This window comes from Winogradskyella sp. A2 (assembly GCF_046762865.1).
Lineage (GTDB): Bacteria > Bacteroidota > Bacteroidia > Flavobacteriales > Flavobacteriaceae > Winogradskyella.
Genome location: NZ_JBKQXM010000001.1, coordinates 403,701 through 519,043 on the forward strand (window position 1 = coordinate 403,701; position 115,343 = coordinate 519,043).

Sequence of the window (115,343 nt, forward strand, 5' to 3'; positions counted from 1 at the left end):
ATATTTAAAATCTATTTTTGAGTTTGTAAACGATAAAGCTTTAAGAAAAGCACAAGCAGTTTTTGTTTCTGGATCTAGAAATAAAATTAACAAAAAGAATATTCAGCTGGAGAAAAAAAATATCAACACCAAAATCATTCAAATACCGCAAGTTGTAGATTCCAAAGTTTTTTATAAAAAGAATATTGTAAATTTTAAATCACTATTGCCAATCCGTAAGAAGTATGTTTTTAGTTTTTTGGGACGTTTATCAAATGTAAAAGGTATAGATTTCATAATTGATGCTTTTGAGAAATTTAATTTGAAAGTTCCTGATTCTCTATTGTTAATTATTGGTGAAGGTGAAGAAAGCGAAAGAATTAATAAGCTAATCCTAAAAAAAAAATTAAATAAAAGCATATTATTACTAGGTAAAATAAAACCTCCCGCTTTAATTAATTATATAAACCTTTCTACAGCAGGACTTTTTGCATCTTATGCGGAGGGTTTTTCAAACGCGATGCTAGAATATTTGGCTTGTGGAACTCCAATAATTTCGACAAATGTTGGCGGTGTAGATGAATTGATAATAGAGGGAGAAACAGGTTACATTATCACTGAAAGATGTTTAGATCAATTTATTAGTGCAATGCACAAATCACTGCACGTTAATATGAGTGAAAATTGTTTAAAGCATGTCAGAAATAATTTTGAATTAATGAAACAATGGGAAATTATTGAATATCATTGGGAACCGTTAAAACTGAAAAGGTGTTAAGATCAATAGATAGAAGTAAAGGGTGTTTAAAAGTTTTAATTTCTACATATGCTTGTGGACCAAATTGGGGTTCTGAAATCGGCATGGGTTGGAATTGGATTATTCATTTAAGTAAATACTGTAAATTGTATGTTATTACTGAATTTGGATTTAAGGAAGATATAGAACAAAAAATCCCTGAACTAAACTTAAAGTATACACCAGTGTTTTATTACATTGATATAGGTAATAAGGGTAGGGAATTATTTTGGAAACAAGGCTCTTTTATTTTTTATCATCATTATAAATTATGGCAAAAAAAAGCTTTGAAAACAGCTTTGAAAATTGTTGAAAAGCAAGAAATAAATTTAGTCCATCAGCTTAATATGATTGGTTTTAGAGAACCAGGTTATTTGTTTAATATAGATAATATCCCCTTTGTTTGGGGTCCTGTAGGAGGTTATAACCAAGTGCCATGGAGATATATTAAGGATATGAAACTTAGTAATATTTTCTATTACAGTATAAAAAATATTATTAATCAAATTCAAATTAGAGGATTATTTAGACCGAAAAAAGCCGCGAAAAGAGCAGATTTATTATTCGCGGCGACACAAGAAAGTCTAGTAAATTTGAGTAAATATAGTTCGGTTAGACCTATACTTTTGAATGAAACAGGTTGTTCTTTAGAGTGTCAAGGTGGTAATTCTAAATTAGGTAAAACACTAAATATAGTATGGGTTGGCAAAATTCAGGGATTAAAGGCATTACCTATTGCGCTTAAGTCTTTATCTAAAATAAAAGAAGAAGTCGATTTTGTAATGACAATAATTGGAGAAGGGCCTGACTTAAAAGCTTGTCAAGAATTAGCACTTGATTTAAACATTGCTGGAAATTGTATTTGGATGGGTAAAGTGGAAAATACTAAAGTTATAGAAATTATGAGAAAAAGTAGCTTTTTGTTTTTTACTAGTTTAAAAGAAGGCACTCCTCACGTAGTTACAGAGGCTCTGCAAAATGGTTTACCAGTATTGTGTCATGATGCATGTGGGCATGGAGTTGTAGTAGATGGTACATGTGGTGTAAAGATACCTATGCAGAATCAAAAATATAGTATTGACTGCTTCGCAACAGAAATTATTAATATTTTCAAAAATCAATCAATCCTTAGAGAATTATCTCAAGGATGCCTTCAAAAAGCCAAAAGTATTACATGGGATTCAAAAGCAAATTATCTTTTTAATAAATACTTTGATTTGACGAAATGATACAAATATTAAAAAACATAAGATTATTTTACCTAAAACATTATAAATGGAACCAATATTCAATTGGTAAAAATTTCTGCGCCGGTCGTGGTGTTTTTATGTGGGCTAAAAATAGTATAATAATAGGTAATAACTTTTATATTGGGCGATATTCTCAAATTGAATGCGATACTATTATTGGTGACAATGTCATCTTCGGTAATAATGTGGCTTTGGTTGGCAAATACGATCATAACTATAAACAAATTGGTACTCCTGTAAGGTTGGCTTCTCAAATACGAGATTCAGATTATAATTGGTTAGGATTAAATTCAAAAGTAATTATAGAAGATGATGTATGGGTAGGTTATGGTTCAATAATTTTATCTGGTGTACAAATTGGAAAGGGTAGTATTATTGCATCAGGTTCAGTCGTAACTAAGGATGTAAGTCCTTATTCTATAGTAGGAGGGAATCCAGCTAAATTTCTAAAAAATAGATTTGAACCTAAAGAAATAAAAAAACACGAGTTGAATCTTTACAAAAATTAATTGATTTAAATATTTTTAATGAGTATGCTATTAGGACATAATATTTTTAAAGAGAATTTAGATGATTTAAATTTTTTATATGTACGCTTAATTAACACCATTAATCCGCATAGCTATTGCATTTCAAAAAAAGATAAGCAATTTGAAAACGCCTTAAAAGCATCAGACATATTATTACCAGATGGTATTGGGATAGTTTGGGCAGAACGTATGCTTAACGGCAATCGTATAAACAAAATAGCAGGTTACGATGTGTTTATGTTTTTAATGAAAAAGGCTGATACCGATAGCGCTAAAGTGTTTTTTTTAGGGGCTTCTCAAGACACGCTCAATAAGATTGCTACAAGAGCAAAACAGGATTTTCCTAACGTGACCGTTTTTAATTTTGCACCACCTTACAAAACAATATTTACAAAAGAAGACTCTGAGTTCATGTGTGCAAAAGTAAATGCAATACAACCTGATATTTTATTTGTTGGGATGACAGCACCCAAACAAGAAAAATGGGTATTTGAAAATAAGGATTCGATAATAGCAAACACAATATGTTCTATTGGTGCCGTTTTTGACTTTTATGCAGGTACTGTAAAACGGCCAAGTAATTTTTGGATTTCTCTTGGTTTAGAATGGTTGCCAAGGCTTTTGCAAGAGCCAAAACGTCTGGCGAAACGCAATTTTGTATCTACGCCAAAATTTATTCTTGAAGTGCTCTGGTTTAAACTATTTGGTAAAGGAATATTATAGGTTTTTTCTAAACCTTCGATTAAATAAGTATAAATCTACTTTGATGAATTATAAAATAACTATTATTGCTGGTGCTAGACCCAACTTTATGAAAATCGCACCGATTATTCATGAATTGGAAAATGAAAAATCAAAAGGAACGGATATTGATTATCGTTTAGTTCACACAGGTCAGCACTATGATAAAAACATGTCAAGTAGTTTTTTTGAACAACTGAAAATTCCGCAACCACATGTAAATTTAAATTGTAATGGAGGTAGCCATGCTGAGCAAGCCGCCTCAATTATGGTTGAATTTGAAAAAGAATTGATTTCTAATCCAACTAATTTAGTCTTAGTTGTTGGAGATGTAACTTCTACTATGGCTTGTGCAATAGTTGCACAAAAATTACACACTAAAGTTGCTCATGTTGAGGCTGGTATTAGATCTTATGATTGGTCAATGCCAGAGGAAATTAATCGGTTAATTACAGATAGTATTACAAATTATTTTTTTACAACATCCGAAACTGCAAATAGAACCTTATTTAATAATGGTGTTTCGGAAGATCGAATATTTTTTGTAGGTAACACAATGATTGATTCATTGTTAAAGTTCAAACCTTATTTTTTTGCTCCACCCATTTGGAAAAAACTGAATTTAGTACCTAATAATTATTTAGTAATGACATTACATCGACCAGCAAATGTTGACCAAGAAAATAAACTGAAATTGATTATTGATTGTATAATGTCTTATAGCAACAACATTTCTATAATATTTCCAGTCCATCCAAGAACTAAACGAGTCCTAGAACGTTTGGAAATTTCATATCGAAAACTTCATTGTATAGAGCCTTTGAGTTATTTAGAATTTAATTATTTAGTTGAGAATGCCAAAGCAGTCATAACAGATTCTGGTGGTATAACCGAAGAAGCATCAATTCAAGGTATCCCATGTATGACTTTAAGAGATAATACAGAACGTCCAGAAACAATATCCTTAGGTACAAATGTTTTAGTTGGTACTGACCCTAAAAAAATTATTCTACATTTAGGTAATCTGTTCAAAGGTACATGGAAAAAAGGAAGTATTATACCAAAATGGGATGGTTATGCGGCTAACAGAGTTGTCAAAGTTCTTTTAGAATTAAAAAAAAACATATAATCAGTATTTGTGCCTCCCTTTAATAAATTTGTATATTTCAAACTGAAAGTGTAATAAGTACAATTAAATGTTTAAAACATTATTTGAAGACTTTAATCCAGAGAATAGCCCAATTATCTGGCTTTTTGTGGCTTTTGTTTTAGCTTTTTATATTGCTTACCAGTCTTTCCCAACAATACTCTATGTTGCTAAACAACGGCATTTAATGGATGAACCTGATGGCAGAAGCGTACACGCTAGCAAAACACCAACTCTTGGTGGTATTGGTATTTTTTTAAGTTTAATTGTCGTGATGACTTTGGTAGGCGCATTCTTGAATACGAAAGTACTATTATTGGTTATGGGTGGATTAACCATTTTGTTTTTTTTAGGTCTTAAAGACGATTTAACAGTGTTATCAGCTACAAAAAAATTTGCAGGTCAAATCTTAGCTTCGGGTTTACTCATAATTTTTACGGATACACGAATTATTGGGTTTTCTACAATTTTAGATATTGATGTTTTACCCTATTGGATCTCAATTGGTTTCACATTATTTGTATATGTATTAATTATTAATGCCTATAATTTAATTGATGGTGTAGATGGTTTGGCGGGTACTTTTGCGCTAGTTGTAAGTGGTATTTTTGTTTATTTTTTTGTAAATGCTAGTGACTTAAGTTTAGCCACTATCGCAATTGCCTTATGCGGAGCACTGATTGCATTTTTAAGACTAAATTTTTCAAATACCAATAAGATATTTATGGGAGATACAGGATCGCTTATTGTTGGATTCTTACTAGCATTTTTTACCATTAGTTTTATTAATATGGCCCAGTCGGATGAGCAATCTATTTATTATCGTGATGCACCCGCTTTAGCATTTGCTTTGTTATTTTACCCACTTGCTGATACTTTAAGAATATTTTTTATTAGGATTTTTGTTCACAAATCGAGTCCATTCAAGGCCGATCAAAATCATTTACATCATAGATTTATCGGGATAGGTTTTAGTCATATAAAAACAACACTAACAATTGTAACTATCAACCTTATCATAATTTTAATTGCTTTTAGTTTAACTCATCTTATATTAAATCTTCAAATTTTTCTATTGCTAATTTATGGTTCATTATTATATCTTTTACCTTTTATATTAAGGAAACTGACCAAAAATTAAGAGTTAAAATAAACTTCACTTTGTTTGTGCTGTAAATGCAGTTATATTTGTCTTATACTGAATAAAGAATAGATGAAACTAAGAATAATAAGTCTTTTCATATTGTGTGTTCTTGGTTCTTGTGCTTCTAAAAAACAAGTACTTTATTTACAAGATGCAACTGTTGAGGGCATTGGGAACATAAATTATCAGTCTGCTAAAATTCAGCCAAATGATATTTTAAAAATCACTGTGGAGAGTTTGGTGCCAGAAGCTGCCATTCCATATAATAAAAATATAACACAAGGTCCTGTTGCTCAAAACATTCAGTTATTACAGTTAGAAGGGTATTTGGTGACTGCAAAAAACACCATCAATTTTCCAGTTTTGGGTGAAATATCTACCTCTAATCAAACTACAGAAGAGTTTCAAGATACTATTAAACTAAAATTGGAATCAGGAGGACATTTGTCTAGCCCAACAGTAAGTGTCAGATTATTGAATGCGAAGGTTACTATTCTGGGTGAAGTAAATAAACCTGGTACCTATAACTTTACAGAACAAAACATCACGATTTTACAAGCATTGGGTTATGCAGGAGATTTGACTATTAATGGAAAACGTGATGATATTTTATTAACTCGCGAAGTGGATGGTTTAAGAAAAATTACCCATATTGATTTGACATCTGCGTCATTTATGAATGGTGAATTTTACTTTATTAAACCCAATGACGTTATTGTTGTAAATCCAAATAATCCTAGAGTTAAAAATGCTGGATTTATAGGTGATATAAATAATGTTTTAACTATAGCTTCCTTGTTACTAAGTGTGGCTATTTTGGTTTCGCGTTAAATTATGGATAATTCACTAAAAAGTATGATGGCTTTCCAAGAGGAGGAGAGCATTGATCTAAAAAAAGAAGTAAAACGTTATCTCAATTTCTGGCCTTGGTTTGTTTTGGCCATAATTGTTGCGCTTTTTGGTGCCTATGTTTATCTGAGATATGCGCCAAAAATTTATCAAACAACCGCTAAAGTGAAGATTTTAGATGAATCGGATGGTTTAGAATTACCAACTTCTGCATTTATTTTCAAACGATCAAATATTAATCTCGAAAATGAGATTGAAATAATAACGTCTTACATCATAATTGAACGCGTTGTACGCGAACGGAATTTAAATACAAGTTTTTTTGAAGAAGGAACTATCCAAACATCTCAAGTGGCAACACTTCCTTATGAGTATGAGCAATTAATCCATCCTGATAGTATTACTCAAAATTCTACCTTTAAAGTAATTGTTGAGGATTCAAAATTTACAGTTATTAATATGGCTACTGAGAAGTCATATGATTTCGAAAATCATAATACTAAAACTGCTACACATAATTTACCTTTTAATATTCGTCACAATCCCAATAATGACTTCGAAGAAATTAGAGGTACAACATTTCTTATCAATTTTAACTCTATTAAAAGATCGGCACTTGGGTTAAAATCACAAATTGAAGTTGAAGCTATTGGTGAACAAAGTGATCTATTACAATTAAGTATAAAAGGAGAGAGTTTTGAACTTTCAGAAAGTATAATTAATTCACTCTTGGATGTCTTTAATAAAGATGGGATTAGTGATAGGCAGTTAGTTTCTCAACGTACTATAGACTTTATTGATAATCGATTTGAGTTTTTGGCCAGTGAATTAGATGATATTGAGGTTGATCGTCAAAACTTTAAACAAAATAATAATCTTGTTGATTTAGTTGCTGACGCAGAATTAGGTTTGGAACAACGGACCAAATCGGATGAAGAGGTTTTTAGAATAGAAAATCAGTTGGCATTAGCTGAACTGTTGAATGATGCTTTATCTACTAAGGATATTTTAGGTTTGTTGCCAGCCAATATTGGATTGGATAATCAGGGCATTAATGATTTAATTAATGAATATAATACTGCGATTTTAGATCGTGATAAATTGGCAAGCAGTGGAGGTCTTAATAATCCAACAGTGAAGTTGGCCATAAATACAATCAATGACCTGAAATCAAATATTACACGTTCTTTAAAATCTTATATAGCTCAATTAAAAGTGTCACAGGGACAAATAAAATCACGCAATAAGCGCTTTATTGGTCAGGTATCCAAAATACCAGAAAAAGAGAAATTACTGAGAGCTATTGAGCGTCAACAAAAAATTAAAGAAAGCTTATATTTATTATTACTTCAAAAACGAGAAGAAGCAGCTATAAATTTAGCAATAACAGAACCATCTATAAAAGTGGTAGAAAATGCTTTGTCTAGTGTAAACCCTATATCGCCGAAGACTGGTATCATATATGCTGGAGCGTTTTTAGCCGGTTTACTTATACCTTTTGGTTTTCTATACATAATGTTTATGTTAGATACCAAGTTGCATGGAAAGGGCGATATTACTGCAATTACCACTAGTATTCCTGTCATTGCAGAAATACCAGATTTAAAAAAGAAAGAGAATTTGGTTTTTGTAGATCCTAATGACCGTAGTGTACTTGCTGAATCCTTTAGAATTTTGAGTTCAAACGTTGATTATATCCTTCCAGTTAGAGATAATGAAAAAAGTAAGATAATTTATTGTACATCAACAATTAAAGGAGAGGGGAAAACGCTGGTTAGTCTTAACCTATCTCTAGCCCTCTCTAGTATTAATAAGAGGGTCTTATTAATTGGTGCAGATTTAAGAAACCCTCAAATTCATTCTTACATTAGTGAAGAAAAACATAAGCCAGGATTATCTAATTATCTTCATGATATAGAATTCAATTGGAGAGATGCCATAATAAGTGGATTTGAGAAACATCCTAACCATCATATCATATTATCTGGGAGTATTCCTCCAAATCCTGCTCATTTATTAACTAATGGACGTTTTAAAGATTTAATTGAAGAAGCAAAAGAGGATTACGACTATATCATTGTAGATACAGCACCAACTATATTGGTTACAGATACCTTGCTTATATCTCAACTTGCTGATGCTACTATCTATATTGCTAGAGCAAATTATACAGAAAAGAACTTACTCAATTACTCTAAGGAATTACATGAGTCTGGTAGACTAAAAAACATGGCCTATGTTTTAAATAGTGTTGGGGCTAGTAAATCTTATGGTTACGGTTATAATTATGGCTATAATTATGGTTATGGTAGCAAATCATAATTTTATACTGTAATGTAAGTGGCTTAACACATGATATTTATCATAATTTTTTTTCGTTTTATAAGGTACTTTTAATAGTGAATTATAAAACCGATAGTCATGAGATATGTTCCGTTAATTTCCGAAATAATGACCAAAAATATCATCGCTCTTAATAGAGATGATGATCTGGAAACAGCTGAGATGCTTTTTAAGCGTAATAAAATAAGACATATACCTGTAGTTGCAGAAGAAGTAATAATAGGTATGCTCAGTTATACTGACCTTTTAAGAATTAGCTTTGCTGATGCAGTTTATGAAACTGAAGAAGAAGTTGATACCCTAGTTTATAATATGTTTACCATAGATCAAGTGATGGCTAAGAATGTAGTAACGGTACCATCTACTGCAACTATAAAAGAAGTAGCCAAAATATTGGCAGAAAATGAATTTCATGCTTTGCCTGTCGTTGATGATGGCCGATTGGTTGGAATTGTAACCACCACAGATTTAATTAACTATCTCTTGAAACAATTATAAATTTAAAAAGCGCCATTGGCGCTTTTTTTATGAATTAGATAATGCCTTTAACCGTTTAATTGTCTCAGTTGGATTATCACTTTTAAAGACATGGCTTCCAGCAACAAAAGTATCCGCACCGGCTTCTACAAGTTTTTGAATATTTTTATCCGTCACACCACCATCTATTTCTATTCGCGTATCTAAGCCTTGGTCATTTATCATTTGTCTTAGTTTTTTGCTACGATTATAGGTAACGTCTTCGAACTTCTGACCTCCAAAACCCGGATTGATAGACATTAGTAATATCATGAAACACTCTGGTAATATATCCTCTAATACAGAAATAGGTGTTGTAATATTTAGTACTATACCAGCTTTACAACCCGTATCTTTAATTTGTCTTAAAGTTCTATGTAGGTGTACTGTAGATTCATAGTGTACAGTAATAATGTCAGCACCCACTTTTGCAAACTCTTCAATATAGCGTTCTGGTTTCTCAATCATTAAATGCACGTCTAAAGGTTTGGTCGCGTGCTTTTTAATTGCTTGTATAACTGGCATACCATAAGAGATATTTGGTACAAAATGACCATCCATAACGTCAATATGAAACCAGTCGGCCTCACTATTATTTACCATTTCTGTATCTCTTTGTAGATTCCCAAAATCTGCAGCTAACATTGAAGGAGCAATAAGTTTTGAAGCCATTTTTTATGCTTAAAATTAAGATTGACGCAAAGGTAATTAAAAAAAGAATCTCGTGCATTAAGAGACACTTAAGATCCTATAAAAAGTGAACCCACGGTAATCAGCCGTGGGTTCTTTCATCAATCAAAAAACGAACAGTTATGTTTTGTAACTGTTGTTACCTTTATTAGGTTGGTCGCTAAATATACAAAAAACTAACCTAAATATGTCTTTAATATTTTACTTCTAGAGGTGTGTTTTAACCTTCTAATTGCTTTTTCTTTAATTTGTCTCACACGCTCACGTGTTAAATCAAACGTTTCACCAATTTCTTCTAAAGTCATTGGATGCTGATTGCCTAATCCAAAATAAAGACGAATTACATCTGCTTCACGAGGTGTTAATGTTTCTAAGGCACGTTCAATTTCAGTTCTTAAAGATTCGTGTAATAATTCTCTATCTGGATTTGGTGATTCACCACTTCGCAATACATCATATAAATTAGAATCTTCACCTTCAACTAATGGTGCATCCATTGAAACATGGCGTCCAGAATTCTTCATTGACTCTTTAACATCGTTAATAGTCATATCCAATTCTTTTGCAATTTCCTCAGCAGATGGTGGGCGCTCATGACTTTGCTCTAAAAAGGCAAAAGTCTTGTTGATCTTGTTAATCGATCCAATTTTGTTTAGTGGCAACCGTACAATACGAGATTGTTCAGCTAATGCTTGTAGGATAGACTGTCTAATCCACCAAACAGCATATGAAATAAATTTAAAACCACGTGTTTCATCAAAACGCTGGGCAGCCTTAATCAATCCTAAGTTACCTTCATTAATTAAATCTGGTAATGTTAACCCTTGGTTTTGGTATTGCTTTGCTACCGATACAACGAAACGAAGATTCGCTTTAGTTAATTTTTCTAAAGCAATTTGGTCACCTGCTTTGATGCGTTGTGCCAATTCAACTTCTTCATCAGCAGTAATTAGGTCTACTTTACCGATTTCTTGTAAATATTTATCTAAAGAGGCAGTTTCCCTATTGGTTACCTGCTTAGTAATTTTAAGTTGTCTCATTTAAATTTTTAGATTTGTGCAATTTGTATTAGCAATGGGTTGCTTTTTATTATACGTAACAAGTTCTTAAAATGTTACAGCATAATCAAAAAATATTCAATTTATCTCATTATAAAAATCCCAAAACTGATAACCATCAGTGCATAACAATATGCTCTGAGCTAGATTTATATATGCTATAAATAACACTAAAAATATTTTAATTATGAAAACTTTAATCAGATTTGCTATGGTATTTTTGCTTGTGTCTAGTTTTGTGTCTTGTGATGAACTTGACGAGCTCACAGAAGTTGATTTTGATACAACACTTAATGAAAATGTTGCTGTTACTGTGCCTGCTGGTGAGGATTTGGTTTTAAATGAAACCATGCTCATAAATATGAGTAACAGTGATACTGAAAATTATATGGATGTTCTTCAAAGTGTAAGAATTACTGAGTTTACCTATCAATTAGTTAACTTTACAGGAGATCCTAACGGTACTATTGTCGGAAACTTTGTCGCTGATGGTGTTGAATTAGTAAGTCACGATATGGTGGTGAAACAAGAAGTTGATGCAGGAACTGTATTTGCAGTTACAGATGTTGCATTATTGAATTCTATTGCTTCAAAACTTAAAAATGGTAACAACGTTGCTATCGGTCTCGCCGGAACATCTACATGTGAAGATGCAATGAACTTTACTATTGCTGTAACGATTGAATTAGACATCACAGCTGATGTACTGTAAAAAATTAAATATGCTGTAATAAAAAACCACTTCATTTGAAGTGGTTTTTTATTTGGTTTAGAAAGATTTAATCTTCATTCTTAGCAATAATAAATATTTATAAAAATTCATTCAAAATCAAAGACCTCATTATCTAATTCTATTCGTGTTCTTAATTTATGAATTTTCTGATGCATTCTATTGAAAAACAACGACCTGTCTTTTTCGCCAGCATTTACCAAAAGTTTAGAAATACTCATTTGCTTTTGAAAAAATTCAAACATCAGTTCGCAAGTGGGTTGATGCTCAATTTTAAAATAGCTTATCACAGTAAAGGGTGTAAAGAATACTTTTTGGTAAGGTGTTTTTACCATGATAGTATTACTCATAGTATGAATATCATTGATGTAAAGCTGGTAACTCGATTTATTTTTAGAACCTATTAGTGATTGTTTGATGGCCTGTTCTTCGATGTGTCTAATGACGTCTTCAATATCTTCACAAATAAGTAAGGCTAGTTTTTTAGAAAGCATACCAGCTTCAAAATAGTATAGTACTTGTTGTAGTGTTCCGTTTATGGTGGTATTATTCCAAATTTCTGTAATATTTATGTCTTTGTAGACTTGGCCCAATTTAAATGCACTGCTTAAAAGTGAATGAGGGATTGTTTTAATAAAATCATCGAAAGAAACCTTATTCTTTGTCATATTTGTATCAACATCTTTGAGCCAAACATAAATCTTATAACGAGATAAGTAAGAGTCCTTTAAAGTGTGAAACAATGGAATGTCTTTTGCCGAATAAATTATTGAGGAATTCTTAAGTTTGGTTAATGGAAATACACTGCCATAAGATTGTTTTAGCCATAACTCTAATCCTTCTTTATTATGTATTGGAGGTGATAAATCCGCAAGAATGGTATTAGTATTACCAACTTCATATAATTTGTTGAGCGATATTTTATAATGTTTTGCAAGCTTTACACTTTCTTCTAGCGACATATTAGTTTTTGAGTTAATTCTTCTATAAGCCGCATCATAACCAATGTCTAGAACACTAGCTATTTCTTCAACAAATGAAGTTTTATCATCGGTTTTAGCTTTTATGTAATCTATAAATTGTTTTTGCATATTTTAAAAATATATTTAATCGATACTCTAATATTTTGTAAATATTACAAAAAATAATAATCATTATGAGCATTTTGGTCAATTAAATTTCAATAATTGCAAAGTAGATTTGTTGTGATAAGGAAAAAGAATAATGTCATGAAACATTTACAATTCATTTTGCTATTATACAGTTTTACAGCGCTAGGGCAAAACGGTTCAGATTCAAAATTTAGGTATAATGCATTTTCAGTTTCACCATTAGAGATATACACTGATGAAATCTCTTTTGGCACATCCATAAGTTTAGATATTAACTTCAAATGGAGTAAGAATATTTTCACTTTTTCAACTTCGTTTTTACAGGAATTTGCAATATGGGGACCTGGAGATTATTATTTTCAATTAAATACGATGTTTGGAAGAGAGCATGAGATTGCAAATTGGCTATTTATTGATACACATACTGGCATTGGATTATTTTATCGAAATGATAACAATGCGAGTCAAGTTGATATTGGTATTCCTTTACAACTAAAATTAAGATTTAAAATAGGTGAAAGATTTTCAATAGGATTACGAGTACAAGCAAATTGGAACTCAATTAGGTCTTTATACACTTATGGATTGCTACTACAATGGAATAAAATCAAATAATTATGAAAACAAATATTAAAACTAAAAAAGGAATTGCCCTGATGTTATTAATGCTAATTTTTGCTCATAGTTGCAGCGTATATAAAAACAAACCGGTTAGTTTACGAGAGGCCTCTCAGCAAAAAATCAAGGTAAAGGTCAAAACAAAGTACGATAAGAATCTTATATTCAAACGTATCGAAAAAGTTGGTGACACTTATTATGGAGTTACAAAAAAAAGAGGAGAATTTATAAAGACTAAACTTGAGGAGAATTCAATTAATAAGATTGAGATTAAGGACAAAACAATGTCCACTATTTTTACTATTGCTTTACCTATTGGTATTATTACCGGATTAGCGTTTATACTTCAAGATTCTTTTAAATGGAAGAATAATTCAGTTTCAATTCCTCTGGCACAGAATTAAAAACAAAAATGCCTTCTTAATTAAGAAGGCATTTTATATTTATCTACAAGAATTCTTATTCTTTCTTGTCTTCTCTAGGCTTTCTGTCATCTCTGCGATTATCACGTCCTCTATTATCACGTCCACGATTATCTCTACCTCTGTTGTCTCTGCCACGATTGTTATCTCTTGGTGGTCTAGCAACATATCCTTCTGGTTTAGGTAAAATTGCTTTACGAGATACTTTCTCCTTACGTGTTCTAGAATCTATTCCAAAGTATTTCACATCAAACACATCACCCATGTTTACAACATCAGATACATTTTCTGTACGTTCCCATGCTAATTCACTTACGTGTAATAGAACTTCGTTACCTGGTGCTTCTGTATATTCAACAACAGCTCCAAAGTCTAACATCTTAATCACTTTTACTTCATAAACGCTACCAACTTCTGGTTTAAATAATAAAGAATCGATTTTTGCCATAACTGCATCGATACCTTTACTACCAACTCCAAGAACTTCAACAACACCTTCTTCTGTTACAGGATCTTCGTTGATGACAATAGTTGTCTCAGTTTCTTTTTGTAATTCTTGAATTACTTTACCACCAGGACCGATTAATGCTCCAATAAATTCGTTAGGTATACGTCTAGTTACCATTGTTGGTGCATGATCTTTAACTTCGGTGTTTGGTTCAGCGATAGTGTCGGTTAATTTTTCTAATATATGTAAACGACCTTGACGTGCCTGTTTTAATGCATTAACCAAAATCTCGTACGATAAACCTTTTACCTTTATATCCATCTGACAAGCTGTAATACCATCAGCAGTACCTGTTACTTTAAAGTCCATATCACCTAAATGATCTTCATCACCTAAAATATCAGAAAGTACAGCATACTTATCACCTTCAGAGATTAATCCCATAGCAATACCAGAAACAGGTTTCTTTAATTGAACACCAGCATCCATTAAAGCCATAGTACCTGAACAAACAGTTGCCATAGAAGATGAACCATTAGATTCTAGTACTTCAGACACAACTCTTACAGTGTAAGGACAATCTTCTGGTACCATTCCCTTTAATGCACGTTGTGCTAAGTTACCATGACCAACTTCTCTACGAGATGTTCCACGGATAGGTCTTGCCTCACCAGTTGAAAATGGTGGGAAGTTATAATGTAAATAAAAACGCTCTTCCCCTTCAAATGATGGCATATCTATTTGATTTGCTTCTCTACTTGTACCTAGAGTTACTGTAGCTAATGCTTGAGTTTCTCCACGTGTAAAGATTGCAGAGCCATGTGTAGATGGTAAATAATCTATTTCGCACCAAATTGGTCTAATCTCATCAGTCTTACGACCATCTAAACGCAACCCTTCGTTTAAAGTTAGGTCTCTAATGGCAGCTTTTTGTGCTTTCGCCACATATTTATGAATTAATTTTCCTAAATCACCTTGCTCTTCTTCAGAGAATGAATTAAAAACTTCTTCTTTAATTTCACTAAACGCAGCACCTCTTTCGTGTTTTGAAGATCCGGCTTTCGCAATGGCATATGTTTTATCATATACCATATCATGTATCTTAGTTGCTAAATCTTCATCAGATCGCTCTGGGTCATATTCACGCACATCTTTCTTACCTACAGCTTCAGCTAATTTCATCTGAGCAGCACACTGTAGCTTAATAGCTTCGTGAGCAAACTTAATTGCTTCAGCCATTTCTTCTTCAGAAATCTCATCCATTTCACCTTCAACCATCATTACTGAGTCAGCTGATGCTCCGATCATCATATCAATGTCAGATTCTAGTAGCTGGGCTCTTGTTGGGTTGATAACAAACTCGCCATTGATACGACCAACTCTTGCTTCAGAGATAGCGCATTCAAATGGAAAATCTGATAGCTGAATAGCTGCAGAAGCGGCTAAACCAGCCATTGCATCTGGCATTACTTGGTCATCATGAGACATTAATTGTATCATCACTTGAGTTTCGGAGTGATAATCTTTTGGGAATAGTGGACGTAATACGCGGTCTACTAAACGCATAGTTAATACTTCACCATCACTTGGTCTTGCTTCTCTCTTAAAGAATCCGCCAGGATAACGACCTGCGGCAGCAAACTTTTCTCTATAATCTACTGTTAAAGGTAAAAAGTCTACATCAGCTTGATGATAATTGGAAACTACTGTACATAATAACATACATTTTCCTGATTGAACAACAACAGATCCATGTGCCTGTTTTGCTAATTTTCCGGTTTCGATTGAGATTTCTCTACCGTCACCAAGGTCAATGACCTCTCTGTAAGTCTTTGGAATCATAAAATTTTAATTCTTAAAAATTGGATATAATTATTGATTTAAATCAATAATTTCCATGTTAAACAATGGTCGTTGTGTTGTTGTGTAGTTGTTGTTTAGACCAATGAAAAACTATAAGTAGCTTCTTCAATTCTAATTTTAGACTCTTAAGAATGAGTGATGTAAAAATAAAAAAACCACGCCAAAGCGTGGTCTTATATATTGATTATTTTCTTAATCCTAGTTCTTTAACTATTGCACGATATCTTAAGATATCTTTCTTAGTTAAGTAGTCTAATAAAGCTCTACGCTTACCAACTAACTTTACTAACGAACGCTCTGTATTGAAATCTTTACGATTGTTTTTTAAGTGCTCTGTTAAATGATTAATTCTGTGCGTAAATAACGCAATTTGTCCTTCAGCTGAACCGGTATCATTTTTTCCTTTACCGTATTTAGTGAAGAGTTTTTCCTTTTTTTCTTTAGATAAATACATTCTAATATTATTGTAAATGATTGTTATGTACTTTGAAAGTCTCTCTTTCAGGGCGCAAATATAGTGTTTTTTTGGGATTAGTTATTTTTTTTGTAACTTTTCTATTGGTAATTAAGAAGTTAGTTATCAATCCCCTTATTAATTGAACGACGCTTTCAATATTAATCCTTTAAAAACAAATGGATGAAAGCATCTCAGCTTCAAAATAATCTTGAAGCCAGCAACGACTTTTTAGAGCGTATTTTTAACAATACATACAACGGTATTGCCTTGGTTAGTCTTTCTGGTAATTGGCTTAAAGTAAATGATGGTGTTTGTCAATTATTGGGTTACAATAGATCTGAATTATTCAATATGGACATAGATAATATTGTCTTTATTGAAGATTTAGGGGTACATGAAGAAAAATATGAAAAACTTGTCTTAGGTGAAATAGATAAATATAGAGTTAAGCAACGATATTTCCATAAAGATGGTTCTGTTATTTCGGTGTTAATCTATGTGTCACTTGTTTACTTCAAGGAAGGTAGACCACACATGATTTGGCAGTTTAACAACATTACCAAGCAGGAAAAGAACAAAGCAAAGCTCAGAGCAATGCTTGAAGTGGCAAAAGAACAAAATGAAAGGTTAACATCATTTGCAAGAATTGTTACTCATAATCTTAGATCGCATTCAGGAAATTTATCTACAATTACTGAGTTTTTAGAGGAAGATTTTAAGGATATAGTGAATAATGATAATTATAAATTATTAAAAAATGCAGTAGAAAGTCTTCAGGAGACTGTTTCTCATCTTACAGAAGTAGCCAAAATAAAGAAGACTGATGAAAGTGAAATGCAAGCTTTGAATCTCTATGATTATGTACAAAAGGCCATGTATAGCATTATTGCAATGGCACAAAATGCAAATGCAGTAATTTATAATGAAATTGATGAAGATGAGATGGTCTTATCTGTACCAGCATATTTAGAGAGTATTATTCTTAATTTCTTAACCAATGCCATAAAATATAGATCTGAAAAAAGAGTACCAGTTATTGAATTAAACTCAAGAATAGAAGAGCAATTCATCGTTCTAAGAATAAAGGATAATGGTCTTGGAATTGATATGAAAAAGTATGGAGACAAAATTTTTCGGATGTATAATACATTTCATCAAAACAAAGATTCCATTGGTATAGGTCTTTTCATTACAAAGAATCATATTGAATCCATGGGTGGCAAGGTTGAAGTAATCAGTGAAGTAGACAAGGGAACTGAATTTTACGTGTATCTGCCAAAAGCATAATATTTTTATCGAATTAAACCTTTTTTAATTTTTGTGGTCTTAACACTATATTAACAATAAAAAAGTAATCATGGAAAATTTTAATGCATTTAAGAAAGGGGTTTTAAGCCTTATGGTATTAGGTTTAGTATTTACCTCTTGTAGTAAAAACGATGAAGCCACGGAAACCAGTAACGAAGTAGAAGATACTCTTGAAGTACAACGTTCAGCAGAAATTGATCAAGTTGACAATATTTTGGGTGATTTAATTATTGATGCTTATGAAGGACAAGAAGTAAGCGAAGATGGACGTGGAACGTACACCGGTGATATACCTGAGTGTGTAACTATTACAGTTGTTGCCCAACAAGGATATAGACAGGTTACATTAGACTTTGGTTCAGAAGGTTGTCTTGTAAACGGACATATTTTAAAAGGACAAATCATTTTTGATTACACCAGAGATCCAGAAGCCCAGCAAATTTCTATTAATTATAATTTGGTAGATTTTTATTTTGATGATAAAAATGTAATTGGTAGCCGTTCTATTTTAAAAGAATTGTCTAATGATAATGGTAATCCGCAATTTACTCATGACTTAGAAATCACAGTGATTTGGCCAAGTGGAGTTCAAGCCTCAAGAGAAGGTACTAGAATAAGAGAGTGGGTAGAAGGATTTGGTAGCGGTATATTCAGCGATAATGTATTCGAAATCACAGGAAATTGGGCAGCTACATTCGTTAATGGGAACACACATACTTATGAAGTACTAATACCATTACGTAGAGAAGTTATATGTGCGTATTTTGTTAGTGGATCATTTGATGTACAGCGCACAAACTTTGGAGGAATATTTGATTATGGTGAAGGAGATTGTGATAACCAAGCAACATTTACCTTTAATAATGGACAAGAAATTAGTATAACCTTGAATTAGTGGTTTATTTAGGTTGATTATAAAAAAGAGCTACAATACTGTGGCTCTTTTTTTATTTTAATTTTTGAAAAACTTTTTGGAAAAGTTTCCATTATCCGTTTTGAGTCGAATGATATATAATCCAGAAACTAATTCTGATACGTCTATTGTATTGTTGGATGATGCCTTAAGATTAATCTGTCTTCCTTTTAAATCAAAAACAGAAATGTTTTTAACTTCAACATCATTACCTAAATTAAAATTAAGGATATCTGAAGTTGGGTTTGGAAATAAATTTAGCTTATTAGGATTTAGTCCAATGTCTTCAATACTAAGTAAGCTTTGATCTAATGCTTCATATAAAATAATGGTTTCGTTGACAATATTGCCTAAGAAATCAATATCAATAACATTGGTTGAAGTTCTAAAAACCAAACTGCCATCTGAATCATCATAATAGTAATAATTGATTTGGTCTACAGTACCAATGTTAAATATACCAGCAACAACTAACGAAATATTTAATTCTGTTTTAAGTCTTGTGACATCTCCACTATAAGCTCCTAAACCAAAATCGTTTAAATTTAAAGTGCCGTAAGCATCCACGTTTGTATTCATTGTGCCTGAAAATGTGCCTACTACATTGGTGCCATTGGCGTTACCAGTAAATTCACCACTAGTAGGATCTGAATTTGAAAAATTGAAGCTTAATGGGAAAGTACCTAAAGTAGCATTATCATTGAATACCAAGGTTAAGTCACTGCCTTGTTCTGCACCTGTTAACGAAATTTCTCCAGAATTATCTCTTATAAATATTTTACTAACTATTGGAGGCATACCTTCAGTAGTGATATTTAGTACCTCTGTTGTATTTGGGTAAAAAGAGAGATCGACTGGTGTTGGTGCGACATTTGTGTCTGTATTAGTACCAATTTGAGATAGTGTTGTAAAATCCCAAGTTAACTCTGATCCTGTTGTACTTTCATCAATTGGATTTGTTGAATCGATAATAGCATATTCTGTTTCTAAACTATTAGCAAATTGATTAATTGGTGCTTGAGCAATCGAAAAAGATGTAATTATAATAAATAAAATCAGTAGATTTTGTTTCATGTTTAAAGAATTGGTTATTGATGAATTACTAAGTTAAAGTAAATAATTCAAGTATAAAAAAAGACCTCGTTAGAGGTCTTTTTTTAATTTCTTAATGGTTGATTTTTAATTAAATCTATATAGAGATTTATTTTTCGTTTTAAATCTTTTCTATGTGATATAAAATCTAGGAAACCATGTTCTAATAAAAATTCTGAAGTCTGAAATCCTTCAGGCAATTCTTGTCCTGTAGTGTCCCTTACAACCCTTGGTCCTGCAAAACCAATTAATGCTCCTGGTTCGGCAATATTAATATCACCTAACATAGCAAATGATGCAGTTGTACCGCCAGTTGTTGGATCTGTACATAATGAGATATAAGGAATTTTTGCTTCTGCCAATTGCGCTAGTTTGGCTGAGGTTTTAGCCAGCTGCATAAGTGAGTAGGCTGCTTCCATCATACGAGCTCCACCAGATTTACTTATAATCATAAATGGGATTTTCTTCTTTAAAGCATAATCTGCGGCACGTGCTATTTTTTCACCTACAACACTACCCATTGAACCTCCAATAAATGAAAAATCCATACAAGCTATAACTAAATCTTTACCCATAGATTTTCCCACTGCCGTTCTTACCGCATCTTTAAGCTTTGTTTTAGCTTGTGCGGCTTTTAAGCGTTCAGGATATTTTTTGGTATCTTCAAATTTTAGTGGATCTCTTGAACCCAAATTTGCATCTAATTCATTGTACTTATTATCATCAAAAAGAATTTCAAAATATTCATTACTTCCAATTCTTACATGGTATCCATCTTCTGGGCTAACATAAAAGTTTTGCTCTAATTCTTTAGTGTCAATTATTTTACCAGTTGGAGATTTATACCAAAGACCTTTTGGAGTATCTTTCTTTTCCTCAGTTGTAGTTTGTATTCCTTTGTCTTTTCTTTTAAACCAAGCCATATTGATTTATTCTTTTAGGGTTTCGATTTTAGATTTAAAATATTCTTTAATCGAAGGTATTAGTTAGTTAGTTATTTTGGTATTACAATACATGCAAAATTACCATATTATTATTAATCACAAAAAAATGAATGTTAACATCCTTCTTGCTATGAAAAATAAAAAACCCATTGAAACTAATTTTTTTAATTTCAATGGGTTTGAAAGTTTAATTTGCAACTATTATAATGTATCTACATTATTTAAGTCTTCAAATGCTTTTTTAAGTCTAGTTACAAATGCATCTTCACCTTTACGTAACCAAACGCGTGGATCATAGTACTTTTTATTAGGTACATCATCGCCATCAGGATTCCCTATTTGTTTTTGTAAATAGTCTTTATTTTCCTGCACATAGTCTCTAACACCACTCAAGAAAGCCCATTGCATATCTGTATCAATATTCATTTTAATTACACCATATCCAATTGCTTCTCTAATTTCTTCAACTGTTGAACCAGATCCACCATGGAAAACAAAATCAATATGGTTATGTTCAACACCATATTTTTTAGTTACATATTCTTGAGAGTTCCTTAAGATTTTTGGAGTAAGTTTTACATTCCCAGGTTTATAAACACCGTGTACATTGCCAAATGCAGCAGCGACTGTGAATTGATCGCTTATTTTACTTAATTCTTCATAAGCATATGCTACTTCTTCTGGTTGTGTGTATAATTTAGAATCATCAACATCTGTATTATCAACACCATCTTCTTCTCCACCAGTAATACCAAGCTCTATCTCTAAGGTCATACCCATTTTACTCATACGCTCAAGGTATTGCTTGCAGATTTCGATATTTTCTTCGATTGGTTCTTCAGATAAATCAATCATATGAGAACTGAATAATGACTTGCCGGTTTCTTTAAAATGGGCTTCACTAGCATCTAGCAAACCATCTATCCAAGGTAATAATTTTTTTGCGCAATGATCTGTGTGTAATATAACAGGTACACCATAAGCTTCAGCCATTTGATGAACGTGTTTAGCACCAGCAATTGAACCTGCTATAGCAGCTTTTTGGTTCTCATTACTTAACCCTTTACCTGCATTGAACTGAGCACCTCCATTTGAAAACTGGATGATAACAGGTGCATTTAAAGCTTTAGCAGTTTCTAAAACACCGTTAATGGTGTTAGAACCAATTACATTTACTGCTGGCAGTGCAAAACCTTTCTCTTTCGCTAAATTGAAAATATCTTGTACTTCTCTTCCTGTTGCAACACCAGGTTTGATATTATGACTCATATTGTTATAATTGAAAAATTTAGATATCAAAAATACACAATTTTGAAATTTAATTCATCAGATTTTGAAGATAAATCAGGTATAAAAAGCGAAAACGATGTCGTTATAAAATACTTGTTTAGAAAGGATAGTTGATTCCAATATTATAAACGGCATTTCTGAAATTATAATCTCTAAACCACCTGTTATCTAGTTCTTGAGCTGGGTCATAGGTTTTAAAACCAACATCGAATCTTAAAACAAAGAAGTCAAAATCATATCTTAAGCCAAAACCAGAGCCAATTGCAATATTCTTAAGGGATTTAAAACCAGTAAATGTTGCATTTTCATCCTCCACATTATCAAGTACGTTCCAAATATTGCCCACATCTACAAATAACGCACCTCTAAGTTTTCCAAATAATCCAAAACGCTGTTCAGCACTTAAGTGTATTTTAAAATTAGCTTCGTTAAATTCATCCGTCGTATTAGTGCTACCTGGACCCAAATTATAAGCAGTCCATGCTCTATTATCATTTGGTCCACCACCAAAAAAACTCTCAGCAAATGGAATACTGTTAGAGTTGCCATAGGGAATTGCGATACCAGCATAACTTCTAAAAGCAAATATATTATTACGACCAAAATCAAAATACTTCACGTAATCAATTTCAGTTTTAAAGTATTGTGAAAATGCTACACCAAATACCTCGTAATTACCATTGTCGTTTTTTGAAGCACCAAATACCTCAGAAAGATTAGACAATAAATTTCCTGCCAATTCAATGCGCCATTTAAAAACTGAAAAGTCGTTATCAAATATATTTTGACGTTTATCTTTTTTATAATCAAAACTAGATGAAAATATTAGGTTGTTTTCTGTTAGCCTGTCTTTACGCTCATCTATATTACTTACGGATACATATTCGTCATCTTGAGGTGTTAGTGATGTATTACCCGTTAATACATCATCTATAAACACATCTGCAGGATCAAAATTATTTGTAGGATCTTCCAAGCTTTCACTAGGATTAATATAACCTATATCACGGGCGATGTTATCAAGTCTATCAAACGAATTGGTGTATACTCCAAAATAGTTATCCGTATTTAAGTTTTTAACGAATTGTACATTAAATAATTCTACCGTATTCGAAACCGTATTTGATGGAAACCAATTGTAACCAACAATACCAGCAGATGTTTGTTTGTCTAATCCGATATTTTGCTGACTAGTTGCTGATAAGTTAATTATTGTATTGGGAGACATGTATTTAGGTATTATCTTATCAGTATTAAAAGGTGTAAATAGTCTCGGGAGAGTAAGTCTTATATTCCCACCATATTCATTAATATCAAAGAAAGCAGAAGCATCATCTGAGCGATCTTTAGAAGCTCCAATTGCTGCAATTCCCGTTACTTCCAAAGTTTCTGCACCTCTAAAAATGTTCCTAATTTTTAAGCCTGTACTAAATGAAAAACCAATAGTCTGGATATTGCTTTGATTTATTTCTGGGTCAAAACTCAAGGTGTATTTTTTTCTTGGTTCTAAATATATGTTTGCTGTCAGGGTAGTATCCTTCTCATTTTCAACATAATCTATGCTCGGATATCTAAACATTTGTAAATCGTTTAAATATCTAGTCGTTCTACTTCTTGCCAAATCACTATATATATCACCTTTATTAATGAAAACAGCATCAGTTAAAGCATTTGGTCTAAACTTTAGTTTGTTTTTACTGTAAAGTGTATAATCTTTATAGGTTGTGGTATCAGATATGGCTTTAAATCTATTATCAAAATTGTCATCTGTAAAGATGTTAATTTCCTTAATCTTGTAAATTTTAAACGGTCTGGTTATCGTAGAATCACCGCCTCGTATAGACCTATCCGCAATAATTAATTCAGTATTTACCTTGTGATTTGTCCCAATGGTATCTATTACCATCCTTATGTAATCTTGACCGAAATAGTAAAAGCCAGAATTTCTGAGGTAAGTATTTATGCGCTCTCGTTCACGTTCATAATTATCTTCATCGAATTGATCTCCTTGTTTTAAGTAGGATGCTTTACTGAAATCACTGTACAATGTATCAATGGCAGGACTACTAATAAAAGGTTTTATTGAATCTAGCGTATAAGGCTCGTTCTTAACTACTTTGTAGGTCACGTTTGCTCTTTTATTACTGTCTTTGTTCACCTCAAAGTCAACAGTATTATTAAACCAACCTCGCTTTGCATAATATTTATTTAGGTTGCTTGCCGTCTTTTCTGTTTTGTTTTGATTGTATATAACAGGCGCTTCTCCAGTACGTTTCAACCAACTATTAAAGTCTCTCTTTGATTGTATGTATTTATCAAATTGTTTTTTTGATAACAGATTTGTTTTACGTCTTACCTTGTTTGGATTACTTAAGATTTTAGCATCTATTATAGAATCGATATTAGGTCTAGCTAGATTATAGACATGCAATTTTAATGGAAAATTGAAAATACCTTGCATCCCAGAATTAGCCTTCTGAATAACAATGTTGTTAATGCGTTCTTCTTTGGTTTTCTTGTCGTCTTCTAAAATTACATTTTCGGTAACAAGATGCTCACCAGCTTTTACTCTTTTAACAATGTTACAAGAACTTAATAGAGACATAAAAATCACAAAAACTAAAGCAATAGAGATAGTTCTGTATTTTATTTCTACTAAAGCAAGGCAATCTGCTAGTCTCAAAAGTCCTATAGTTAATTTAGATATGAATCTGTTTGAACAAAAATTAGTCCAAAAATGGTTTTCTTTGTACTTTCTCTAACAAAAGTAAAGACATTTTAATGTTATCAAAGAATCAAATTAAGTTAATTAAAAGTTTAGGTCAAAAAAAACACAGGCAGCAAGAGGAATTATTTATTGTTGAAGGTATTAAAGGCATAAACGAATTTTTAAACTCTGAATTTGAGCTAGACCAACTTTATACTACTCAACCAATATTTGAAATAGCCGATAATAAAGTTGTTTTTATTAATGAAAACCAACTCAAAAGAATATCGTCTTTAAAAAATCCAAATACGGCATTAGCAATTTTCAAAATACCAGAATCGAAGCCTCCAGTTGAATCGGATTTAACTGTTGTGTTAGATGATGTTAGAGATCCAGGGAACTTAGGCACAATTATTAGGTTATGCGATTGGTATGGAATTAGGCAGATTATCTGTAGCACTAATACGGTAGACTGTTTTAATCAGAAAGTTGTTCAAGCGACAATGGGATCTCTAACACGAGTTAATATTTATTATACCGATTTGAGAGATTTTCTTAAATCAACTGATTTAGAGGTTTTAGGCACATTTATGAATGGAGAAAATATTTACACAGCTAAATTACCAGAAAAAGGACTTATTATTTTAGGAAATGAGGCCAATGGAATATCAATAGGTATTGAGGAATTAATTGATAGAAAAATTACTATACCTCAATTTGGGGATTTAAAAAATACAGAAAGCCTAAATGTAGCTAACGCAACTGCTATTGTATTAAGCGAATTTAAAAGGCGATTTATTGAAAAGTAAAATTGATAAATATGCCTCTTGTTTGCATTTTTGCAACATTTCCTGTCCAAGGACTATTAGGGTCTGCATCTCTTACAATTTCATCATTTAGGGCAAATACACCACGAATTGAAGGTGTGAATTTAAAATAGAGCAAATAAAGATCTATCCCAAAACCAATTTCGTAAAAGAACGTTCCTTTCTTCATTCTAAACTGACCAGCGCTATTATCATCAGGGTTATCCTGATTGCTAGATAAATTTAGTGCGGCAGAGAAACCTCCAACTATGAACGGTTTGAAATTATTAATACGTTTAGTAGAAAATTTTACAAGTAAAGGTACATGTACGTAGGTAGATTTAACTTCTCTTAGCAAATCTGAATCGGTAAATGTAGCTCCATTAAAGTAACTCTCATCGTATCTAATATTTCTTGTAGTAAAAAATACTCCGGGTTCTAACCTAAGGTTCATGTAATCATTAATACGCATGTCACCAATGAGTCCAAGATGAAAACCAAAGGATTTATCCACCAAAATATCCTCAAGGTTTTGATTATACTCAAACTTAAAATCGTACTGGTTAAATCCCAAAAAATATCCCCAGGTTAAAAATTTCTGGTCAATATTATTTATGTTATTAGGAACTTTTTCTTTTGTAAAAAGTTGCGCTGAGACATCTTGAAATACCAATAAAAATCCTAAAATGATTATAATTCGTTTCATATTATGCTTTCGATGCAGTATAAATAGTCGCTACACCCATTGTCTGTGGTTTGTCTACGACATTAATAAACCCAATTTTCCTCAAAATATTGTTCAACTCTTCACCATATGGAAATACCGATGCAGATTCACTTAAATATTTGTAGGCAACTCTATCTTTAGAGAATAGTTTACCAATGGCTGGCAAAATATATTTTGAATATGTGTTATATCCAAATTTATAGATAGGATTTGTTGGTACAGATGTTTCTAGAATAATAAAAATCCCATTTGGTTTTAAAACTCTTAAGATTTCTGCAAGTCCTTTTTCTAGATTTTCAAAATTACGAACACCAAAGGCAACTGTTATAGCATCAAAGCAATTATCTTCAAAAGGTAGGTCTTCCGAATCACCTATTATCATTGAAATTATACCATCAAGATTTTTAGAATTTATCTTTTTTCGGCCTACTTCGAGCATTCCATCGCTTATATCCAATCCAATTATTTCTTTAGCATTAGTTTTCGTTAAACTAATTGCTAAATCCCCAGTACCAGTAGCAATATCTAAAATATTTTCAGGATTATTTTCGGACACTAATTTTACAACCTTATTTCGCCATTTAACATCAATACCGAATGAAATTACTCTATTAAGTCCATCATATTCATTAGAGATCGTATCAAACATCTCTGTGACTTGGGCTTTTTTAGAAGCATCACTATCCTTATAAGGTTTTACTTTTTCGGCCATTCAAAATTTTTTGCAAATATACGCTAATAAGAGTGTTCTCTATAATTTGAAATTGTAATTATATCAATTTTAAAATTGATGCCAGCATTAAATTATATGTATATTTGTACGCCTATTTGAAACAAATTCGATGAAAATAATTATCGCAGGTGCTGGAGAGGTAGGATTTCATTTAGCTAAATTATTATCCTACGAGTCGCAAGAGATAACCCTTATTGATACTAGAAAGGACAGCCTCGCCTACGCAGGTGAACACTTGGATATTAGAACTATTAAAGGTGATGCTACGTCTATCTCCATTTTAAGGGAAGCACGAATTGGCACTGCTGCACTTTTTATTGCTGTTACATCTTCTGAAACGACCAATATCACAGCAAGTGTACTCGCTAAGCAATTAGGAGCACAAAGAACAATTGCCAGGATATCCAATACAGAATTTATTGATGACAAGGAGACTATTGGCTTTTCTAAATTTGGTATCGACGAACTTATTTCACCAGAGGCACTTGCAGCTGCAGAAATAGAACTATTATTAAATCAATATGGATTTAATGATACCTATGAGTTTGAAGAAGGAGCTCTGACTATGTTGAGTTTAAGATTATCAAGAACTGCAACGTTTGTGGGTAAAACTGTTAAAGAAGCTGCGGAATTATATTCGGAACTACATTTTATACCAATTGCTATACAACGATATGGCACACAATACACTATAATACCTAGAGGAGATACTCAATTTAAAGAGGGTGATACTGTTGTGTTTATGACCTCTAAAGGAGGTGATGATGAGCTATTTGGATTATCTGGTAAGGTTAAAGTGGGAATTAAAAACGTAATGATTCTTGGCGGAAGTAAAATTGGTTTTAAAACCGCTAGAGATTTATGTGCAAGTAAGTTTAATGTAAAACTTGTTGAAAATAAAAAAGTTGTTGCAGAGGATTTAGCAGACCGTTTACCAAATGCATTGGTAATTTACGGTGATGGTAGAAATGTTGAAATTTTGCAGGAAGAAAGCATTTCTGAAATGGATGCCTTTATATCAGTTACTGGGAATTCTGAAACAAATATTATGTCCTGCCTATTAGCTAAGTCTAAAGGGGTGAAAAAGACAATTGCTTTAGTTGAAAATATGGATTATTACCAACTGTCTCAATCTATTGGTATTGATACTCTTATTAATAAAAAACTCTTGGCAGCTAATAACATATTTAGGTATATTAGAAAAGGTGAAGTCGTTGCTATGACTAAATTAACTAATATGAATGCAGAACTTTTAGAGTTTGTAGTTAAGCCAGAATCGAAAATTACCAATAAGCAAATTAAAGATTTAGAGTTTCCTAAATCAGCAATTTTTGGTGGTGTAATAAGAAATGGTGAGGGCTTAATTCCTCTTGGAAGTTTCACCATTGAAGCAGGTGATAGGGTAGTTGTATGTTGTTTGCCACGCTCAATATCTGAAGTAGAAGCATTTTTCACTTAATTATGTCGCGACTACATTTAAATTATAAAATCATTTTCCATTTTTTTGGCCTACTACTACTTTTTAATGGTGGCTTCATGATGATTGCTACTCTAATCAGTTTAATTTATGATGATGGTGTAACTGTGCAATTATTGTTAGCGGGTTTAGCAACTTTATTGATTGGTTCTTTCGCTATGGTTGGTACGAGAAATCATCGCAAAGAAATGAATAAGCGCGAAGGTTATATAGTAGTGGCTTTTGGTTGGATTGTCATGTCCTTAACAGGTACTTTACCTTATTTAGTCACCGAAGCAATACCTTCATTCACGGATGCCTTTTTTGAGACTATGTCAGGTTATACTACTACAGGAGCTAGTATATTAAATGACATTGAGATAATACCAAAAGGTGTATTATTTTGGCGTAGTACAACACACTGGATAGGTGGAATGGGAATTATTGTGTTGGCTATTGCTATTTTGCCCTTACTTGGTGTAGGAGGTATGCAGTTATTTGCTGCAGAAGCACCAGGACCTGGAGGCGATAAATTACATCCAAGAATTACAGACACAGCAAAACGATTATGGCTTATTTATGTAGGTTATACAATTGCTGAAACTATTTTACTTCAGATTGCTGGGATGTCTTTCTTTGATGCAATTAATCATGCACTAAGTACATTATCAACTGGTGGTTTCTCAACTAAAAATGCGAGTATTGCGCACTGGAACGACAATCCGGCCATACAGTATATAATCATGTTCTTTATGTTTTTAGCTGGGACAAACTTCGTCTTAAGTTATTATTTATTTAAAGGAAAAGTTTCTAAGATTACAAAAGATGACGAGTTCAAACTTTATTTTAGATTCATTTTGTGCTTTACAATAGTTGCAGCTTTTTTAATCTATTTTAGAGCGGATATTTCTCAATCTTCAGTAAATCATCCTATGGTAATGGGAGAAGGTGAAAGCGCCATTAGACATGGCTTGTTTCAAGTTTTAGCAATTATTACAACAACAGGATTTGTCACGGCAGATTACACGATGTGGACACCTTTTTTAACGGTATTTTTCTTTGGATTGATGTTCTTGGGAGGTTCTGCAGGAAGTACAGCGGGTGGTGTAAAAGTGGTACGTCATTTAATACTTATAAAGAATGGCTTTTTGGAGTTTAAACGAGCACTTCATCCTAATGCCATTTTACCAGTGCGTTATAACAAGAAATCCATTTCTGGTGAAATTGTTTTCAATATTCTTGGTTTCTTTATATTATATATGTTATCATTTATTATTGGAGCAGCAATTTTTTCAATGTTTCAAATGGATTTTGAATCGGCAATTGGACTTTCAGCTTCTAGTTTAGGAAATGTAGGTCCTGCTCTAGGTGATTTTGGTCCTGTGAATAATTACGCTGCATTACCACCATTGGGTAAATGGTGGGCTTCATTTTTAATGCTTTTAGGACGATTGGAACTCTTTACTATTCTCATTTTATTGACACCATTTTTCTGGAGAAATCGATAATATCTGAAATTATTTTTAAAATATTTAAAAATTAGCTAGCCTATATTTTTACTGATATATTTTTGGTTTTGTCCTTCAATCTATTGCTATAGTTGAGATACAGTATGTAACATTTTTTATTGTTATCCGTCTTATCTATGTAACCAATTAAATTTATCAATCATGGAATTAGTATTAAATCAAGAATTAGAAATTGTACCAGAACCCATCAAGGTATCTCATTTTACAACTCAAGGATTATTAAATTCAAATTATAAATCTTTAGTAAAAGAAAACTTTAGTAAGAATACAACTAAATCAATATTTGGAATTAGACAACGACTTAAGTCTTCACAGTTATATATGGTTAACCATACGGCGACTATACTTAAGATATCTGTTTTTGCAGTAATCCTTTTGGCAATATTCTAAAGAGAAGTGTTTATTAAAACTTATAATTGACACTTTTAAGTGTCATTTTTTATTGCAATAAAAAAAGCTATAACAATATTAAACCGTTATAGCTTTTTTAAAAAAGGCGATTGATGTGTAATATTAACTTAACGCATCTTTAATACGTTTAATTGCCTCTTTTATATTTTCTTCTGAAGCTGCGTAAGAAATTCTTATACAGTCAGGATTTCCAAATGCCTCACCAGTAACTGTCGCAACCAATGCCTCTTGTAATAAAAATAGGGACATATCAGTAGCATTATTTATAGTTTTACCCTTAATGGTTTTACCAAAATAAGCTGATACATCAGGGAATACATAAAATGCACCTTCTGGTTCATTTGATTTAAATCCTTCAATTTCATTCAATAAACCTAGAATAAGTTTACGTCTCTCTTTAAACTTATCTACCATATATGAAATGCTTGACGGGTCTGTTTCTAATGCAGTTATTACAGCTCTCTGAGCAATACAGTTTGCTCCACTTGTTACCTGTCCTTGCATTTTGTTACATGCTCTTGCAATCCAATCGGGTGCTCCTATATAACCAATTCTCCAACCAGTCATAGCAAATGCTTTGGAGACTCCGTTGACAGTAATAGTTCTATCATACATGTCTTTAAAGTTTGCCATACTGTGATGATCACCTTTAAAATTTATATGCTCGTAAATTTCATCTGAAACTACAAAAATGTTAGGATGATTTTGAAGGACATCTGCTAAGGATCTCAATTCTGCTTCACTGTAAACAGATCCACTTGGATTACATGGAGAACTATACCAAATCATCTTTGTTTTTGGTGTTATAGCACTTTCAAGTTGTTCAGGAGTCATTTTAAAGTCAGTATCAATCGAAGTTTTCACTTCAATTGGGACACCACCATGTAATTTCACAATGTCTCTGTAGCTTACCCAATAAGGACATGGTAATATTACTTCATCCCCTTCGTTAATTAAAACGGCAGCAACATTAGATAAAGATTGTTTTGCACCAGTAGAAACGACGATTTGAGCTGGTGTATAGTTGAGGTTGTTGTCTCGTTTAAATTTGGTAATTATTGCATTTTTAAGATCAACATACCCATCAACAGGTGTATAACTGTTATAGTTTTGGTTGATGGCCTCAATGGCTGCTTCTTTAATAAAATCTGGAGTGTTAAAATCTGGTTCTCCTAAACTTAATCCTATAATGTCTTTACCCTCTGCTCTAAGTTCTCTGGCTTTCGCTGCCATGGCTAGGGTTGCTGAAGTCGATAGATTATTAATTCTATCTGAAAGTTGGTTCATGATTTTATAATAAATGTATTACGCTTGCATTGCTGGTCGCATACCCATTTCCTTAAGAAATTTAAAATGCGCTGCAATAGCTTTTCTTGTAGTTTTGTATTCTTTATATGGTAAATTAAACTCTTTTGCAGTATCCCTTACGATTTTTGCAATTTTACCATAATGTACATGGCTGATATGAGGGAATATATGATGTTCAACTTGGTGATTCAAACCACCAGTATACCAGTTTACTAACCAATTTTTTGCACCAAAATTTACTGTTGTTTTCAGTTGATGAATAGCCCAACTGTTTTTCATAGTACCATCTTTTTCAGGCATTGGCATTTCAGCTTCGTCCATAACGTGTGCCAATTGAAATACAACACTTAAAATTAGACCAGCAACATAATGCATAATAAAGAAACCTATCAATATTTTATACCATGCAATGTCTGTTAACACGATAGGTAAAACAATCCACATTGAAACATATATTAATTTGGTAATTACTAATTTACTCCAATTAACAACTGGGTTTGGTAATTTTCCATAAGATAATTTACGTTTCATATATCTACTCATTTGCTGAAAATCAGTAGTAATTGCCCAATTTATAGTAAGTAATCCATACAATAGTATTGAGTAGTAATGTTGAAATTTGTGATGTTTACGCCATTCGGTGTGTTTAGAGAAACGCAATATCCTACCTGCTTCTAAATCTTCATCATGTCCATGAATATTGGTATATGTATGGTGAAGTACATTATGCTGCACTTTCCAATTATAAACGTTGCCAGCAAGAATATAAATGCTGCTTCCCATTAATCTGTTAATCCATTCTTTATTTGAGAATGAACCATGATTTCCATCGTGCATAACATTCATACCAACACCAGCCATTCCAACACCCATAACTATAGTTAAAAGGATTTGAGCCCAAGTAGGAATATCTAAGGTTAATAATAGGAAGTAAGGTGCTAGAAATAAAGCAAACATTACGATTGTTTTAACCCATAGTTTCCAGTTGCCTGTTCGTTTTATGTTGTTTTCCTTGAAATAATTGTTTACGCGTTTATTTAAGGTTCTAAAAAATTTCGCTGAGTCAGTTCTTGAAAATGATAAGGTTTGAATTGCCATATAATCTTTAGTTTTTATTTTTAACGTAATGGGATTAACTACGTTAAAACTCGTCAAAGATAATTAATAATTAAAACCAAGCATTACCCTTAAACGTTAATTTTATCCAAAGTAAATTAATGTATTTTTGCTAAAAACCAAACTAGGTGCAACTAATACTAAAATATTTCCCTCATTTATCAGACCAACAAATTGCGCAATTCAGAAATCTGGAGCCTTTGTACAAAGGCTGGAATGCAAAGATAAATGTTGTGTCTAGAAAGGATATTGACGAGTTGTATTTGAGGCATGTACTTCATTCTTTAGGTATAGCAAAGGTCATTCAATTTAAAGATGGGACATCAATACTAGATGTAGGTACTGGTGGTGGTTTTCCAGGTATCCCATTAGCTATTTTATTTCCAAATTGTAAGTTTCATTTGGTAGATAGCATTAATAAAAAACTAAAGGTTATTAATGCCATTGCCGAGGAAATAGAATTACAAAATATTAGAACGACCCATAGTAGGGTGGAGGCCATAGATGAGACTTATGATTTTATTGTCAGTAGAGCAGTCACAGCAATGCCCGAATTTACTAAGTGGGTTAAAGGTAAAGTCGCCAAAAAACAAAAGAATGACCTAAAAAATGGAATACTCTATCTTAAAGGGGGTGATTTAACAGAAGAACTTAAAAACTATAAAACAGTTAAAGCCTTTTTACTTTCAGATTATTTTGAAGAAGATTTCTTCGATAGCAAGAAAGTGATTCATCTTCCAATGAAATATAGGTAGCATAAAAAAAACCCTTAGAGAATGCCTCTAAGGATTTTAATTTATTTTAGAACTATCCTATTCTCCCAAGAATGGATATCTATAATCAACTGGAGTAACAAATGTTTCTTTAATCAGTCTTGGAGAAACCCAACGTAATAAATTTTGTGCGCTACCTGCCTTATCATTTGTACCAGATGCTCTAGCACCTCCAAATGGTTGCTGTCCTACAACTGCACCTGTTGGTTTGTCGTTAATATAGAAGTTACCTGCTGAATTCTGTAGTGCTTTGGTCGCTTGCTCAATAGCATATCTATCTGTAGATAAAATAGCTCCTGTTAATGCATATTCACTTGTCTCGTCAACTAATTTCAAGGTATCCACATAAGCTTCATCCTCATAAACAAAAATAGTTATTACAGGACCAAATAATTCCGTACACATCGTTGTGTATTTTGGGTTCGATGCAACAATTACAGTTGGTTCAATAAAATAACCTTTAGATTTATCATAACCTCCACCTGCAACTATTTCAGCATCAGAATCTGCTTTGGCTTGGTCTATATACTTAGCTAATTTATCAAAAGAGCCTTCGTGAATAACAGCAGTAATAAAGTTACTCATATCTTCTGGAGAACCCATTTTAAAAGAAGCAATATCTTCTAATAAATATTTCTTTACATCAGTCCAAATTCCCTTTGGTATATAGGCTCTAGATGCCGCGCTACATTTTTGACCTTGAAATTCAAAAGCTCCGCGAGCTATAGCTGTCGCTACCTGCTTCGCATTTGCTGATTTATGTGCAACAATAAAATCTTTACCTCCTGTTTCTCCAACGATTCTTGGGTAGGTTTTATAATTATGGATGTTTTCACCAATTTGTTTCCACAATTCCTTGAAGATGAAAGTTGAACCTGTAAAGTGTAAGCCAGAAAAATCAGGGCTAGATAATATTGTATTCGTAATCATTACAGGGTCACCAAAAACAACATTGATAACGCCATCTGGTACACCTGCTTCTTTGAATACATCCATTATAACTTTTGCTGAATATACTTGACTATCACTTGGCTTCCATACCACGACATTACCCATTAATGCCATACAAGCAGGTAAATTACCGGCAATAGCAGTGAAATTAAATGGCGTAACAGCATATGTAAAACCTTCAAGTGGTCGGTATTCAACACGGTTCCAAGCATCACTGGTACTTTCGGGTTGTTCCATATAAATATCCGTCATAAACTGAACATTGAATCTAAGGAAATCTATAAACTCACAAGCTGCATCTATTTCTGCTTGATGCACAGTTTTTGATTGTGCAATCATAGTAGCTGCGTTTATTTTGGCTCTGTATGGACCAGCTATTAACTCAGCAGCCTTAAGGAAAATTCCAGCACGTTGTTCCCAAGGCATTTGAGACCATGTTTTGCGTGCTTCTAAAGCTGTAGAAATTGCATCTTCAATATGACTTTGTTCTGCTAAATGATACTCTCCAACAATATGCTGATGGTCGTGTGGAGGAGACATTTTTCTGGTGTTGCCAGTTTTTATATCGTCACCATTAATATATAAAGGAACTTCAACTTTGCCGTTGAACATTGTTTTGTATGCTTCTAATACAGCATTACGCTCAGGAGATCCTGGTGCATAAGATTTAACGGGTTCGTTAACTGCAATAGGAACATTAAAGAAACCTTTTCCCATGATTTAAATTGATTTTTGAGTTTTGAAATTTTAGAAAGTGCAAAGTTACGATTTTTATCATTGATTTCTGGTTTTCAAACGTTATAGAATTCATAATGAATCATTATTATTTTTTGTAAGTTGCCTCTCGAAAATTTTAATTGAGTTGAAAGATAAAAACAATGCCATTATACTAACATTAGCCTATCCTGAGACTATTGTATCTCATGCGGATGAGTGGTATTCTAAGTTATTACGATTTGCATTTATTGGTAATAAAAATCATGTAAGAGCAGGGCATGCCGCCCTTGTGTTAATTGATAAGACAACAGGTATCCTTGAATATCATGATTTTGGGCGCTACATAACATCTGAACCCAATGGAAGAGTGCGTGGAAGACAGACTGATTTTGAGCTTCATTTTCCAATAAAAGCACAAATAGAAAATGATAAAGTCGTAAACTTGGAGGCAATCCTTAAGTTTTTAGCGACTAACCCAAAACTAACTCATGGAGAAGGTCATTTATATGCTTCAGTTTGTAATTCTGTTAATTATGAATTGGCTAGAAAGCATATTGATATGATGCAGTCTATAGGTCTTATAAGATATGCTGCCTTTATTAAAGATGCTTGTAATTGTGCGCGTTTTGTTACTGATGCTTTAATTGCTTCAGTTACAGATTCTAAAATTAATAAGCGCTTAAAACGATCTAAGTGGTTTACACCAAGTACAATTGGTAATGTTGTTATTGCTGATACTGAAAATCAAGTTTATCTTCTAAATGAAATTGGAGACGTTACTATGTTTCAATCTACAGTCAGTAAAGAAAATAGACGTTTGTTTTTAGATACATTAAATGGTTATAAACCCAGTTTAGTTGGTACTATGCTACCAAAATCTAATGCTATAGTTTTAGATCATGCTCAATGGTTAAGCGGAATCGCTGCAGGGGCCTGGTTTGAGATTTATGATCTTGATAATAAAAAAGAATTTCGTTTTAGAAGAATTTCACCCTATGGCAATATTGATTGCGATGCTATATATGAAATAGATGAATCCTCCTTTGATATAAATTCAGCATATCAATTTGTTCATTATTCTAACTGTTCATTCTTTCACATAGAACAACATGATAGCATTTATAAATTTGAATATTTAAAAGATTTTAAGTCCTAATTGAGTGCAAAAGGAGCACTTAATTTAAATGATGGTATGTAAACTTTAAATTTATTTGCTTTGGTAAAGTTTACCATATTGTAGTGACCTTGCATGGCACCAAAAGGAGAAGTTAAAAGACAACCAGAATTATATGTATGAGATTCTCCTGGCTTAAGTACAGGTTTTTTACCAATAACGCCTTCTCCTTCAATTATCTCTTCATTATTTAGAGCATCCAGAATTTTCCAATACCTAGAATTTAATTGAACAGAGTCCTTACTTTGGTTTTCAATAGTCACCTTATATCCAAATGCAAAGTGCACTTTATAGTTTTTATAAAATGTGCCTTCGAAATTAGTTTCGACTGAAATCTTTATACCACTTGTAACTTGTTGTACCATTGTTCTAGGGAAAAAGGATATGCTAAAATAAGATATTTTTTGATTGAAGCCCTTAATTTATAGTTAACTCACGGTTTTTTTTAACAATTTTTCAGAAACATGTTGTTCTAATGTTTTAAAAAAGTGGTCAATATCTGCTTTTTCTAAGGTAGTATTAATAGTGACCATTCTAACAAATTCTATGTTATTATGTTTGCCAAAGCCTACCATAAGATCTGCTTTTTCATATAGTGATGTGCATAATTCTTTAGCAGAGATTTCCTTATAATTGAAACATACTGATATTGAATCGTCAAAACTATGTAGTTGGTAATCATTATGGTTTCTTATATAGTCTCTCGCTCGCTGAGCGAGTTTAAATTGTTTATCTACAATTTTTTCTAAACCTAAGGTACCAACTGATTTCCATAGGGTCCATAATTTAAGTGCATCGTTTCTTCTCCCACATTGTAAAGACGTTTTGCCTAAATTAAAGTCATCACTATCCGTCTGATATAAGTAGTCAGCTTCATTAGAAAATGAATGATGTAATTGCGCTTTGTTTTGAGTAACAATAATTGAACAGCTAAGCGGTGTTCCTAGCATTTTGTGCGCATTTATACTAAAGGAATCTGAGAGTCCTAAGCCACTTATTAAATGTTTATATTTTTTGCTGAATATTACGCCGCCACAATAGGCGCCATCTACGTGTAACCATAAATTGTATTTTTTACAAACAGTGCTAATTGATTTAATATCATCAAATGCACCTAATACTGTTGTACCGGCAGTAGCATTTACAAAAAAAGGAACATAATTGTTTTCTAAATCTATTTTAACTAATTCCTCAAGATGGCCGCTAAGCATTTCACCTTTTTTATTTGTGTTTACAAATCTTACCTGGTTTTTGCCAATTCCTATTAGTGCAGCATTTTTTGAAATAGAATAATGAGAGGCTTCAGAAGTATATAGAGTCATTGATTGTCGCATGCCTTCTGTCCTAATAGATTCATTTTTTGAGTCTCGAGCCATTATTAACGCCATCATATTGCTCATTGAACCTCCTGGAGCCAAAGTGCCATTACTTTCCTCCTTATAACCTGCAAGGTCGCATATACTTTTAAGAATCTGTTTCTCAATACCTACTTGAGGTCCTGCGACCTTGTAGGTGTACATACTATTATTAAACATAACTGCTAACAAATCACCTAATGTGGCTTTTCCTATTCTTCCCCCAAAAAGCTGATTAAAAAAACTCTTAGAAGCTGTTTTTGGGGTCTTGGTAATGAGATCCATTAAAATGCTTTTTAAATGGTCATCTATTATCCCTTTTTCATTTAAAGAAAGGTCTAAGTCATCATAGAGTCTAGATGTAGAAACATGCTCAGCAACAGGTTGGTTTAATTCTGCTTTAAAAAGTTCATCGCATAATTCTGAAAATAGGGCAATATCATTTTGCATCTCAAAAATTATTTATCAGAGTGAAAGTTAATTGAAAATTAATCAAATTAAAACTTAGAATTATCACATTTTAATTGGAAATATCTACAGAAGTTGCTTCTCCATAGCCAATAAGTTTGTCGTACCTAGCACCTAAATCCCGGTAGTATACTAAAACCTTGTAATTATTTTCTGTTTGCCAGAAATTACCACTTATAAAACCTTCATCTAAATCACCAGATTGTTTATCAACCGCAACAAATTTGTAGTTATAAAAACCTTGCTTCAGTCTCAACATGCCCTCATATTTGCCACTTTCTCGATTAAAGTAGAGTTGAGTTAAAGGTTCAATTGCAAAGGCGTTAAAATTACCGTAAACATAAATATCTTTATCCATCAATTCTTCATGCAATAATGAAAAGTGAACCATGGTGTAATCAGCCTCAACGTCAATATCAGTTCTATCTATGGCAGTAATTTGAAAGTTTCCATTAATATCAGGATTGTAGGTGTAGGGTCTGTCTCGTCTTGAAATATTGGTAAATAAATAACTTTGGTAAATATCCTTTAGATCAATAAACTGTACACCAACATTTGCTGCTCTTACATCTTTAGTCTCAAAAAAGAGATATTCATTTCCTCCCCAAAATGCCGATTCCTCAACATATTTATAAATAAGCCTATTGCCTAATGTATATTGTGGTTTTAAACCAGAAATTGAAGTACTTAAATTATTATTTTGAATAATTACGGTATTTATGGTTTCAAGAGGATTATTAAAATTGATGCTATTTGTGGAAATAACCATATCAACAGATTGCTTTTCTGCAACAAACTTTACATCTCTTGATCGCTTTACATTGACACCAACATTAACTAGGTCTTCATAAACCATGAATTTTCTGCTGAACATCAATTCATCATAGTCATCATAAATGGAAATCATATAATTCCCGGTTTTTAAGATTGCACGTGTCTGGATGTTAGGGATTTGTAATTTGTAATGAGAAAAAACTTGATAGGTGTTAAATGAATTGTAGTACTCTAAAATTCTCTGATTGTCTAAACCACGCAGGTATTCAGCTTTTGCCAAAACAGAAGGCGTCCAATCATAATTAAAGTGTTCAATTATATAATAAAAATCCTCTTCGTTTGCATTAAGTGCATCAAATTCTAAAACTAAAGGTTCACCAAGTTGTAAAATAGGTAATTGGCCTTGTGTCGTATTACTTTTAAATTTTATGGTTTTAATAAAATCTGGAGGACTAACTTCTACTGCTTGCCCTAATAGGATTATTGGAAATAACAGAAGAAATAAAAGTGAAAATGCCTTAATTTTCATGTATAAGATTATTCAATGCCTAAAGATAATCAAAATCTATGCCCATTATATATTTAAGTTATTTATAATCACTATAAATAAAAAAGATGTTTTAGAATGAAATATTTTTCATCATTAATTCGTAAATTTGCACGGATTTTTAGATAACTAATCGTTAATAAATATGTCAAAAGACATCAGAATTAAGAAAGGTTTAGACATAAAGCTTGTAGGCGAAGCCGAAAAAGCCACGGAAAACGCTATAATTAGCAATTTCTATTCAGTTAGACCTGAAGATTTCCACAGTATCATTCCAAAACTTGTTGCAAAAGAAGGATCACGCGTAAAAGCGGGTGAAACGTTGTTTTATAGTAAGGATAACGAAGATATGAAATTTGTCTCTCCAGTTTCTGGAGAGGTAACCGAAGTTCAACGTGGACCTAGAAGGCGTATTGATGCAATAAAAATAACTGCTGATAAGGAGCAAAGTTATTTAGAACATGGAAAGTTTAATTTTTCTGCAGATGCAGATAAAACTAAAACACATCTATTGGCATCAGGTTGCTGGGCTTTTATAAAACAAAGACCTTATGATGTTGTTGCAAACCCAGAAAATACGCCAAAAGCAATTTTTATTTCAGGGTATGCAAGTGCTCCATTAGCTGCTGATTTAGATTTCACTTTAAATGGAAAAGAAGCAGAATTACAAGCCGCAGTTGATGCTCTTGGAAAACTGACTTCTGGAGGAGTTCATATTTCAGTTGGTAAAAATTCAGACTCTCCATTAGCTGGTTTAAATAATGTTTCGGTTTATAAAGTTAGTGGACCTCACCCTTCAGGTAATGTAGGTACACTTATTAATAAAGTAAATCCTATTAATAAAGGTGAAGTTGTTTGGACAGTTAATGCTCAAGACTTAGTGATTATTGGTGAATTACTTTTAACTGGAAAGTTTAATGCAGAACGTATTATTGCATTTGCAGGATCTTCGGTTAAAAAACCAAGATATTTTAAAACAAAGATTGGAGCTGAGGTTGCCACTATGATATATGACAATGGCGTAGAAAAGGATGGTAATGATCGTATAATTTCAGGTAATGTTTTATCTGGTAAACATGTTGCACCAGATGGAAACCTTGATTACTACAGTAATGTGATCACAGTAATTCCAGAAGGAGATGATTATGAATTCTTTGGTTGGAATAAACCGGTATTTAACAAAATTTCTACTTCAAGGGCCTTGACTTTTTCTTGGTTAAGCCCAAAGAAGAAGTACGATTTAAACACCAATACGAATGGAGAGCATCGTGCATTTGTAACTACAGGAACATACGAAGAAGTTTTTCCTCTAGATATCTATCCAATGCAGATTCTTAAAGCTTGTATGTATAACGATTTGGATGAAATGGAAGCATTAGGTATGTACGAAGTTGCACCTGAAGATTTTGCTTTAACAGAATTTGTATGTGTATCTAAACAACCACATCAAAAAATAATAAGAGAAGGATTAGACTTAATGCTTAAAGAGATAGGATAATGGGTTTAAAACAGAATTTACATAATTTTAAAGAGAAGAATAAAGACAAGAAGTGGCTACCTGGTTTTAATGCGCTTTTTACGTTTTTATATATGCCGAATGAAACTACTCATGGTGGAACTCATATCAAGGCAGCTGATGATTTAAAGCGTACAATGAATACTGTAATCATGGCTTTAGTTCCATGTTTAATATTCGGTATGTATAATGCAGGTTATCAACATTATTTAGCATTAGGAGAAATAGATGTTGCAAACGGATTTTTAGGAGCATCATTTTGGACTTGGGATAATCTAGTCATAGGATTATTGAAAGTTTTACCACTAGTGGCTGTGTCTTATGGTGTTGGGTTAGCGGTTGAATTCGTATTCGCAATAATTAAAGGTCATGAAGTAGAAGAAGGTTATCTAGTAACAGGTATGCTTGTTCCACTAATAGTACCAATAGATATACCACTTTGGATGCTATCTGTGGCTGTGATTTTTGGTGTCGTTATCGGTAAAGAAGTATTTGGAGGTACTGGAATGAATATCTTAAATCCTGCGTTAACAATACGTGCATTTTTATTCTTTGCATATCCAACATGGATGTCAGGAGATAAAGTCTGGGTGCATGGCGCAGTTGAGCGTGCCGGAACACCAGATGCAATATCCGGAGAAACACTATTGGGAGCTTATGCTCAAAATACTTCACTTGCAGGAATTGACTATTGGGATATGTTTTGGGGATTAATACCAGGATCAGTTGGTGAGACCTCAAAATTTTTAATCATTATAGGAGCATTATTCTTAATCTTTACAAAAATTGGAAGTTGGAGAATAATGTTGAGTACTATTATTGGTGCATTAGTTATGGGATTAATTTTTAATGGAGTAATTGATGCAGGTTGGATAGGAGAATCAAGTAAATTCTATGGGTTAATGAGTGTTCCATTTTGGCAACATTTAATTATAGGAAGTATATTATTTGGTGCGGTTTATATGGCAACAGACCCAGTGACTGCTTCACAGACTAATAAAGGTAAATGGATTTACGGATTTCTAATTGGTTTTATTTCTATTATGATTCGTGTATTTAATCCGGCTTACCCAGAAGGAGTATTCCTTGCAATATTATTAATGAATGTCTTTGCGCCAACAATTGATCATTATGTTGTTCAAGGTAATGTTAAGCGCAGAATGAAACGTCTAAAAGCTAAAGTAGCATAGTTATGAGTAATAAGACAGATTCTAATATTTATACAGTTTTATTCGCTATTGGAATGGTGATAGTAGTAGGTGCGCTATTAGCATTTACAGCATCTTCTCTTAAAGAGAGAATTACGGAGAATAAGCGTCTAGAAAAGCAACAAAACATTTTGTATGCAATGGGTGTTAATGAAAACACTGAAAGTAGTGCTTCATTTGTTTCTACTGACAAGGCTCCAGAATTGTTCAATCAATACATTAAGCAGCAGTTAGTTATTACTAATGGTAATGATGTTAAAGAAGATGATAATGCCTATCTAATTGATGTAAAGAAGGAGCAAGATAAAGCGAAGAAAGGCGGAGAAAGACAGTTGCCGCTATTTGTTGGAGTAAAGGATGGGGAAACATACTTTATAGCTCCAATAAGAGGTAAAGGTTTATGGGACGCAATTTGGGCCTATGTCGCTATGGATGAAAATATGGTAATTCAAGGAGCATATTTTGACCATAAAGGAGAAACTCCAGGGTTAGGCGCTAATATTAAAGAACGTTTCTTTATGGACGACTTTATTGGTGAACACTTAATGTCTGATGGTCAGTTTAAAGGTGTTACTGTTTCTAAAAGTAATGCAGATCCAACAAATAACGATAAAAGAGATCACGAGGTTGATGCTATTGCAGGTGCAACTATCACAGGAGATGGTGTTGCGGCTATGATAAAGAAAGACTTAGCATTGTATGTACCTTATTTTAAATCATTAAATTAATTATGGGTTTACTTTCAAAAAAAGACGCAGCTTTAATTACAGATCCATTAGCGGATAACAATCCTATTACAATTCAGGTGTTAGGTATTTGTTCTGCACTTGCGATTACTGCACAGTTAAAAGCCTCTATTGTAATGGCAATTTCAGTATTGTTTGTAATGGGAGTTGGTAATGTTGTAATATCAGCAATTAGAAATATTATTCCATCGAAAATTAGAATCATCGTTCAGCTTACTGTTGTTGCTGCTTTAGTAATTATAGTTGATCAAGTCTTAAAAGCTTTTGCTTATGAGTTAAGTAAAGAGCTTTCAGTATTTGTTGGACTTATTATTACAAACTGTATCATTATGGGACGTTTTGAGGCATTTGCTCTAGGTAATGGTTTATGGCGTTCATTTTTAGATGGTATTGGTAATGCTTTAGGTTATGGTATAATCTTAATTATAGTAGGATTCTTTAGAGAGTTATTAGGTTCAGGTACGTTATTAGGAATACCTGTTTTAGGCGATCCTATTACTAAGACTGGACTTTACAGTATTGGATACGAGAATAATGGATTTATGTTGTTATCACCAATGGCGTTAATAGTTGTTGGGATAATTATATGGGTACAAAGAACTAAAAATAAAGCACTAATAGAAGACTAAAAAATGTCATCCTGATTTTAATAAAGGATAACAAACAAAAGATATATGGAACACATAGAATTATTTTTTAAGTCAATTTTTATAGATAACATGGTTTTTGCCACGTTCTTAGGAATGTGTTCTTACCTTGCTGTTTCTAAAAAGGTAAGTACTGCTGTTGGTTTAGGTGCAGCTGTAATATTTGTATTAGCCATTACAGTGCCATTAAACTGGTTATTAGATCAGTATATTTTACAACCCGGAGCATTAACTTGGTTAGGACCAGAATTTGCAGATTACGATCTTAGCTTTCTTTCATTTATCATGTTTATTGCTACCATTGCAACAATGGTTCAATTAGTTGAAATAGTTGTGGAGAAATTTTCTCCAGCCTTATATAACTCATTGGGTATTTTCTTGCCATTAATTGCTGTAAACTGTGCGATACTTGGTGGCTCTCTTTTTATGCAATCGCGAGAAATAGCGAGCTTAGGACTAGCAATTAATTATGGTGTTGCTTCTGGTATTGGTTGGTTCTTGGCTATTTTAGCCATTGCAGCAATTAGAGAGAAAATTAGATATTCTAATGTGCCTGCACCATTAAGAGGTTTGGGAATAACATTTATTATCACAGGACTTATGGCAATTGGCTTTATGAGTTTTGGTGGTATGTTAACCGGAGGAGATGAAGAGGCAAAAAAAGATGAAACTACAGTTAAAGTAGAAGAAAAAATAGAACTTTCTGATGAAGATAAAGTTCTAGCTGATAACTTAAACAAAGTAAGTGAATAGTATGGTATTAGCAGTTGATTTTGGGATTATTGCAACAACAGTTGTAGCATTTTTAGTAGTAACACTTTTATTAGTGGCATTATTATTATTTGTTAAACAAAAATTATCACCATCAGGACCCGTTAGAATTACTATTAATGGTGAAAAAGAGATAGAAGTTGCTTCTGGCGGAACGTTATTAAATACATTAGGTAGTAATAAAGTGTTCTTGCCATCAGCTTGTGGTGGAGGTGGTACTTGTATACAATGTGAGTGCCACGTATTATCGGGTGGAGGTGAAGCCCTACCAACGGAAACACCACACTTTTCGAGAAAAGAATTAAAGCATGGTGCACGTTTAGCCTGTCAGGTTAAAGTTAAGCAAGACATGGAGATTACAATTCCAGAAGAGGTATTTGGAATTAAGAAATGGGAGGCAACTGTTGTACGTAATTATAATGTAGCATCTTTCATTAAGGAATTTGTTGTCGAGATTCCGGAGGATATGAACTATAAAGCAGGTGGTTATATTCAGATTGAAATTCCACCATGTGAAATAAAATATTCAGATATTGATATTACAGCACACCCTGAAGAGCATGAAACTGCAGATAAGTTTCAGGCTGAATGGGATAAATTTGGTCTATGGCCATTAGTAATGAAGAATACTGAAACTGTTGAGCGTGCCTATTCTATGGCCTCTTACCCAGCAGAAGGACGCGAGATTATGCTTAATGTACGTATTGCAACACCACCATGGGATAGAGCTAAAAACCAATGGATGGAGGTGAACCCAGGTATTGCATCATCTTATATTTTTGCTCAAAAACCAGGAGATAAGGTTACAATTTCAGGGCCTTATGGTGAGTTCTTCATAAATGAATCAGAAAGTGAAATGTTGTATGTAGGTGGTGGTGCAGGTATGGCACCAATGCGTTCTCATTTATATCACTTATTTAGAACAATTAAGACTGGTCGTAAAGTAACGTATTGGTATGGAGGACGTTCTAAACGAGAATTGTTCTATATTGAACATTTCAGAAAACTAGAAAGAGACTTCCCTAACTTTAAATTTTATATGGCACTTTCAGAGCCATTAGAAGAGGATAATTGGAAGGTAAAGAAAGATTTACATGATGAGGCAGGTGATGGATTTGTTGGGTTTATACATAATTCTGTAATTGAAAATTATCTAAACCATCATGATGCTCCAGAAGATATAGAATTATATTTCTGTGGACCACCATTAATGAATCAAGCTGTTCAGAAAATGGGAGAAGATTTTGGTATCCCAGACGAGCATATTAGATTTGATGACTTTGGTGGATAGAGTTATAAATAGAATAAAAAAAACCAGCTCAAAAGGCTGGTTTTTTTATGACTTATATTTTGTACTAGTCTTGTAATTGAAGATGTGAAGTTTCAAAATTGAATAAAACGGAAGAGTCCATTACATCATTAATATTATCTAATTTAAAAAGGTAGGATACAACTTCATTCAACCCTTTAAACAACATGCCCTTATCGGTTATATCTTCTGGTCTATAAAGTCTTCTACCTTTCATAAAACCAGAATAACCACAACCTTTTAAAAACGATTTTTCAATATTAAGAAGTTCTAATGGACTATAACCATTAAATCGTCTTCCTAAATTTTGATGTAATAGCCCTAGGTAATTTAGTTGTGTAGAACCATGTTTGTCTGTTAAATGCTTCCAACTGTCATTATTGTCCATAATATTGCCAACAGCACATTGTTTGCAATCATCTGGGTTTAAAGTATCATTATGAAAGGCGCGATACAACTTTTGGATAGCTCGATCAAATCTAATTGTAGTCTTCATAGTTTTCTTTTTCATATTGAAGATACAAAAAATTGAAATTAGATTAGAAGCGATTCATTTTATTTGTATTCCATGATTAGGAATTCAGCAGTCGATTCACCTATATTCAAGACCTCGTGCCATGTAACTTCATTATTAGAAAAAGTATATCCAGTAGGAACATCTATTTCTCGTGTTCCAGTTGTATCAGTAATTCTAAATTTACCACCAGATAGCGTATAACCTATATGAGCATTGTGATAGTGTTTTTCGTGCCCTACATTTGGTGGAAATGTACATTTTAGTACACGTAGTTCGTCATTATTTTCAATTACCTCACAAACTTTTTTTCCTTTCCATCCTGCCTCTAATGGATCTGGTAGTTTAGATGATTCATTACAACTACCAAATAGTAAAATACTAATAAAACTGATAATGATAAAATGGTTTCGTTTCATAATTAAAAGAATAAAGGAACAAAGTATTTGAACATCATGATAAGAAGTATTACAGCAATGACATTGAGAAAAAAGCCAACTCTAGCCATATCTTTTACTTTGATATATCCACTTGCATATACTATTGCATTTGGAGGTGTTGCCATAGGTAGCATAAAGGCACAGCTACTTGCAATTGTAACAGGTATTAGTAAATGTAACATAGGAATATCTAATCCTATGGCAATTCCTGCTACGACAGGCGCTAAAACAGCGGTTAGAGCAACGTTACTCATAAGTTCTGTCATAAATAACATTAATACAATAAGAAAGCTTGCTGTTAGGAGAATACTGATTTCACTTTTGGAAATAGAATTCGCTACAAGATCAACTATTCCAGTTGTGGACATGCCTTGTGCTAAAGCCAAACCACCACCAAATAATATTAAAATGCCCCAGGCAAGTCTACTTGTGTCTTTCCATTCTAATATGAACTCACCACGCTTCAAATTAAAAGGAATAGTAAATAGAGCTAAAGCGCCAAAAATGCTAATCATAGTATCATTTAGTTTTAGTGAAGGAAATAATGAATTTATAAGGGTTCTGAATATCCAAAGTGATACAATTACAGCAAATATGATAAGCACTTGTCGTTCTCTCGGCGTTACTTTTCCCAATGATTGGAGTTCATCTTTTATAACACCATGAGTTGCCTTGAATAATAATCCTTTATTAGGGAATAAATTAATAAGTACAATATATATTATCGTAATTAACAATATTGAAAAAGGAAGACCTAGCATCATCCAATTTACAAATGATATTTCAGTATTGTACTCGTTTTCTAAAAGACCAATGAGAACAGAATTTGGTGGTGTACCGATAACAGTTGCAATACCACCAGCGTTTGCTGAGAAAGCTATACCTAACATAACACTTAACGCGAAATTCCGATCCTTTTTTGTAAATCCATCTTCATCGTCTATTAGCATTTTTATTACAGACATAGCAATTGGCAACATTACCACAGTACTCGCTGTATTACTAATCCACATACTCATAAAACCAGTTGCGATCATAAATCCTAAAATCACACGATTGGGAGATGTTCCTGTTTTACTAATAATAGTTAGAGCAATACGTTTATGAAGATTTACCTTTTCTAATGCTAATGCTAATACGAAACCACCAAAAAATAAAAACACAATTGGACTTCCATAATTTGCACCAACATCACCCATTGGCATTATTTTTAGTATTGGAAATAGGAGTAATGGTAAGAGTGATGTTACTGAAATAGATACCGCCTCACTAATCCACCAAATAACCATCCAAAGTGCTATTGCCAAAACACAATCTGCTTGAGAATTTATAATCTCTATTTCAGAAAATGTTAGAATTAAAAAAAGAATTGGACCAATTAATAGTCCTACACGTTTGGTCAGTGTGTAAGAATTCATAGCTATTAAAATTATGCCAAGTATTAATTCATGGCATCAAGTTCTTTTTCAATATTAATTAGAAGAACTTTAGTGTAACTTTTTATTGCTAATAAATTATTAGAAAGTGATTCGTTGATCCAGTAATGTCCAGCAGCATTTCGCTCAATTAAATCAGATTTTTCTAAAATCCCTTTTATAGCATTTGTTCGGTTTCTATGCGTAAATAATTTACTTGTATTCGGGTCTAACTCAAAAGCTGGTGTTTCTTGGGCTACTTCGATATCTATTGATGTAATCCAATCTTTATTTATTGCATTAGACCTTTCTATTATATCAATATAGCCATAATACTCAATTATCAGATCGACTAATTCTGTATTATCAATAATCTTCATATTTCCTGTCTGGGATAGGTCTGTATAGGTGTTCAAAATAGGTGAAAATTCAGAAATTATCCAGCCATCTCTGAAATATGCAGTTACTATGCTATCTAAAATTGCAGATTTTGATTCAGATCCAATAGTCTTAATAAAATTGGAAATAATACTCTGATTTTCGTTTATAACAGCAACAATTTTATTAATGTTGACGGTGTCCTGTTTAATATCACTTGAAAGGCGTTCTAAATAATTTACTTTAAGTAGCTTTTGCTTCCTTAGTCCATTCCAATTGTTTATTTGAAGTGCAATTAAAATACCAATAACTACTAGGACAATTTCACCAATGGCATACTTTAGATATTTAGTTGATTTTTTTTCCAAGAGCAGTTTTTGGCGAATATTTCTATAAAAATGAATCATACATAAACCATATAGTTATGTATCATAATAAGGTGATTTTAATATAAAATGTTATCTAATATTCTATCCAGACTTTGCTCTTTTCTGTGAAACTTGTTATCAGTTAAGAATAGTTTGTAAATCTCTTGTCTAAATTCAGCCAACTCCATTTCTGTAAATTCATGTATATGGATGCATTCTTCAATTTTATCAATACTTTCTTGTTCAGAATGTACAGAAAATGCCTTTAGCATTTTATTAAAAATATCTGGTGTGGTTTTAGACTTTACAAGATTCATTTCATCTTCAGTTGCATCGGAGTCTACGCTTGCACAAAAAATTAGAATGTAAACTTTTAATTCTTCTTTAGTCAATTGGGATGTTTTTGTAGTCATCATTTAATGATTTAGCTAATTATTATTAAATGCTATTAATTTTTCCTTTTAGGTTACATAAAACTAAGAGTTTAAGCTTATAATTACAAGCTTTGGAAAGGGTATTAAGTTTACTTAATTGTCAGGGTTTTGTTAACAGCAACAAACAAATCAATGTTTTGTTATAAGCAGTTACGCTCTTAAAGTTACACATTTTTTATTTGTAAGGTTGAAATATACATCATTAAAGACACAATAAATAGACAAAAACAAGATTGTTTTGTGCAGTTAATTAAGATTATTTTAAGCAAGCATCTTTGTATCTTTGCAATATGAAAGCGCTTACAAAACAAGAATTACATAACCTTGCAATGAATCATGTGGGTAAGGATTTGGAGTCTCGTGGATTTGAGTTTGTAGCTATTAATAGTAAATTGAAAAAACACCCTCAGTTTGTTTGCATTGATAAGAACAAAGAGTGGTTTTTTGTAATTGTTAGAGCCGTGATCTTACCAGAAAACCCAAACAATTACGATGTAGTGTGGATGGAGACGTTTAAAAAACATGCTTTTGATAAAAATGCAAAGGTGCTATATGCTGGTGTAGGATTAGGTAATCCTGATGGTGAAGATTTACCAATTTACTTAAATGAAGAATACCTTATAGAATATAATGGGATTCAAGTAATTGAAACAAATTTGAATTAATAATCTAAAAATAGAGATGTCTCCTAAAAATATCTTCATGAAAACACACACACTAATACTTCTCTTAATTACATTATTAGGGTGTTCAAATAAGCCAGTTGAAAATGTAAAACTATCAGGTCCTGTTTTTGGAACCGCATTTAATATTCAGTATTCAACCAAGAATAATAAAAATTATATTAATGAAATAGATAGTTTATTTAGTATGGTTAATCAATCGCTTTCTACTTATATGGCTGATTCTGATATTTCAAAAGTTAATAGAAATGAACTAGATAAAGTAGATGAACATTTTGTAAGAGTTTTTAAGGCTTCCAAAGAAATCTACCACAAAACTAATGGGGTTTTTGATCCCACAATTGGTAATGTAGTTAATGCTTGGAATTTTGGTGCTGAACAAAATAAGTTTCTCACAGATAGCACTACAATAGATAGTTTAATGACATTTGTTGGATTTGATAAATTATCTTTGAAAGATTATAAAATAACAAAACCTAAAGAGACATATCTAGAATTCAATGCCATCGCAAAAGGATATGGCATAGATGTAATTGCAGAGTTTTTAGAATCGAAAGGAATTGAAAACTACCTTGTTGATATTGGTGGTGATATGCGCGTTTCTGGAATGAATTTAGAACGTCATAAACAGTGGCAAGTAGGTATTGATGATCCTAACTTTGATGGTACACAATCATACTCTAAAGTTATAGCGTTAATAGATGAGTCCATGGCTACCTCTGGTACCTATCGTAAATTTAAAATTGATAAAAATGGCAATAGGTACGCACATATAATCAATACAAAAACTGGCTATCCTACTAGAACCAATATTTTAAGTAGTTCTGTTATTGCCAAAGATTGTATGACTGCAGATGGTTATGCAACCGCGTTTCAGGCAATGGGAGTAGAAGAAGTAAAACTGTTTTTAAAATCACATCCTGAACTCAAAGTCTATATTATTTATCTAAATATTAAAAATGAGTTACAGACCATAGCACTAAATGGTTTTCCTGAATAATTATTTTCTAACCAACGGAATAAGTTCACCTTTGGCTAATCTGAATTTTTTAATTTTTGCTTCAGATAATTTTGATGTATAATCTAATGCTTCTACATCAAATCCAATAGACCGCAGCTTATCAAAGTAATCCCGACCATAGACCCTTACATGATCATATTGACCAAATATTTTTGCACGTTCTTTTTTATCGGTTATTGAATCGTCCTCAAAGGTAATTTCTCTATTGACGTCCTGAGGTATTTGAAAAATTCCCCATCCACCTGGTTTCATAACGCGATATAATTCTTGCATAGCTTTATTGTCATCAGGTATATGTTCCAGGACATGATTACATAAAATTACGTCATAACAATTGTCCTCAAATGGAAGGTTACAGATATCAGCTTTTACATCAGCAATTGGTGATAACAAATCTGTGGTTGTATAATCTAGATTTCGTAATGATTTAAATCGGTTTAGAAAGCACTGTTCTGGAGCAAAATGTAAAACCTTTAGATTCTCAGTAAAAAAGATAGATTGGTCTTTAAGGTAAAGCCATAAAAGTCTATGACGTTCTAAGGACAATGTTGAAGGAGATAAGACGTTAGGTCGTTGTTCGCCATAACCATAGGGTAAAAAACGTTTAAATGATCTACCGTCAATAGGATCTGTATAAGTATTTCCTTTTAAATACCACGCTATTAATGGGCGCAAAACATAACTCATGCGAATGAGCAATGGCCTTGGTATAACGTTTAAAAAAAATTTGAAAATCGATTTCAAAATCAATTATTTATAATCTTCTCTTACAGGATTGAAGATATCTAATATTTTACAAGGTGTTATTGCCTTACCGGAGTGCTCCACGTTCGATGGAATTACAAGAATTGAACCTGGTTTATGTGTTTTGGTTTTACCTCCAATAGTCATTTCAAATTCACCCTCTAGTATTTGTGAAACTTGTTCATGAATGTGATGATGTAACGGTATTTCTGCACCTGCTTCTATGTCCCAATAAGCAATAGTCATTGTCTCGGTATGTACAAATCTCGCATTGAACCCTTTGATTATTTCTTTTGGTTCAATCTCAGAAATAAGTTGATCTACTATCATATTACCAATGCTTTTTGTCTAAATTCATCTTCCTCATTTGAGGTAATACCTAAAACTTCGTGTACATAGGCAAATGTTGATAAGATCTCTGGTTTACCATCTATAATAGCAACATCATGTTCAAAATGCACACTTGGTTTTCCGTCTTGAGTAACTATTGTCCATCCGTCTTTTAATTGCTTAACTTTATGGGTTCCCATATTAATCATAGGTTCAATGGCGACGACCATTCCTTCAATAAACTTTTTTCCTCTTCCACGTCTTCCATAATTAGGCATTTCAGGGTCCTCATGCATTTTACGGCCTAAACCATGACCTACCAGTTCCCTCACAACACCATAACCCTCGGCTTCACAATATTGCTGAATGGCATATCCAACATCGCCAACACGATTTCCAATTTTCAGTTGTCTGATACCTTGATAAAGTGATTCTTTGGTTACTTTGATTAGCTTTTTTGTTTCTTCAGCTACATTTCCAATCTCAAAAGTATAAGCATGATCACCGTAAAATTCATTCATAAGTGCACCACAGTCAATAGATACTATATCACCATCTTCTAATGGTTTATCTGTTGGTAAACCATGCACTACTGCTTCATTAACACTGCAAAGTAGGGTAGAAGGACAATCGTACAATCCTTTAAAACCTGGTAATGCACCATGATCTCTTATAAATTCTTCAGCAATTTTATCTAGATAATTTGTTGTAACACCTTCTTTAACCTCCTTTGCCAGCATGCCTAAAGTCTTTGATACAACTAAAGCACTTTGGCGCATCAATTCAATTTCTTCTGTGGTTTTTACAATTATCATAATTCATTAATTAAGGGGCAAAGATAGGTAATTATGACAATTTTTAAATTTTATAAAAACATGATAAATGACAGTCTTTTTATATCTTTTGTGAGGTAAGTTTGTAATCTAAAATTGAGTCCATGTATAGAACAGTCAGCGCAGAAGAAGCATTAAAAGTTGTAAAATCTAATGATAAGGTATATTTACAAGCTGCTGCGGCAGTACCTTCTGTCTTAGTAAAGGCCCTAGCAGATAGACATGAGGAATTACGGAATGTTGAAATTTGTCAACTACATACGGAAGGAGAAGCTCCATATGCAGATCCGAAATTGGCAGAAAGCTTCCATGTCAATTCTTTTTTTATAGGTAGAAATGTTCGTCATACGCTACATACAGGAAACGGTTCGTATACGCCTGTTTTTTTAAGTGAGTTACCATTACTTTTTAAGAGAAATATAATTGATCTTGATGTAGCGTTAATTCATGTTTCTGTTCCTGATAAGCATGGATATTGCTCATTAGGTGTTTCAGTAGAAGCCACATTAGCGGCTATTGATAATGCAGATTATGTAATTGCTCAGGTTAATAAACAAATGCCAAGAACTTTTGGTGATGGTATAATTCATGTTACAGAAATTGATGCTTTTGTTGAAGTTGATGCACCGTTACCTGTATTCCCTGTTACCGAGCCGAGTATATTAGAAACTAAAATCGGAGATTATATAGCAGAACTTATTGAGGATAGAAGTACGTTACAAATGGGTATTGGTAATATACCTAATGCAGTTTTAACACGATTACACAATCATAAAGATTTAGGATTACACACAGAAATGTTTTCTGATGGCGTAATTGATTTAATATTAGAAGATGTTATTAACGGTAATCATAAGCGTGTAAATCCTGGAAGAGCCTTAGCAACATTTTTAATGGGTTCGCAACGCTTATACGATTATGTTAATGATAACCCTTTTGTTGAAATGCGTTCCTCTGACTATGTAAATGATGTTTCCGTTATAAAACAAAATCCTAGAATGGTTGCAATAAATTCGGCTGTTGAAGTAGATGTTACTGGTCAGGTTTGTGCAGATTCTATTGGATCGAAAATGTATTCTGGTGTAGGTGGGCAAATGGACTTCATTAGAGGTGCATCCCTTAGTGAAGGTGGTAAGGCAATAATTGCATTACCGTCGGTAACAAAACACGGTATAAGTAGAATTGTGCCTACATTAAAACCTGGAGCGGGTGTGGTAACAACAAGAGCACATATACACTATGTAGTTACTGAATACGGTGTTGCAAATTTATACGGTAAAACAATTAAGGAGCGTGTGAAAGCACTAGTTGAAATTGCACATCCTGATCATAGAGAAGAAATTGATAGGGCTTATTTTGAGTTGGTTTAATTATTTAAACCATCCTAATAATCCACCCTTTCGTTTGGTAGCTTTAATATCTGGTACTTCGTTGGTTATCATTTGATAAATTTCACCCCAACCAAGTATGCCACCAATATTTCTGTCGTCAATGAATAGATCTGCATGTATTTTTCTACTTCGACTATAATCGAATTTCTCTTCAGGAAAGCTCGCATTGACAGCATAGAACTCTATTCCGTTTTCTTTACAGAAATCTACCGCTTCTTGGAGTTTTGTTCCATTGCGATAGGTCCATAATATTAATCTGTGCCCATCTTCTTGTAGTTTCTTAAGTGTCTCAAATGCAAAAATTCTTGTTTTACCAATTTTAGGATAAGCATCTTCTACTATTGTCCCATCAAAATCTATTGCTATTATCAGTCTTTCGTTAAAATTCATTATTCAATCAATTACAAAATAGAGATTTCATATTACCTCACTTATACAAGACTATGTCTAGTCATCGCTTTGGGTTGAGGTATACCCATTAATTTAAGAATAGTAGGTGCAATATCACCAAGTATTCCGTCTTTTATTTCCTGTAAATCTTTATCAATTAATATAACAGGAACAGGATTAGTGGTATGTGCAGTATGAGGTGACCCGTCTGGATTCACCATAGTTTCACAATTACCATGATCGGCAATTAAGATTGTAGTATAGTCATTTTCTAATGCCACGGTTATTACATCCTTAACACAGTCATCAACAGCTTCACATGCCTTAATTGCAGCTTCCATAACACCTGTATGACCAACCATATCTCCATTGGCAAAATTCAAACAAACAAAGTTCACTTCACCTTTTTCTAATTCTGGTACTAGAGCATCTTTTAGTTCATAAGCGCTCATTTCTGGTTTTAAATCATAAGTAGCAACTTTTGGCGAATTTCTTAGTATTCGGGTTTCATTTTTAAATGGTTCTTCACGTCCACCTGAAAAGAAAAATGTAACATGAGGGTATTTTTCAGTTTCCGCTATTCTAATTTGATTTTTATTATGATTCTCAAGAATCTCACCTAAAGTTTCACTTAAATTATCCTTTTCAAAAACAACATTAATTCCCTTAAACTTATCGTCATAATTGGTTAATGTCACATAATGAAGATTGAGCTTATGCATGTTATATTCGTGAAAATCTTCTTGTGACAAAACCTGAGTTAATTGTCTGCCTCTATCTGTTCTGAAGTTGAAGAAAATAACAACATCATCTTCACTCATTATTGCAATTGGGTCGCCATGCTCATCCGTATTTATTATTGGCTTTATAAATTCATCAGTTATATTTTCCTCATAACTCTGTTGTATTGCACCAAGAACATTAGTGGTGAGAATTCCATTGCCATGCACAATTGCATCATAAGCCTCCTTTACACGTTCCCAGCGTTTATCTCTATCCATTGCATAGTAACGGCCAGTTACAGTTGCTAATTTTCCTGTTGTTTTATCTAGATGATCTTCTAAATCTGAAATAAAACCATAACCTGATTTCGGATCTACATCTCTACCATCTGTAAAGGCATGAACGAATATGTCTTTTAAGCCATTTTTATGGGCTGCATCTATTAAACCAAATAAATGGTTGATATGAGAATGAACACCACCATCGCTTACAAGGCCAAGTAAATGAACTTTTTTTCTGTTATGTTTTGCATAGGTGAAAGCGTCTTTTAATACCTTTTCTTCTTGAAGCGTTTTATTTTGTACAGCAAGATTAACTTTAACCAGATCTTGATATACTATTCGGCCAGCACCAAGGTTCATATGCCCAACTTCACTATTACCCATCTGGCCTTCTGGCAGCCCTACATGTAATCCATCGGTTCTTAAACTTGCGTTTGGGTATTTGGTATAAAGCGAATCTATAAATGGTGTTTGGGCATTATCTATTGCAGAAACTTTGGGGTCGGGAGATTTGCCCCAGCCGTCTAAAATCATTAAAATAACCTTCTTATTCATGTCTTTAATCTTAAGGATTTCAAAGATACTATATCATAATTGATAACAAATTGCAAAGGCTAAAAAATTTAATAGGTTATTAATTATTTAATTCATTTTAACTTACATGACTTTATAAGTACTTCTTTGTGATTATGTTAACAGATTTGTTATCAATACGTTAATAATGTGTTATATGTTATTTTTATTGTAACAGTTTAAAAGATAAGTCGTCTCTTTAGTATATCAAAAAACAAATCAATTAAAAATTAAATCTTTCATCATGAGAAAATCAACAGTAGTTTTAGCAATTGCATTAGGCTTTTCAATCACAAGTTTAAATGCAACAAACGAAATTAATCTATCAAGCTTAGAGTTAAATGAAAAAACAGTAGAAGTCAGTCCAATTTGTAAGGCCGCAGCGGTTGGTGATATCCAACAGTTAAAAATGCTTATCAATAATGGAGTTGATATTAATAAAAAGTCTAATGGTATGTTACCAATTCATTATGCTGCAAAGTATAATAGAGTAGATGTAATCAAAATTTTAATCACTGCCGGATCAGAAATTCATGCCAAATGTGATTTAGGGTATACTGCTTTAGCACATGCCAAAAAATCAAATGCGAATGATGCTGCACTATTTTTGAAAAGATTTAAAAACAAAAATGTCTAGTATAGACAATTATTTGAGTTAGTTAGTTAAAAATGCGTCTTATTTTAAGACGCATTTTTGTATTTTCTAATAGCATCTCTTATGTGCTCAATTCTATTTTCAGGATCAGGGTGTGTACTTTGAAATTCAGGTACTCTATTAGGTCCTGCAGCATCTTTCAAAATTTTCATAACACCAATCATTTCTTCAGGATTATAACCAGCGTCAAGCATAAAATGTACCCCTAATTCATCACTTTCCAATTCATCATCTCTACCATTTTTTAATAGTGTTCCCTGACCTATCTGTTGTGCAACTGCACCCATATCAATCGCTCCTGCACCCATAATCAAAGTTTGCCAATATTTTGAATCTGTAATCCGTTCGTTTGAATGTTTACCGAGTACATGTCCTATCTCATGCCCTAATACACCAGCCAATTGATCCTCGTTTTCTAATTGAGAAAACAGAGCATAGGTTATAAAAATTTGTCCGCCAGGCAACGCGAATGCATTAATGGTGCGTTCATCAGCCAATAGATGAAATTCATATCTATATGGCGTACTTTTAGCAATACTATTATTAACAAGTTTACCTCCAACATTGTCTACTAAAGCTTGATACCTGTTTTCTGGATGTAATCCACCATGCTGTTGTGCCATGCCAGGAGCACTTTGTAAACCTATCGCAATTTCCTGTTCAGGTGAAAGAGAAATAGCCTGTGTACGACCAGTATAAGGATTAGTTTCTTGCTGACTGCATCGACGTATAAATGCGAAGGCTACAATAGCAAGACCGATGATTAGTCTAATTTTAAAATTTCCTCTTCTCATATTGATTGTATTATTGAGTTCAAGTTACAAAAGTTTGACACAAAAATTATCGAAAAGTCATTAGCTAGGACGTTAATTTTTACTTTCTAATTATTAAAAATGCTAATTTTAGAATTCAAATAATAATTAAATGATGCCTTGTAGCTTTAAAATTATACCTAACAATGAATTAGAATTAGTAATACCATTAGTTTATGAACTAAATGAAGGTAAAATAGATAAAGTGGTTTTAAGATCTCGATTTAATGAAATGAAGACCCAAAATTACGAGTGCGCAGGTATATTTCGGGATAATGAATTAATAGGTGTTACTGGGCTTTGGTTTTGCACAAGACATTATGTTGGTAAATCTCTAGAGTTAGACCATGTTTATATCAAACCCGATTATAGAGGTGAAGGATTAGGTAAAAAGTTCATGAAATGGATAAATGATTATGCTATGGATAATGGTTACAATGCATTAGAATTAAATACTTATGTGCAAAATTATCCTTCACATAAATTTTATTATAATGATGGATTTGAAATATTGGGGTATCACTTTTTGAAGAATTTGTAAAATTATTTTAAAAAGTCTAAATCATTATTTGTCGCAACCTCATAGGGCTCTTTATTTTGTTCAAATATTCTAGCGTCTAGATTACCTCTAAGTCTAATATTATTGTCTTTTATTTCTATCCAACTTCCTTCTCGTAACCCTATAACAGGTTGTGTATTAAAAGCATGGAATTCCTTAATGCGCGTTTCACGGGTTTCACCCATATGGGTGCTTTTTGGATCTGGATCTAAGTAATGAGGGTTAATATTGAAGGGTACAAACCCAAGGGTCTTAAAACTAGGTGGATAAACTATAGGCATATCATTTGTTGTGTTTAATGTTAAACCACAAATGTTGCTGCCAGCACTAGTACCTAAATATGGGGTGCCGTCTTCAATAGCACTTTGTAAACTTATTATAACATCATTTTTGTATAGTTGGTTAACAAGAACAAAGGTGTTGCCTCCACCTGTAAATATACCTTTAGCATTATTTATAGCATAATTTGCATCGGCAAACTCATGAATTCCTTTAACAGATTTCTCAATTTTATTAAATGCTTTATTAGCTATAGATGTGTATTCGTCATAAGTGATACCACCTGGTCTAGCATAAGGAATAAAAAGAATTTCCTCAGTATCCTTAAATAATAATTTTAGTTCATCTAATAAATATTCTAAAAACCCACTACCATGAACCGTCGAGGTGCTCGCAATAATTAAATTCTTCACTAATTTTAAAAATTAATTAATGTATAGTGGAAATTAACCTATATAAACTGATTTAACAAAGATTTAGATGCGATTTTTTATGAGAATTGAAGATTAAACACGAACTTTAATATCCTAAATAGAAATGATGAAAAAAACTTTAATTTTTATATGCTGCTTATTTTCAATAGTATCATTTTCTCAAAAAATAGACAGAACCATGGTAAACGGTAGAATTGTTGTATCTGCCCAAGATAAAGAAGGGGTTACTGTTTATAATACGTCTTCAAATAAAGGCACTTTTACTGATGAAAATGGAGAGTTTAAAATTGAAGTTGCTCTTAATGATGTAGTGGAATTTAGTGCACTCCAATTTAAGGATTTTACTGTTGTGATATCGGAGCGAATCCTTGAAACAAAACAAATGACTGTAATTTTGGTAGAAGAGATTAATAAGCTTGATGAAGTTGTTTTGTTACCATTTGGCTTAACTGGAAATTTAAATGCAGACCTTGAAAATGTGAGAACATATAATGTTAGTCTTGATGCTGTTTATTTTGGTTTAGATCATATCGAAGATTTTGAGTTCTCCGCAGATTATAATACAAAAGCAGAAAATATTGCATTTAACGAATATAATCCTAGAGTTGACAATATGCTAAATTTGGTAAACCTTGCTGGGTTTTTAGTAAGCCAAGTAGCAGATATTGATGGCAATGAAATGAGCAATCAAGAGAAAGCACTCAATAAAACACCTTTTAAAAAGGCATTAGAACAATACAGTGTAAATTTTATTCATGTTAATTTTAATATTCCTCTTAATGAAATTGATGCCTTTGTTGAATATGTAGAAAACGAAGGTGTTGATGAGACTTTATTAGCCAAAGACAAGGAGGTTCAGTTCTTGGAACGAATTAATCAGCTAAGTCAGTCTTATCTAAAAACTACGAGTGATAAAGATTAAATCATACTTTACTTTATGTCTTATTATTTTAAGTTTTGTTGCTAATGGACAACGAAAGGACTTAAGTGGACAACTTACGGCCAATGGTGATGTTGAAGGGATACATATATTAAATAAAACAGCTCCTAAATATACCATTTCAGATGAAGATGGTAGTTTTATTATACCAGCAAAACTATCTGATACTTTATTCATATCAGGTTTGAAATATGAATCAAAAGAAGTAATCATAACTAGTATAATGATAAATTCTGGTGTGTTAAGAATTTCGCTGGTTGAAAAAATCAATGAACTTGATGAGGTTATAGTAGGTAAGATTTTAACTGGTAGTTTAGAGTCTGATCTACAAAATTCAGATGCAAAAACTGAAGTGAATTTCTATGATTTAGGAATTCCAGGTTATATAGGTAAACCCATAACTATTAATGAAAGAAAACTTCATGATGCAGATGCAGGTCCTTGGGGACAAATTGGCTTAGGATTCGGTGTTAATTTTCATAAGCTATTAAATCGAATTAGCGGTAGAACCAAAAAATTAAGAAAAATAGTCGATTTAGATGCTAGAGATAAATGTATTGAACGTCTACGACGTGAGTACGAATCAATTATTTTTGAGAACGAAACACTTGCTGAAAATTTAAAAACTGAATATTTTCTCTATTGTCAAGAGGATGAAGAGTTTTTACAATTGTGCAATAGAAATAATGATATTGAGGCCATCGATTTCCTAAAATTGAAGTTAAAAGCCTATAAAGACAATAGGAAGTCTACCTCTAATGATTAATTTTGGAATAGTTGTTGGTTTAAAAAAGCAAAGTTAAACGAAATGAACAGAATTAAATACCTATTAATATTACTTACTATTCCATTATTTCTTTCTAGTGCTTACCTTCATGAGTATTATGTGAGTGTCACTAATATTGAATACGTTAAGGAAGAAAAATCTGTTCAAATTATTACCCAAATATTTATTGACGATTTTGAAACCTTAATTAGAGATAGATTTGATGATAGAATAACTTTGGATACAGAAAATGAATCATTATTAGTAGAGGATTATATGCAACGTTACCTGTCTGACAAATTGATTATAAAATTAAACGGTAAGCCAGTAGAATTCAATTTTATTGGGAAAGAATATAAGGATGATATTACTTATTGCTATTTAGAAATAGAGAACATCATAGAGGTTAATAGCATTGAGGTAAAGAATAGAGTTCTATTTGATGTTTTTATGGACCAACAGAATATAATTAGACTAAAAATTAACAATAAAAACAAGAGTTTTCTATTGATTCCAGATAATGACAATTGCTTGTTAAACTTTAATTAAAACACTACAATAGCTTAGTATATTTAACTATTTTCGTCATCATTTTTATAAACCATACTGATTCTCATGAAAATTTTTAAGTATTTCTTATGTGCTACAATGTTTATTTCGGTGAGTGTATTTGCTCAAAATGAAATTAAACCAGAGCGTAAACCAGGTCACACCAACGAAAACAAGTTCAAACAATTATATGACGAGTTTTCAACTCCTAATATGTTTAGAACAGGGAGTGGAGCTCCTGGCCCTGCATATTATCAGCAACAAGCTGACTATAAAATGGATATTGAGATTGATGATGACAATGCAAGATTGTATGGTGACGAAACAATAACTTATACAAATAACTCTCCTGATGAGTTAACCTACCTTTGGGTTCAGTTAGATCAGAACATGCGTGCGAGAGATTCAAAGACTCCTTTAATTAATAGTACTGGTATTGGTCCTGCAACTTCTTCGTCTAGAGCAATAAATTCTTACTTAAAAGAACGATTTGATGGAGGTTTTAATATAGAGCATGTAAAGGATGTAAATGGAAATGATTTACCTCATATGATTAATCGCACAATGATGCGAGTAGAGTTACCTGAATCGATGAAGACAGGAGATAAGTTTTCATTTCAGATAAAGTGGTGGTATAATATTAATGACCATGTGAAGGATGGAGGGCGTTCAGGTTACGAGTATTTTGAGGAAAACGACAATAGAATATATGTAATGGCTCAGTTCTATCCGCGTATGGCTGTTTACAATGATGTTGAAGGTTGGCAAAATTCTCAATTTTGGGGACGTGATGAGTTTGCATTACCATTTGGGGATTTTGATGTTAATATAACAGTACCTGCAGATCATATTTTAGATGGTACAGGATACTTAACTAATAGAGATGAAGTCTTTTCTAAAGAAATGATGAAGCGCTTTAAGAAAGCAACGAAATCATTTGATGAGCCTGTAATGATTGTAACCGAAGAAGAAGCACGTGTTACAGAAAAAACAAAAAGTAAAGACAAGAAAACATGGAAGCTTTCAGCTCAAATGGTACGAGATTTTGGATTTGCCACTTCACGTAAATTTATCTGGGATATGATGGCAGTGAAGCTTGACACTAAAGAAGTGATGGCAGTTTCAATGTACTCTAAAGAAGGAAATCCTTTATGGGAGCAATGGTCTACAAGAACTGTTGCAAGTACATTAAAGTCTTACTCTCGTATGACTTTTGATTATCCATATCACAAGGCCATTTCAGTACATGCACCAATGGGAATGGAATACCCAATGATATGTTACAACTTTGGTCGTCCTAATGAAGATGGAACTTACTCCGATAGAACCAAATTTGGAATGATTGGCGTAATTATACATGAAGTTGGTCATAACTGGTTTCCAATGATTATTAATAGTGATGAACGTCAATGGACTTGGATGGATGAGGGATTAAACACATTTGTACAATATGTTGCAGAACAAGATTTCGGCGAATGGAATCCGACTGCCTTGTCAGCAGGACAAACAAAATATCCTTCGAGACGTGGTCCAGCTAAAAATATTGTGAGGTATATGGGAGGAAACCAAGATTATATTGCTCCTATTATGACTAAGGGCTTAAATACCTATCAATTTGGTAGTAATGCATATTCCAAACCAGCTACAGGATTAAATATTTTACGAGAAACCGTTATGGGTCGTGACCTATTTGACTATGCATTTAAAGAATATGCAAACCGTTGGAAGTTTAAGCACCCAACACCAGAAGATTTTTTCCGCACGATGGAAGATGCTTCAGCAATAGATTTAGATTGGTTTTGGAGGGGATGGTTTTACACCACAAACTATACAGATATTGGAATTAAAGAGGTTAAGAAGTTTGCTGTGACAAATACGCCTAATGAGGAAGGTAAGAGATTAGCTGAACGATATAGAATGGACCCTAATAGTCTTGTTTATTTTATTGGAGAAGGTGAAGAGGGTTATGATGTAGCTCAAAATAGTGGTAGTTTAATTAATTTACCTACAGTTAAGGAATATCTTATGGACAACTTCACTCCTGAACAACGAAATGCTATGAAGACACCTCCTAAGTATTTCTATGAGGTTACATTTGATAAACCAGGGGGACTTGTAATGCCTTTAATTGTTGAGTACACATATGCAGATGATACTAAAGAAAGGGTGACTTATCCTGCACAGGTATGGAGATTGAATGACAAAGAAGCTCGTAGAGCTATTGCAAGTGATAAAGAGATTATTGCGATTACAGTAGATCCTGATTTAGAAACGGCAGATGTGGATACATCTAACAACTCTTGGCCAAGAGAAGTGCAACAAAGTGATTTTGATAAATTTAAAAATGAGATAAAAAACTAAGCAAGTATTATAATATTTAGCCGACTTTAACGAGTCGGCTTTTTTTATTACATAAAGTCACTCTATATTTGTAATGTGATACACCAGACCATATTTTTATTCATTGGAGGTACAGAAATAGTTTTTATACTATTTATTGTAGTATTAGTTTTTGGCGCAGATAAATTACCAGAAATAGCTCGTGGTATGGGTAAGGGTATGCGTACTTTGCGTGATGCTACTAACGATATAAAGCACGAAGTCACTAAAAGTGCAAAGGAAAATAATATTGTAGATACTGATGTCACTAAAAATATTAATGAAGAACTGAATAAAGTAAAAGACGATCTTGAGGATTTTACAGGTTCTTTAAAAAGAGATAATTAGTTATATTTTTCTGCTAATTGTTAAACCATCGCGAATGGGTAACATTACAGATTCTATTCTTGAATCTTCCTTTAGTAGTTTATTGTAATCCAATACTGCTTTAGTTGAAATATCTTTAGGATTTAAAGATTCTACGACTTTACCGTGCCATAAAACATTATCAGAAAGGATAATACCACCTTTGTTTAATTTGCCAATTACTAAATGGAAGTAGTTTGAGTAATTTGGTTTGTCCGCATCAATAAATACCAAATCAAAAGATGTTTCAATTGTTGGTATAATATCAATGGCATTACCTACATGTTGTATTATTTGAGCTCCAAAACCCGATTTATTAAAGTATTTTCGTTGAAAATCTTCTAATTCTTCATTAATATCAATTGTGTGCAATTCGCCATCGGATGGCAGTCCTTCAGCGAGGCATATCGTAGAATAACCAGTAAATGTTCCCAACTCTAATATTGACTTCGGCTTTATAAGTTTAGATAATATACTAAGTACACGACCTTGATAAGGGCCACTCAACATAATAGGTTGTAAAATTTTTTGGTAGGTTTCTCTTGTAAGTTGTCGAAGTAATTCTGGCTCTTCTACAGAATGAGCTACTACATATTTATCTATAGCTTCTGGCAAAAAGTACATTAACTTAATATTCTATTTACGAGTGATATTTTTGCTTCTTCATCATCACCGAATAGCCATTGAAGAACATTGTCTTCCCAAATGGCATCACGTTCTGTTTCATTTATAATATCTCTATCAATAGCCAAATCTAATATTTTGCCGGGATAGGAAGATTGTTTCTCACTTTCCATTTCCCCAAGTGGATACGGATCATCTAAGCCCATAATTACTTGTTTGGATGTTTGATTTCTCATAAGCAACTCTAAAGACCCTGTATCGTGAACTAAAGTATCAAAGAATATATTTTTATGTCCAACTGCCTTTCTAGGATGACTTTTACCTTCAAATAAATCTGGTCTTCCATCAAAACCTTGTATTCTTCTCCCAAGATTTATTTGCGCCAACTGCCCACCATGAGCAAAACAAACACGCATATTTTTATACTTTTCGTAATAACCATTTAAGGTCAAGAAATGATAAGCATCGGCACACTGTGCGAGCATCCAAATAAGATGAAAACGCCAAGATGTGTTTTCTAGTTTAATAAATTTTTCCCCATCATAAGGGTGAACTTCTACGGCTAGATTATACTTATCCGCAAGTTCAAAAATTGGTTCGTTTTCCTCATCAAAAATACAGCGCCAAGTTCCTATGGTATCCATGTAGTGTGTTGGTAAGCAAAGAAGGCGCATACCTAAAACTTCAACACAACGTTCAATTTCCCAACATGCACCTCTAACAAATCCTGGGTGAACTACAAAGCCACATGTGAATTTACTCGGATTGTCACGTTGTATTTTAGCATTGAAATCATTTTGAAATCGTAATGCCTGCTTCATTTCTTCAAGACGAAGCCCATTGCCATAGAGTTGGGAAAGATTAAGAACTACTGCATGATCTATTTTAAAATGTTCCATCCATGCGAGTTTTTCATCCAAGAAAAAACTCGAATCAGTGATTGGTCGGTTCCAATCTTTTTGAAGCATAAACTTTCTGTCTTTATCCACCCAAAAAATCCCTTTGTCTCTCATAAAATCAGGAATTTCTTCAGGATAAGGAAGAAGATGTGAATGACCGTTTATTCTTAATTTTCGTTTAGTCATTAATCTCAACTTTCTTAGGTGGTTGCATTACTTCACCGCAATTCGGACAAGAGCGTTTATCTTTATCACCATAATATTTATCAAAGATTCCAGGCATGTCAGTCTCTATATTGTCTAATGTGAAATCTTCCTCATACAATTTTGTTGTGCAATTTTCGCAAAACCAAAGTAGTGCATCCTTAACACCTTTTTCTCTAGGATATTCAATTACTAAACCAACTGTGTTTGCGCCTCGTTGAGGTGAATGAGGTACTTTTGGAGGAAGCAAGAATATTTCACCTTCCTTTATATGGATATCTTTTGGTGTTCCTTTGTCAATTACCTTAAGGATAATGTCACCCTCAACTTGATAAAAGAACTCTGGTGTTTCATTGTAGTGGTAATCCTTTCTGCTATTTGGACCTCCAACAACCATAACTATAAAATCACCATCTTTCCAAACTACTTTGTTCCCAACAGGTGGTTTTAAAAGATGTCTATTTTCTTCAATCCAAGCTTTAAAATTAATTGGTGGATATAGTTTGCTCATGTCTAAATAATTTAATTCTGTATTTTTTAAAGTTACAAACTTTTTGTTCGTCCACCATCAACAGGAAGGTTTATTCCGTTAATGTAACTAGCCCTTTCACTAGCTAAAAAAGTTATGGCATCTGCGAGTTCTTCCGGCTTAGCGAATCGCTTTGCTGGAACTGTATTTTTCATGGCATTAGCAGATTCTTCTATTGATTTGCCTGTTTTTACTGATTTGTTTTTAATAATTTCAGAAAGACGTTCTGTACTGGTTGCACCTGGTAAAACATTATTAACTGTTATACCAAAAACACCTAGTTCATTTGCCATTGTCTTACTCCAATTGGCTACTGCACCACGAATGGTGTTACTAACACCCAATCCTTCTAGTGGTTGCTTAACAGAAGTTGAAATAACATTAATAATCCTTCCGTAACTTTCATCTTTCATAAATGGGACTAACGTTTGAACCAAAACATGATTGCACTTTAAATGCTGTGTAAAGGCCTTTTCAAATTCTTCAATATCAGCATTAAAAATTGGCCCACCTGCAGGTCCTCCAGTATTATTAATTAAAATATGGAATCCATGATTTTCTTTAATATATAATTCAACTTTTTGTTTTAGCTCAAAAGGATTTGTAAAATCTGCAACGATATAATTGTGATTATGTTGTTGCGGTAATTGTGCTAAGGTGGCTTTAAGTTTGTCTTCATTTCTTGCAATAAGGGTGACAATTGCCCCTTCATTTGCTAGGGCGATTGCTGTGGCTTTGCCAATACCAGCAGTACTACCGCAGACAAGAGCATATTTGTTATTAAGTTCTAAATTCATTTATTTAGCAAGTTTAAAACTGTTGAATATTAGGTCCGCAACTTTAACATATTGGTCATATTCAGCTTTTGAAGACGAATAGGTTAAAACATAAGCAGTATCATTAAAAAGCAAGAAAGATTGCTTAAATTTTAATATCATCCCATTTCCAAAATCAGCAGACCAAATAACTTCCCAAGCATCTTGTCCATCTAGTGTTGAGGCTTTATTAGATTCAAATTTAGAACCAGGTATTTGAGCAATTATTTGATCTGTAGATAACTTTGCGTAACCATCAATTGTGAAGCTCTGGCCACTTAAACTTTCTGTTGTTAGATTAATATTTTCTCTAAACTTATCATCATTTTGAGTCGTTATATCAGAAAGTAATAAAAACTGCATGCTAGGTTGAGACATTTGGTTACTAGATTCCCAATCTGTAGGATATGAAATTGCAAATGCGTCTTTCTTTAAGATTTGCCAGTTTTCTTGGGCAGATAATACTAGAGACGCTAACAAAAGTAGGCACGTAAAAAATTGTGTTTTCATGGTATTTAGATTTGATTTAACAACAAAAGATACTGAATCTTGAGAAGCATGTCAAAGTAAAATCAATATTTAATACATACATTTTTTGGTTCTGTAAAAAACCTAAGGGCTTCAAATCCACCTTCACGACCAACTCCTGAGGCTTTAACTCCGCCAAATGGTGTGCGCAGATCTCGCATCATCCAAGTGTTAACCCAAACAATACCCGCTTGTAATTGATTACTCATTCTCAAGGTTCGTTTTAAATCATTGGTCCATAATGTGGCTGATAAACCATATTTTACTTTATTGGCCATTGCTAAAACGTCTTCTTCAGTGTCAAACGGCATAATAGTCACCACTGGTCCAAAAATTTCTTCCTGGTTGACTCTGCATTCGTCATTTGGAACTTCTATTACTGTTGGCTCTAGGTAATAACCGTTTTCAAAACCTTTAACTATAACTTCTTTGCCACCACAAAGAACAGTTCCGTTTTCATCTTTGGCTATTTCAATATAAGATTTTACCTTTTCAAGATGAGGTTTAGAAACTAGTGCTCCGATATTTGTATTAGCATCAGATGGATGTCCAACTTTTAAAGCCTTTATTCTTGTTATAAAATCTGATTTGAACCTTTCGTAAATGGAGGATTCAATAAAAATACGACTGCCACATAAACAAATTTGTCCTTGATTAGCAAATGAAGAACGAACCGTTGTTTCTAACATGTCGTCATAATCGCAATCAGCGAAAATGATATTTGGGTTTTTCCCGCCAAGTTCTAAAGATAATTTTTTAAACATTGGTGCTGCTATCTTGGCAATGTGAGCTCCTGTTGCAGTGCCACCTGTAAATGATATAGCTTTAATATCTGTATGTTCTACAATTGCTTGCCCCGTTGTTGTACCGAGTCCATGGACAATATTTAGAACACCTTTAGGTAGTCCAGCTTCATTACAAATTTCACCCAATAAATATGCGGTCATTGGAGTTACTTCACTAGGTTTAGCAACAACACAATTGCCTGCTGCAATTGCCGGTGCAATTTTCCAAGTAAATAGGTATAGAGGAAGATTCCATGGCGAAATACATCCTACAACACCAATAGGTTGTCGCAGAGTGTAGTTAATAGCATTTTGCCCAACGCTCTCGTGGCTTTCACTTGCAAACTGTGTGATGGCATTTCCAAAAAAACGAAAGTTACTTGCTGCACGCGGAATGTCAACTGCTTTAGCCAATGATATTGGTTTGCCATTGTCTTTGCTTTCTGCTTCAGCGAACCTTTGTAGATTTGCTTCCAATAATTCAGATATCTTAATAAGGATGCGACTGCGCTCCTCTAAAGTTTTTTTTGACCAACTCGGAAAAGCAGATTTAGCAGCATTGTATGCGTCTTCAATATCTTCTGAAGTTGAATTGGGAATCTGTCCATAAACCTCACCATTTGATGGATTGAAATTTTCTATCCAATAGTCTTGAACTGGATTTTTAAATTTTCCGTTTATGTAGTTTTTAATGTTCAAATTAGGATTTATTATAAGCCATTACCTTAATCTCAACAACTAAATCGGGATGAGGTAATTGATGGACTGCAACAGTTGTACGCGCAGGACCAGTTTCTTTATCAAAAAACTCTGCGTAAGCTTTATTGTAGTCTGCAAAGTCATTCATATTTACTAAAAAGGATGTGACATCTACAACATCTTTTAATGTGGCACCTTCTTTTGCTAGATTACGTTCAATATTTTTTAAAACTTCTTGTGTTTGCGTATAGGCATTTAGTTTTTTGGTGCCCATTTCGTCAATGATGTCAACACCTGCAATTGAATTGTCTGGCCTGCGAGAACTTGTACCAGATACAAATATAAAATTACCAACGCGTTTGGTGTGTGGATAGGCTCCTCTTGGTGTTACTGCTTTTTCACTCATAATATCAATCTAATCTGGCATTTTTATTATCTTCTAAAACTGCCTTGGTTTCATTCTGTATTTTTTCTAGTATTTGGTGTAATTCATCTATGTTAGATTCGTCATAGGGTGTGTTAATATCTCTATCAAATAACATATTCAATATAGCTTTGTCCTGTGCTCTACCTTGTAACATTGCTTCTCTATATCCAATATCTTCATTGAAGGTAACTAAACTATATTTTGAAAAATAAGTGTTTGGGAAATGGTTTTCTAACGCCATTTCAATTTTACGCTTTTTTTGAAAAAGAGGATTAGCTACATGATCTTTCATTTCGTGAAAATTGTCTATGGCTAAATCTGCAATGGCGTCAGTATCCTTTTTCCTGGTTTTACTAAACTCTGTAAATATCCTTTCCCAGTCGCCTTCATGTTTTTCCAAGACAGCATCAAATTCCACAACATCCTCAAATGAGGCATTCATGCCTTGACCATAAAAGGGTACTATCGCATGTGCTGAGTCGCCCATTAATAAGGTGTTGCCTTTATAATGCCATGGTGAACATTTTACTGTGCCTAATGGCGCTGTTGGGTTTTCAAAAAAGTCATCAACTAAATTTGGCATTAGTTCTAAGGCATCCGGAAATTCTTTTTTGAAAAACTCTGTGACTCTTTCTGGAGTTGTAAGGTTGTTGAAATTATATTCCCCTTCGTCATAACTTAAAAATAAAGTTACCGTGAAGCTACCATCTAGATTTGGTAAAGCGATAACCATAAACTCTCCTCTGGGCCATATATGTAAAGCACTTTTATAGGTCTTATAACCACCATTTTCATCTGGTAGTATAGTCAATTCCTTATAGCCATGAGTTAAAAAATTTTGAGAGAAACTAAATAGAAACTTTTTCCCCAGATAATAACTCTTTCTTAATGCCGAACCTGCACCATCTGTTGCAATAATACAATCAGCATCTTCGACGAATTCGTCTTTAGACTCATAATCCTTAAAAAGTGCAGTGGTATTTTCAAAATCTACGGACTTACATTTTTTATTAAAATGAATTTTGACGTTCGGGTGTTTCTCAGCTTCATCTAATAGCAATGCATTAAGTCCACCACGTGAAATAGAGTTAATGAATTCATGCTCTCGACCACTATAGTTTGATAGATAAGTTTTACCATCTTTATCATGCAACATACGGCCATTCATAGGTATGCAAAGTTCCTTGACCTTTTTTTCAAGTCCTACTAATTTCATGCCTTTATTACCTCTATCAGAGAAGGCTAAATTAATAGATCTACCCGCAGAGATGTCCGTTTTACGTAAATCTGCGCGCATCTCATAAACATTGACATTGTAGCCACGTTGACCCATTCGTAATGCAAGTAAGCTTCCGCAAAGACCTGCGCCAATGATTAATATATTTTGTTGGTTATTTTTCATCTAAAATTAATTTTAGTCTCTCAACCATATTATAAATATCTTCAAACGAATTGTAAAGCGGTACAGGTGCACATCTAATTACATCTGGTTCTCGCCAATCACTTATTACACCTGCTTCAGTTAGTTTGTGATGTAAACTTTTATTGGCATTTTTAACCTGAATTGATAACTGACATCCACGCTCGTTTTCATTTGAAGGTGTTATTATTTTTATGTTATCATTATGTAATTCGTTTAATAAAAATTCAAAATAAGCAGTTAACTGCTTTGATTTTGAGACCAGATTATCCATTCCTGCATCTGCAAATACGTCTAATGAAGCCTTAATTGCAGCCATGGAAAGGATAGGAGGGTTGCTCAGCTGCCAACCTTCTGCTCCTGGGAGCATATCAAATTCGTCACGCATTTTAAATCGTGTCTCTTTATTATGGCTCCACCAACCCGTAAATCTGTTTAAATTTTTATTATAAGCATGCTTTTCGTGCACAAAAACACCACTTAAACTACCAGGACCAGAATTGAGATATTTGTAACTACACCAAATGGCAAAGTCTGCACCAGATTGGTGTAAATCTAAATTAACGTTTCCAGCACCATGGGCACAATCAAAACCAACGATACATCCATATTTATGGCCTAATTCGGTAATACGTTTTAAATCCAAAAACTGACCAGTATAGTAATTGACACCACCAATCATGATCATTGCGATTTCATCGCCTTTTTTCTTTAAAATAGATTCTAAATCTTCATAGCGTAATAATTCTTCACCTTCTCGCGAATTCCATAAAATCAATCCCTCTTTGTCATCATAGCCATGATGGCGTAATTGAGACTCTACAGCATATTTATCAGACGGAAAAGCATCACCTTCAATAAGTATTTTATATCGTTTTGTTGTGGGTTTATAAAATGAAACCATCATAAGATGTAAATTGGTAGTTAAAGTATTCATCACTACCACTTCTATAGGTTTTGCACCAACAATAGTTGCCATATTATCTGCAAGTAATTCATGATAAGATAGCCACGGATTTTTACCATGTACATGACCTTCAACACCCAATTCTGCCCAATCCTTCAGTTCCTGATTAATATATGCTGGAGTTATTTTAGGTTGCAGTCCAAGGGAGTTACCACATAAGTAAATGCATTCTGTACCGTCCTTATGTTTTGGAATATGAAATTGATTTCTAAAATGAGAAAGCTTATCGCTTCTATCTAGCTTGAGAGCAAAATTTAAACCTGTTTTGAATTCGGACAATACGAAATGATTTATCGGTTGTAAACAAAAATAAGAATTAAAGACGAGGCAGTAAAGCTATTTTTTGACTCTGAAAAAATCCTTATCTTTAAGGAAAACGTAATGAAATGGGAAAGACAAAAGAATATAGTAATGGTGAGGTTACAGTAGTTTGGGAAGCCAAAAAGTGTATTCACTCTGCAATGTGCGTAAAGGGGTCGCCAAATGTATTTCAACCAAATGCGAGACCTTGGATTAAAATTGATGCTGCTTCAACTGAGGAGTTGGTAACTACAGTAAAAAAATGCCCATCTGGAGCATTAAGTTTTTATATGAACGATAAAAAAGATAAAACAGCCCAAAAGTTAGAAACTCAAGTGGAGGTTCTTGAAAATGGACCTTTATTAGTTTATGGAACTCTAAATGTTACTCATAAAGATGGGACTAAAGAATCCAAAAACCGTACAACAGCTTTTTGCAGGTGTGGTGCGTCAAAAAACAAGCCCTATTGTGATGGTGCTCATGTTAACCATGAATTTATAGGATAAAAAAAGCGCCTTGATAACAAAGCGCTGGTGAAAATATATAGACGCACTATGGCGGAAAATGTAAGTTATACGTTTATAGTCTTGTTGACAGACGTGAAACTTACATTATAAGTTACAAAAGTAATGCCAAAATCTGATTTTTGTGTTAATCTAATGTTATGCTAACATCGGCAAAATTTAAATTCCAGTTACCGTTATCTCTTTTATGGTCTATAGCTATTTTAATACCATTAAAATCTTTATAGTTTTCAAAAGTATTGCTCAATGTTGGTTCTATAGAATTTCCTTTTCTGAATGTCCATTCTTTAATTAAGTATTCATTATCATAATAAATATCATAGGCATCGCCTGGTGTGTAACCACCTTCATTGGGATAGGTAATGGTAATCATATCTAATTGTGATTTAGCAATTGGAGATTCAGCTTTTTTAGGCTCAGAAATAGTTGTTGATGTATCCCAAACTAGTTGAAAAGGTATTAGTAGCCAAAACTTATCATTAATAAATGCTCTATCCGCTGCCATATGAGTACTATCTATTTTGTGTCTGGTATAACTAATAACAGCATCACCAATAATCATAGAAACTTCGTTACTCTTTGGATTCCATACCCAAGATCTACCATTACCTTTAATTGTGTCTCTATCTACTCTAAAAGTAAATCTCACTTCAGAAACTTTTTTCCAGTTTTCGATACCATGAGTATTTGCAATTTTTTCTGCCACAGAAAGCTCTTTTGTCTCTTCTTTTTGATTAGTTTCTTTATTTTCAGGTTTGCAGGCACCGAAAGTAATTATGAAAATTAGTAGTATGGAGATGTTTCTCATTTTAAAACTTATTATAATTTAGAAGCAAAATTACATAAGGATGAATGAGCATACTAATTATTTTAAAGTAAATAAGGCCACTTGGAATAAAAAGGTCGCTATACATGCTCAAAGTGAAATGTATGATTTGGATGCATTTATGGATGGTAAAACCTCTTTAATGGCATATGAATTGGAGGCTCTTGGAAATGTTGAAGGCAAGAACTTTTTGCACTTGCAATGCCACTTTGGTCAAGATACATTAAGCTGGAGTAGGTTAGGAGCGAAATGTGTTGGTGTGGATCTTAGTGATGAAGGTATAAAACTAGCCAAAAGATTAAATAATGAGCTAGGTCTTGATGCTGAGTTTGTGTGTTGCAATGTTTTAGATACATCTAATCATATTGCCAATACTTTCGATATTGTGTATACAAGTTATGGTGTTATTGGTTGGTTACCTGATTTAAAAGCATGGGCAAAAATGATTTCTGAAAGATTAAAGCCAGGAGGAATCTTCTATATTATTGAATTTCACCCAATACTTTGGATGTTTGATTATGTCGAAGGAGAAGCACAAATGAGACATCACTATAGCCAAGATGAGGTAATTTATGAGGAATATGAAGGTACCTATGCTGATAAATCCTCTAAAATCGTGAGCAAGGAGTATGGTTGGAATCATGGTTTAAGCGAAGTAGTCAACGCTCTTATCGACGCAGGTTTGCAAATAGAATACCTAAACGAATATGATGAGAGCCCTTATGATGTATTTCCTAATTTGATAAAACAAGAAAGTGGTATGTACAAATTGAAGGATCAATTATTTCCTATGTTGTTTGAAATTAAAGCGACCAAAAAATAAAAAAAAGCCTGCACTCAAAGCAGGCTTTTTATTAATGTTTTGCTTCTTCTTTTAATAATTCCGGAAATTTTTCCTTAAATCTATTTAGTCGAGGTATAGAAACCGCTCTCACATAGCGTTGATTTGGGTTTCTTTTTTCAAAATCTTGATGATAACCTTCAGCTATCCAGAATTTTTGAAATGGATAAACTTCTGCTGCGATTTTTGATTCTAATTTTTTGGCCAATACCTCCTTTTTTGTTTCTATAGTTTTCTTTTGTGCTTCATTTTGGTAGAAAACTATAGATCTATATTGAGAACCTCTATCAGGCCCTTGACCCATTACTTGGGTAGGATTTTGTGAACCAAAATATACATCGACTAAAGTAGAAAAGCTCACAATATTTGGGTTATAAATAACTTCAACTGCTTCTGCATGTCCAGTTCTTCCAGTATTGCTCAATTCATAAGTGGGATTATCAGTGTATCCACCAGAATAACCACTAATTACCTCTTCTACACCTTTTACACTTTCGTAAATAGCTTCAACACACCAAAAACAACCACTAGCAAAATAAGCTTTCGCCATACCATTTTCCAAAGGTACTTCGATAGGGTCTGCATTAATAACAGCTTGTTGTTTAGGATTAGACTGTGCTTCATTATGGCAACTAAAACAAAGTAAAATGCTTAGTGCAAAAAATAACTTTTTCATTTTATCGATTTTTCTTTTTCTAATAGACGAACAAATTTACTATTCCTTAAAATGAATTGTTTTAAAATTATATTAAATAAAAAAGCCTATGCAATTGCATAGGCTTTTTGTAACGCTTTATTGATTGGTTATTTACTCAACTTCGCAAATAACTTTTTCATTTTTGTTTTTTCCTCTTCAGCTAATTGTGCATCTACTAGTATACGTCCACTGTGCTCATCTGTAATCACTTTTTTACGCGAAGCGATTTCTACTTGTACCTGTGGAGGAATAGTAAAGAAGGAACCACCAGAAGCACCACGTTCAATTGGTACAACAGCTAATCCGTTTTTTACATTGTTTCTGATTCTTAAGTAAGCATTTACTAAGCGCTCATCAATCTTCTTTTGAAAATCTGCAGATTTAGCCAATAACGCTTCTTCTTCTTTTTCCGTTTCTTTTAAAATTTCATTTAACTCTCCTTTTTTGTGCTTAAGATGAGAATTACGATCTTTTAACCGGTCTTTAGTTTCAGAAATAACTTCTTTTTTCTGATCTATTTGAACCCTAAATTCCTTGATATGTTTTTCAGCCAATTGAATCTCCAATTCTTGGTATTCAATTTCCTTTGTCAGTGAGTTGTATTCTCTGTTATTTCTAACATTTTTTTGCTGCTCACTATACTTTTTAATTAAAGCTTTAGCTTCTTCAATAAGATTCTTTTTTCCTTTGATCTCATCGTCAATAACAGCAAGGCTGTCGTTTAACTTTTCTAATCGCTTTGTAAGCCCTTCAACCTCATCTTCTAAATCTCTAACTTCTAAGGGAAGTTCACCTCTGACATTTCTTATTTCGTCTACTCTAGAGTCAATTAATTGTAAATCGTATAATGCTCTTAATCGTTCTTCGACAGAAACTTCAGCTTTTTTTGCCATAATTATAAATACTTAACCGGATTTGTATTTGTCTTTGATAAAATGATTGCAAAACTAGTAATTTTTTTCGAGAGATAGTCTACTAAAAATGATTTTGTGAACTGCTCGCTTTCATAATGTCCAATGTCAGCTAAAACAATATCATCTTCAGCGGTAAAGAAATCGTGATATTTTAAATCTGCAGTAATAAATAAATCGGCACCTGATGCTTTGGCTGCATTAATTGCAAAACTACCCGAACCGCCTAAAACAGCAACTTTCTTTATTGGTCTTGAGCGTAGTTTTGAATGTCTAATACATTCTGAATTAAATGTCTTTTGCACCAGTTCTAGGCATTTTTTTTCCTCCATTGGTTTTCTGAGTTCACCTGTCATACCCATACCAGTATTTACATCAGTATTATTTAGTGAAACTATTTCATAGGCAACCTCTTCATAAGGGTGATTTGTGAAGAGTGCTTTTAATACTTGCGTTTCCAAATGTTTTTTGAAAATAACTGAAATTGCAGTTTCGCTTTCCGTATGAAGTTGTCCTTTTTCGCCAATTGCAGGATTTGAGTCGTCATTACCCAAATAAGTGCCTTTACCTTCAACATTAAAACTACAAGATTCGTAGTTGCCTAAGCTACCTGCACCTGCTTTAAACAATGCATTTCTTAATTCGGCGGCATTTTCTTTTGGTACATAGGTCTGTAATTTTTTAATGTTTCCTGGTTGGGGTATTAGAATCTTTTTGTTTTCTAGGTCTAATTGATCACATATAATTGAGTTTACACCCTCATAGGCATTGTCCAATGCTGTATGAATTGAAAAAATCGCAATACCATGTTTTATAGCCTTTATGACAACACGTTCTACATATGATTTTCCAGTTATTTTTTTTAAACCTTTAAATATTATTGGATGAAAACTAACAATAAGATTACATTTGTTTTCAATAGCCTCATCCACAACAACTTCAAGTGTATCTAAGGTGACTAATATTCCATTTACTTTTTGGTTTTTATCACCAACTAGTAGACCTACATTATCAAAATCTTCAGCATAATTTAATGGAGCCAAATCATGTAGGTGGTCAATAACGTCTTGTACTATCATAATTAGTAATTTGTATCAAAAATAGCATATTTTAGTAGCAATGAAATTCATCCGAATTATATTATTTCCAATAGTGCCAATTTATTATATCATTACATGGTTAAGAAACTGGTGCTATGATAATAATTTATTAAAGTCTAAATCTTACGATGTGCCTATTATTTGTGTAGGGAATTTGAGTACAGGAGGTACAGGTAAGACACCTATGATTGAATATTTGATTGCTTTATTACAAAAGAAGAATTCGATTGCAACTCTGAGCAGAGGCTATAAGCGCAGTACAGAAGGATTTGTAATGGCAGATGAAAATGCTACAGCAACTATTATAGGTGATGAACCATTTCAATTCTTTAATAAATTTGAAAGCATTACAGTTGCGGTAGACAGTGATAGGAAGCATGGTATTTCTCAATTGTTGAAAACGGTTGTTCCTCCCAATGTTATTTTATTGGATGATGCCTTTCAACACCGAAAAGTAAAAGCTGGAATGAATATTTTATTGACATCTTACAGCAATCCTTATTTTAATGATTTTGTGCTGCCTACAGGAAATTTAAGAGAACCAATGTCTGGTAGAAAACGTGCTAATATTGTAGTTGTCACAAAATGCAAAATAGGTATTGCTGAAAATGAAAAGGAACGGATTAGAAAAAGACTGAAACTTAAGCCTCACCAAAGCGTATTTTTTAGTTTTATAGAATATGCCACTATAGTAATTGGCTTAAAATCTAACTTAGAGTTAGAGGAATTACCAAAATTCACCTTAGTGACTGGTATTGCCAATGCTAAGCCTTTAGTTGAATTTTTGGTAAATAAAGGATTAACTTTTGATCATATTGAATACCCAGATCACCACAATTTTAGAGCTTCAGAAATTGAAATGTTAAGTCAAAGAGAATTGATAATAACTACAGAAAAAGATTTTATGAGGTTATCCTGTAATGAAAGTCTTCAGGATAATTTGTATTATTTACCGATAAAATTAAGCATTGATAAAGGCGATAAGTTTAATAATTTAGTAAGATCTTTTGTAGGTTAAAAGAAACTTGAAACCACTTCTTTTCCAGTAAGCACATCATAAAGTTTATTCTCAAAGTCTTCTTGCTTAAATGGTTTTGAAATGATATCGTTGAACCCAGCTTCACCAAATTCATGCATTTTATCTTCTAGAGTTACTGCAGTAAGGGCAAATATGGTTAGGTCTTTATCAAAGGTTCTTATGATTTTCGTCGCTTCTAAACCACTGATTCCAGGCATATGTATATCCATTAATACAACGTTGTAATCAACTGCTTTAACTTGTTCTACCGCGTCTTCACCATTATCAACAACATCACAATGTAATCCCATTTTATTGAGAATTTTCTTTGTAATCATTTGATTGATTTTGTTGTCTTCTACAACAAGAATCTTAACTCCGCTTAAATCTAAACCTTCCATTTTACTTGGTTTTTTATCGTCTTCAACTTTTTTGATTTTAGACTTTTCAGCAACTTCTAAAGGAATTTCAAAAAAGAATGTTGTGCCTTTACCAAGCTCACTCTTAAGATAGATTTTACCTTTAAGTATCTGAATAAGTCCTTTTACAATTGATAAACCAAGACCTGTACCTCCATACTTTCTGTTAATTTGTACGGATCCTTGTGAGAAACTCTCAAACATTTGATCTTGTTTTTCTTTTGTAATACCAATACCATTATCTTCAATTTCGAAACGTAAATGGTAGACCTTGTCTTTTTGTTCCACCTTATTCGTTCTCACCCAGATGTCTCCATCTTTTGTGAATTTAATAGCATTTCCAAGTAGGTTAATTAAAATTTGGGAAATCTTAAGTTGGTCACCAACGTAGGTTTCTGGTAGACCATCTTCATATTTGAAATGTAATTTTGTGCCATTATCCTTTGCAGAATTGCTAAGAGCTGACATTACATTTTCAATTTTTGTTTTAAGGTTGAATTTCTCTGGGTCTAGTTCAACTTTATTTGCTTCAATCTTGTTGATTTGAAGTATGTCATTTATAAACGTCAATAAATAATCACCTGAAAATTTCAGCGATTTTAAATGAGGTATTTGATGTTCTTTTGGGTTTTCGTCTAACAACATGCTAGTAAGGCCTGTAACGGCATAAAGCGGTGTACGTAACTCGTGCGTTACAGTAGATAAAAAGTTTGCCTTGGTCTTAGATGCCAATTCGGCCTTTTCTTTTGCAACAATAAGCTCATCATTTTTCTTATGAAGCATGTTGTTGGTTTTAAGTCTTATATTATTGTTTTTATATAAAGACAGCGTTAGTAAGGATAAAATGGTAATTAAAGCAATACTTAGTATTGTTGTAATTCTAGTAAAATTACTTTCAGCACTTACTTCTTCGATTTGTGCCTTTAGTTGAGCATTCTCAGCATTTTTATACGCATCAAGATATTGGCCTGAAATACCAATAGTTAAATTCTCTCTTTGAATGTTCAATAATGAATCCGATAGCTTTATATGTCTTTTTAGGTAGGCAAGTGAGTTTTTATAGTCTCCATCGTCATTATAAATTTCACTCAAAGTAATATACGCTGTATTTACATTATCAACTAAATTATTTGCTTGAGCGATTTTAAGACCTTCATTTACTTGAGTAAATGCAAGATCATGGCTACCTAATGCACATAATACTTTTCCGGATTGAATAAAAGCACTACTTAAAATGCGTTGTTGGTCATATTTATTAGCAATGATAACAGTACGATCAAGTAGGGTCTTGGCATTTTCGTATTGTTCTAATGCGATATGTGCTTTTGCTTCGTTTAATGTTACTTCTGAAATATATTCTTCTAAATCTTCTTGCTCAAATAAATTCTTGGCAGATTTAAAATAATCTAATGCGTTTTCGTAATCTCCTTTTGTACTTAAAAACACACCTTTAATATTGTAGCTTACGGCGCGATTACCGTAATCATCAATTTCGCGTTGAATATTAAGTGCGTTGGCAATAGATATATTAGCCTGTTCGTGCTCATTTACAAGAAATTGTACCTTGGCTATTTTAGTATAAATAATTCCTTGACTGGATTTATCTTCTATTTTTTTAGCAACATCTAGCGCCTTATTAAGATTGTCTTTGGCGTTATAATAGTCACCTCTGTCACTTTCTAATTTGGCTTGGTCAATAAAGTTCTGTAGTCTCATTGCAAGCATATCCACATCTTCGACATCATCTTGTTGTGCGAAAACTAGGCTACAAAAACATGCTAAAAAAACAAATATGTAATATTTGATTCGGGACATTTCAGCTCTCTTAGTTTGAACAAATATAATTATTTATTCGACAAAAGTCATGTTTTATCCGATAAATTGCAAATTAATTCTAGAATTCTCGAACTGTAACCGGTTTCGTTGTCATACCAACCTACTATTTTAACCATATTTCCAATAACAGACGTCATTTGAGCATCAAAAATGCAAGAATGAGGATTTCCTACTATATCAATAGATACAATTGGGTCTTCAGTGTATTGTAAAATGCCCTTAAACTTACCATTTGAAGCTCTTTTGAAAAGATGGTTTACTTCCTCTATTGTGGTTTGTTTCTCTACATTTATGGTAATATCAGTAAGAGATCCATTAGCTACTGGTACCCTTATACCACAACCACCAATAACATCTGATAATTCTGGAAATATTTTAGTAAGTGCTTTTGCTGCTCCTGTGGTAGTTGGCACTATTGACTGACTTGCCGCTCTTGCACGTCTTAAATCGCGGTGTGGTTGGTCGTGAAGACTTTGATCTGTAGTATAGGAATGTACAGTTGTTATATATGCTTGCTTTATACCAAAATGTTCTTTTATAAGTGAAATCATTGGAGCAGCATTATTTGTAGTACATGAAGCGTTTGAAATAATATTGTCTGTTAAGTCTAAACTATCATTATTTACCCCAAGTATTATGGTTTTGATATCGTCTTCCAATGGTGGTACTGAAAGAATTACTTTTCTGGCACCATTTTTTATGTGATTCTGAAGTTCAGCTTTTGTTTTAAATTTACCTGTAGACTCAACAACAAAATCAGGTTTTACCTTTGACCAATCAATATTTTTAGGATGAGAAACATTAAAAAGTGGTATTTGTTCTTCGTTTATAATAATATTATGGTCATTGTAGGATATCGATTCATTTAAAATACCATGAATACTATCATACTTTAATAAATGGCTCAATGTCTTGGCGTCTGCCAAATCATTAATTGCAACGATTTTTATTTTGGGATTTTCAAGTGCTAGTCTAAAAACACGTCTACCAATTCTACCAAAACCATTTATGGCAATAGTAATCATTAATTAATGTGTTTCTGTGCTTTGTACGAAGATCTTACTAGTGCACTACTTTCTACATGTCTAAACCCAAGGTTAAGACCTATTTCTTCATATTCCTTGAACTCATCTGGATTTATAAAACGCTTTACAGGTAGATGTTTTTTGCTTGGTTGAAGATATTGACCAATAGTTACAACATCTACATCATTTTCCCTAAGATCATGTAATGTCTCAATAACTTCTTCACGAGCTTCACCAAGACCTAACATAATACCAGATTTTGTTCTTCGCTGACCTTGTTGTTTTAAATATTTTAAAACACCCATGCTTCGATCATACTTTGCTTGGATTCTCACTTCGCGCGTTAGACGCCTCACCGTTTCAATATTATGAGAAACTACCTCTGGTGTAACATTAATGATTCTGTCTATGTGACGCTCAATACCTTGAAAGTCTGGAATTAGTGTTTCTAGTGTGGTTTCAGGATTCATTCTTCTAACTGCTTTAACAGTTTCTGCCCACATAATGCTTCCCATGTCTTTTAAATCGTCCCTATCAACACTTGTTAAAACAGCATGTTTAATTTGCATAATCTTAATGGAACGCGCAACTTTTTCAGGTTCATCCCAATCTACGGTCTCTGGTCTACCAGTTTTCACGCCACAAAATCCGCAAGAACGTGTACATATATTACCTAAGATCATAAATGTTGCTGTTCCTTCTCCCCAACATTCTCCCATATTAGGACAACTTCCTGATGTACAAATTGTATTTAATTTGTATTTGTCAACAAGCCCTCTTAATTCAGTGTATTTTTTACCAGTAGGTAGCTTAACGCGTAACCATTTTGGTTTACGTTCTGGTAATATATTTGAAGCAACTTTCGTTTCCATGCATTTTCAATTTCAAGAAGCAAAGATACAAAGTAATAAATTAAAATACTCTTAAAGTGTTGTTAGGTACCAGACACTAAATCCGATTAAAAAGATCACTCCAAGCCATGATAATATTTGAAGTTTAATGTTTGGGTGCCATTCCTTAGGAGTATGTTTACTGGTAATGAGTATTAAATTCATAATCGCATAAAATGGTGCTGTAATAAAGGAAAGTATTGTAGCTATTTTTATTAATAAACCCATTTCCGATGCAAATACAAAGAAGATTAACAATGTTCCGAATACAAGGAGTAATATCCAAAATAAGTAGCCCTTAGGATAAGATTTGTTGAATAACAATTCAATGCTCTTACTCATCGCCCTTGGTGAAGCATCTAAAGTTGTAATAGATGTGCTAAACATTGTTGTCAATGCTGCAATACCTATTATTATAAATGCCCACTTACCAAGCGCACTTGTATATAATTCAATCAATTGATTTGAAAATTCTGACGCTTTATTACTAAAAGTTTCTCCTGTGTTATACATAACCAAATAACCAAGAGATAAAAACGCAATACCCAGAATTATAGTACCTGCGTAACCTATATTAAAATCTAATAGTGCTGTTTTTGGTGTGAATTGTTTTTCGCTTTTCTTTTTTTCAACAGCCCATATTGAGTGCCATACTGAAATATCTAATGGTGCTGGCATCCATCCCATAAATGCTATTAAAAATGCAATTTCTACAGAATTTTTTGGTAAAACTTGAAGAAAAGAAATCTCATCGGAATGGGTATTAAATGCAAAAGCAACAGCAGTTAGAGTACTTATAGTCAAAACTATTATAATGAATTTTATGAGTTTGTCTAAGGCACTGTATTTACCTAGAAAGAGGAATAACAAACAAATACATAAAATAATAAGTGTATAGATTTGAATACTAGTCACACCCAACGATTCACTATTAAAAAGACTTATGTCACCAAAAAGTGAGTTTGCTAAACCTGCTGTAACAATTGTTACAGCAGTTTGAATTGTAAACATTGTTGCCAAGTTTAGAACAAAGTAGATTAATAAAATTCCTTTGCTTAATTTGTAATAACCCTGTAAGAGGTTCTCACCAGTGGCTGCGGCATATCTTGGCCCGAATTGAAAAAATGGGTATTTAAATAAATTTACCAATAGCAATGCCCATAACAGTCCCAAGCCAAAATCGGCTCCAGCTCTTGTTGATTGAACTAAATGTGATACACCTATTGCTGCTCCAGCAAATAATAATCCTGGACCTAATTTTTTTAATGCTTTAAACATTAGCTTTTGGTAATAATTGCAGCCAATAATTTTTTAGCTCTCAGAAGTTTTACCTTTACATTGTTCATTGGTTCATTCAATTCTTCTGAAATTTCTTTATAACTCAATTCTTGAAAATATCTCAAGTTTATAACTTGCTGATAGTGCGGTTTTAGTTTTTTAATATCTCTAAGGAGATTTGCTAAATTCTGTTCAGTAATGATTTTATCTTCAGGAGAAGGTGAGTCGTCAATAATGTCAAAGTAATGGTCTTCATTATCTTTAGAAGTATTTCGAATTGACTTTTTTTGAGATCTAACTAGGTCAATATGAATATTTTTAGAAATAGTGATTAGCCAAGTTTTAAATTTGTACTTATCGTTGTATGTATCTATTTTATCAAAAGCTTTTGAAAAAGTTTGAATGGTGATGTCCTCAGCGTCATTCTCATTTTTGGTTCGCTTTAATTGAAACGCATATACGTCATTCCAAAAAGTATCTAGCAAGTAATTAAATGCAATCTGATCATTTTGTTTTGCTCTGTTAATTGCTTCTGTTAATTCCAATGCTTTGGTTTAGATATGAGATTAGCACTAAAGATAAATAATTGGGAGATAACTAAAAATAAATCTAAAATTGGAGTTAGAAATATCAAATCTTTTTCAATTAGTTTATAAGACGTTAAACCCACGCAAATTAATTGTATTAATAGCCTAAATATAAATAAGATTAACACTAATTGCCAATCTTGAATTAAAATAAAACACAACAGGGCAAGTATCCAAAATGCCAATTGACTGAAGTAAAATAATCCTAACAAATATTTATGTTTTGCCTTATATAGTATAGCTGTGCTTACATGTCTACGCTTTTGAAAAAACCAATCTTTAAAAGTTGATTTAGCTTGAGATAATGTAAAACTATCTTGGGTAAAACAAATAGCTGTATTTACTTTTGTGGCAACTTCATTAATAAATAGGTCATCGTCACCAGATTTAAGGTGCATGTGATTGTTAAATCCAGAATTATTAAAAAATAATTCTTTTCTATAGGCCATATTTCTTCCAACACCCATATATGGTATACCTAATTTGGTATAAGAAAAATATTGTAAAGCCGTCATTAAAGTTTCAAAACGAACAAGCTTATTTAATAAAGAGAATGGCTTTTTAATATATGCACCATAACCTAAAACAATTGATTTTGTATTTGAAAAGTGACCACCTATGTTAGCTAACCAATTTTCAGAACTAGGTGTGCAGTCAGCATCTGTAAAAATTAAGAAATCGTTTTTTGCCGCCTTAATACCAAGTGTAAGGGCATATTTTTTATTGCCCCAAAATGCTTCATTAACTTTAACATTTACAAGTGAAATATTACTGTGTTTAGAATCAAAGGCCTTCATTACCTCTAAGGTATTATCAGAAGAGCTATCATTAACTAATACAATTTCAAAATTTGAATACTTCTGATTAATTATTGCCGGAAGATTTACTTTTAGATTCTCTTCTTCATTTTTGGCACAAATAATAACAGATAAAGGTAGGTTTTGCTTTAGTTTCTTTTCAGGACGTTTAATTGCGAATGCAAATAGAAAAGATAAATAATAGATAGATTGAATACTAACTATTGCAATAAAAGCTACAAATAGTATAGTAATTAAGCTCATTAAAGATTAAGAATGTTGAGGTTCTTTGCAGTCTTTATATTGTTCTGGTGTTTTACCACAGAATCCACAGGCTTCACCATTTTGATTTAGCATTGGGTTTTGACTTGCGCAAGTCCCAGCAAATTCACCATCTTTTTTAGCCCATATCTTAATTGCAATTCCTGCGATTGCCAACGCTAATAAACCAAGAGTAAGTAATAGAAGTTTCATATCAATACTTATATAGAGTGCAAAGATAAGCTTTTACTTTATTTTTTCTTTTGTTTTCATTTGTGACTTGAAGAATATTTGTTGTGTCACATAATTATTAATAACTAATTAATTATATCAATTATGAAAAAATTATTTGCAGAGTTCTTTGGAACTTTTTGGCTGGTTTTTGGAGGTTGTGGTAGTGCTGTTTTTGCAGCAGGATTTCCAGAATTAGGAATTGGATTTGTGGGTGTAGCATTGGCTTTTGGTTTAACCGTATTAACAATGGCATATGCTGTTGGACATATTTCAGGCGGACATTTTAATCCGGCTGTCTCTATTGGTCTTTGGGCTGGTGGAAAGTTTGAAGCCAAGAATTTAATAGGTTATATTATTGCTCAAGTTGTTGGAGCAATTGTAGCGGCTACAGTATTGTATTTTATCGTTTCTGGAAAGTCGGAATTTGAAACTGTGGGAGGTTTTGCATCTAATGGTTATGATGCTTTGTCGCCAGATGGTTACAGCATGGTATCTGTAATAGTAGCTGAAGTTGTTTTGACCTCATTTTTCTTGATAGTTATATTAGGAAGTACTAATGTGAGAGCTCCAAAAGGTTTTGCACCAATAGCTATTGGTTTAGCATTGACCTTAATACATTTAATAAGTATTCCAATTTCAAATACATCTGTAAACCCGGCAAGATCTTTAAGTCAGGCTTTGTTTTCTGATGGTGGTCATTTAGCACAAGTTTGGGTGTTTTGGGTAGCACCAATTGCTGGTGCCATAATTGGTGGATTTATCCATAAATCACTTTTTGAAAAAGAATGAAAAAGAGTAGGAAAGGAACAAAAAAAAGGCGCTTAAAAAGCGCCTTTTAAATTAAATTTATTTCGTTCTTAATTCTCCTTAAGAGAAATTTCTGCTACTTCAGTATTGTCCTCATTGGTTTCTTCACCTTTTTTACCAATTTTTATGCTTAAGGCTAGTGCATCTTCCATGTATGGAATTTGTTTCAACTTACGATCTGATTCATTTAAGATACCTAAATTCACCATTCTATCTTGAAGCTCTGCCCAAATTTGATAGTGTTGTTCTTCAGGCAATTGTGGTAAGGTAATGACGTCAATCATAGAAGTTTTGTCAACCGGATTAATATATGCTACAGTCTTTAAGTTTTTAGCACGTTCATTACCTGTAATTACATATTTCTTGGCATCTGGATTATTTAATTTCATCAATAGATCAGATAATTCACCAAGTTTTGTATTGTTGTTTTCTATATCACTTCTTAAGTCAAAAATCTCATCTACTACCACATTGTTTTCATCTAGTAAATTTTGATTCTTTTGATATAAAAAGAAAGATGAAACTGCAAATAAAACTGCTGCTACACTTGCTGCAATACTATACCAAGATGTTTTTTTATGTTGCACCAATTGTATAACCTTTGTTTGGTTTTCTTCATCAAGTGTTGTTAAAATATCTTTTAATACATGTTTAGGCACATCAACAGCACCCGCTTTTGCTATAATTTCTAAATTCTTCTGAAGTTTATCATATGCTAATGATGCCTCAGGATATTTGGAAATGAAGTACTCTACTTCTTGAGTTTCTTTTATAGAAGTTTCTCCTACCAAATATTTATTAAGAAGGTCAGACTTTAAAAATTTATGTAATTCTGTTTCCATTTTTAAATATTTTAAGGATCGTAAACTTTTTTCAATTCACGTAATCCAATTTTCAATCTAGATTTAATAGTACCTAAAGGGATGTTTAATTCGTCACTTGCTTCTTGTTGGGTCATTCCTTCAAAAAACAGAGCTTTGAGTACAATCTGATACTTTTCCTCTAGTCTACCTACATGCTCCCTAATATCCAAAACATCTTGATTTAAATTGCTTGAAGGTAAGATATATACGTTCGAAGTGTCAATTTGGACTTCCTTATGAAATCTATTATTAAAACTTCTCAGTTTATCAATTGCAGTATTGCGTGCAATTCTGAATAACCAAGTAAAAAGTTTAGCCTTACTAGAATCATATTTTCTTGCATTTTTCCAAACTTTTACAAATGTTTCTTGTAGCGCATCTTCTGCAATTTCCTCATTAATAGTAATTTTTAAAATAACACCATAAAGACTGTTTGAGTAGTGCTCATACAAAAGGCTTATGGCACGTTTGTCCTCTTTTTCTAACAGTTCTATTATTTTTTGCTCTATTGGTGTTATACTCAAAATGTTAAATAATTAAAATAAAGATCCAAATTAGGATAATTAGCGTAAATATAATTAAATACCCTTTTAACGTTAGTTAAGTTAAAATATTTAGAATAATTTTTTCTTCATAAAAATTTGATTAATAGCATATTAAGAAATTATTCTAGATTCAAAAGTCACACAATTTGCTGTGGCTTTTGTGTTACATAATATTAACCTCAGTCTCAATATCAATATTAAAAATACGCTTTACAGTTGCTTTGATGAGTAATGCTAATTTATGAATGTCACTTCCTTTTGCGCCACCATAATTTACTAATACTAATGCTTGTTTATGGTGCACACCATAATCATTAAATCGTTTTCCTTTAAAACCAGCTTTTTCAATTAACCAGCCTGCAGGAACTTTTATTTCTGTCTCCGAAACTTGATATGAAGGTGCGTCCGGAAAATTGACTTTTAATTCATTAAAATCAATAACTGAAATAACCGGGTTTTTAAAAAAACTACCACTGTTGCCGATTTTGTTTGGGTCAGGTAGTTTACTTTGTCTAATACTAATTACCGCATCGGAAACATCCTTGATGGTTGGATTTGTTTTTTCAGCCAACTCTAATTGGCTTTTTATAGCACCATAATCTAAATGCAGTTTATGATTTTTCGTAGTGAGCTTTAAGTTGACACTTGTAATTATGCACTTGCCTTTCAGCTGTTGTTTAAATATTGATTCTCTATAATTAAAATTGCAGTCTTTTTTTGAATAGATTTTTGACTTTTGACTTTCAACATCTATTGTGTCACAGCTTACAAATACATCTTTAAGTTCTACACCATATGCACCAATATTTTGAATAGGTGCAGTTCCAATATTTCCAGGAATTAATGATAAATTTTCAACGCCACCAAAATTATGTTTTAAAGTCCATAGAACGAATTCATGCCAGTTTTCACCTGCCATTGCCTTAACAATGACCGAATTCTCATTTTCTTCAACAATACTTATCCCTTTTAAGTTGATATGTATCACTAAGGATTCAATATCCTCGGTTAGTAACATATTACTACCTCCGCCTAAAATAAAGAGTTCGTCCTCATGATTTTGCATTAAACACTCAGATAGTTGTTCAACCGATGTAATATTGCAGTAGGCTTTGGCATTAACATCTATACCAAAAGTATTGAATGGTTTTAATGAAATATTTTGTTGAATTTTCATTAATCTTTGTATACTTTTAATGCTTCTGCTAACACTTTTACAGCAGTTCTAAGGCTGTCTTCGTTTAAAACATATGCAATCCTAATTTGATTTTTCCCAACACCAGGCGTAGAATAAAAACCTGCAGCTGGTGCCACCATCACAGTATTATTGTTGTGGTCAAATGATTCTAATAACCAACGTGCGAAGTCATCAGAATTCTTAACAGGTAATTCTGCAATACAATAAAATGCACCGTTTGGTTTTGCTACCGTCACCCCTTCAATTTTTTCTAATTCACTTATAAGCAAGTTGCGACGATTAACATATTCATTAATGACATCATCAAAATAACTTTGAGGTGTGTCTAAAGCAGCTTCGCTAGCAATTTGAGCCAAAGTCGGAGGGCTTAATCTTGCTTGTGCAAATTTAAGTGCGGTTTTAATTACCTCTTTATTCTTTGAAACCAAATAGCCAATTCTTGCACCACACATACTATAGCGCTTAGAAACAGAATCTATAACAATGGCATGTTCTTCAAATCCCGGTTCTTGTAAAATGGAGTAATGCTCAATTCCATCGTAAACAAATTCACGATAAACCTCATCTGCAATTAAGAATAAATCATGTTCTTTAACTATAGAAGCAAGTTTTTTAATTTCTTCTTTAGAATATAGATAACCTGTTGGATTGCCTGGATTACAAATAAGTATTGCTTTAGTTTTTGGAGTTATTAATTTTTCAAATTCTTCAATTGGAGGTAATGCGAAATTGTTTTCAATTTTTGAAATTACAGGGACTACATTAATTCCTGATGCTGTTGAAAAGCCGTTGTAATTTGCGTAAAATGGCTCTGGTATAATTATTTCATCATTCTCGTCCATAATACTGCCAAAAGCAAATAATAAGGCCTCACTACCACCAGTTGTTACAATTATGTCATTGTGTGTTAAGTCAATGTCATTTTTCTTGTAATATTGAGCAATTTTCATTCTGTATTCCTCAGACCCTTCTGATCTTGAATAAGCCAATATATCTAAGGTAGAAGCTTTTATAGCATCTAAGGCTATAGTTGGTGTTTTTATATCTGGCTGACCAATATTTAGATAATATACGTTCTTACCTTTTTTATTGGCTTCTTCAGCATATGGCACCAATTTTCTAATTGGCGATTGAGGCATGTTAAAACCTTTTTTCGAAATTTTTGGCATCTACAGATTATTTAGTGTACAAAGTTCTGAAAATTCTTAAAGTTTATTTAAAAAATTACTCTTAAAAAATGTTATAAGTTAAAGATTCGTAACTTAAAATAAATTCACAACAGTATTGAAGCATTGTTACCTCTACATATCGTTATTTCTATTGACTTTTAATATACATAATTTAAATGCTCAGGAGAATTTTATCTTAAATGATATTCGTAGTGAACGAATTAACTTTGAGTTTATTAGTAATCTTATAATAATTCCGATTGAAGTCAATGGTGTAGAGTTGTCTTTTGTACTAGATACGGGTGTTAGTAAACCGATACTTTTTAATTTATCAGAGAGAGATTCAATAGATTTAAAAAACGCAAAAACGTTCTATTTGCATGGTCTAGGTGCTGAGGGTAAACTTAAAGCCTTACGATCTACTCAAAATACTTTTAAAATAGGGAACGTTAATAGCAACAATGAGGATTTATTTGTTGTCTATGATGACGCCATAAATTTTACACCACGATTAGGTGTCTTGGTTCATGGTATTATTGGTTATGATGTGTTTAAAGATTTTGTGGTAGAGATAAATTATACTTCTAAATATTTGAGACTTCATAAGGTTAGTTCCTTTGTGCCTAAAATTTCAAAAAAATGGAAATCTATTCCTATGACTATTCATGGAAAGAAACCATTCATAGATACTAAGGTTACTATAGATAAGAATGAACAAAGTGTTAAGTTACTTATTGATACTGGTAGCAGTGATGCTTTATGGCTTTTTGAAGATGAAGCCTTAGATTTAAAACCAAAAGAGAATATGATTTTCTATGACTATTTAGGTCAAGGTTTAAGTGGTTCGATATATGGGAAACGTTCTAAAGTTGAAACGTTTACAATTAGTGATTTTTCATTGCCAAAAGCCAATGTTGCATTTCCGGATTCATTGTCTATTGATAAAACAAAAATTTTTAAAGAACGCAACGGTAGTTTAGGTGGCGATATTTTGAAACGTTTTAATCTGTTTTTTGACTATACAAACGAAAGACTATACCTTAAGAAAAATAGTTATTACAAAGATTCATTCACTTATAATAATAGTGGAATTGTATTAGAGCACAACGGCTCTATGTTTGTAAAAGAACAGATTAGGATACCTTCTTATGATAAATATAGTGATAACAATAATAATAATTCAGTACAGATTAATTTTACAATTAACTATATCATGAAACTGAAACCTGCTTATAAAATTGTAGAGTTACGGAAATCTTCAAATGCGTATCTGTCTGGATTAAGAGAAGGAGATATACTAATAAGTATCAATAGCAAACAAGCGTACGACTTTAAATTGCCTGAAATTAATAGACTATTACATGGAAAGACTGGTAAACCTATTCGTTTAAGAATAGAGCGAGATGGCCAGAATATGCTGTTTAAATTTAAATTGGATGATGCTTTTAAAAAAAATGAGCCCTCAAATTGAGAGCTCATAATATTTATTCTTTACTGATTGATTTATTGCTCAATCATACTTTTACTTTTCTTTTCTAAAACACTTGTTTTACTAGGATCTACAACTAGTCCTTTAATTTTAAGTGCAACAGTAGGTCTTTCAGCATTAGAAATTACCGTGATCGTTTTTCTGATAGGATTTACTCTTTTAGTATCGTATTTAACTTCAATTTCTCCTGTTTCGCCTGGCATAATTGGACCTTTTGGCTTTTTTGGTACTGTACATCCACAAGTAGACTTTACGTTAGATATGATTAATGGTGCATTCCCAGTATTTGTAAATTCAAATATTCTAACACCATCAGCACCCTTTTCAATAGTGCCATAATCAATAATCTCTGTTTTAAACTCAATCTTTGCGACTTTCTTGTCTTGAGCATAAAGTCCAAGGCTCATCATTCCTACAAATAAAATTGCTATTAATTTTTTCATCATTTAAATTTTAAATTGATAATATAAAACTACTTACTTTTTTAATCTCATCAAAATTAATTAGATGTAATGCATTCTATTTAACAGTATTTCACTGTATTGACGCATATTAGTCCACTAATTGTTTTTCAAAAAAAGAAATATAAGTACTTTTGTCAGTTACTTAGCAAAAACAATACCAAAATATGGAAATCCCATCAAAATATAATGCATTGTCAGTAGAGAAGAAGTGGTATGACTATTGGATGGAGCATGATTTTTTTCATTCTGTTCCTGATGACAGAGAACCTTATACTATCGTAATTCCTCCTCCGAATGTGACAGGAATTTTACATATGGGACATATGCTTAATAATACGATACAAGACGTTTTAATAAGACGTGCAAGATTATTGGGTAAAAATGCGTGTTGGGTACCAGGAACAGACCACGCGTCTATAGCAACTGAGGCTAAAGTTGTTGCAAAACTAAAAGAACAAGGTATTGATAAAAATGATCTTACCAGAGATGAGTTTTTAAAACACGCTTGGGATTGGACTGAGGAATATGGTGGTGTAATACTGGAGCAATTGAAGAAATTAGGCTGTTCTTGTGATTGGGACAGAACAAAATTTACTATGGACGACGAAATGTCAGAAGCTGTAATTAAAGTCTTCATTGAATTATATAACAAAGGTCTAATTTATCGAGGTTATAGAATGGTAAATTGGGATCCCGAAGCAAAAACAACATTATCTGACGAAGAGGTTGAATATGTTGAAAGACAAGGCCAATTGTATTACTTGGAGTACAATATTGAAGGAAGTGATGAAAAGCTTACAATAGCCACCACAAGACCAGAAACTATTTTTGGTGATACAGCCATTTGTATTAATCCTAACGATGAAAGATTCAGACATCTTAAAGGTAAAAGGGCTATTGTACCTATTTGCAACAGAGTTATCCCAATTATCGAGGATGAATATGTAGATATTGAATTTGGTACTGGTTGTTTAAAAGTAACGCCTGCACATGATGAAAATGATAAAGTTCTAGGCGATAAACATAAGCTCGAAGTGGTTGATATCTTCAATGAAGATGCCTCATTAAATAGTTACGGTCTGCATTATGAAGGTAAAGACAGATTTATAGTAAGAAAAGCTATTACTAAGGAGCTAAAAGAATCTGGTGTTTTAGTTAAAACCGAAAGTTATATTAATAAGGTTGGGACATCAGAGCGCACAAAAGCTGTCATAGAACCTAGATTGAGTGATCAATGGTTTTTAAAAATGAAAGATTTGGCCAAACCTGCCATCGATGCAGTATTGAAAAATGGAGAGGTTAAGCTATTTCCTAAGAAATTTGAAAATACGTATAGACATTGGATGGAAAATATTCGTGATTGGAATATTTCTAGACAATTATATTGGGGACAGCAAATTCCAGCCTACTTCTATGGTGATGGAAAAAATGATTTTGTGGTTGCAAAGGATTTGAATGAAGCTTATGGTCTTATTAAAGACAAAGGTATTACAATTGAAAAGGAGAACATTCGTCAAGATACAGATACTTTAGATACTTGGTTCTCGTCTTGGTTATGGCCTATGAGTGTTTTTGATGGTATTAGAAATCCAGAAAATGAAGAAATTAAATATTACTACCCAACTAATGATTTGGTAACAGGACCAGACATTCTCTTTTTCTGGGTGGCAAGAATGATTGTTGCAGGATATGAATTTAAAGGCGAACGTCCTTTTGAAAATGTATATTTAACGGGATTAGTAAGGGACAAGCAACGTAGAAAAATGTCTAAGTCACTAGGTAATTCGCCTGATGCATTAAAATTAATTGAGCAATATGGTGCAGATGGTGTTAGGGTTGGATTATTGTTGAGTTCTGCTGCAGGAAATGACTTGTTATTTGATGAAGAATTATGTGATCAAGGAAAGAAATTTGCCAATAAAATTTGGAATGCTTTTAGGCTAATTAAAGGATGGGAGGTAGATAATACAATTAATCAACCAACTTCAAGCAAGATTGCTCTTGAATGGTTCGAGTCTAAATTTCAAAAAACAATTGTAGAAATTGAAGATAATTTTAGCAAGTATAGATTAAGTGATGCCCTAATGGCAACTTACAAGTTAATTTGGGACGATTTCTGTGGTTGGACTTTAGAAATGATAAAACCAGCATATCAGCAACCAATTGATTCCAAAACATTAGAAAAAGTAATTTCAATTTTTGAAGACTTACTAAAAATTCTTCATCCATTTATGCCGTTCTTATCAGAAGAAATTTGGCAATATATTGAAAAGCGTACACCAGAGCAGGCATTGATTATCTCAAAATGGCCTGAAAAAACAGCATTAAATGAACCCCTGATTACGGAATTTGATTTTGCTTCTGAAGTTATTTCTGGAATAAGAAATATTAGAAAACAAAAGAATATTGCTTTTAAAGAGACTATTGATTGTTTGGTCATCAATAATGAAAAATCAAATAAATCTTTTGATGATGTAATTATCAAGTTAGGAAATCTTAGTAGTTTTAACTACGTTAATGATGCTGTTGATGGAGCTTTAACATTCAGAGTAAAATCTAATGAGTACTTTATCCCAATGGCAGGAAGCATAGATGTTGAAGCTGAGTTAAAGAAGCTTACTGAAGAATTGAATTACACGGAAGGATTTTTGAAATCAGTTCAGAAAAAACTTTCCAATGAACGTTTTGTTAATAATGCACCCGAACAGGTTGTTCAATCAGAACGGAAAAAGGAAGCCGATGCTAAAGCCAAAATTGAGACTATTAAGGCTAGTTTAGCAAGTTTGAGTGTATAATAATTGGTAATGATAATAATTGTTTTTGGAGTCAGTGGCTCTGGTAAATCTACTATTGCAAAAGGTTTGTCAGACAGATTGCATATTCCTTATTATGATGCCGATGATTTTCATCCCGAAGCAAATATTACCAAAATGTCGGATGGTAAAAGTCTAGATGACAAAGATAGACTACCGTGGTTATTAACTTTAGCTGAAAATATTTATAATTGGTCATTGAATAAAGGTGCAGTGCTCGCTTGTTCTGCTTTGAAGGAAAAATATAGAGACTTACTTAGCACTAATTATAAGACTAAAATACATTGGGTATTGTTAAATGGAACACCAGAAATAATTAAGAAAAGAATGGATAGAAGAAAAGGCCACTACATGTCTTCTAAATTACTTAAGTCTCAATTTAAAGATTTAGAAGTTCCAGATTATGGAATTCACGCAGATATTTCAGCAGATCCAGAATCTATGATTGATGAAATAATTTCAAAACTTTAAACAATGGAAAGATCAGTTTTTGGTATCATTGGACTAGGTGTTATGGGTCGTAGCCTAAGTTTAAATATTGCTGATAAAGGCTTTAAACTTTCAGTTTATAATAGAAATATCCAAGTTGAGGAAACTATTGTTTCAGACTTTCTGAACAAGGTTGATTCTGAGATGGAAGTCCTAGGGTTTACTGATTTAGTAGAATTTGTAAGTTCCTTAGAAAGACCAAGAAAAATCTTAATAATGATAAAAGCCGGTAATGCTATTGATGGTCTAATTAGCCAGTTGTTGCCATTATTATCGGAAGGAGATATAATTATTGATGGTGGTAATTCCTTTTTTCTAGATACAAATAAAAGAGAGCTTGAATTAAAAAATAAAGGAATTAAATTCTTAGGCTGTGGTGTTTCTGGTGGCGAAAAGGGTGCCTTAAATGGACCATCACTAATGGTAGGTGGTCATAAGCGTGCTTATGAATTTGTTTCTACAGTATTAGAGGCAATCGCTGGGAAGGATAAAAATGGTAATCCTTGTTGTACTCTTGTAGGCAAAGGAGGATCTGGTCATTTTGTAAAAATGATTCATAACGGTATTGAATATGTCGAGATGCAGTTACTTGCGGAGATTTATTCACTTTTGACTAATGAATATTCAAGTGAAGAGATTTCTTCGATTTTATCTCAATGGAATCAAACCGATTTAACAAGTTATCTGTTAGGAATTACTTCAGAAATATTGAGCAAAAAAGAAAAGGGTAAATATATAATTGATACCATTTTAGATAAAGCCGGTAATAAAGGAACAGGGTCTTGGTCCTCTAAAATAGCTTTTGATCTAGGTTCGGTTAATACCATGATGTCTTCAGCAGTATTTGCACGTTATATTTCATCCCTTAAATCAAAAAGGGCTAAGCTTTCAAATCAGATTACGGCAAGAAATTCAAAGGAGAAAATAGATTTGAACCATTTAGAGAATGCGTACAGATTTGCTAGAATTATTAATCACCATCAAGGATTTGAGCTTATTAAAAAGGGATCTGATACATATAATTGGAATTTAGATTTATCTGAGATTGCACGGATTTGGACTAATGGATGTATCATTCGATCAGAATTCATGGAACAATCAATTCTACTATTAAGTAATGATAAAGGTTATCTTGATGATGCTAGTATCATATCCTTTTTAAAAGAGAACGAATCAAGTATTATTGAGTGTCTTGATAATGGTTTAAAGAATAGATTAAGTTTAAATACGTTCTATACAGCCTATGATTATTGGGTAGCAATTACAACAGAAAGATTACCTGCCAATTTAATACAAGCACAACGTGATTATTTTGGTGCTCATACATATCAGAAAATTGGATTTTCTGAGAATGAATTGTTTCATACAAATTGGGAACAAATATGATTGACTTTTCACTTTTAGGTGCTGTTTTTGCAGGAGTTGTTTTACTGCTTGTATTAATTCTAAGATTTAAAATTCAAGCTTTTATAGCATTGCTTCTTGCAAGTATTACGGTTGGCGTATTGTCTGGAATGGAACCGCTTTCAATTGTAAAAACAGTTCAAGAGGGTATGGGCAATACGCTTGGCTTTGTGGCTGTTGTCGTTGGGTTAGGAGCGATTTTTGGAGCAATTCTGGAGAACTCAGGTGGAGCAGAAGCCTTAGCAACCTATCTATTAAATAAATTTGGTGAAAAACATTCGTCATGGGCTTTAATGTTAACAGGTTTTATAGTGGCTATACCTGTATTTTTTGACGTAGCATTTATTATCCTTGTTCCAATGATATATGCATTACAGCGTAAAACTGGGAAGTCATTATTACTTTATGGTATACCATTATTAGCTGGTTTAGCTATAACTCATAGTTTTATTCCACCTACACCTGGGCCAATAGCAGTAGCAGATATTATAAATGCAGATTTAGGTTGGGTAATACTCTTTGGAATCATAGTTGGTTTTCCTACGGCTATTTTTTGTGGTCCTTTATTTGCTAATTATATTTCTAAGAAAATTAAGGTTGAAGCACCAGAATTAATTTATAACAACAACGTTTCTAAACAGTTACCTCCAGTAACATCAATCCTTGTTATTATTGCAGTGCCAATAGTGTTGATAGTTCTTAATACAATTTTAAATAGCCCAATAGTTGAAAAAGGTTTTATTTCTGAGACCATTTTGGATTGGATAGGAATGATAGGTCATCCGTTCAGTGCATTATTAATTGCCAATTTAATTGCTTGGTATTTATTAGGAGTTAAAAAAGGATTTACAAAATCTCAGTTGTTAGACATTTCAACAAAATCGTTAGGACCAGCTGGTATTATTATTTTAATTACTGGAGCCGGTGGTGTTTTTAAACAAATACTTGTTAATACAGGTACTGGTACAATGCTCGCAAATTATTTTGCAGATAAGGGAATAAGTATAATTCTGTTTGGATTTTTGTCTGCTGCAATTGTTCGGATTCTACAAGGTTCTGCTACCGTTGCTATGATTACAGCAGCAGGATTAACAGCTCCTTTATTGATTGCTGATATTTCAGAACCTCAGAAGGCATTATTGGTTATATCTATTGCGGCAGGAGCAAGCATTATGTCTCATGTAAATGATAGTGGTTTCTGGTTGGTTGGAAAATATTTAGGATTAAATGAAAAGCAGACGTTCCAAAGTTGGTCTGTAATGACAACCATATTAGCTATAACAGGGTTTTCTTGTGCATATATACTTTCGTTGTTCGTTTAGTCAATATTTGCAAGTAATTTTTAGTCAAGAGAAAAACTTTTATTTACCATTCATTTATTTTGTTACTATCGAGCTTTATGAAAATAAAGAGTAAAATGGCAAAGCCCCAGAGTCCTGAACCACCATAACTAAAAAAAGGTAGAGGAATTCCAACAGTTGGTATTAATCCCATTACCATACCTGTATTTATGGTGAAATGGACAAAAAGTATTGAAGCAACTCCATAGCCGTAAACCCTACTAAATTGTGATTTTTGGGATTCAGCTAAGTATAAAACTCTAACGATAAGTGCAACAAATAAAATCACAACCAAACTACTGCCTATAAATCCCCATTCTTCTCCAACTGTACTAAAAATATAGTCTGTATGTTGTTCTGGTACAAATTTACCTGTGGTTCTAGTTCCTTGTAAAAATCCTTTACCATAAGTTCGTCCCGAACTTATGGCCTGCTCTGATTGTATAAGGTTATAGGCTTCGGCTTTTTTCATACGCTCAAGTTTTGCAGGGTCCTTCTCCAATCTTAACCAAAGGCTAATTCTATTTTGTTGATGTGGTTTTAGACCATGCTCATAAAAAAGTTTAACACCATAGGCAAATCCAAGGCTAATTCCTAAAACCAAGATATATTGAATAATAGAAGCACGTTTCTTTTTCCTCATAAAATAACGTGCTAATAGAATTATCGTAGCTATTATGGTAGTAACAATTAAACCATATTTTAGTGCCAATATTGCAAGAACTATTAGTGCTAATGCTACTACTAAATAGACTTGCTGTAATCCTTCTCTATAAAAAACGAAAAAGAAGGCTAGGTAAACTATGGTGCTACCTGCGTCATTTTGCAATAAGATAAGAATAGCTGGAGTAAAAATAATTGCCGCAACTCTGACTTGATCTTTTAGAGTTGTCATATTGGTTTGTAGGTCACTAATATACTTAGCCACAGCAAGTGCTGTAGCAAACTTTGCAAACTCACTTGGTTGAATGGTCATACTACCTATACCATACCACGAACGTGCACCATTAACATCTTTACCAAAAATAAAAAGCCCTAGAAGCGATAATATTGCAATAATGTATATGATACTTGCGAACCGTTCATAAAATTTGGCCTCAAGTGATAGTATCAAGCCAATTAATATAAAGGTTAATCCAATAAAAATGGTTTGTTTACCATAGGGTTGGCTCATATCAAGGTAATTGGTTATTTCACCAACATGAGAGGCCGAAAGAATATTAACATAACCAAAAGCTACCAATACCAGAAATAGGATAATAGTTATCCAATCAAATTTAAATCGTCTTTGATTTTCCCTTAGCATAGTTAATCTTTTGGAATGCTTGCTTTTATATCCATTAGTTTTTGATATTCCTCTGGTGATACAACTTCTAGAGTTGTTTGTCTATTTATACCAAAAGGTTCATCAGAAAAAGGTTTCTCATACTCATGTTCTAAGGAGTGTCTTAAAACAAAATCTTCCATATCTGTTCTCGTTATTTCACCTTTCAGATACCGCTCGATCATCAAACTCGCCATTTTACCTGCAAAACGACTACCGAAATACCCATTTTCAACGAATACTGCAACTGCGATTTTCGGATTGTCTTTTGGTGCAAACGCTACAAAAATAGAATGGTCTGTCAATTGGGTTTTCTCTCCATTAATTATCGCGTAATTTTCAGCAGTACCAGTTTTACCACATATTTCAATACCTGGGACTTGTACATATTTTGCGGTTCCTTTATTGTACACATCAAACATACCTTGTACTACAGGTTCAAAATGCTGTTTATCTATAGTTGTATGCTTAGGTGTTGTAAAATTTGTAGGTATTGAATCACCTTCAATATCCTTTATTATATGTGGTGTATAATAATAACCTCTGTTTCCAATTGCTGCAGCCATATTAGCTAACTGAATTGGTGTAGCTAGTACTTCCCCTTGTCCTATTGCATTTGAAATAGTGAATGTAGTATACCATCTGTTTTTACCATACCCTCTATCATATGTTGCTGCGGTTGGTACTTTTCCAGGTTGACCAACAGAAAGGTCATTATTCAAATAATTTCCAAGTCCAAAACTTTTAATATGCTTACTCCAATTATCCATTCCTTCTGCCGGACTATCGTACTTATCAATAATCTTTCTGTAAACATTAGCAAAATAGGCATTGCAAGATTCATAAATACCTAAGTTCATGTTAGCTGGACTTCTATGCACATGACAGCCCATTTTTCTGTTGCCGTAACGATATCCCATTGAACAACTAAAACGGTCTTCTGTTGTAACCACGCCTTCTTGCAGGGCTATTAATGCATTAAGTGTTTTAAAAGGTGAGCCAGGTGGGTACATTGCCTGTAAACTTCTGTCAAAGAGAGGTTTTGCAATACTATCATTATATAGTTTAGTGAAATTTTTAGAACGATTTCTGCCAACTAATAGATTAGGATTGTATGATGGACCAGAAACCATGGCTAAGATTTCACCTGAACCAGGTTCAATAGCAATGATGCCTCCTCGTTTATTCTTCATGATTAATTCACCATAAGCCTGTAATTTTGAGTCAATGGTGATTTTAATATCCTTTCCCGGTACAGGTAGCGTGTCTAAAGTACCCTCCTGAAAAGGACCAATATCTTTATTAAATCTATCTTTTTGTATAAATTTTATACCCTTTACTCCTCTCAATGTTTTTTCATAGGTTTTTTCAACACCTTGCTTACCGATGAGGTCACCCATATTGTAATAAGGTTGTTTTGATATAATACCTCTGTTTACTTCACCAATATCTCCAAGAACATTTGCTCCAATTGTTGTTTGGTAAGATCTTAGGGAACGTTTTTGAATATAAAAGCCTTGATATTTCCGCATTTTTTCTTGTAGCACAGCATAATCCATTTTTGATAATTGTGCCACAAATGGTGATGGTAGTCTTGGTGAATATCTAGTCGCTTTATCTAGTTTTTTGTTATAATCTTCTATTGAAATTTTAAGAAGATTACAAAACTCCTCAATTTCGGTAGAGTCCAATGGTTCAACATCCCGTGGTATTACCATTACATCATAAGAGGGCTGGTTAGCAACTAATAATTTACCATTTCTATCATAAACATATCCTCGTTTAGGGTAATTATACTCTTTTTTTATAGCGCTATCTTCAAAAACATCATACTCGTAGCCACCATAGACTTGAAGGTAAAACAAGCGTGCTATAAATATTATTCCAACAAAAATAACAGTGGTTAAGAGTAGTAGTTTTCTCATTTTTTATCTCTACTGAATAAAACTATAATTAATATACTAAGCAGTATGGTAAAAATACTAGAGAATAACGTCTTTTTTAATATTATTAGTACGTAAGAAATGTTAAATACTTCGAGAGAAAAAAGCATGAAATGATGTAAAAGTGTACCTGCTCCAACATAAGTGATAAGACTTCCTAAATCAGTATTATTGAATTTAATGCTTTGATGCTCATATAACATGCCAAATGACATCTTTAATAATAATGGCCTTGCATATGCTAAAGTAATTGATGCAGCAGCATGCACACCACCTGAATCTGAAAACATATCAACTAACATACCTAATACAAAACTAACTAGTAGTAAGACTATTCTGCTATCTCTAATCGGAAATAGAAAAATAAATACGATATAGATGTATGGGTTAATAAAACCAAAGAAATTAATATTATTACATATAACTACCTGAACAAATAGTAATAAAATAAACCTAAGACTTAGTATGCCGGTAAAACTAGTCATCAATACTATTTTCTAGGTTAAATATTTCTTCTCTATCCAAATTTTCAATGATATAAACTGTACCTAAATTTGTCATATCATTAAATAACTTAACTTCAATATTATAAGTGTCTCCACTTATATCTGTTTCAAATTTTTCAATTGTGCCAATACCTATGCCTTTTGGAAAAATAGCAGACTGACCACCTGTTTCAATAGTGTCACCAATTTTAATAGGCGCAAATTTTGAAACATCTACTAGTTGTGTAAAATAAGGTGATTTACCATTCCACTCTAATGATCCAAGATGATTAGTTGCTTTGATTTTAGCATTGATTTTACTGTTGGTATTTAATATTGATAATACCGTAGCATAGTTGTTTGAAGTGTTATCAATGATGCCTATAATACCTTTTGATGATATAACACCAAAGTCTTGTTTTATACTATCCTTTTTGCCTCTGTTTATAGTTAAGTAATTGTCAAATGAAGAATAACTGTTTTTGTATACTTCTGCAGTAATAACTTTATACATTGTTCTTAAAAGTGAAGAATCTATATATATAGAATCATTTGATCTACTGAGATTTAGTAACTGATTTCTAAGGTGTGTATTTTCTTCGGCTAAGATTTTGTTTTTATCCTTAAGGTTGAAATATTTTCCTATTGAATTGAATGTGCCATACACTCCACCAGTCAATGCATTAGCTGAATTAATAAATTTACTTCTGTGATAAGAATGAGACTGAATAGTAAGGGTCAGAGAAATACCAAAAAGCAACAAAAACAATAGAAAGGTCTTGTTTCGTATAACAAAATTGATGATTTGTTGCATTATTTAACCCTTATTTAATCAATACGCTTTTGTATTTAGGTAAGTTTTTTAGCACTATCCCTGTACCTCGTACAACTGCTCTAAGAGGATCTTCTGCTATATAAACTGGTAAATCGGTTTTTTGTGATAAACGTTTGTCAAGTCCGCGAAGCATTGATCCACCACCTGCTAAATAAATACCAGTATTATAAATATCTGCTGCCAATTCTGGTGGTGTCTGAGATAAAGTTTCCATTACTGAATCTTCAATTCGCAATATAGATTTATCTAATGCCTTGGCAATTTCACGGTAAGATATTTGAACTTGTTTTGGCTTACCAGTTAATAAATCACGACCTTGAACGCTCATATCCTCAGGTGGCAATTCTAAGTCTTCAGTTGCGGCACCTATTTGGATCTTTATTTTCTCAGCAGTTCTATCTCCAACATATAAATTATGCTGGGTGCGCATATAGTATATTATATCATTTGTAAATACGTCACCTGCAACTTTAACTGATTTATCACAGACAATACCACCTAAAGCAATAACAGCGATTTCAGTTGTACCACCACCTATATCTACAATCATATTACCTTTTGGTTGCATAATATCAACTCCGATACCAATTGCTGCAGCCATAGGTTCATGGATAAGATATACTTCTTTACCATTAACCCTTTCACAAGATTCTTTAACTGCTCGCATTTCAACTTCAGTAATACCAGAAGGGATACAAACCACCATTCTAAGTGCAGGGTTGAAAAACTTCTTTTTTAAGGCTGGGATATTTTTAATAAACAGACTTATCATTTGCTCAGAGGCATCAAAATCTGCAATTACTCCATCCTTTAAGGGGCGAATCGTTTTTATATTTTCGTGAGTTTTTCCTTGCATCATATTTGCCTCTTTACCAACAGCGATAATTTTACCGCTAATTCGGTCTCTGGCAACTATAGAAGGACTATCAACTACAACTTTATCGTTATGTATAATAAGTGTGTTTGCGGTACCTAAATCAATTGCGATTTCTTCAGTAAGGAAATCAAAAAATCCCATGTGCTATTTAATTATTTGGGTTACTCTTTTCTCAAGTTTTACGACTATCCGTAAATGTAATAAATAATACGTTATTTATGCGATTAAAGACGTCGTTTGACCAATTATTTTTTAATGTTTAAAATGACGCGTTCCTGTAAAGACCATAGCAATATTATTTTCATTACAATAATTAATGCTTAATTCATCTTTAATTGATCCACCAGGCTGAATGACTGCTGTTATACCAGCATTATCAGCAATCTCAACACAATCTGGAAATGGGAAAAATGCATCACTTGCCATAACAGCTCCTTCTAAATCAAAATTGAAAGTTTTAGCTTTATGAATCGCCTGATTTAAAGCGTCTACTCTGCTTGTTTGTCCTGTGCCACTAGCACATAATTGTTTGTTTTTTGCTAATACTATGGTGTTGGACTTAGTATGTTTGCACAATTTTGAAGCAAAAATTAAATCTTCCAACTCATGTTGCGAAGGAGTAGAATTTGTAACTGTTTTTAAATCGTCTAAACTGTCTGTTTTAGCATCTCTTTCTTGAACCAATGCTCCGTTTAAGCAAGTTCTAACGGTTGTTTTAGGTAATTCTATATCATTTAAAATTAAAAGAATTCTGTTTTTCTTTCCTTTTAAAATTTCTAAAGCATCATTACTAAATGAAGGTGCAATAACAACCTCACAGAATAATTTATGAATTTCCTCAGCAGTTGATTTGTCTATTTCCGTATTAGAAATTAAAATCCCTCCAAATGCAGAGACCGGATCTCCTGCTAGTGCATCCACATAGGCTTGATGGATGGTATCTCGTTGTGCAAAACCGCAGGCATTATTGTGTTTCAAAATGGCGAACGTTGGGTCCTCACCTTTAAATTCCATTATTAAATTTACAGCAGCATCTACATCCAACAAATTATTATAACTCAATTCTTTACCATGGAGTTTAGTAAACATGGCATCAAAATCACCAAAGAAAAATCCTTTTTGATGTGGGTTTTCTCCATAACGCAATACCTTACCATTGGTTTCGCTAATTTTTAAAACAGCTTCCTCATGCCCTTTATTAAAGTAATTAAAGATGGCCGTATCATAATGTGACGACACATTGAATGCTTTAGCTGCGAATTGTTTTCTGTCTTCGTCTGAAGTTTCACCATTTTTAGCTTCAAGCAGTTCTAAGAGTTCGTTGTAGTTATCAACAGAAGAAACACATGTTACATCAGCATAGTTTTTGGCTGCAGCTCTTATTAACGAAATACCACCAATATCTATTTTTTCAATAATATCTTGATTGCTAGCACCAGAAGCCACAGTTTTTTCAAAAGGATACAGGTCAACAATCACTAAATCAATTTGTGGGATTTTAAATTCCTCAAGCTCTGCAACATCACCATCATGATTTTGACGATTTAGAATGCCACCAAATACTTTTGGGTGTAATGTTTTAACTCTTCCACCTAATATTGAAGGATAAGACGTCACTTCTTCAACAGGTACAACATTAATACCTAAATCTTTTATGAATTTTTCAGTTCCTCCTGTAGAGTATATAGTTACATTAAGGTCGTCTAATTTTTTTACGATAGGTGCTAATCCATCTTTACTAAATACAGAAATTAGTGCCGATGAAATGGTTTTGTTGCTCATAGTGTTGTGTTGTAATTTTAATGCGCCAAAAATACGGATAATCAAAATGAATTTCTTGTTGATTTTAGCAGTTTATTAAAGTTTTTTGTAACAATGAATTGTTGAAAACGTCTAATTAATAAATAGAGAAAAAATAGTCAATCTATGTTAGTCTATCTTAGGGTTTTTAAAGAGAGTTTTTCTTTTGCTTTAAATGCACTTAGAAACAACAAATTACGTACGTTTTTGTCGTTACTTGGAGTAACAGTTGGAATATTCTCTATAATTGCTGTTTTGGCTGCGGTAGACTCTCTTGACAAAAACATAAAGGAAAATCTTTCTGGATTAGACAAAAACACTATTTATCTTTCAAAATATTCTTTTGGTCCAACAGACGTGCCACGCTGGAAGCGAGATAATTATCCGCAAACTGATTACGATGATTATGAATTTGTAAGACGAAATGTGCCTGATATAGAAGAGTCTGCATATGTAATTTTTGGTGGAAGTGAAACTATAAGATATCAAGCTGAAACACTTACAAATATTAATATCACTCCAATTTCTCATGGGATATATATTATAGATGATTTAAAAGTAGAACAAGGACGATTCTATACTGAATTAGAATCTGATACAGGGGCACCTGTTATTGTTATTGGTACTAATTTGGCTGAAAATTTGTTTGATAAAGCAAATCCAATTGGTAAGGTTGTGAGGGTTTATGGTAGAAAGTTAACGGTTATAGGCGTATTGAAAAAGTATGGCGCAAATTTAGGCGATTCACCTGATGATAAGGGTTTTGTACCAGCAAATTTTGTGAGGCAATTTAGGAATGGTGGTGTAAACGGTTTACCAGGTGCAGTAGTTATTAAACCAAAAAAAGGTATTGATATAGGTGGTTTTGAAAGTGTCTTAAAACAAAAATTTAGAGCATACAGAGGATTAAAGGCCGGTGAGGAAGATGATTTCTTTGTTAATAAACTCTCTGGTTTAGTTTCTTTTATTGATGCAATTATTGCTGGGCTAAATACTGTTGGTTGGGTTATTAGTGGTTTCTCTTTATTGGTAGGAGGTTTCGGTATTGCGAATATAATGTTTGTTAGTGTTAAGGAGCGTACTAATTTAATAGGTATTCAAAAATCGCTAGGAGCAAAGAACAAATTCATATTGTTCCAATTTCTATTTGAAGCAACAATTCTTGCTGTTGTTGGTGGATTAGTAGGACTATTTCTTGTTTGGATTATTTCTTTAATAATGAATGGCTTTGTTGAGGACTTTAAATTTGTATTGTCCTTTGCAAACATGTTTCTTGGATTTGGGTTATCTACTTTAATTGGATTAATTTCTGGAGTAATTCCTGCATTTACAGCTTCTAATTTAGATCCTGTTGAGGCCATTAGAACGGGAATGTAATTATAAAAAATATATTTAAGCTTTTTGTAACATCATAATAGTTGAAAAGCAATTATATTTAAGCTTTTCAAAATAATTATGCTCGTATATCTACGTTTATTTAAAGAAAGCTTTTCATTTGCCTTTAATGCTTTGCGCAATAATAAGCTTAGGACATTTTTATCCTTGCTCGGAGTAACTATTGGTATCTTTTCTATTATTGCAGTGCTGGCTGCAGTAGATTCACTAGACAAAAACATAAGAGAATCACTTAGTGCTTTAGATAGCAATACAATGTACTTGGCGAGTTTTTCATTTGGTCCAACAGACGTACCAAGGTGGAAACGCGAACAATTCGAAGAGATATCCTATAATGAGTATAAATATTTAAAGGCTAATCTTAATGATGCCGAGCATGTTGCTTTTCAATTATTTGTAAGACGCGAAAATATTAGGTACGAATCAGAACAGGTGAGTAGTATTAATACCGTTGTCGTATCAAATGAATTCACTGATATCCAAGTATTAGAGTTTGAAAAAGGTCGCTTTTATAATGAGTCTGAATCTAATGCCGGAAGACCAGTAGTTGTGATAGGTTCAGAAATCGCTAAATCACTATTTGGAGATTTTGAGCCAATCGGAAAGAAAGTAAGACTATATGGACAAAAATTTACGGTTATTGGTGTTGTGAAGAAGGAGGGGTCAGGTCTTTTTGGTGACAGTAATGATGTTTCAATTTTTCTTCCTGCTAATTATGTTAGAAAACGATTTGGTGATAATAATAAGAACTTTAGAAATATTATAATAATTAAACCTGAAAAGGATGCTGATATAGCTGGTTTAAAGGCAGAAGTTGTTCAGTTAATGCGAAACCGTAGAGGGCTAAAACCAGATGAAATCGACACCTTTTTTATCAGCGTAATTTCTGGTTTACAAGATGCTATAGATGGTATTATTGGTACAATGAATTTAATAGGTTGGGTTATTAGTGGCTTTTCTTTGCTTGTTGGAGGCTTTGGTATTGCTAACATAATGTTTGTGAGTGTAAAAGAGCGAACAAACCTAATCGGTATCCAGAAATCACTTGGTGCTAAAAATAGATTTATTTTATTTCAATTTTTATTTGAAGCTATTATTTTGGCTATAGTTGGTGGTATCGTTGGTTTATTTATGGTCTGGATTGGGACGATTATTGGCAATAATATTACGGATGATTTTGAATTTGTACTATCCTTTAGAAATATGCTTCTAGGAATATCAATATCTTCATTTATTGGATTAATTTCTGGATTAATACCGGCACTTTCAGCATCAAGATTAGACCCAGTAGAGGCTATAAGAACAGGTATGTAGACTATTCTAGTATTTGAGCAACCTCTTTACATATAAACTCTAAGAAACGTTCGTCGGCTTCAGTAAATGGGTTCGGAGTATTAGAATCTATATCGATCTGACCAATGTTTTCACCATTGACAAAAATAGGTATCACAATCTCTGCTTTTACGGTAATGCTACATGCGATGTAGTTGTCTTGAGCAGATACATCTGGCACCACAAAGTTTTGATTACTCACGGCAACTTGTCCGCAAATTCCTTTTCCAAATGGGATTATGGTATGATCTGTAGGTTCACCCACATATGGCCCTAGCTTTAGCTCGTCTTTATCACCATTTTTAAAATAAAAACCAACCCAATTGTAGTATTCCACGTGATTTTCCAATAACTCACAAAGTTTAAGTAGACGTTCGTTAACAGTTAGCTGTACTCGATCAATAATGGATTTTACTTCTGGTTTTAATTCTTCTAGATTCATATAGGTGAAAAACTTTTGGTAAAAGTATTCAAAATGCGCTATTTTAAAATACAGTTTTATAAATTTAACAACAAACTAACATTACCCATTTTTTGAATTCACTTTTAATAAAATATAAACTTGTCATTCGGTTTATTATAACATTTTTGTTGGTCTATACCGTACTGACAATAGGTTATAAAATATATTTGAGTAAATCAGATGGTTCTATTTATTATCCAGATTATGCTACACACTTAGTAGCTAATCAAACTGAAAACTTACTAGATAGTATTGGTTACGATTCACAAGTTTTACCGCATGACAATGAACCATCAATGAAGATAATTATAAATGGAAAATTCGTTGCTCGTGTAATTGAGGGCTGCAATGCATTGAGTATTATAATTTTGTTTCTTTCATTTGTTATTGCATTTGCTGATAATTTTAAAACTACCTTTTTATATTGTTTGGCAGGAAGTATCATTATCTACGCTTTCAACCTGATACGAATTGTAATTTTATCAGCCGGCTTATATCATTATCCATGGCGTCGTGAAATTTTGCATACTGTCATATTTCCCTTAGTCATTTATGGTACTGTGTTTCTGTTATGGATGTTTTGGGTAAACAGGTTTTCAAAAAAGAAAAGAGCCAATGCATAGAGCAACAAAATATATCATCTTGTTTATACTCTTTATGTTGCTTGTATTGGTACGTGCATATGAAAATGTTCTTTTTTATGATCCTTACCTAACTTTTTTCGAAAATGACTATTTATACATGGATAGTCCCAGAAGAGAAATAGCAAAATTGGTCTTTTTTACTAGCTTAAGATATTTTGTAAATACTATCATTTCCTTAGGCATATTATATGTTTTTTTTAGTGATAAGGGAATTATTAAATTCTCTGTTATAATTTATGGTGCTGCCTATATTTTACTACTAATTCCGTTTTTATATTTTGTGATTAATCCAAGGCAAGAGGACTATTACTTATTCTTTAATATCAGGCGTTTTTTAATTCAACCATTGTTGTTGATACTTTTATTGCCAGCCTTTTATTATCATAGGTTGAATCGTTAAGACAAACATAAAACATATATCACCTGTTTATTTATTTTGTACGTTTGCATTGTGAAAGTATGTAGTTTACATAAGGGCTTTTCTTTATTCTTAGCATTTTTAGTGCTTTTTTCAACATTGTCCTTTACAGTTGAGAAACACTATTGTGGAGAACACCTTGTTGATACGGCTATTTTTAGTGAAGCTAAAAAATGTGGCGGTATGGAAGCGGAAGATACTATTTATGTAAAAAAACCTTGCTGTAAGGATACAGTAGACATAATTGAAGGGCAAGACGAGCTATCTGCAAAAGATTTTCAATCTTTTGATAAAGATGTATATTTCACGCTGGTATCTTATGTGTATAGTTACACGTATCTTTTTGAGACGTCAGTTAAACCGATTATACCTCATAAAAACTATGCCCCACCCAATATCATCAAAGACATACACGTTTTAGATGAAACTTTCCTTATTTGATTAAGAAGTAACAATCCAAAAAATTAAAGGAGCACTATACAGTGCGTTTGTTATTTCTATAATTAAATCATGAAAAAATATTTATACATTTTATTTATATGCTTAGCATATACGAGTTATGCACAAGAGCAATTAGAGGGAATTATTTTAGAAGCTAGTAGTTCTGAAGAGATTCCTTTACAAGGTGCTAACGTGTTTTGGTTAAACTCTACTGTTGGAGCTGTTTCAGCCGAAGATGGTACATTTTCATTACCATATAAATTTTCTTATAACAAATTAGTAATCAGTTATATTGGTTTTAAAACGGATACTCTTAATGTTAATGAGAACCGATACATAAAGCATGTTATGCAACCTTCTGATGAGTTAGATGCAGTAACAGTGACCTCACGCAAACAAGCAACAACAAAGTCTTATTTAAAAGCTACTAACACATTTACAGTTAGCAGCGATGAATTGTTAAAAGCAGCATGTTGTAATCTATCTGAAAGTTTTGAAACAAATCCATCTATCGATGTCAATTTTGCAGATGCTGTTACTGGTACAAAGCAAATAAAAATGTTGGGTTTAAATTCACCATATATATTAATTGCAACCGAAAATATTCCGGCTATTCGAGGTGCATCGCAAGCATATGGTTTGAGTTTTATTCCAGGAACTTGGGTAGAGAGTATTCAGATTACCAAAGGAGCAGGTAGTGTGGTGAATGGGTTTGAAAGTATTGCAGGACAGATCAACGCAGAAATGGTTAAACCTACCACAGATAGTAAGTTGTTTGTTAATGCATATGCTGCTGTAAATGGCCGATTAGAATTAAACACACATATTAACCAAAAAGTGTCAGAAAGATGGAGTAGTGGATTATACATTCATGGAAATCTACGAAATCAGAAGTTTGACAGAAATGACGATTCATTTTTAGATGTTCCGTTAAAAGAACAAATCAACATAATGAATAGGTGGCAATTTACAAATCCAGAAAAAGGGATTGTTAGTTTTATAAACCTTAGGTATCTTAATGACAATACTCAATCTGGTCAAGTTGATTTTGACCCAGAACGCGATAAGGGTACCACAAATTTTTGGGGTAGTGAGATTGATACAGAACGTTTTGAGGTAACAACCAAACTAGGTTATGTTAATCCTAAGGTGCCATACCAAAGTTTAGGTTTTCAAACCGCATTTAGCCATCATAAGCAGGAGTCATATTTTGGATTGAATCTATATGATATTAGGCATACTAGTTTTTATTCTAATTTGGTATATAACAGTATAATTACAGATTCCCGTCATAAGATTAAAACAGGATTAAGTTTCACTTATGATTATTATGATGAGTTGGTGAATACAAATACTTACGAACGCACAGAGAACTCCTTTGGTGGTTTTTTTGAATATTCTTATGACGATTTAGATAAGCTAACATTGACAGCTGGTATAAGAGCAGATCAGCACAATAGATTCGGGTTTTTTGTAACGCCACGTTTACATGTGAGGTATACACCATGGGAAAAAGCTGCACTTAGAGCGTCGATTGGTAGAGGCATAAAGAGTGCCAACATTTTTGCCGAAACACAGAATATGTTTTCTAGTTCAAGACAAATCAATATTATAGATTCTGGTGGTAAGATATATGGCTTAGACCCTGAAATTGCATGGAATTATGGTGTAAGTTATTTACAAGGCTTCAATTTATTTGATCGAAAAGCAGACATAACTTTAGATTTTTATCGTACCGAATTTCAGAATCAAGTAATTACGGATTGGGAAAATCCATTTCAAATTAGTTTTTATAATCTTGAGGGTGAAAGTTATGCCAATAGCTTTCAACTGGAGTTTAATTTCAATGCATTTGAAGGTTTCGATTTAAGAACAGCATATAAATATTACGACATTAAAACGGATTATATTTCTGGTAAGCTAGAAAAGCCATTGATTCCCAAAAACCGTTTGTTCGCTAATGCCTCCTATGAAACAAAGGCAAAGAAAAATGGGGCGCAGTGGAAATTTGATGCCACTTATAATTGGTTAGATTCACAACGTTTTCCAAGTACTGATTTGAGTTCACCAGAATTTCAATTAGGTGAATATTCGCCCACAATTGGTACGTTAAATATGCAAGTGACAAAAGTATTCTCTTCAAGATTTGAAATATATTTGGGAGGTGAAAATGTTACTAATGTGAGACAGTCTAATCCAATTATAAGTCCAGACGATCCCTTTGGTTCAAATTTTGATAGTAATTTTGTATACGGCCCAATATTTGGAAGTATGTTTTATACTGGGCTCAGATTTAGAATAGATTAGAATAATTAAAAAATAAAAACATGAAAAATTTAATAACAGTTATTGCGCTTTGCCTTGGTTTGTTTGCTTTTTCGCAAAATAAAAATGCTAAAGCCAGTATGGAAGTAGATGGTGTTTGTGGTATGTGTAAAGAACGTATTGAAAAAGCAGCAATAAGAACAAAAGGTGTGAAGTCTGCGGTTTGGAACGTGGATACTCATGAGTTAAAATTGATTTATGATGAGCGGAAAACCAATCTTAAAACTATTGCACAAAAGTTAGCAGATGTTGGGCATGATACTAAAGAAATAAAAGCAACAGAAGAGGCCTACAATTCAGTTCACCCATGTTGCAAGTATAGAGATAAAGATGTGGTTAAAGACCATGAAAGTGAGAATGGAAACGGAAATTAAGTAAAAAGCCTGAAATTAAATTCAGGCTTTTTTTATAAAGCACCTATATACTATAAAAGTCTCAAGTGAACTTCTTTGTCGTTTTATTTATAACATTAAAACAGATTCGTATAAATTATTGAATATAAATATCTTAGGATGCCTTTGGTTTTCTTATCTTTAATACATCACTGACAAGTAGATTGTCATATTCGGTTATTACTTATTTAGATTGTCATATCCTAAAATTTAAAATCAATAAGCACATGAGTTTACTTAATGTTTGTGTTTTCGGATCTTCGAGAAAAAAACAAGAAAAAAGAGTGCCAATTCACCCTGATCAATTGGATTGGATAGATCAAGACCTTAGAGATCATTTGTTTTTTGAAGAGGGCTATGGTTTGCCTTTTGGAATGAATGACTCCGAATTAAATAAAATGAGTGCTGGCGTTCTAAATAGGGCTGAGCTTTTTCAGCATTGTGATGTTGCATTGTTAGCTAAACCAGTACAGGAAGATTTTGAAGATATGAAAGAGGGAACTATACATTGGGGCTGGCCGCACTGTGTGCAACAAAGACGTATTACACAAATAGCGATTGATAAAAAGCTGACACTTATTGCCTGGGAAGCTATGCATCGATGGTCAGCTCACGGAGATTGGCAAATGCATATCTTTCAACATAATAATGAAATAGCAGGATATGCAGGTGTACATCATGCTATGAATTTGATGGGAATCGATGGAAACTACGGGCCAAATCGTAAAGCAGTTGTGATTAGTTTTGGTTCGGTAAGCAGAGGTGCCATACGTGCACTACAAGCTAGAGGTATACAAGATATTACAGTGCTCACTCAACGACATTATTTCCTGGTAGCCGACCAAATGGCCGGAGTTAATTATTATCAAATTGATGAAGATAAAAATGATAATCTTATAGCTTTACATCCCGATAATACATCTCATCCGTTTGTTGAAGAATTAACTGATGCAGATATTATTGTGAATGGCATGCTTCAAGATACAGATCACCCTTTGATGTTCGTACCTGAGGATCAAAATAATCGACTGAAACCGGGTTGCTTAATTATTGATATCAGTTGCGACGAAGGTATGGGGTTTTCTTTTGCTAAACCTACTAATTTTGAAACACCGATATTTAAGGCAGGAGAATTATTTTATTATGCGGTTGATCATACGCCTTCATATCTATGGAATGCGGCTAGCTGGGAAATATCTAATAACCTTATTCCTTACTTACCCATAATAATGGGAGGCCCTGAAAAATGGAACCAAAGCGAAACTATACGTCGAGCTATTGAGATTAAAGATGGAATTATACAAAATCCAAAAATCACCTCTTTTCAAAATAGATCAAGTGAATATCCCCATATTGAAATTTCTGCCTCCACCTAACAATGTATTTTTTTGAATACAAAAACGTGAATAAGCATAAAATTATAACAACAAAAAGCCCTTGATTCTCATCAAAGGCTTTTAATTTATTATTGACTCTAGTCAATGCCTGCGTGTCGAGGCATTTGACTACATCATACCTGGCATTCCACCTCCACCCATTGGTGTCATTGCAGGTGTATCTTCTTTAATATCAACTAAAGCACACTCTGTAGTCAAGATCATACCAGCAACAGATGCTGCATTTTCTAAAGCAATACGAGTCACTTTCTTAGGATCTATGATACCAGCTTTAAGCATGTCTACATATTTCTCTGACTTGGCATCATAACCAAAATCCTTTTTACCTTCTAAAACCTTATTGATAACAACAGACCCTTCACCACCAGCATTTTCAACAATAGTTCTAAGTGGAGATTCAATAGCTTTATTTACTATTTGTACGCCTGTAGTCTCGTCTAAGTTTTCGGTTTCTAGTTTTTCTAATGTCTTCTTAGCTCTTACTAGAGCAACACCACCACCAGCAACAATACCTTCTTCTACTGCAGCTCTTGTAGCATGTAATGCATCATCAACACGATCTTTCTTTTCTTTCATTTCTACTTCCGATGCCGCACCCACATACAATACGGCAACACCACCAGCTAATTTAGCTAAGCGCTCTTGTAGTTTTTCTCTATCGTAATCTGATGTTGTTGTATCTATTTGAGCTTTTATTTGATTTACTCTTGCTTTAATATCTGCGGCTTTTCCTTCACCATTAACAATTGTAGTATTGTCTTTATCAATAGTTACTGTTTCGGCAGTACCTAACATGGTGAGATCTGCATTTTCTAGTGAGAATCCTCTCTCTTCAGAAATTACAACACCACCTGTTAAGATTGCTATATCTTCTAGCATTGCTTTACGTCTGTCACCAAAACCTGGAGCTTTAACAGCTGCAATTTTTAATCCGCCACGTAATTTGTTAACTACTAATGTAGCTAATGCCTGCCCTTCAACATCTTCTGCGATAATTAATAATG

At 32.9% G+C, this 115,343-nt stretch carries 115 protein-coding genes (2 of these 115 cut by a window edge); 53 read left to right on the forward strand and 62 right to left on the reverse strand.

Annotated elements, in window-relative coordinates:
• The 9 genes from ACFWV9_RS01695 to ACFWV9_RS01735 form a co-directional block, all read left to right on the forward strand.
• On the forward strand, positions 1–757 hold the 3' portion of the coding sequence (locus tag ACFWV9_RS01695) for a glycosyltransferase family 4 protein (protein WP_411893500.1). The gene continues 431 nt to the left of window position 1, outside the view; only the last 757 of its 1,188 coding nucleotides appear in the window; its start codon lies beyond the left edge, outside the window; its stop codon occupies positions 755–757.
• Complete coding sequence (locus ACFWV9_RS01700) at positions 751–2,004, forward strand: glycosyltransferase (RefSeq protein ID WP_411893501.1); 1,254 nt, start codon at positions 751–753, stop codon at positions 2,002–2,004. The genes ACFWV9_RS01695 and ACFWV9_RS01700 overlap by 7 nt, the downstream gene beginning before the upstream one ends.
• Positions 2,001–2,534: an acyltransferase gene (locus ACFWV9_RS01705; protein ID WP_411893502.1), complete on the forward strand. Its 534-nt coding sequence runs from the start codon at positions 2,001–2,003 to the stop codon at positions 2,532–2,534. Before ACFWV9_RS01700 ends, ACFWV9_RS01705 begins: the two co-directional genes overlap by 4 nt.
• A gap of 18 nt (positions 2,535–2,552) precedes the next feature.
• Complete coding sequence (locus ACFWV9_RS01710; RefSeq protein ID WP_411893503.1) at positions 2,553–3,278, forward strand: WecB/TagA/CpsF family glycosyltransferase; 726 nt, start codon at positions 2,553–2,555, stop codon at positions 3,276–3,278.
• 43 nt (positions 3,279–3,321) lie between these two features.
• A complete protein-coding gene (gene wecB / locus ACFWV9_RS01715) occupies positions 3,322–4,425 on the forward strand; it encodes a non-hydrolyzing UDP-N-acetylglucosamine 2-epimerase (protein WP_411893504.1) in 1,104 nt (367 codons plus the stop codon).
• A 67-nt stretch (positions 4,426–4,492) separates the two neighbouring features.
• Positions 4,493–5,584, forward strand: coding sequence for an MraY family glycosyltransferase (locus ACFWV9_RS01720; protein WP_411893505.1), 1,092 nt, complete (start codon positions 4,493–4,495; stop codon positions 5,582–5,584).
• 72 nt (positions 5,585–5,656) lie between these two features.
• Positions 5,657–6,418, forward strand: a complete 762-nt coding sequence (locus tag ACFWV9_RS01725; protein ID WP_411893506.1) for a polysaccharide biosynthesis/export family protein — start codon at positions 5,657–5,659, stop codon at positions 6,416–6,418.
• 3 nt (positions 6,419–6,421) lie between these two features.
• The gene (locus ACFWV9_RS01730; protein WP_411893507.1) at positions 6,422–8,758 is read left to right on the forward strand and encodes a GumC family protein; all 2,337 of its coding nucleotides are present in this window, start codon (positions 6,422–6,424) and stop codon (positions 8,756–8,758) included.
• Between the two features lie 99 nt (positions 8,759–8,857).
• Positions 8,858–9,277, forward strand: coding sequence for a CBS domain-containing protein (locus ACFWV9_RS01735; RefSeq protein ID WP_411893508.1), 420 nt, complete (start codon positions 8,858–8,860; stop codon positions 9,275–9,277).
• A gap of 27 nt (positions 9,278–9,304) precedes the next feature.
• Here the strand turns inward: ACFWV9_RS01735 and rpe are convergent, their stop codons facing one another.
• Together rpe and ACFWV9_RS01745 are read right to left on the reverse strand one after the other, a co-directional pair.
• Entirely contained in the window at positions 9,305–9,967 is a 663-nt protein-coding gene (gene rpe / locus ACFWV9_RS01740) for a ribulose-phosphate 3-epimerase (RefSeq protein WP_411893509.1), read from the reverse strand.
• Positions 9,968–10,161: 194 nt separating this feature from the next.
• A complete protein-coding gene (locus tag ACFWV9_RS01745) occupies positions 10,162–11,025 on the reverse strand; it encodes an RNA polymerase sigma factor RpoD/SigA (RefSeq protein WP_299129307.1) in 864 nt (287 codons plus the stop codon).
• Positions 11,026–11,230: 205 nt separating this feature from the next.
• Between ACFWV9_RS01745 and ACFWV9_RS01750 the strand changes: the two genes are divergently transcribed.
• Positions 11,231–11,755, forward strand: a complete 525-nt coding sequence (locus tag ACFWV9_RS01750) for a hypothetical protein (RefSeq protein ID WP_411893510.1) — start codon at positions 11,231–11,233, stop codon at positions 11,753–11,755.
• A gap of 107 nt (positions 11,756–11,862) precedes the next feature.
• Here the strand turns inward: ACFWV9_RS01750 and ACFWV9_RS01755 are convergent, their stop codons facing one another.
• Positions 11,863–12,864 (reverse strand): hypothetical protein, encoded by a 1,002-nt coding sequence (locus tag ACFWV9_RS01755; protein ID WP_411893511.1) that lies wholly within the window; start codon positions 12,862–12,864, stop codon positions 11,863–11,865.
• A gap of 138 nt (positions 12,865–13,002) precedes the next feature.
• On the opposite strand from ACFWV9_RS01755, the gene ACFWV9_RS01760 reads away from it, so the two are divergent.
• Entirely contained in the window at positions 13,003–13,500 is a 498-nt protein-coding gene (locus tag ACFWV9_RS01760; RefSeq protein ID WP_411893512.1) for a hypothetical protein, read from the forward strand.
• Between the two features lie 2 nt (positions 13,501–13,502).
• Positions 13,503–13,907 carry a hypothetical protein gene (locus tag ACFWV9_RS01765; protein WP_411893513.1) on the forward strand — a complete coding sequence of 135 codons (405 nt, stop codon included), beginning with the start codon at positions 13,503–13,505 and terminating at the stop codon, positions 13,905–13,907.
• Positions 13,908–13,962: 55 nt separating this feature from the next.
• On the opposite strand, the gene ACFWV9_RS01770 is transcribed toward ACFWV9_RS01765, so the two are convergent.
• Both ACFWV9_RS01770 and rpsO read right to left on the reverse strand, forming a co-directional pair.
• Positions 13,963–16,215 carry a polyribonucleotide nucleotidyltransferase gene (locus ACFWV9_RS01770; protein ID WP_411893514.1) on the reverse strand — a complete coding sequence of 751 codons (2,253 nt, stop codon included), beginning with the start codon at positions 16,213–16,215 and terminating at the stop codon, positions 13,963–13,965.
• Positions 16,216–16,420: 205 nt separating this feature from the next.
• A complete protein-coding gene (gene rpsO / locus ACFWV9_RS01775) occupies positions 16,421–16,690 on the reverse strand; it encodes a 30S ribosomal protein S15 (RefSeq protein WP_411893515.1) in 270 nt (89 codons plus the stop codon).
• Positions 16,691–16,873: 183 nt separating this feature from the next.
• Between rpsO and ACFWV9_RS01780 the strand changes: the two genes are divergently transcribed.
• Together ACFWV9_RS01780 and ACFWV9_RS01785 are read left to right on the forward strand one after the other, a co-directional pair.
• A complete protein-coding gene (locus ACFWV9_RS01780) occupies positions 16,874–17,980 on the forward strand; it encodes a sensor histidine kinase (RefSeq protein ID WP_411893516.1) in 1,107 nt (368 codons plus the stop codon).
• Positions 17,981–18,050: 70 nt separating this feature from the next.
• The gene (locus ACFWV9_RS01785) at positions 18,051–18,896 is read left to right on the forward strand and encodes a hypothetical protein (RefSeq protein ID WP_411893517.1); all 846 of its coding nucleotides are present in this window, start codon (positions 18,051–18,053) and stop codon (positions 18,894–18,896) included.
• Positions 18,897–18,953: 57 nt separating this feature from the next.
• Here ACFWV9_RS01785 and ACFWV9_RS01790 read toward each other — a convergent pair whose 3' ends face one another.
• From ACFWV9_RS01790 to ACFWV9_RS01805, 4 genes are all read right to left on the reverse strand, one after another.
• Positions 18,954–19,988, reverse strand: coding sequence for a T9SS type A sorting domain-containing protein (locus ACFWV9_RS01790; RefSeq protein ID WP_411893518.1), 1,035 nt, complete (start codon positions 19,986–19,988; stop codon positions 18,954–18,956).
• An 83-nt stretch (positions 19,989–20,071) separates the two neighbouring features.
• Complete coding sequence (accD, locus tag ACFWV9_RS01795) at positions 20,072–20,929, reverse strand: acetyl-CoA carboxylase, carboxyltransferase subunit beta (RefSeq protein WP_411893519.1); 858 nt, start codon at positions 20,927–20,929, stop codon at positions 20,072–20,074.
• A gap of 222 nt (positions 20,930–21,151) precedes the next feature.
• Positions 21,152–22,219 (reverse strand): class II fructose-bisphosphate aldolase, encoded by a 1,068-nt coding sequence (gene fbaA, locus ACFWV9_RS01800; protein WP_411893520.1) that lies wholly within the window; start codon positions 22,217–22,219, stop codon positions 21,152–21,154.
• Positions 22,220–22,337: 118 nt separating this feature from the next.
• Positions 22,338–24,923, reverse strand: coding sequence for a BamA/TamA family outer membrane protein (locus ACFWV9_RS01805; protein ID WP_411893521.1), 2,586 nt, complete (start codon positions 24,921–24,923; stop codon positions 22,338–22,340).
• Between the two features lie 98 nt (positions 24,924–25,021).
• On the opposite strand from ACFWV9_RS01805, the gene ACFWV9_RS01810 reads away from it, so the two are divergent.
• Entirely contained in the window at positions 25,022–25,756 is a 735-nt protein-coding gene (locus tag ACFWV9_RS01810; protein ID WP_411893522.1) for a TrmH family RNA methyltransferase, read from the forward strand.
• Here ACFWV9_RS01810 and ACFWV9_RS01815 read toward each other — a convergent pair.
• On the reverse strand, positions 25,743–26,459 hold the full coding sequence (locus tag ACFWV9_RS01815; protein WP_411893523.1) for a porin family protein: 717 nt from the start codon (positions 26,457–26,459) through the stop codon (positions 25,743–25,745). The genes ACFWV9_RS01810 and ACFWV9_RS01815 overlap by 14 nt on opposite strands.
• A gap of 1 nt (position 26,460) precedes the next feature.
• Entirely contained in the window at positions 26,461–27,192 is a 732-nt protein-coding gene (gene ubiE / locus ACFWV9_RS01820) for a bifunctional demethylmenaquinone methyltransferase/2-methoxy-6-polyprenyl-1,4-benzoquinol methylase UbiE (protein WP_411893524.1), read from the reverse strand.
• A gap of 130 nt (positions 27,193–27,322) precedes the next feature.
• Here ubiE and trkA point away from each other — a divergent pair, with 130 nt between their 5' ends.
• From trkA to ACFWV9_RS01835, 3 genes are all read left to right on the forward strand, one after another.
• The gene (gene trkA, locus ACFWV9_RS01825; RefSeq protein ID WP_411893525.1) at positions 27,323–28,672 is read left to right on the forward strand and encodes a Trk system potassium transporter TrkA; all 1,350 of its coding nucleotides are present in this window, start codon (positions 27,323–27,325) and stop codon (positions 28,670–28,672) included.
• 2 nt (positions 28,673–28,674) lie between these two features.
• Entirely contained in the window at positions 28,675–30,177 is a 1,503-nt protein-coding gene (locus ACFWV9_RS01830; protein WP_411893526.1) for a TrkH family potassium uptake protein, read from the forward strand.
• Between the two features lie 162 nt (positions 30,178–30,339).
• Positions 30,340–30,588 carry a hypothetical protein gene (locus ACFWV9_RS01835; protein WP_411893527.1) on the forward strand — a complete coding sequence of 83 codons (249 nt, stop codon included), beginning with the start codon at positions 30,340–30,342 and terminating at the stop codon, positions 30,586–30,588.
• 123 nt (positions 30,589–30,711) lie between these two features.
• Here ACFWV9_RS01835 and ACFWV9_RS01840 read toward each other — a convergent pair whose 3' ends face one another.
• Positions 30,712–31,896, reverse strand: a complete 1,185-nt coding sequence (locus tag ACFWV9_RS01840) for a pyridoxal phosphate-dependent aminotransferase (RefSeq protein ID WP_411893528.1) — start codon at positions 31,894–31,896, stop codon at positions 30,712–30,714.
• Between the two features lie 18 nt (positions 31,897–31,914).
• Positions 31,915–33,015 (reverse strand): fatty acid desaturase family protein, encoded by a 1,101-nt coding sequence (locus ACFWV9_RS01845; protein WP_411893529.1) that lies wholly within the window; start codon positions 33,013–33,015, stop codon positions 31,915–31,917.
• Between the two features lie 146 nt (positions 33,016–33,161).
• On the opposite strand from ACFWV9_RS01845, the gene rsmG reads away from it, so the two are divergent.
• A complete protein-coding gene (gene rsmG / locus ACFWV9_RS01850) occupies positions 33,162–33,788 on the forward strand; it encodes a 16S rRNA (guanine(527)-N(7))-methyltransferase RsmG (RefSeq protein WP_411893530.1) in 627 nt (208 codons plus the stop codon).
• A 57-nt stretch (positions 33,789–33,845) separates the two neighbouring features.
• Here the strand turns inward: rsmG and pruA are convergent, their stop codons facing one another.
• On the reverse strand, positions 33,846–35,474 hold the full coding sequence (gene pruA, locus ACFWV9_RS01855) for an L-glutamate gamma-semialdehyde dehydrogenase (RefSeq protein WP_411893531.1): 1,629 nt from the start codon (positions 35,472–35,474) through the stop codon (positions 33,846–33,848).
• A gap of 145 nt (positions 35,475–35,619) precedes the next feature.
• Between pruA and ACFWV9_RS01860 the strand changes: the two genes are divergently transcribed.
• A complete protein-coding gene (locus ACFWV9_RS01860; protein WP_411893532.1) occupies positions 35,620–36,630 on the forward strand; it encodes a DUF6695 family protein in 1,011 nt (336 codons plus the stop codon).
• On the opposite strand, the gene apaG is transcribed toward ACFWV9_RS01860, so the two are convergent.
• From apaG to ACFWV9_RS01875, 3 genes are all read right to left on the reverse strand, one after another.
• Positions 36,627–37,013 (reverse strand): Co2+/Mg2+ efflux protein ApaG, encoded by a 387-nt coding sequence (apaG, locus tag ACFWV9_RS01865; RefSeq protein WP_299119663.1) that lies wholly within the window; start codon positions 37,011–37,013, stop codon positions 36,627–36,629. The two genes, ACFWV9_RS01860 and apaG, sit on opposite strands and share 4 nt — an antisense overlap.
• Before the next feature lie 63 nt (positions 37,014–37,076).
• Complete coding sequence (locus ACFWV9_RS01870; protein WP_411893533.1) at positions 37,077–38,453, reverse strand: pyridoxal phosphate-dependent decarboxylase family protein; 1,377 nt, start codon at positions 38,451–38,453, stop codon at positions 37,077–37,079.
• A 70-nt stretch (positions 38,454–38,523) separates the two neighbouring features.
• Positions 38,524–39,774, reverse strand: a complete 1,251-nt coding sequence (locus ACFWV9_RS01875) for a DUF5103 domain-containing protein (RefSeq protein ID WP_411893534.1) — start codon at positions 39,772–39,774, stop codon at positions 38,524–38,526.
• Between the two features lie 163 nt (positions 39,775–39,937).
• Between ACFWV9_RS01875 and ACFWV9_RS01880 the strand changes: the two genes are divergently transcribed.
• Genes ACFWV9_RS01880 through nqrF form a run of 6 tightly spaced genes read left to right on the forward strand, consistent with a single transcriptional unit; the run spans position 39,938 to position 45,971 of the window.
• Complete coding sequence (locus tag ACFWV9_RS01880) at positions 39,938–41,290, forward strand: Na(+)-translocating NADH-quinone reductase subunit A (protein ID WP_411893535.1); 1,353 nt, start codon at positions 39,938–39,940, stop codon at positions 41,288–41,290.
• Positions 41,290–42,498: an NADH:ubiquinone reductase (Na(+)-transporting) subunit B gene (locus ACFWV9_RS01885; protein WP_411893536.1), complete on the forward strand. Its 1,209-nt coding sequence runs from the start codon at positions 41,290–41,292 to the stop codon at positions 42,496–42,498. Before ACFWV9_RS01880 ends, ACFWV9_RS01885 begins: the two co-directional genes overlap by 1 nt.
• Positions 42,499–42,500: 2 nt before the next feature.
• Positions 42,501–43,244, forward strand: coding sequence for a Na(+)-translocating NADH-quinone reductase subunit C (locus ACFWV9_RS01890; RefSeq protein WP_411893537.1), 744 nt, complete (start codon positions 42,501–42,503; stop codon positions 43,242–43,244).
• Between the two features lie 2 nt (positions 43,245–43,246).
• The gene (locus ACFWV9_RS01895) at positions 43,247–43,891 is read left to right on the forward strand and encodes an NADH:ubiquinone reductase (Na(+)-transporting) subunit D (protein WP_411893538.1); all 645 of its coding nucleotides are present in this window, start codon (positions 43,247–43,249) and stop codon (positions 43,889–43,891) included.
• Positions 43,892–43,936: 45 nt separating this feature from the next.
• Entirely contained in the window at positions 43,937–44,662 is a 726-nt protein-coding gene (gene nqrE, locus ACFWV9_RS01900; protein ID WP_411893539.1) for an NADH:ubiquinone reductase (Na(+)-transporting) subunit E, read from the forward strand.
• 1 nt (position 44,663) lies between these two features.
• Positions 44,664–45,971 carry an NADH:ubiquinone reductase (Na(+)-transporting) subunit F gene (gene nqrF, locus ACFWV9_RS01905; RefSeq protein ID WP_411893540.1) on the forward strand — a complete coding sequence of 436 codons (1,308 nt, stop codon included), beginning with the start codon at positions 44,664–44,666 and terminating at the stop codon, positions 45,969–45,971.
• Between the two features lie 64 nt (positions 45,972–46,035).
• On the opposite strand, the gene ACFWV9_RS01910 is transcribed toward nqrF, so the two are convergent.
• The 5 genes from ACFWV9_RS01910 to ACFWV9_RS01930 form a co-directional block, all read right to left on the reverse strand.
• Entirely contained in the window at positions 46,036–46,485 is a 450-nt protein-coding gene (locus ACFWV9_RS01910; RefSeq protein ID WP_411893541.1) for a Na(+)-translocating NADH-quinone reductase subunit F, read from the reverse strand.
• Positions 46,486–46,544: 59 nt separating this feature from the next.
• Positions 46,545–46,922, reverse strand: a complete 378-nt coding sequence (locus ACFWV9_RS01915) for a cupin domain-containing protein (RefSeq protein WP_411893542.1) — start codon at positions 46,920–46,922, stop codon at positions 46,545–46,547.
• A gap of 2 nt (positions 46,923–46,924) precedes the next feature.
• Complete coding sequence (locus tag ACFWV9_RS01920) at positions 46,925–48,361, reverse strand: SLC13 family permease (RefSeq protein ID WP_411893543.1); 1,437 nt, start codon at positions 48,359–48,361, stop codon at positions 46,925–46,927.
• A gap of 23 nt (positions 48,362–48,384) precedes the next feature.
• Positions 48,385–49,104: a DUF6090 family protein gene (locus tag ACFWV9_RS01925; protein ID WP_411893544.1), complete on the reverse strand. Its 720-nt coding sequence runs from the start codon at positions 49,102–49,104 to the stop codon at positions 48,385–48,387.
• A 77-nt stretch (positions 49,105–49,181) separates the two neighbouring features.
• Positions 49,182–49,517, reverse strand: a complete 336-nt coding sequence (locus tag ACFWV9_RS01930) for a hypothetical protein (RefSeq protein WP_411893545.1) — start codon at positions 49,515–49,517, stop codon at positions 49,182–49,184.
• A 311-nt stretch (positions 49,518–49,828) separates the two neighbouring features.
• Here ACFWV9_RS01930 and ACFWV9_RS01935 point away from each other — a divergent pair, with 311 nt between their 5' ends.
• Together ACFWV9_RS01935 and ACFWV9_RS01940 are read left to right on the forward strand one after the other, a co-directional pair.
• Entirely contained in the window at positions 49,829–50,203 is a 375-nt protein-coding gene (locus tag ACFWV9_RS01935) for a Na(+)-translocating NADH-quinone reductase subunit F (RefSeq protein ID WP_411893546.1), read from the forward strand.
• Positions 50,204–50,240: 37 nt separating this feature from the next.
• Positions 50,241–51,221, forward strand: coding sequence for an FAD:protein FMN transferase (locus ACFWV9_RS01940; protein ID WP_411893547.1), 981 nt, complete (start codon positions 50,241–50,243; stop codon positions 51,219–51,221).
• Here ACFWV9_RS01940 and ACFWV9_RS01945 read toward each other — a convergent pair whose 3' ends face one another.
• The 3 genes from ACFWV9_RS01945 to map are packed head-to-tail and all read right to left on the reverse strand — an operon-like array spanning position 51,222 to position 53,131.
• Positions 51,222–51,986, reverse strand: coding sequence for a class I SAM-dependent methyltransferase (locus ACFWV9_RS01945; RefSeq protein WP_411893548.1), 765 nt, complete (start codon positions 51,984–51,986; stop codon positions 51,222–51,224).
• Positions 51,987–51,992: 6 nt separating this feature from the next.
• Positions 51,993–52,316: a cupin domain-containing protein gene (locus tag ACFWV9_RS01950; protein ID WP_411893549.1), complete on the reverse strand. Its 324-nt coding sequence runs from the start codon at positions 52,314–52,316 to the stop codon at positions 51,993–51,995.
• Positions 52,313–53,131 (reverse strand): type I methionyl aminopeptidase, encoded by an 819-nt coding sequence (gene map / locus ACFWV9_RS01955; protein WP_411893550.1) that lies wholly within the window; start codon positions 53,129–53,131, stop codon positions 52,313–52,315. The genes ACFWV9_RS01950 and map overlap by 4 nt, the downstream gene beginning before the upstream one ends.
• 122 nt (positions 53,132–53,253) lie before the next feature.
• On the opposite strand from map, the gene ACFWV9_RS01960 reads away from it, so the two are divergent.
• A complete protein-coding gene (locus tag ACFWV9_RS01960) occupies positions 53,254–54,519 on the forward strand; it encodes an acetyl-CoA hydrolase/transferase family protein (protein ID WP_411893551.1) in 1,266 nt (421 codons plus the stop codon).
• Here ACFWV9_RS01960 and ACFWV9_RS01965 read toward each other — a convergent pair whose 3' ends face one another.
• Together ACFWV9_RS01965 and gpmI are read right to left on the reverse strand one after the other, a co-directional pair.
• Positions 54,520–54,930 carry a BT0820 family HAD-type phosphatase gene (locus tag ACFWV9_RS01965; RefSeq protein WP_411893552.1) on the reverse strand — a complete coding sequence of 137 codons (411 nt, stop codon included), beginning with the start codon at positions 54,928–54,930 and terminating at the stop codon, positions 54,520–54,522.
• 41 nt (positions 54,931–54,971) lie between these two features.
• Entirely contained in the window at positions 54,972–56,489 is a 1,518-nt protein-coding gene (gene gpmI / locus ACFWV9_RS01970; RefSeq protein WP_411893553.1) for a 2,3-bisphosphoglycerate-independent phosphoglycerate mutase, read from the reverse strand.
• Between the two features lie 262 nt (positions 56,490–56,751).
• On the opposite strand from gpmI, the gene ACFWV9_RS01975 reads away from it, so the two are divergent.
• Entirely contained in the window at positions 56,752–57,144 is a 393-nt protein-coding gene (locus ACFWV9_RS01975; protein WP_411893554.1) for an ankyrin repeat domain-containing protein, read from the forward strand.
• A 44-nt stretch (positions 57,145–57,188) separates the two neighbouring features.
• On the opposite strand, the gene ACFWV9_RS01980 is transcribed toward ACFWV9_RS01975, so the two are convergent.
• Positions 57,189–57,956 carry a M48 family metalloprotease gene (locus ACFWV9_RS01980; protein ID WP_411893555.1) on the reverse strand — a complete coding sequence of 256 codons (768 nt, stop codon included), beginning with the start codon at positions 57,954–57,956 and terminating at the stop codon, positions 57,189–57,191.
• A gap of 130 nt (positions 57,957–58,086) precedes the next feature.
• Between ACFWV9_RS01980 and ACFWV9_RS01985 the strand changes: the two genes are divergently transcribed.
• Positions 58,087–58,515 carry a GNAT family N-acetyltransferase gene (locus ACFWV9_RS01985; RefSeq protein ID WP_411893556.1) on the forward strand — a complete coding sequence of 143 codons (429 nt, stop codon included), beginning with the start codon at positions 58,087–58,089 and terminating at the stop codon, positions 58,513–58,515.
• 2 nt (positions 58,516–58,517) lie between these two features.
• Here the strand turns inward: ACFWV9_RS01985 and pepE are convergent, their stop codons facing one another.
• A complete protein-coding gene (gene pepE / locus ACFWV9_RS01990; RefSeq protein ID WP_411893557.1) occupies positions 58,518–59,225 on the reverse strand; it encodes a dipeptidase PepE in 708 nt (235 codons plus the stop codon).
• Between the two features lie 127 nt (positions 59,226–59,352).
• On the opposite strand from pepE, the gene ACFWV9_RS01995 reads away from it, so the two are divergent.
• The 5 genes from ACFWV9_RS01995 to ACFWV9_RS02015 all read left to right on the forward strand — a co-directional run bounded on the left by ACFWV9_RS01995 (position 59,353) and on the right by ACFWV9_RS02015 (position 64,228).
• Positions 59,353–60,168: a carboxypeptidase-like regulatory domain-containing protein gene (locus ACFWV9_RS01995; protein ID WP_411893558.1), complete on the forward strand. Its 816-nt coding sequence runs from the start codon at positions 59,353–59,355 to the stop codon at positions 60,166–60,168.
• On the forward strand, positions 60,155–60,952 hold the full coding sequence (locus ACFWV9_RS02000) for a hypothetical protein (RefSeq protein ID WP_411893559.1): 798 nt from the start codon (positions 60,155–60,157) through the stop codon (positions 60,950–60,952). Before ACFWV9_RS01995 ends, ACFWV9_RS02000 begins: the two co-directional genes overlap by 14 nt.
• A gap of 42 nt (positions 60,953–60,994) precedes the next feature.
• Positions 60,995–61,501: a DUF6702 family protein gene (locus ACFWV9_RS02005; RefSeq protein ID WP_411893560.1), complete on the forward strand. Its 507-nt coding sequence runs from the start codon at positions 60,995–60,997 to the stop codon at positions 61,499–61,501.
• 66 nt (positions 61,502–61,567) lie between these two features.
• Positions 61,568–63,862: a M1 family metallopeptidase gene (locus ACFWV9_RS02010; protein WP_411893561.1), complete on the forward strand. Its 2,295-nt coding sequence runs from the start codon at positions 61,568–61,570 to the stop codon at positions 63,860–63,862.
• Positions 63,863–63,937: 75 nt separating this feature from the next.
• Positions 63,938–64,228, forward strand: coding sequence for a twin-arginine translocase TatA/TatE family subunit (locus ACFWV9_RS02015; protein WP_114300617.1), 291 nt, complete (start codon positions 63,938–63,940; stop codon positions 64,226–64,228).
• On the opposite strand, the gene ACFWV9_RS02020 is transcribed toward ACFWV9_RS02015, so the two are convergent.
• The 9 genes from ACFWV9_RS02020 to kynU form a co-directional block, all read right to left on the reverse strand.
• Complete coding sequence (locus ACFWV9_RS02020; RefSeq protein ID WP_411893562.1) at positions 64,229–64,870, reverse strand: O-methyltransferase; 642 nt, start codon at positions 64,868–64,870, stop codon at positions 64,229–64,231.
• Positions 64,870–65,955: an amidohydrolase family protein gene (locus ACFWV9_RS02025; protein WP_411893563.1), complete on the reverse strand. Its 1,086-nt coding sequence runs from the start codon at positions 65,953–65,955 to the stop codon at positions 64,870–64,872. The genes ACFWV9_RS02020 and ACFWV9_RS02025 overlap by 1 nt, the downstream gene beginning before the upstream one ends.
• Positions 65,948–66,484, reverse strand: coding sequence for a 3-hydroxyanthranilate 3,4-dioxygenase (locus ACFWV9_RS02030; RefSeq protein ID WP_411893564.1), 537 nt, complete (start codon positions 66,482–66,484; stop codon positions 65,948–65,950). The genes ACFWV9_RS02025 and ACFWV9_RS02030 overlap by 8 nt, the downstream gene beginning before the upstream one ends.
• 32 nt (positions 66,485–66,516) lie before the next feature.
• Positions 66,517–67,299 (reverse strand): SDR family oxidoreductase, encoded by a 783-nt coding sequence (locus ACFWV9_RS02035; protein ID WP_411893565.1) that lies wholly within the window; start codon positions 67,297–67,299, stop codon positions 66,517–66,519.
• Positions 67,300–67,827, reverse strand: a complete 528-nt coding sequence (locus ACFWV9_RS02040; protein WP_411893566.1) for a hypothetical protein — start codon at positions 67,825–67,827, stop codon at positions 67,300–67,302. It abuts the gene before it with no gap.
• A gap of 62 nt (positions 67,828–67,889) precedes the next feature.
• Positions 67,890–69,329, reverse strand: a complete 1,440-nt coding sequence (locus tag ACFWV9_RS02045) for an aldehyde dehydrogenase (protein ID WP_411893567.1) — start codon at positions 69,327–69,329, stop codon at positions 67,890–67,892.
• A 1-nt stretch (position 69,330) separates the two neighbouring features.
• Positions 69,331–69,735, reverse strand: a complete 405-nt coding sequence (locus ACFWV9_RS02050; RefSeq protein ID WP_411893568.1) for a RidA family protein — start codon at positions 69,733–69,735, stop codon at positions 69,331–69,333.
• Between the two features lie 4 nt (positions 69,736–69,739).
• On the reverse strand, positions 69,740–71,158 hold the full coding sequence (locus ACFWV9_RS02055) for an FAD-dependent oxidoreductase (RefSeq protein ID WP_411893569.1): 1,419 nt from the start codon (positions 71,156–71,158) through the stop codon (positions 69,740–69,742).
• Positions 71,148–72,422, reverse strand: a complete 1,275-nt coding sequence (kynU, locus tag ACFWV9_RS02060) for a kynureninase (protein ID WP_411893570.1) — start codon at positions 72,420–72,422, stop codon at positions 71,148–71,150. The genes ACFWV9_RS02055 and kynU overlap by 11 nt, the downstream gene beginning before the upstream one ends.
• Positions 72,423–72,529: 107 nt before the next feature.
• On the opposite strand from kynU, the gene ACFWV9_RS02065 reads away from it, so the two are divergent.
• Positions 72,530–72,949, forward strand: coding sequence for a (4Fe-4S)-binding protein (locus tag ACFWV9_RS02065; protein ID WP_411893571.1), 420 nt, complete (start codon positions 72,530–72,532; stop codon positions 72,947–72,949).
• A 145-nt stretch (positions 72,950–73,094) separates the two neighbouring features.
• Here ACFWV9_RS02065 and ACFWV9_RS02070 read toward each other — a convergent pair whose 3' ends face one another.
• Positions 73,095–73,775, reverse strand: coding sequence for a hypothetical protein (locus tag ACFWV9_RS02070; RefSeq protein ID WP_411893572.1), 681 nt, complete (start codon positions 73,773–73,775; stop codon positions 73,095–73,097).
• A 40-nt stretch (positions 73,776–73,815) separates the two neighbouring features.
• Between ACFWV9_RS02070 and ACFWV9_RS02075 the strand changes: the two genes are divergently transcribed.
• On the forward strand, positions 73,816–74,616 hold the full coding sequence (locus tag ACFWV9_RS02075; protein ID WP_411893573.1) for a class I SAM-dependent methyltransferase: 801 nt from the start codon (positions 73,816–73,818) through the stop codon (positions 74,614–74,616).
• 31 nt (positions 74,617–74,647) lie between these two features.
• Here the strand turns inward: ACFWV9_RS02075 and msrA are convergent, their stop codons facing one another.
• The 3 genes from msrA to ACFWV9_RS02090 form a co-directional block, all read right to left on the reverse strand.
• Complete coding sequence (gene msrA / locus ACFWV9_RS02080) at positions 74,648–75,310, reverse strand: peptide-methionine (S)-S-oxide reductase MsrA (protein WP_411893574.1); 663 nt, start codon at positions 75,308–75,310, stop codon at positions 74,648–74,650.
• Positions 75,311–75,438: 128 nt separating this feature from the next.
• Complete coding sequence (locus ACFWV9_RS02085) at positions 75,439–76,224, reverse strand: zinc ribbon domain-containing protein (protein WP_411893575.1); 786 nt, start codon at positions 76,222–76,224, stop codon at positions 75,439–75,441.
• A 2-nt stretch (positions 76,225–76,226) separates the two neighbouring features.
• Positions 76,227–77,321, reverse strand: a complete 1,095-nt coding sequence (locus tag ACFWV9_RS02090; protein ID WP_411893576.1) for a Nif3-like dinuclear metal center hexameric protein — start codon at positions 77,319–77,321, stop codon at positions 76,227–76,229.
• A gap of 40 nt (positions 77,322–77,361) precedes the next feature.
• Here ACFWV9_RS02090 and lpxK point away from each other — a divergent pair, with 40 nt between their 5' ends.
• Complete coding sequence (gene lpxK, locus ACFWV9_RS02095) at positions 77,362–78,360, forward strand: tetraacyldisaccharide 4'-kinase (RefSeq protein ID WP_411893577.1); 999 nt, start codon at positions 77,362–77,364, stop codon at positions 78,358–78,360.
• Here the strand turns inward: lpxK and ACFWV9_RS02100 are convergent.
• From ACFWV9_RS02100 to ACFWV9_RS02130, 7 genes are read right to left on the reverse strand one after another with little or no spacing between them, the layout of a single operon-like run.
• Positions 78,357–80,594 (reverse strand): ATP-binding protein, encoded by a 2,238-nt coding sequence (locus tag ACFWV9_RS02100; RefSeq protein ID WP_411893578.1) that lies wholly within the window; start codon positions 80,592–80,594, stop codon positions 78,357–78,359. The genes lpxK and ACFWV9_RS02100 overlap by 4 nt on opposite strands.
• A 47-nt stretch (positions 80,595–80,641) precedes the next feature.
• Positions 80,642–81,640 carry a type I glyceraldehyde-3-phosphate dehydrogenase gene (gene gap, locus ACFWV9_RS02105; protein ID WP_411893579.1) on the reverse strand — a complete coding sequence of 333 codons (999 nt, stop codon included), beginning with the start codon at positions 81,638–81,640 and terminating at the stop codon, positions 80,642–80,644.
• Positions 81,640–82,512, reverse strand: coding sequence for a lipoyl synthase (gene lipA / locus ACFWV9_RS02110; RefSeq protein WP_411893580.1), 873 nt, complete (start codon positions 82,510–82,512; stop codon positions 81,640–81,642). Before lipA ends, gap begins: the two co-directional genes overlap by 1 nt.
• Positions 82,513–82,563: 51 nt before the next feature.
• Positions 82,564–83,808 (reverse strand): Nramp family divalent metal transporter, encoded by a 1,245-nt coding sequence (locus tag ACFWV9_RS02115; protein ID WP_411893581.1) that lies wholly within the window; start codon positions 83,806–83,808, stop codon positions 82,564–82,566.
• Positions 83,808–84,353, reverse strand: a complete 546-nt coding sequence (locus ACFWV9_RS02120; RefSeq protein WP_411893582.1) for an RNA polymerase sigma factor — start codon at positions 84,351–84,353, stop codon at positions 83,808–83,810. The genes ACFWV9_RS02115 and ACFWV9_RS02120 overlap by 1 nt, the downstream gene beginning before the upstream one ends.
• Complete coding sequence (locus ACFWV9_RS02125) at positions 84,344–85,456, reverse strand: glycosyltransferase (protein WP_411893583.1); 1,113 nt, start codon at positions 85,454–85,456, stop codon at positions 84,344–84,346. Before ACFWV9_RS02125 ends, ACFWV9_RS02120 begins: the two co-directional genes overlap by 10 nt.
• Before the next feature lie 6 nt (positions 85,457–85,462).
• On the reverse strand, positions 85,463–85,666 hold the full coding sequence (locus ACFWV9_RS02130; protein WP_411893584.1) for a membrane or secreted protein: 204 nt from the start codon (positions 85,664–85,666) through the stop codon (positions 85,463–85,465).
• 123 nt (positions 85,667–85,789) lie between these two features.
• Here ACFWV9_RS02130 and aqpZ point away from each other — a divergent pair, with 123 nt between their 5' ends.
• Positions 85,790–86,476 carry an aquaporin Z gene (aqpZ, locus tag ACFWV9_RS02135; protein ID WP_411893585.1) on the forward strand — a complete coding sequence of 229 codons (687 nt, stop codon included), beginning with the start codon at positions 85,790–85,792 and terminating at the stop codon, positions 86,474–86,476.
• 68 nt (positions 86,477–86,544) lie between these two features.
• Here the strand turns inward: aqpZ and ACFWV9_RS02140 are convergent, their stop codons facing one another.
• The 4 genes from ACFWV9_RS02140 to ACFWV9_RS02155 form a co-directional block, all read right to left on the reverse strand.
• Positions 86,545–87,336, reverse strand: a complete 792-nt coding sequence (locus ACFWV9_RS02140; protein WP_411893586.1) for an RNA polymerase subunit sigma-70 — start codon at positions 87,334–87,336, stop codon at positions 86,545–86,547.
• A gap of 11 nt (positions 87,337–87,347) precedes the next feature.
• Positions 87,348–87,881: an RNA polymerase sigma factor gene (locus ACFWV9_RS02145; protein ID WP_411893587.1), complete on the reverse strand. Its 534-nt coding sequence runs from the start codon at positions 87,879–87,881 to the stop codon at positions 87,348–87,350.
• A gap of 184 nt (positions 87,882–88,065) precedes the next feature.
• Positions 88,066–89,079, reverse strand: coding sequence for a UDP-N-acetylmuramate dehydrogenase (gene murB, locus ACFWV9_RS02150; RefSeq protein WP_411893588.1), 1,014 nt, complete (start codon positions 89,077–89,079; stop codon positions 88,066–88,068).
• Entirely contained in the window at positions 89,079–90,269 is a 1,191-nt protein-coding gene (locus ACFWV9_RS02155) for a pyridoxal phosphate-dependent aminotransferase (RefSeq protein ID WP_411893589.1), read from the reverse strand. The genes murB and ACFWV9_RS02155 overlap by 1 nt, the downstream gene beginning before the upstream one ends.
• Positions 90,270–90,420: 151 nt before the next feature.
• Between ACFWV9_RS02155 and ACFWV9_RS02160 the strand changes: the two genes are divergently transcribed.
• Positions 90,421–91,740, forward strand: coding sequence for an aspartyl protease family protein (locus ACFWV9_RS02160; protein ID WP_411893590.1), 1,320 nt, complete (start codon positions 90,421–90,423; stop codon positions 91,738–91,740).
• A 32-nt stretch (positions 91,741–91,772) separates the two neighbouring features.
• Here ACFWV9_RS02160 and ACFWV9_RS02165 read toward each other — a convergent pair whose 3' ends face one another.
• Positions 91,773–92,201, reverse strand: a complete 429-nt coding sequence (locus ACFWV9_RS02165; protein ID WP_411893591.1) for a DUF1573 domain-containing protein — start codon at positions 92,199–92,201, stop codon at positions 91,773–91,775.
• A 185-nt stretch (positions 92,202–92,386) separates the two neighbouring features.
• Between ACFWV9_RS02165 and ACFWV9_RS02170 the strand changes: the two genes are divergently transcribed.
• Genes ACFWV9_RS02170 through ACFWV9_RS02185 form a run of 4 tightly spaced genes read left to right on the forward strand, consistent with a single transcriptional unit; the run spans position 92,387 to position 98,250 of the window.
• Positions 92,387–95,017 carry a valine--tRNA ligase gene (locus ACFWV9_RS02170; RefSeq protein WP_411893592.1) on the forward strand — a complete coding sequence of 877 codons (2,631 nt, stop codon included), beginning with the start codon at positions 92,387–92,389 and terminating at the stop codon, positions 95,015–95,017.
• Between the two features lie 9 nt (positions 95,018–95,026).
• Positions 95,027–95,506: a gluconokinase gene (locus ACFWV9_RS02175; RefSeq protein WP_411893593.1), complete on the forward strand. Its 480-nt coding sequence runs from the start codon at positions 95,027–95,029 to the stop codon at positions 95,504–95,506.
• Positions 95,507–95,509: 3 nt separating this feature from the next.
• Positions 95,510–96,910: an NADP-dependent phosphogluconate dehydrogenase gene (gndA, locus tag ACFWV9_RS02180; RefSeq protein ID WP_411893594.1), complete on the forward strand. Its 1,401-nt coding sequence runs from the start codon at positions 95,510–95,512 to the stop codon at positions 96,908–96,910.
• Positions 96,907–98,250 (forward strand): GntP family permease, encoded by a 1,344-nt coding sequence (locus ACFWV9_RS02185; RefSeq protein ID WP_411893595.1) that lies wholly within the window; start codon positions 96,907–96,909, stop codon positions 98,248–98,250. The genes gndA and ACFWV9_RS02185 overlap by 4 nt, the downstream gene beginning before the upstream one ends.
• 43 nt (positions 98,251–98,293) lie before the next feature.
• On the opposite strand, the gene rodA is transcribed toward ACFWV9_RS02185, so the two are convergent.
• The 6 genes from rodA to purH all read right to left on the reverse strand — a co-directional run bounded on the left by rodA (position 98,294) and on the right by purH (position 105,514).
• Positions 98,294–99,574, reverse strand: a complete 1,281-nt coding sequence (rodA, locus tag ACFWV9_RS02190; RefSeq protein WP_411893596.1) for a rod shape-determining protein RodA — start codon at positions 99,572–99,574, stop codon at positions 98,294–98,296.
• 2 nt (positions 99,575–99,576) lie between these two features.
• Positions 99,577–101,517 (reverse strand): penicillin-binding protein 2, encoded by a 1,941-nt coding sequence (gene mrdA / locus ACFWV9_RS02195; protein WP_411893597.1) that lies wholly within the window; start codon positions 101,515–101,517, stop codon positions 99,577–99,579.
• Positions 101,514–102,020: a rod shape-determining protein MreD gene (locus ACFWV9_RS02200; RefSeq protein WP_411893598.1), complete on the reverse strand. Its 507-nt coding sequence runs from the start codon at positions 102,018–102,020 to the stop codon at positions 101,514–101,516. The genes mrdA and ACFWV9_RS02200 overlap by 4 nt, the downstream gene beginning before the upstream one ends.
• Complete coding sequence (gene mreC / locus ACFWV9_RS02205; RefSeq protein WP_411893599.1) at positions 102,013–102,834, reverse strand: rod shape-determining protein MreC; 822 nt, start codon at positions 102,832–102,834, stop codon at positions 102,013–102,015. The genes ACFWV9_RS02200 and mreC overlap by 8 nt, the downstream gene beginning before the upstream one ends.
• A 10-nt stretch (positions 102,835–102,844) precedes the next feature.
• A complete protein-coding gene (locus ACFWV9_RS02210; protein WP_114300653.1) occupies positions 102,845–103,873 on the reverse strand; it encodes a rod shape-determining protein in 1,029 nt (342 codons plus the stop codon).
• 111 nt (positions 103,874–103,984) lie between these two features.
• Positions 103,985–105,514: a bifunctional phosphoribosylaminoimidazolecarboxamide formyltransferase/IMP cyclohydrolase gene (gene purH / locus ACFWV9_RS02215; protein ID WP_411893600.1), complete on the reverse strand. Its 1,530-nt coding sequence runs from the start codon at positions 105,512–105,514 to the stop codon at positions 103,985–103,987.
• A gap of 144 nt (positions 105,515–105,658) precedes the next feature.
• Between purH and ACFWV9_RS02220 the strand changes: the two genes are divergently transcribed.
• On the forward strand, positions 105,659–106,909 hold the full coding sequence (locus tag ACFWV9_RS02220; protein ID WP_411893601.1) for an ABC transporter permease: 1,251 nt from the start codon (positions 105,659–105,661) through the stop codon (positions 106,907–106,909).
• A 78-nt stretch (positions 106,910–106,987) separates the two neighbouring features.
• A complete protein-coding gene (locus ACFWV9_RS02225; protein ID WP_411893602.1) occupies positions 106,988–108,241 on the forward strand; it encodes an ABC transporter permease in 1,254 nt (417 codons plus the stop codon).
• Position 108,242: 1 nt separating this feature from the next.
• On the opposite strand, the gene ACFWV9_RS02230 is transcribed toward ACFWV9_RS02225, so the two are convergent.
• Positions 108,243–108,701, reverse strand: a complete 459-nt coding sequence (locus ACFWV9_RS02230; RefSeq protein WP_411893603.1) for a GAF domain-containing protein — start codon at positions 108,699–108,701, stop codon at positions 108,243–108,245.
• Positions 108,702–108,850: 149 nt separating this feature from the next.
• Here ACFWV9_RS02230 and xrtF point away from each other — a divergent pair, with 149 nt between their 5' ends.
• From xrtF to ACFWV9_RS02260, 6 genes are all read left to right on the forward strand, one after another.
• Positions 108,851–109,345 (forward strand): exosortase family protein XrtF, encoded by a 495-nt coding sequence (gene xrtF, locus ACFWV9_RS02235; protein WP_411893786.1) that lies wholly within the window; start codon positions 108,851–108,853, stop codon positions 109,343–109,345.
• The gene (locus ACFWV9_RS02240; protein WP_411893604.1) at positions 109,338–109,766 is read left to right on the forward strand and encodes an exosortase F system-associated membrane protein; all 429 of its coding nucleotides are present in this window, start codon (positions 109,338–109,340) and stop codon (positions 109,764–109,766) included. Before xrtF ends, ACFWV9_RS02240 begins: the two co-directional genes overlap by 8 nt.
• A gap of 117 nt (positions 109,767–109,883) precedes the next feature.
• A complete protein-coding gene (locus ACFWV9_RS02245) occupies positions 109,884–110,225 on the forward strand; it encodes an HYC_CC_PP family protein (protein ID WP_411893605.1) in 342 nt (113 codons plus the stop codon).
• A 69-nt stretch (positions 110,226–110,294) separates the two neighbouring features.
• Positions 110,295–112,532, forward strand: coding sequence for a TonB-dependent receptor domain-containing protein (locus ACFWV9_RS02250; RefSeq protein WP_411893606.1), 2,238 nt, complete (start codon positions 110,295–110,297; stop codon positions 112,530–112,532).
• Between the two features lie 20 nt (positions 112,533–112,552).
• On the forward strand, positions 112,553–112,924 hold the full coding sequence (locus ACFWV9_RS02255) for a heavy-metal-associated domain-containing protein (protein WP_411893607.1): 372 nt from the start codon (positions 112,553–112,555) through the stop codon (positions 112,922–112,924).
• A 245-nt stretch (positions 112,925–113,169) separates the two neighbouring features.
• Positions 113,170–114,318: a N(5)-(carboxyethyl)ornithine synthase gene (locus tag ACFWV9_RS02260; RefSeq protein WP_411893608.1), complete on the forward strand. Its 1,149-nt coding sequence runs from the start codon at positions 113,170–113,172 to the stop codon at positions 114,316–114,318.
• A gap of 129 nt (positions 114,319–114,447) precedes the next feature.
• Here ACFWV9_RS02260 and groL read toward each other — a convergent pair whose 3' ends face one another.
• Positions 114,448–115,343 carry the 3' portion of a chaperonin GroEL gene (gene groL, locus ACFWV9_RS02265; protein ID WP_411893609.1) on the reverse strand. Its footprint extends 736 nt past the window's final position, so only the last 896 of its 1,632 coding nucleotides appear in the window; its start codon lies off the right edge, out of view; its stop codon occupies positions 114,448–114,450.

What these genes read in the sequence shown, in the direction of transcription:
- ACFWV9_RS01735 (WP_411893508.1), top strand. Translation starts at nt 8,858, where the DNA reads ATGAGATATGTTCCGTTAATTTCCGAAATAATGACCAAAAATATCATC.
- ACFWV9_RS01705 (WP_411893502.1), top strand. Translation starts at nt 2,001, where the DNA reads ATGATACAAATATTAAAAAACATAAGATTATTTTACCTAAAACATTAT.
- ACFWV9_RS01745 (WP_299129307.1), bottom strand. Translation starts at nt 11,025, where the DNA reads ATGAGACAACTTAAAATTACTAAGCAGGTAACCAATAGGGAAACTGCC.
- gpmI (WP_411893553.1), bottom strand. Translation starts at nt 56,489, where the DNA reads ATGAATAAGAAGGTTATTTTAATGATTTTAGACGGCTGGGGCAAATCT.
- ACFWV9_RS01950 (WP_411893549.1), bottom strand. Translation starts at nt 52,316, where the DNA reads ATGATAGTAGATCAACTTATTTCTGAGATTGAACCAAAAGAAATAATC.
- rpsO (WP_411893515.1), bottom strand. Translation starts at nt 16,690, where the DNA reads ATGTATTTATCTAAAGAAAAAAAGGAAAAACTCTTCACTAAATACGGT.
- ACFWV9_RS02025 (WP_411893563.1), bottom strand. Translation starts at nt 65,955, where the DNA reads ATGACTAAACGAAAATTAAGAATAAACGGTCATTCACATCTTCTTCCT.
- ACFWV9_RS02090 (WP_411893576.1), bottom strand. Translation starts at nt 77,321, where the DNA reads ATGATAGTACAAGACGTTATTGACCACCTACATGATTTGGCTCCATTA.
- ACFWV9_RS02140 (WP_411893586.1), bottom strand. Translation starts at nt 87,336, where the DNA reads ATGGAAACAGAATTACATAAATTTTTAAAGTCTGACCTTCTTAATAAA.
- ACFWV9_RS02130 (WP_411893584.1), bottom strand. Translation starts at nt 85,666, where the DNA reads ATGAAACTTCTATTACTTACTCTTGGTTTATTAGCGTTGGCAATCGCA.
- fbaA (WP_411893520.1), bottom strand. Translation starts at nt 22,219, where the DNA reads ATGAGTCATAATATCAAACCTGGTGTTGCAACAGGAAGAGAAGTACAA.
- ACFWV9_RS02200 (WP_411893598.1), bottom strand. Translation starts at nt 102,020, where the DNA reads ATGACTAGTTTTACCGGCATACTAAGTCTTAGGTTTATTTTATTACTA.
- ACFWV9_RS01965 (WP_411893552.1), bottom strand. Translation starts at nt 54,930, where the DNA reads ATGAATTTTAACGAAAGACTGATAATAGCAATAGATTTTGATGGGACA.
- nqrE (WP_411893539.1), top strand. Translation starts at nt 43,937, where the DNA reads ATGGAACACATAGAATTATTTTTTAAGTCAATTTTTATAGATAACATG.
- ACFWV9_RS01720 (WP_411893505.1), top strand. Translation starts at nt 4,493, where the DNA reads ATGTTTAAAACATTATTTGAAGACTTTAATCCAGAGAATAGCCCAATT.
- ACFWV9_RS02100 (WP_411893578.1), bottom strand. Translation starts at nt 80,594, where the DNA reads ATGTCCCGAATCAAATATTACATATTTGTTTTTTTAGCATGTTTTTGT.
- ACFWV9_RS02065 (WP_411893571.1), top strand. Translation starts at nt 72,530, where the DNA reads ATGGGAAAGACAAAAGAATATAGTAATGGTGAGGTTACAGTAGTTTGG.
- ACFWV9_RS01875 (WP_411893534.1), bottom strand. Translation starts at nt 39,774, where the DNA reads ATGAAAATTAAGGCATTTTCACTTTTATTTCTTCTGTTATTTCCAATA.
- lpxK (WP_411893577.1), top strand. Translation starts at nt 77,362, where the DNA reads ATGAAATTCATCCGAATTATATTATTTCCAATAGTGCCAATTTATTAT.
- msrA (WP_411893574.1), bottom strand. Translation starts at nt 75,310, where the DNA reads ATGAAAAAGTTATTTTTTGCACTAAGCATTTTACTTTGTTTTAGTTGC.
- wecB (WP_411893504.1), top strand. Translation starts at nt 3,322, where the DNA reads ATGAATTATAAAATAACTATTATTGCTGGTGCTAGACCCAACTTTATG.
- ACFWV9_RS02225 (WP_411893602.1), top strand. Translation starts at nt 106,988, where the DNA reads ATGCTCGTATATCTACGTTTATTTAAAGAAAGCTTTTCATTTGCCTTT.
- ACFWV9_RS01770 (WP_411893514.1), bottom strand. Translation starts at nt 16,215, where the DNA reads ATGATTCCAAAGACTTACAGAGAGGTCATTGACCTTGGTGACGGTAGA.
- ACFWV9_RS02230 (WP_411893603.1), bottom strand. Translation starts at nt 108,701, where the DNA reads ATGAATCTAGAAGAATTAAAACCAGAAGTAAAATCCATTATTGATCGA.
- nqrF (WP_411893540.1), top strand. Translation starts at nt 44,664, where the DNA reads ATGGTATTAGCAGTTGATTTTGGGATTATTGCAACAACAGTTGTAGCA.
- ACFWV9_RS01815 (WP_411893523.1), bottom strand. Translation starts at nt 26,459, where the DNA reads ATGAAACGAATTATAATCATTTTAGGATTTTTATTGGTATTTCAAGAT.
- ACFWV9_RS02185 (WP_411893595.1), top strand. Translation starts at nt 96,907, where the DNA reads ATGATTGACTTTTCACTTTTAGGTGCTGTTTTTGCAGGAGTTGTTTTA.
- ACFWV9_RS01760 (WP_411893512.1), top strand. Translation starts at nt 13,003, where the DNA reads ATGAAACATTTACAATTCATTTTGCTATTATACAGTTTTACAGCGCTA.
- ACFWV9_RS02005 (WP_411893560.1), top strand. Translation starts at nt 60,995, where the DNA reads ATGAACAGAATTAAATACCTATTAATATTACTTACTATTCCATTATTT.
- ACFWV9_RS02220 (WP_411893601.1), top strand. Translation starts at nt 105,659, where the DNA reads ATGTTAGTCTATCTTAGGGTTTTTAAAGAGAGTTTTTCTTTTGCTTTA.
- murB (WP_411893588.1), bottom strand. Translation starts at nt 89,079, where the DNA reads ATGAAAATTCAACAAAATATTTCATTAAAACCATTCAATACTTTTGGT.
- ACFWV9_RS01940 (WP_411893547.1), top strand. Translation starts at nt 50,241, where the DNA reads ATGAAAACACACACACTAATACTTCTCTTAATTACATTATTAGGGTGT.
- lipA (WP_411893580.1), bottom strand. Translation starts at nt 82,512, where the DNA reads ATGGAAACGAAAGTTGCTTCAAATATATTACCAGAACGTAAACCAAAA.
- gndA (WP_411893594.1), top strand. Translation starts at nt 95,510, where the DNA reads ATGGAAAGATCAGTTTTTGGTATCATTGGACTAGGTGTTATGGGTCGT.
- ACFWV9_RS01785 (WP_411893517.1), top strand. Translation starts at nt 18,051, where the DNA reads ATGGAAAATTTTAATGCATTTAAGAAAGGGGTTTTAAGCCTTATGGTA.
- ACFWV9_RS01840 (WP_411893528.1), bottom strand. Translation starts at nt 31,896, where the DNA reads ATGAACCAACTTTCAGATAGAATTAATAATCTATCGACTTCAGCAACC.
- map (WP_411893550.1), bottom strand. Translation starts at nt 53,131, where the DNA reads ATGATAATTGTAAAAACCACAGAAGAAATTGAATTGATGCGCCAAAGT.
- ACFWV9_RS01810 (WP_411893522.1), top strand. Translation starts at nt 25,022, where the DNA reads ATGTTATCAAAGAATCAAATTAAGTTAATTAAAAGTTTAGGTCAAAAA.
- ACFWV9_RS02260 (WP_411893608.1), top strand. Translation starts at nt 113,170, where the DNA reads ATGAGTTTACTTAATGTTTGTGTTTTCGGATCTTCGAGAAAAAAACAA.
- ACFWV9_RS01870 (WP_411893533.1), bottom strand. Translation starts at nt 38,453, where the DNA reads ATGCAAAATGATATTGCCCTATTTTCAGAATTATGCGATGAACTTTTT.
- ACFWV9_RS02125 (WP_411893583.1), bottom strand. Translation starts at nt 85,456, where the DNA reads ATGAGCTTAATTACTATACTATTTGTAGCTTTTATTGCAATAGTTAGT.
- pruA (WP_411893531.1), bottom strand. Translation starts at nt 35,474, where the DNA reads ATGGGAAAAGGTTTCTTTAATGTTCCTATTGCAGTTAACGAACCCGTT.
- ACFWV9_RS01710 (WP_411893503.1), top strand. Translation starts at nt 2,553, where the DNA reads ATGAGTATGCTATTAGGACATAATATTTTTAAAGAGAATTTAGATGAT.
- ACFWV9_RS02170 (WP_411893592.1), top strand. Translation starts at nt 92,387, where the DNA reads ATGGAAATCCCATCAAAATATAATGCATTGTCAGTAGAGAAGAAGTGG.
- ACFWV9_RS01995 (WP_411893558.1), top strand. Translation starts at nt 59,353, where the DNA reads ATGAAAAAAACTTTAATTTTTATATGCTGCTTATTTTCAATAGTATCA.
- ACFWV9_RS01780 (WP_411893516.1), top strand. Translation starts at nt 16,874, where the DNA reads ATGAAAGCATCTCAGCTTCAAAATAATCTTGAAGCCAGCAACGACTTT.
- ACFWV9_RS01910 (WP_411893541.1), bottom strand. Translation starts at nt 46,485, where the DNA reads ATGAAGACTACAATTAGATTTGATCGAGCTATCCAAAAGTTGTATCGC.
- rpe (WP_411893509.1), bottom strand. Translation starts at nt 9,967, where the DNA reads ATGGCTTCAAAACTTATTGCTCCTTCAATGTTAGCTGCAGATTTTGGG.
- ACFWV9_RS01980 (WP_411893555.1), bottom strand. Translation starts at nt 57,956, where the DNA reads ATGAGAAGAGGAAATTTTAAAATTAGACTAATCATCGGTCTTGCTATT.
- ACFWV9_RS01915 (WP_411893542.1), bottom strand. Translation starts at nt 46,922, where the DNA reads ATGAAACGAAACCATTTTATCATTATCAGTTTTATTAGTATTTTACTA.
- ACFWV9_RS01790 (WP_411893518.1), bottom strand. Translation starts at nt 19,988, where the DNA reads ATGAAACAAAATCTACTGATTTTATTTATTATAATTACATCTTTTTCG.
- accD (WP_411893519.1), bottom strand. Translation starts at nt 20,929, where the DNA reads ATGGCTTGGTTTAAAAGAAAAGACAAAGGAATACAAACTACAACTGAG.
- ACFWV9_RS01755 (WP_411893511.1), bottom strand. Translation starts at nt 12,864, where the DNA reads ATGCAAAAACAATTTATAGATTACATAAAAGCTAAAACCGATGATAAA.
- ACFWV9_RS02085 (WP_411893575.1), bottom strand. Translation starts at nt 76,224, where the DNA reads ATGGCAAAAAAAGCTGAAGTTTCTGTCGAAGAACGATTAAGAGCATTA.
- ACFWV9_RS01890 (WP_411893537.1), top strand. Translation starts at nt 42,501, where the DNA reads ATGAGTAATAAGACAGATTCTAATATTTATACAGTTTTATTCGCTATT.
- ACFWV9_RS01930 (WP_411893545.1), bottom strand. Translation starts at nt 49,517, where the DNA reads ATGACTACAAAAACATCCCAATTGACTAAAGAAGAATTAAAAGTTTAC.
- ACFWV9_RS02020 (WP_411893562.1), bottom strand. Translation starts at nt 64,870, where the DNA reads ATGTACTTTTTGCCAGAAGCTATAGATAAATATGTAGTAGCTCATTCT.
- ACFWV9_RS01765 (WP_411893513.1), top strand. Translation starts at nt 13,503, where the DNA reads ATGAAAACAAATATTAAAACTAAAAAAGGAATTGCCCTGATGTTATTA.
- ACFWV9_RS02115 (WP_411893581.1), bottom strand. Translation starts at nt 83,808, where the DNA reads ATGTTTAAAGCATTAAAAAAATTAGGTCCAGGATTATTATTTGCTGGA.
- ACFWV9_RS02165 (WP_411893591.1), bottom strand. Translation starts at nt 92,201, where the DNA reads ATGAAAAAATTAATAGCAATTTTATTTGTAGGAATGATGAGCCTTGGA.
- ACFWV9_RS02155 (WP_411893589.1), bottom strand. Translation starts at nt 90,269, where the DNA reads ATGCCAAAAATTTCGAAAAAAGGTTTTAACATGCCTCAATCGCCAATT.
- ACFWV9_RS02030 (WP_411893564.1), bottom strand. Translation starts at nt 66,484, where the DNA reads ATGAGCAAACTATATCCACCAATTAATTTTAAAGCTTGGATTGAAGAA.
- ACFWV9_RS01750 (WP_411893510.1), top strand. Translation starts at nt 11,231, where the DNA reads ATGAAAACTTTAATCAGATTTGCTATGGTATTTTTGCTTGTGTCTAGT.
- ACFWV9_RS01880 (WP_411893535.1), top strand. Translation starts at nt 39,938, where the DNA reads ATGTCAAAAGACATCAGAATTAAGAAAGGTTTAGACATAAAGCTTGTA.
- trkA (WP_411893525.1), top strand. Translation starts at nt 27,323, where the DNA reads ATGAAAATAATTATCGCAGGTGCTGGAGAGGTAGGATTTCATTTAGCT.
- ACFWV9_RS02075 (WP_411893573.1), top strand. Translation starts at nt 73,816, where the DNA reads ATGAATGAGCATACTAATTATTTTAAAGTAAATAAGGCCACTTGGAAT.
- ACFWV9_RS01935 (WP_411893546.1), top strand. Translation starts at nt 49,829, where the DNA reads ATGAAAGCGCTTACAAAACAAGAATTACATAACCTTGCAATGAATCAT.
- apaG (WP_299119663.1), bottom strand. Translation starts at nt 37,013, where the DNA reads ATGGTACAACAAGTTACAAGTGGTATAAAGATTTCAGTCGAAACTAAT.
- mrdA (WP_411893597.1), bottom strand. Translation starts at nt 101,517, where the DNA reads ATGAGAAAACTACTACTCTTAACCACTGTTATTTTTGTTGGAATAATA.
- ACFWV9_RS01920 (WP_411893543.1), bottom strand. Translation starts at nt 48,361, where the DNA reads ATGAATTCTTACACACTGACCAAACGTGTAGGACTATTAATTGGTCCA.
- ACFWV9_RS02040 (WP_411893566.1), bottom strand. Translation starts at nt 67,827, where the DNA reads ATGAAAACACAATTTTTTACGTGCCTACTTTTGTTAGCGTCTCTAGTA.
- ACFWV9_RS01885 (WP_411893536.1), top strand. Translation starts at nt 41,290, where the DNA reads ATGGGTTTAAAACAGAATTTACATAATTTTAAAGAGAAGAATAAAGAC.
- purH (WP_411893600.1), bottom strand. Translation starts at nt 105,514, where the DNA reads ATGAGCAACAAAACCATTTCATCGGCACTAATTTCTGTATTTAGTAAA.
- ACFWV9_RS02240 (WP_411893604.1), top strand. Translation starts at nt 109,338, where the DNA reads ATGCATAGAGCAACAAAATATATCATCTTGTTTATACTCTTTATGTTG.
- rodA (WP_411893596.1), bottom strand. Translation starts at nt 99,574, where the DNA reads ATGCTAAGGGAAAATCAAAGACGATTTAAATTTGATTGGATAACTATT.
- ACFWV9_RS01725 (WP_411893506.1), top strand. Translation starts at nt 5,657, where the DNA reads ATGAAACTAAGAATAATAAGTCTTTTCATATTGTGTGTTCTTGGTTCT.
- ACFWV9_RS01730 (WP_411893507.1), top strand. Translation starts at nt 6,422, where the DNA reads ATGGATAATTCACTAAAAAGTATGATGGCTTTCCAAGAGGAGGAGAGC.
- ACFWV9_RS02035 (WP_411893565.1), bottom strand. Translation starts at nt 67,299, where the DNA reads ATGAATTTAGAACTTAATAACAAATATGCTCTTGTCTGCGGTAGTACT.
- ACFWV9_RS01830 (WP_411893526.1), top strand. Translation starts at nt 28,675, where the DNA reads ATGTCGCGACTACATTTAAATTATAAAATCATTTTCCATTTTTTTGGC.
- ubiE (WP_411893524.1), bottom strand. Translation starts at nt 27,192, where the DNA reads ATGGCCGAAAAAGTAAAACCTTATAAGGATAGTGATGCTTCTAAAAAA.
- ACFWV9_RS02255 (WP_411893607.1), top strand. Translation starts at nt 112,553, where the DNA reads ATGAAAAATTTAATAACAGTTATTGCGCTTTGCCTTGGTTTGTTTGCT.
- aqpZ (WP_411893585.1), top strand. Translation starts at nt 85,790, where the DNA reads ATGAAAAAATTATTTGCAGAGTTCTTTGGAACTTTTTGGCTGGTTTTT.
- ACFWV9_RS02175 (WP_411893593.1), top strand. Translation starts at nt 95,027, where the DNA reads ATGATAATAATTGTTTTTGGAGTCAGTGGCTCTGGTAAATCTACTATT.
- ACFWV9_RS01835 (WP_411893527.1), top strand. Translation starts at nt 30,340, where the DNA reads ATGGAATTAGTATTAAATCAAGAATTAGAAATTGTACCAGAACCCATC.
- ACFWV9_RS02050 (WP_411893568.1), bottom strand. Translation starts at nt 69,735, where the DNA reads ATGAGTGAAAAAGCAGTAACACCAAGAGGAGCCTATCCACACACCAAA.
- ACFWV9_RS01895 (WP_411893538.1), top strand. Translation starts at nt 43,247, where the DNA reads ATGGGTTTACTTTCAAAAAAAGACGCAGCTTTAATTACAGATCCATTA.
- ACFWV9_RS01960 (WP_411893551.1), top strand. Translation starts at nt 53,254, where the DNA reads ATGTATAGAACAGTCAGCGCAGAAGAAGCATTAAAAGTTGTAAAATCT.
- ACFWV9_RS02250 (WP_411893606.1), top strand. Translation starts at nt 110,295, where the DNA reads ATGAAAAAATATTTATACATTTTATTTATATGCTTAGCATATACGAGT.
- ACFWV9_RS01845 (WP_411893529.1), bottom strand. Translation starts at nt 33,015, where the DNA reads ATGGCAATTCAAACCTTATCATTTTCAAGAACTGACTCAGCGAAATTT.
- ACFWV9_RS02070 (WP_411893572.1), bottom strand. Translation starts at nt 73,775, where the DNA reads ATGAGAAACATCTCCATACTACTAATTTTCATAATTACTTTCGGTGCC.
- ACFWV9_RS01975 (WP_411893554.1), top strand. Translation starts at nt 56,752, where the DNA reads ATGAGAAAATCAACAGTAGTTTTAGCAATTGCATTAGGCTTTTCAATC.
- ACFWV9_RS02210 (WP_114300653.1), bottom strand. Translation starts at nt 103,873, where the DNA reads ATGGGATTTTTTGATTTCCTTACTGAAGAAATCGCAATTGATTTAGGT.
- ACFWV9_RS01985 (WP_411893556.1), top strand. Translation starts at nt 58,087, where the DNA reads ATGATGCCTTGTAGCTTTAAAATTATACCTAACAATGAATTAGAATTA.
- gap (WP_411893579.1), bottom strand. Translation starts at nt 81,640, where the DNA reads ATGATTACTATTGCCATAAATGGTTTTGGTAGAATTGGTAGACGTGTT.
- ACFWV9_RS02055 (WP_411893569.1), bottom strand. Translation starts at nt 71,158, where the DNA reads ATGAAAAATAACCAACAAAATATATTAATCATTGGCGCAGGTCTTTGC.
- ACFWV9_RS02010 (WP_411893561.1), top strand. Translation starts at nt 61,568, where the DNA reads ATGAAAATTTTTAAGTATTTCTTATGTGCTACAATGTTTATTTCGGTG.
- mreC (WP_411893599.1), bottom strand. Translation starts at nt 102,834, where the DNA reads ATGCAACAAATCATCAATTTTGTTATACGAAACAAGACCTTTCTATTG.